General features: G+C 45.7%; 91 protein-coding genes and 1 rRNA gene (2 of these 92 cut by a window edge). 46 read left to right on the forward strand and 46 right to left on the reverse strand.

Annotated features, from left to right (window positions below; translation table 11 throughout):
* The 7 genes from rrf to EOPP23_RS00040 all read left to right on the forward strand — a co-directional run.
* Positions 1-40, forward strand: a 5S ribosomal RNA gene (gene rrf / locus EOPP23_RS00010) (it extends 90 nt beyond the left edge of the window).
* A 285-nt stretch (positions 41-325) separates the two neighbouring features.
* On the forward strand, positions 326-970 hold the full coding sequence (locus tag EOPP23_RS00015) for a hypothetical protein (RefSeq protein ID WP_153763927.1): 645 nt from the start codon (positions 326-328) through the stop codon (positions 968-970).
* A gap of 146 nt (positions 971-1116) precedes the next feature.
* Complete coding sequence (locus tag EOPP23_RS00020) at positions 1117-2340, forward strand: NAD(P)/FAD-dependent oxidoreductase (protein ID WP_153763928.1); 1224 nt, start codon at positions 1117-1119, stop codon at positions 2338-2340.
* A gap of 132 nt (positions 2341-2472) precedes the next feature.
* Complete coding sequence (locus tag EOPP23_RS00025; protein ID WP_153763929.1) at positions 2473-3306, forward strand: TnsA endonuclease N-terminal domain-containing protein; 834 nt, start codon at positions 2473-2475, stop codon at positions 3304-3306.
* Complete coding sequence (locus EOPP23_RS00030) at positions 3275-5422, forward strand: transposase (RefSeq protein ID WP_153763930.1); 2148 nt, start codon at positions 3275-3277, stop codon at positions 5420-5422. The genes EOPP23_RS00025 and EOPP23_RS00030 overlap by 32 nt, the downstream gene beginning before the upstream one ends.
* Positions 5415-6908 carry an ATP-binding protein gene (locus EOPP23_RS00035; protein ID WP_153763931.1) on the forward strand — a complete coding sequence of 498 codons (1494 nt, stop codon included), beginning with the start codon at positions 5415-5417 and terminating at the stop codon, positions 6906-6908. The genes EOPP23_RS00030 and EOPP23_RS00035 overlap by 8 nt, the downstream gene beginning before the upstream one ends.
* 50 nt (positions 6909-6958) lie before the next feature.
* Complete coding sequence (locus EOPP23_RS00040) at positions 6959-8449, forward strand: TnsD family Tn7-like transposition protein (protein ID WP_153763932.1); 1491 nt, start codon at positions 6959-6961, stop codon at positions 8447-8449.
* Here EOPP23_RS00040 and drmC read toward each other — a convergent pair.
* The 5 genes from drmC to drmD are packed head-to-tail and all read right to left on the reverse strand — an operon-like array spanning position 8446 to position 22544.
* Entirely contained in the window at positions 8446-9225 is a 780-nt protein-coding gene (drmC, locus tag EOPP23_RS00045) for a DISARM system phospholipase D-like protein DrmC (protein WP_153763933.1), read from the reverse strand. The two genes, EOPP23_RS00040 and drmC, sit on opposite strands and share 4 nt — an antisense overlap.
* A gap of 15 nt (positions 9226-9240) precedes the next feature.
* Positions 9241-11088, reverse strand: coding sequence for a DUF1998 domain-containing protein (gene drmB / locus EOPP23_RS00050; protein ID WP_153763934.1), 1848 nt, complete (start codon positions 11086-11088; stop codon positions 9241-9243).
* Positions 11078-15055 (reverse strand): DISARM system helicase DrmA, encoded by a 3978-nt coding sequence (gene drmA, locus EOPP23_RS00055; protein WP_153763935.1) that lies wholly within the window; start codon positions 15053-15055, stop codon positions 11078-11080. The genes drmB and drmA overlap by 11 nt, the downstream gene beginning before the upstream one ends.
* Positions 15056-15066: 11 nt before the next feature.
* On the reverse strand, positions 15067-19395 hold the full coding sequence (locus EOPP23_RS00060) for a DNA methyltransferase (RefSeq protein ID WP_153763936.1): 4329 nt from the start codon (positions 19393-19395) through the stop codon (positions 15067-15069).
* Positions 19396-19400: 5 nt separating this feature from the next.
* Positions 19401-22544 (reverse strand): DISARM system SNF2-like helicase DrmD, encoded by a 3144-nt coding sequence (drmD, locus tag EOPP23_RS00065; protein WP_153763937.1) that lies wholly within the window; start codon positions 22542-22544, stop codon positions 19401-19403.
* A gap of 314 nt (positions 22545-22858) precedes the next feature.
* On the opposite strand from drmD, the gene EOPP23_RS00070 reads away from it, so the two are divergent.
* The gene (locus tag EOPP23_RS00070) at positions 22859-24820 is read left to right on the forward strand and encodes an ATP-binding protein (protein ID WP_153763938.1); all 1962 of its coding nucleotides are present in this window, start codon (positions 22859-22861) and stop codon (positions 24818-24820) included.
* 52 nt (positions 24821-24872) lie between these two features.
* Here the strand turns inward: EOPP23_RS00070 and EOPP23_RS00075 are convergent, their stop codons facing one another.
* Positions 24873-25925: a DNA cytosine methyltransferase gene (locus tag EOPP23_RS00075; protein ID WP_153763939.1), complete on the reverse strand. Its 1053-nt coding sequence runs from the start codon at positions 25923-25925 to the stop codon at positions 24873-24875.
* Positions 25926-26166: 241 nt separating this feature from the next.
* On the opposite strand from EOPP23_RS00075, the gene EOPP23_RS00080 reads away from it, so the two are divergent.
* The gene (locus EOPP23_RS00080) at positions 26167-27105 is read left to right on the forward strand and encodes a hypothetical protein (protein ID WP_153763940.1); all 939 of its coding nucleotides are present in this window, start codon (positions 26167-26169) and stop codon (positions 27103-27105) included.
* Between the two features lie 126 nt (positions 27106-27231).
* On the opposite strand, the gene EOPP23_RS00085 is transcribed toward EOPP23_RS00080, so the two are convergent.
* Both EOPP23_RS00085 and EOPP23_RS00090 read right to left on the reverse strand, forming a co-directional pair.
* On the reverse strand, positions 27232-28077 hold the full coding sequence (locus EOPP23_RS00085; RefSeq protein WP_153763941.1) for a YjjW family glycine radical enzyme activase: 846 nt from the start codon (positions 28075-28077) through the stop codon (positions 27232-27234).
* Positions 28074-29639 carry a YjjI family glycine radical enzyme gene (locus tag EOPP23_RS00090; RefSeq protein WP_370514564.1) on the reverse strand — a complete coding sequence of 522 codons (1566 nt, stop codon included), beginning with the start codon at positions 29637-29639 and terminating at the stop codon, positions 28074-28076. Before EOPP23_RS00090 ends, EOPP23_RS00085 begins: the two co-directional genes overlap by 4 nt.
* Positions 29640-29709: 70 nt before the next feature.
* Here EOPP23_RS00090 and EOPP23_RS00095 point away from each other — a divergent pair, with 70 nt between their 5' ends.
* The 5 genes from EOPP23_RS00095 to EOPP23_RS00115 all read left to right on the forward strand — a co-directional run bounded on the left by EOPP23_RS00095 (position 29710) and on the right by EOPP23_RS00115 (position 33449).
* The gene (locus EOPP23_RS00095; protein ID WP_153763942.1) at positions 29710-29961 is read left to right on the forward strand and encodes a hypothetical protein; all 252 of its coding nucleotides are present in this window, start codon (positions 29710-29712) and stop codon (positions 29959-29961) included.
* Positions 29962-30023: 62 nt separating this feature from the next.
* The gene (locus EOPP23_RS00100; RefSeq protein WP_153763943.1) at positions 30024-30374 is read left to right on the forward strand and encodes a hypothetical protein; all 351 of its coding nucleotides are present in this window, start codon (positions 30024-30026) and stop codon (positions 30372-30374) included.
* Between the two features lie 85 nt (positions 30375-30459).
* Positions 30460-31356, forward strand: coding sequence for an SdiA-regulated domain-containing protein (locus EOPP23_RS00105; RefSeq protein WP_153763944.1), 897 nt, complete (start codon positions 30460-30462; stop codon positions 31354-31356).
* Positions 31357-31530: 174 nt separating this feature from the next.
* A complete protein-coding gene (truC, locus tag EOPP23_RS00110; RefSeq protein WP_153763945.1) occupies positions 31531-32280 on the forward strand; it encodes a tRNA pseudouridine(65) synthase TruC in 750 nt (249 codons plus the stop codon).
* A gap of 122 nt (positions 32281-32402) precedes the next feature.
* Complete coding sequence (locus EOPP23_RS00115) at positions 32403-33449, forward strand: Fic family protein (protein ID WP_153763946.1); 1047 nt, start codon at positions 32403-32405, stop codon at positions 33447-33449.
* An 82-nt stretch (positions 33450-33531) separates the two neighbouring features.
* Here the strand turns inward: EOPP23_RS00115 and EOPP23_RS00120 are convergent, their stop codons facing one another.
* From EOPP23_RS00120 to EOPP23_RS00145, 6 genes are all read right to left on the reverse strand, one after another.
* Positions 33532-34062: a cytochrome b gene (locus EOPP23_RS00120; RefSeq protein ID WP_153763947.1), complete on the reverse strand. Its 531-nt coding sequence runs from the start codon at positions 34060-34062 to the stop codon at positions 33532-33534.
* 121 nt (positions 34063-34183) lie between these two features.
* Positions 34184-34837, reverse strand: a complete 654-nt coding sequence (gene can / locus EOPP23_RS00125) for a carbonate dehydratase (protein ID WP_153763948.1) — start codon at positions 34835-34837, stop codon at positions 34184-34186.
* A gap of 125 nt (positions 34838-34962) precedes the next feature.
* Entirely contained in the window at positions 34963-35775 is an 813-nt protein-coding gene (pyrF, locus tag EOPP23_RS00130; protein ID WP_153763949.1) for an orotidine-5'-phosphate decarboxylase, read from the reverse strand.
* 126 nt (positions 35776-35901) lie between these two features.
* Entirely contained in the window at positions 35902-36807 is a 906-nt protein-coding gene (locus tag EOPP23_RS00135) for a hypothetical protein (protein ID WP_153763950.1), read from the reverse strand.
* 174 nt (positions 36808-36981) lie between these two features.
* Entirely contained in the window at positions 36982-37929 is a 948-nt protein-coding gene (locus tag EOPP23_RS00140) for a LysR substrate-binding domain-containing protein (RefSeq protein ID WP_153763951.1), read from the reverse strand.
* Between the two features lie 167 nt (positions 37930-38096).
* Positions 38097-39308, reverse strand: coding sequence for a multidrug effflux MFS transporter (locus EOPP23_RS00145; RefSeq protein WP_194842439.1), 1212 nt, complete (start codon positions 39306-39308; stop codon positions 38097-38099).
* A gap of 247 nt (positions 39309-39555) precedes the next feature.
* Between EOPP23_RS00145 and EOPP23_RS00150 the strand changes: the two genes are divergently transcribed.
* From EOPP23_RS00150 to preA, 8 genes are all read left to right on the forward strand, one after another.
* The gene (locus EOPP23_RS00150; protein WP_153763953.1) at positions 39556-40485 is read left to right on the forward strand and encodes a LysR family transcriptional regulator; all 930 of its coding nucleotides are present in this window, start codon (positions 39556-39558) and stop codon (positions 40483-40485) included.
* Positions 40486-40946: 461 nt separating this feature from the next.
* Positions 40947-41717: a deoxyribose-phosphate aldolase gene (gene deoC / locus EOPP23_RS00155; RefSeq protein WP_153763954.1), complete on the forward strand. Its 771-nt coding sequence runs from the start codon at positions 40947-40949 to the stop codon at positions 41715-41717.
* A 280-nt stretch (positions 41718-41997) separates the two neighbouring features.
* The gene (gene deoA, locus EOPP23_RS00160; protein WP_153763955.1) at positions 41998-43317 is read left to right on the forward strand and encodes a thymidine phosphorylase; all 1320 of its coding nucleotides are present in this window, start codon (positions 41998-42000) and stop codon (positions 43315-43317) included.
* Between the two features lie 235 nt (positions 43318-43552).
* Positions 43553-44770 carry a phosphopentomutase gene (locus EOPP23_RS00165; protein ID WP_153763956.1) on the forward strand — a complete coding sequence of 406 codons (1218 nt, stop codon included), beginning with the start codon at positions 43553-43555 and terminating at the stop codon, positions 44768-44770.
* Between the two features lie 80 nt (positions 44771-44850).
* The gene (gene deoD, locus EOPP23_RS00170) at positions 44851-45555 is read left to right on the forward strand and encodes a purine-nucleoside phosphorylase (protein WP_153763957.1); all 705 of its coding nucleotides are present in this window, start codon (positions 44851-44853) and stop codon (positions 45553-45555) included.
* A 213-nt stretch (positions 45556-45768) separates the two neighbouring features.
* Positions 45769-47421 carry a bifunctional UDP-sugar hydrolase/5'-nucleotidase UshA gene (gene ushA, locus EOPP23_RS00175; protein WP_153763958.1) on the forward strand — a complete coding sequence of 551 codons (1653 nt, stop codon included), beginning with the start codon at positions 45769-45771 and terminating at the stop codon, positions 47419-47421.
* Between the two features lie 139 nt (positions 47422-47560).
* Positions 47561-48895: an NAD(P)-dependent oxidoreductase gene (locus EOPP23_RS00180; RefSeq protein WP_153763959.1), complete on the forward strand. Its 1335-nt coding sequence runs from the start codon at positions 47561-47563 to the stop codon at positions 48893-48895.
* Between the two features lie 3 nt (positions 48896-48898).
* Positions 48899-50179, forward strand: coding sequence for an NAD-dependent dihydropyrimidine dehydrogenase subunit PreA (preA, locus tag EOPP23_RS00185; protein WP_153763960.1), 1281 nt, complete (start codon positions 48899-48901; stop codon positions 50177-50179).
* 30 nt (positions 50180-50209) lie between these two features.
* Here preA and EOPP23_RS00190 read toward each other — a convergent pair whose 3' ends face one another.
* From EOPP23_RS00190 to EOPP23_RS00200, 3 genes are all read right to left on the reverse strand, one after another.
* Positions 50210-51598, reverse strand: coding sequence for an OprD family outer membrane porin (locus EOPP23_RS00190; RefSeq protein WP_153763961.1), 1389 nt, complete (start codon positions 51596-51598; stop codon positions 50210-50212).
* A 213-nt stretch (positions 51599-51811) separates the two neighbouring features.
* Positions 51812-52249, reverse strand: coding sequence for a hypothetical protein (locus EOPP23_RS00195; protein WP_153763962.1), 438 nt, complete (start codon positions 52247-52249; stop codon positions 51812-51814).
* 36 nt (positions 52250-52285) lie between these two features.
* The gene (locus EOPP23_RS00200) at positions 52286-53026 is read right to left on the reverse strand and encodes a TrmB family transcriptional regulator (protein ID WP_153763963.1); all 741 of its coding nucleotides are present in this window, start codon (positions 53024-53026) and stop codon (positions 52286-52288) included.
* A 300-nt stretch (positions 53027-53326) separates the two neighbouring features.
* Here EOPP23_RS00200 and glmU point away from each other — a divergent pair, with 300 nt between their 5' ends.
* Positions 53327-54703 (forward strand): bifunctional UDP-N-acetylglucosamine diphosphorylase/glucosamine-1-phosphate N-acetyltransferase GlmU, encoded by a 1377-nt coding sequence (glmU, locus tag EOPP23_RS00205; protein ID WP_153763964.1) that lies wholly within the window; start codon positions 53327-53329, stop codon positions 54701-54703.
* A 113-nt stretch (positions 54704-54816) separates the two neighbouring features.
* Positions 54817-56649 (forward strand): glutamine--fructose-6-phosphate transaminase (isomerizing), encoded by a 1833-nt coding sequence (gene glmS, locus EOPP23_RS00210; RefSeq protein WP_153763965.1) that lies wholly within the window; start codon positions 54817-54819, stop codon positions 56647-56649.
* Positions 56650-56759: 110 nt separating this feature from the next.
* On the opposite strand, the gene EOPP23_RS00215 is transcribed toward glmS, so the two are convergent.
* Together EOPP23_RS00215 and EOPP23_RS00220 are read right to left on the reverse strand one after the other, a co-directional pair.
* Complete coding sequence (locus tag EOPP23_RS00215) at positions 56760-58040, reverse strand: metallophosphoesterase family protein (RefSeq protein ID WP_153763966.1); 1281 nt, start codon at positions 58038-58040, stop codon at positions 56760-56762.
* A gap of 318 nt (positions 58041-58358) precedes the next feature.
* On the reverse strand, positions 58359-61505 hold the full coding sequence (locus EOPP23_RS00220) for a hypothetical protein (protein ID WP_153763967.1): 3147 nt from the start codon (positions 61503-61505) through the stop codon (positions 58359-58361).
* Between the two features lie 237 nt (positions 61506-61742).
* Between EOPP23_RS00220 and EOPP23_RS00225 the strand changes: the two genes are divergently transcribed.
* Positions 61743-62174, forward strand: coding sequence for a hypothetical protein (locus EOPP23_RS00225; protein ID WP_153763968.1), 432 nt, complete (start codon positions 61743-61745; stop codon positions 62172-62174).
* 73 nt (positions 62175-62247) lie between these two features.
* Entirely contained in the window at positions 62248-62697 is a 450-nt protein-coding gene (locus EOPP23_RS00230) for a DUF411 domain-containing protein (protein ID WP_228550509.1), read from the forward strand.
* A 61-nt stretch (positions 62698-62758) separates the two neighbouring features.
* On the opposite strand, the gene EOPP23_RS00235 is transcribed toward EOPP23_RS00230, so the two are convergent.
* The 4 genes from EOPP23_RS00235 to EOPP23_RS00250 form a co-directional block, all read right to left on the reverse strand.
* Positions 62759-63685, reverse strand: a complete 927-nt coding sequence (locus EOPP23_RS00235; RefSeq protein WP_153763969.1) for a hypothetical protein — start codon at positions 63683-63685, stop codon at positions 62759-62761.
* A 98-nt stretch (positions 63686-63783) separates the two neighbouring features.
* The gene (locus EOPP23_RS00240) at positions 63784-65250 is read right to left on the reverse strand and encodes a glutathione synthase (protein WP_153763970.1); all 1467 of its coding nucleotides are present in this window, start codon (positions 65248-65250) and stop codon (positions 63784-63786) included.
* Between the two features lie 8 nt (positions 65251-65258).
* The gene (sigZ, locus tag EOPP23_RS00245; RefSeq protein ID WP_153763971.1) at positions 65259-65792 is read right to left on the reverse strand and encodes an RNA polymerase sigma factor SigZ; all 534 of its coding nucleotides are present in this window, start codon (positions 65790-65792) and stop codon (positions 65259-65261) included.
* Positions 65793-65969: 177 nt separating this feature from the next.
* A complete protein-coding gene (locus tag EOPP23_RS00250) occupies positions 65970-67961 on the reverse strand; it encodes a choline BCCT transporter BetT (protein WP_153763972.1) in 1992 nt (663 codons plus the stop codon).
* A gap of 271 nt (positions 67962-68232) precedes the next feature.
* Between EOPP23_RS00250 and EOPP23_RS00255 the strand changes: the two genes are divergently transcribed.
* From EOPP23_RS00255 to EOPP23_RS00275, 5 genes are all read left to right on the forward strand, one after another.
* On the forward strand, positions 68233-68661 hold the full coding sequence (locus tag EOPP23_RS00255) for a MarR family winged helix-turn-helix transcriptional regulator (protein WP_370514566.1): 429 nt from the start codon (positions 68233-68235) through the stop codon (positions 68659-68661).
* 156 nt (positions 68662-68817) lie between these two features.
* Complete coding sequence (locus tag EOPP23_RS00260) at positions 68818-69852, forward strand: ABC transporter substrate-binding protein (protein ID WP_153763974.1); 1035 nt, start codon at positions 68818-68820, stop codon at positions 69850-69852.
* A 92-nt stretch (positions 69853-69944) separates the two neighbouring features.
* The gene (locus tag EOPP23_RS00265; RefSeq protein ID WP_153763975.1) at positions 69945-70844 is read left to right on the forward strand and encodes a proline/glycine betaine ABC transporter permease; all 900 of its coding nucleotides are present in this window, start codon (positions 69945-69947) and stop codon (positions 70842-70844) included.
* Positions 70837-72036 carry a glycine betaine/L-proline ABC transporter ATP-binding protein gene (locus EOPP23_RS00270; RefSeq protein ID WP_153763976.1) on the forward strand — a complete coding sequence of 400 codons (1200 nt, stop codon included), beginning with the start codon at positions 70837-70839 and terminating at the stop codon, positions 72034-72036. Before EOPP23_RS00265 ends, EOPP23_RS00270 begins: the two co-directional genes overlap by 8 nt.
* Before the next feature lie 234 nt (positions 72037-72270).
* On the forward strand, positions 72271-73134 hold the full coding sequence (locus tag EOPP23_RS00275; RefSeq protein WP_153763977.1) for an OmpA family protein: 864 nt from the start codon (positions 72271-72273) through the stop codon (positions 73132-73134).
* A gap of 45 nt (positions 73135-73179) precedes the next feature.
* Here the strand turns inward: EOPP23_RS00275 and EOPP23_RS00280 are convergent, their stop codons facing one another.
* Together EOPP23_RS00280 and EOPP23_RS00285 are read right to left on the reverse strand one after the other, a co-directional pair.
* Entirely contained in the window at positions 73180-73740 is a 561-nt protein-coding gene (locus EOPP23_RS00280; RefSeq protein WP_153763978.1) for a dienelactone hydrolase family protein, read from the reverse strand.
* The gene (locus EOPP23_RS00285) at positions 73740-74486 is read right to left on the reverse strand and encodes an SDR family oxidoreductase (protein ID WP_153763979.1); all 747 of its coding nucleotides are present in this window, start codon (positions 74484-74486) and stop codon (positions 73740-73742) included. The genes EOPP23_RS00280 and EOPP23_RS00285 overlap by 1 nt, the downstream gene beginning before the upstream one ends.
* 180 nt (positions 74487-74666) lie before the next feature.
* Between EOPP23_RS00285 and EOPP23_RS00290 the strand changes: the two genes are divergently transcribed.
* Positions 74667-75263 carry a hypothetical protein gene (locus tag EOPP23_RS00290; protein ID WP_153763980.1) on the forward strand — a complete coding sequence of 199 codons (597 nt, stop codon included), beginning with the start codon at positions 74667-74669 and terminating at the stop codon, positions 75261-75263.
* Positions 75264-75296: 33 nt separating this feature from the next.
* On the opposite strand, the gene EOPP23_RS00295 is transcribed toward EOPP23_RS00290, so the two are convergent.
* Entirely contained in the window at positions 75297-77174 is a 1878-nt protein-coding gene (locus tag EOPP23_RS00295; RefSeq protein WP_153763981.1) for a TRAP transporter fused permease subunit, read from the reverse strand.
* A gap of 89 nt (positions 77175-77263) precedes the next feature.
* Positions 77264-78184 (reverse strand): TAXI family TRAP transporter solute-binding subunit, encoded by a 921-nt coding sequence (locus EOPP23_RS00300; protein ID WP_153763982.1) that lies wholly within the window; start codon positions 78182-78184, stop codon positions 77264-77266.
* Positions 78185-78414: 230 nt separating this feature from the next.
* On the opposite strand from EOPP23_RS00300, the gene EOPP23_RS00305 reads away from it, so the two are divergent.
* A complete protein-coding gene (locus tag EOPP23_RS00305) occupies positions 78415-78891 on the forward strand; it encodes an FKBP-type peptidyl-prolyl cis-trans isomerase (RefSeq protein WP_370514567.1) in 477 nt (158 codons plus the stop codon).
* A gap of 184 nt (positions 78892-79075) precedes the next feature.
* Positions 79076-79516: a hypothetical protein gene (locus EOPP23_RS00310; RefSeq protein ID WP_153763983.1), complete on the forward strand. Its 441-nt coding sequence runs from the start codon at positions 79076-79078 to the stop codon at positions 79514-79516.
* Here EOPP23_RS00310 and EOPP23_RS00315 read toward each other — a convergent pair.
* Both EOPP23_RS00315 and EOPP23_RS00320 read right to left on the reverse strand, forming a co-directional pair.
* Positions 79509-80495, reverse strand: coding sequence for a hypothetical protein (locus EOPP23_RS00315; protein WP_194842440.1), 987 nt, complete (start codon positions 80493-80495; stop codon positions 79509-79511). The genes EOPP23_RS00310 and EOPP23_RS00315 overlap by 8 nt on opposite strands.
* An 82-nt stretch (positions 80496-80577) precedes the next feature.
* Positions 80578-80853 (reverse strand): hypothetical protein, encoded by a 276-nt coding sequence (locus EOPP23_RS00320; protein WP_153763985.1) that lies wholly within the window; start codon positions 80851-80853, stop codon positions 80578-80580.
* Between the two features lie 172 nt (positions 80854-81025).
* Between EOPP23_RS00320 and EOPP23_RS00325 the strand changes: the two genes are divergently transcribed.
* Entirely contained in the window at positions 81026-81211 is a 186-nt protein-coding gene (locus tag EOPP23_RS00325; RefSeq protein ID WP_153763986.1) for a hypothetical protein, read from the forward strand.
* 68 nt (positions 81212-81279) lie between these two features.
* Positions 81280-81630 carry a hypothetical protein gene (locus EOPP23_RS00330; RefSeq protein ID WP_153763987.1) on the forward strand — a complete coding sequence of 117 codons (351 nt, stop codon included), beginning with the start codon at positions 81280-81282 and terminating at the stop codon, positions 81628-81630.
* A gap of 49 nt (positions 81631-81679) precedes the next feature.
* Here EOPP23_RS00330 and EOPP23_RS00335 read toward each other — a convergent pair whose 3' ends face one another.
* Positions 81680-83068 (reverse strand): aminopeptidase, encoded by a 1389-nt coding sequence (locus EOPP23_RS00335; RefSeq protein WP_153763988.1) that lies wholly within the window; start codon positions 83066-83068, stop codon positions 81680-81682.
* A 243-nt stretch (positions 83069-83311) separates the two neighbouring features.
* Here EOPP23_RS00335 and yegD point away from each other — a divergent pair, with 243 nt between their 5' ends.
* Positions 83312-84685: a molecular chaperone gene (yegD, locus tag EOPP23_RS00340; protein WP_228550510.1), complete on the forward strand. Its 1374-nt coding sequence runs from the start codon at positions 83312-83314 to the stop codon at positions 84683-84685.
* Between the two features lie 22 nt (positions 84686-84707).
* Here yegD and EOPP23_RS00345 read toward each other — a convergent pair whose 3' ends face one another.
* Entirely contained in the window at positions 84708-85259 is a 552-nt protein-coding gene (locus EOPP23_RS00345; protein WP_153763990.1) for a TetR/AcrR family transcriptional regulator, read from the reverse strand.
* Positions 85260-85391: 132 nt separating this feature from the next.
* Here EOPP23_RS00345 and EOPP23_RS00350 point away from each other — a divergent pair, with 132 nt between their 5' ends.
* The gene (locus tag EOPP23_RS00350; RefSeq protein WP_153763991.1) at positions 85392-85844 is read left to right on the forward strand and encodes an HPP family protein; all 453 of its coding nucleotides are present in this window, start codon (positions 85392-85394) and stop codon (positions 85842-85844) included.
* On the opposite strand, the gene EOPP23_RS00355 is transcribed toward EOPP23_RS00350, so the two are convergent.
* The 4 genes from EOPP23_RS00355 to EOPP23_RS00370 form a co-directional block, all read right to left on the reverse strand.
* Complete coding sequence (locus EOPP23_RS00355) at positions 85841-86803, reverse strand: metallophosphoesterase (protein WP_153763992.1); 963 nt, start codon at positions 86801-86803, stop codon at positions 85841-85843. The genes EOPP23_RS00350 and EOPP23_RS00355 overlap by 4 nt on opposite strands.
* Positions 86800-87126, reverse strand: a complete 327-nt coding sequence (locus tag EOPP23_RS00360) for a DUF6508 domain-containing protein (RefSeq protein ID WP_153763993.1) — start codon at positions 87124-87126, stop codon at positions 86800-86802. Before EOPP23_RS00360 ends, EOPP23_RS00355 begins: the two co-directional genes overlap by 4 nt.
* A 337-nt stretch (positions 87127-87463) precedes the next feature.
* The gene (locus EOPP23_RS00365; protein WP_153763994.1) at positions 87464-88459 is read right to left on the reverse strand and encodes an RING finger protein; all 996 of its coding nucleotides are present in this window, start codon (positions 88457-88459) and stop codon (positions 87464-87466) included.
* 277 nt (positions 88460-88736) lie between these two features.
* Positions 88737-89378 carry a glutathione S-transferase family protein gene (locus EOPP23_RS00370; protein WP_153763995.1) on the reverse strand — a complete coding sequence of 214 codons (642 nt, stop codon included), beginning with the start codon at positions 89376-89378 and terminating at the stop codon, positions 88737-88739.
* 151 nt (positions 89379-89529) lie between these two features.
* Here EOPP23_RS00370 and EOPP23_RS00375 point away from each other — a divergent pair, with 151 nt between their 5' ends.
* A complete protein-coding gene (locus EOPP23_RS00375) occupies positions 89530-90093 on the forward strand; it encodes a TetR/AcrR family transcriptional regulator (RefSeq protein WP_153763996.1) in 564 nt (187 codons plus the stop codon).
* Positions 90094-90195: 102 nt separating this feature from the next.
* Positions 90196-91947, forward strand: coding sequence for a gamma-glutamyltransferase (gene ggt / locus EOPP23_RS00380; protein WP_153763997.1), 1752 nt, complete (start codon positions 90196-90198; stop codon positions 91945-91947).
* 16 nt (positions 91948-91963) lie between these two features.
* Here the strand turns inward: ggt and EOPP23_RS00385 are convergent, their stop codons facing one another.
* Complete coding sequence (locus EOPP23_RS00385) at positions 91964-93460, reverse strand: autotransporter domain-containing protein (RefSeq protein WP_153763998.1); 1497 nt, start codon at positions 93458-93460, stop codon at positions 91964-91966.
* A gap of 262 nt (positions 93461-93722) precedes the next feature.
* Between EOPP23_RS00385 and EOPP23_RS00390 the strand changes: the two genes are divergently transcribed.
* The gene (locus tag EOPP23_RS00390; RefSeq protein WP_153763999.1) at positions 93723-95357 is read left to right on the forward strand and encodes a protein kinase; all 1635 of its coding nucleotides are present in this window, start codon (positions 93723-93725) and stop codon (positions 95355-95357) included.
* On the opposite strand, the gene EOPP23_RS00395 is transcribed toward EOPP23_RS00390, so the two are convergent.
* The 4 genes from EOPP23_RS00395 to EOPP23_RS00410 all read right to left on the reverse strand — a co-directional run bounded on the left by EOPP23_RS00395 (position 95354) and on the right by EOPP23_RS00410 (position 100301).
* The gene (locus EOPP23_RS00395) at positions 95354-95560 is read right to left on the reverse strand and encodes a DUF2892 domain-containing protein (protein WP_153764000.1); all 207 of its coding nucleotides are present in this window, start codon (positions 95558-95560) and stop codon (positions 95354-95356) included. The genes EOPP23_RS00390 and EOPP23_RS00395 overlap by 4 nt on opposite strands.
* Positions 95561-95624: 64 nt before the next feature.
* On the reverse strand, positions 95625-96905 hold the full coding sequence (locus tag EOPP23_RS00400) for a hypothetical protein (RefSeq protein WP_153764001.1): 1281 nt from the start codon (positions 96903-96905) through the stop codon (positions 95625-95627).
* On the reverse strand, positions 96902-97726 hold the full coding sequence (locus EOPP23_RS00405; protein WP_228550511.1) for an outer membrane lipoprotein-sorting protein: 825 nt from the start codon (positions 97724-97726) through the stop codon (positions 96902-96904). Before EOPP23_RS00405 ends, EOPP23_RS00400 begins: the two co-directional genes overlap by 4 nt.
* A 10-nt stretch (positions 97727-97736) precedes the next feature.
* A complete protein-coding gene (locus tag EOPP23_RS00410; RefSeq protein WP_228550512.1) occupies positions 97737-100301 on the reverse strand; it encodes an RND family transporter in 2565 nt (854 codons plus the stop codon).
* Between the two features lie 244 nt (positions 100302-100545).
* Between EOPP23_RS00410 and EOPP23_RS00415 the strand changes: the two genes are divergently transcribed.
* The 5 genes from EOPP23_RS00415 (at position 100546) to gspM (ending at position 105724) form a co-directional block, all read left to right on the forward strand.
* A complete protein-coding gene (locus EOPP23_RS00415) occupies positions 100546-100854 on the forward strand; it encodes a metalloregulator ArsR/SmtB family transcription factor (RefSeq protein WP_153764003.1) in 309 nt (102 codons plus the stop codon).
* 96 nt (positions 100855-100950) lie between these two features.
* Complete coding sequence (locus EOPP23_RS00420; protein ID WP_153764004.1) at positions 100951-103425, forward strand: heavy metal translocating P-type ATPase; 2475 nt, start codon at positions 100951-100953, stop codon at positions 103423-103425.
* A complete protein-coding gene (gene cueR, locus EOPP23_RS00425; RefSeq protein ID WP_153764005.1) occupies positions 103422-103808 on the forward strand; it encodes a Cu(I)-responsive transcriptional regulator in 387 nt (128 codons plus the stop codon). Before EOPP23_RS00420 ends, cueR begins: the two co-directional genes overlap by 4 nt.
* Positions 103809-103920: 112 nt before the next feature.
* Positions 103921-105210, forward strand: a complete 1290-nt coding sequence (locus tag EOPP23_RS00430) for a hypothetical protein (protein ID WP_153764006.1) — start codon at positions 103921-103923, stop codon at positions 105208-105210.
* Positions 105211-105301: 91 nt separating this feature from the next.
* Entirely contained in the window at positions 105302-105724 is a 423-nt protein-coding gene (gene gspM / locus EOPP23_RS00435) for a type II secretion system protein GspM (RefSeq protein ID WP_153764007.1), read from the forward strand.
* 33 nt (positions 105725-105757) lie between these two features.
* Here the strand turns inward: gspM and EOPP23_RS00440 are convergent, their stop codons facing one another.
* From EOPP23_RS00440 to EOPP23_RS00465, 6 genes are all read right to left on the reverse strand, one after another.
* On the reverse strand, positions 105758-109417 hold the full coding sequence (locus tag EOPP23_RS00440; RefSeq protein ID WP_153764008.1) for an AAA family ATPase: 3660 nt from the start codon (positions 109415-109417) through the stop codon (positions 105758-105760).
* A complete protein-coding gene (gene sbcD, locus EOPP23_RS00445; protein WP_153764009.1) occupies positions 109414-110658 on the reverse strand; it encodes an exonuclease subunit SbcD in 1245 nt (414 codons plus the stop codon). Before sbcD ends, EOPP23_RS00440 begins: the two co-directional genes overlap by 4 nt.
* Before the next feature lie 182 nt (positions 110659-110840).
* Entirely contained in the window at positions 110841-111929 is a 1089-nt protein-coding gene (locus EOPP23_RS00450; protein ID WP_153764010.1) for a hypothetical protein, read from the reverse strand.
* Between the two features lie 118 nt (positions 111930-112047).
* Positions 112048-112380 carry a hypothetical protein gene (locus tag EOPP23_RS00455; protein WP_153764011.1) on the reverse strand — a complete coding sequence of 111 codons (333 nt, stop codon included), beginning with the start codon at positions 112378-112380 and terminating at the stop codon, positions 112048-112050.
* A gap of 295 nt (positions 112381-112675) precedes the next feature.
* Entirely contained in the window at positions 112676-114148 is a 1473-nt protein-coding gene (locus tag EOPP23_RS00460) for an acetyl-CoA acetyltransferase (protein WP_153764012.1), read from the reverse strand.
* A gap of 11 nt (positions 114149-114159) precedes the next feature.
* Positions 114160-115343, reverse strand: partial view of an AMP-binding protein gene (locus EOPP23_RS00465; protein WP_153764013.1) — the 3' portion only. Its footprint extends 406 nt past the window's final position; the window shows 1184 of its 1590 coding nt (coding positions 407-1590); the start codon falls outside the window, past its right edge; the stop codon is at positions 114160-114162.

Genomic DNA, 115343 nt, shown 5'->3' on the forward strand with positions numbered 1-115343 from the left:
GTGTGGGGTTTCCCCATGTGAGAGTAGGTCATCGCCAGGCATTGAATTAGAAAACCCCAGAAGAGCAATCTTCTGGGGTTTTTCTTTTTGTGCGGAAAAATTGTTTCGGGAACAGTTCGAACAAAGTAGGTCTATCTTGATAGAGAAACTGATCGTCCTGTTTTAACTTCTGCTAATTACCTTTCAGTATTTATAGTCATAAGTCGTCTATCTCAATACCGAGTCCTTCGGCAATAAGAAAAAGTCGAAGTTCAGCTCAGATAGGCTTGATAATTTGCCATATCCTGAAAGAATAGGCGGATTTTTTCATTTAGAGGTAAAGCTGTTGATTACTCAAGAATCATTCCTGAAAGCCTTAAATAATAATAAAGCCGTCCGCCCTCAGGACATGGAATTGCTGACTGCCTGGCATCAGGAAACAGGTCATTCCATGACAGCAGACCGGGTGATGGAAGTCACTGGTGCCAAGCGTGCTTCCCTGATCGTAAATAATCTGGGTAAGCGTATCGCCGGTTTCCTGGAAGTTGATGCGGGTACTGGCGCTTCAGTTATTGCTGAAGAAACTGATAGCGCATGGATGATGAAACCTGAACTGGCTGAAGCCATGTCTGTATTTAATGGTGTTGAGTCCAGTACTGCAAAAGTAGCTACCAAGGCAGAAGCAAAATTTGAGAAAAAAGTTTCTGCTCCTAAAGCTGCAGAAGAGGTTATAGAAGAGCTGGTTGTTGCAGAAGGCTCATTGGAAAGTGCTCTGGTAGCTTTCGATAAGGAAACTATTCAAAAGGCTTACCCAAATACTCCTGCAGGCCAGCGACTGCTGAAACCTGCCATGATCAAAGCTCTGGTTGAAACTCGTCCAGCTAATGTTCGTACTTATCAGCGTGTTATTGCTGCTGATCTGCGCAAGAGTGTCAGTGTTCAGGAATCCAAAATGTTTCTGAACAAAGTATTGGGACTTCTGAAAAAATAATAAGCTTCGGCTTATGTCAGAACCTCCTAATATCGAACATTAAGGAGCAAACCGAAAAGGATCTATCGGTTTATGCTCCTTGGTTTCTTCAGTTTGGTTGTTTATAGTCCGCGACCACAGTCGGACACTCTGAGAAACAATCGAATATGCCATTATCCAGACCTTTGGAATCCAGCTACGACGTCATTATCATAGGTGCAGGTGCATCCGGACTGATGTGTGCGCAAACTGCCGGGTATCGTGGACGGAAAGTTCTGGTTCTGGATCATGCCAATAAAATAGGTAAAAAAATTCTGATCTCCGGTGGTGGTCGCTGTAACTTCACCAATATGTATACCGAGCCGTCGAATTACCTCTCTCAAAACCCTCATTTCTGTAAATCTTCTCTTGCACGCTATACCCAGTGGGATTTCCAGGGGCTGGTTGCCAAGTATGATATTCCCTGGCATGAAAAAACACTGGGCCAGCTTTTTTGTGATAACCGTTCTCAGGATATTGTTGACCTGTTAATGGGTGAGTGTCGTGAAGCGGGCGTCACTGTCAGAGCTAAAGCAGAAGTACAAAAAGTAGTTGCTGATAAAGACAGAGGCTTTCAGCTGATAACCAGTCAGGGTGAATTTTCAGCACAGTCTCTGGTTGTCGCTACAGGTGGGTTGTCCTTCCCAACCATGGGTGCCACTGGTTTTGGCTATGAAATTGCTGAACAATTTGGACATGCGCTGATTGAACAAGTGCCCGGGCTGGTTCCTTTCACTCTATCAAAAAAGTGGCTGAATCATTTCAGTGACTTATCCGGTGTCAGTGCTGAAGTCACCTTAAGTTGTAATGAGCAGAGCTTCAGAGAAAACCTGCTAATTACTCATCGTGGTGTCAGTGGGCCTGCCGTTCTCCAGATATCATCTTACTGGAACCCCGGAGACCGTGTAATGGTTAATTGGCTACCGGGTATCAATACAGATGACTGGCTACAGGAAGCTATTCAGCAACGCCCTAAAGCTCAAATTTCTAACGTTATTTCGGAACATCTGACTAAACGTTTGGCTCAAACACTGTGTGATTATGGCAAGCTCAGGTTACTCACAGACAATGGTCGTAAGCCTGTTGCGCAGTTTACTTTGGCAGAGCTGGATGCTTTGGCTGATGAACTGACAAACTGGGGTCTGGAGCCAACAGGAACCGAAGGCTACAAAAAAGCAGAAGTTACCCTCGGTGGGGTGGCTACTGAGAAAGTGTCGTCCAAGACTCTGGAGAGTCAGCTTCAGCCGGGGTTGTTCTTTGTTGGTGAAGTACTGGATGTAACGGGACACTTGGGCGGATTCAACTTTCAGTGGGCCTGGGCTTCTGGTCATTGTGCCGGGCAATATGTTTAATTGTGTAGAAACAATAAAGATTGTACTTTAACTACAAAAGTTGAACGTTAAATAAAGAATAATAATAAAGTTTGCACGTCATCTAACGTATGACTATATTTCTGCTTATATGGAGTAACAGGATGTTGTTATATGGGACGTAGACGTAAGTTAGAGTCCGTAGAGGACTATAAACGCGCGTTAAAGAACGGTTTTGGACTTGGTGATGGGGATGACTACAAACCTTGGATAAGGGCTCAGGATGTGCCTTCTAAGGGCAAGAGCTCTAAGATTCAAGGCATGAAGTCAAATCGTATACATCACTGCTTATCACAGGGCGAAACAAGTTTTTTTTACTTAGCAGAATTCTCTGATGCGGTAACTGAGATCAGGGAACAATTCCCATTACTGCCATTGAGCTTAAGTCATAAGATAGCAAAAGCTTTTGAGATAGCTCATCCAAGAGTTCCTAAGGGGGAGAAGGAGCTGTCGGTGCTTACAACAGACTTCTTATTGACAATTAATTGTGGCGAGAATGCAAGCTACTTAGCTGTCAGTGTTAAGCCTGAGGGTGAGCTTGAGGATGAGCGAGTTCTAGAGAAGCAGGAGCTAGAACGTATTTGGTGGAATCTGTTAGGAATCCCTTTCAAAATCTACACGCAAACTGAAGATACTAAAATACAGGCAAAGAACATTGCATGGATATCAGATCCTCTCAGGTATGGCTTTACAACTACTGAAGATGAGCTTTTTAAGGCTGCAGAACTATTTTCTAAAGGAGATACACCTTTTAAAGAGGCTGTAGATTATGTTGCCAGTAATACTGGAATAAGCCTTATAAGAGCAATAGATATTGTAAAAACACTTATTTATAAAAATATTATATCTGTTGATTTTAGTGTTGATATTGAGGATAGCGGATTACTCAGAGTTATTGGTGTCTATGAGGCAGAGTATGAAAGAAAAAACGTTGTTAACTATAAATAGTGTTTGGAAAGCGCTAGATATTGAAGGAATACCAAACGGAAAGTATCGTGTTATTGAAATATGGCCAGACCTTGAGTGTCTTTCATTGTTCAAGGTTGATGAAGAGAAAAAAATACTCAGACCAGTGCTAATGAACTTAGAACATGTCAGGAAGTATATTGACAATAAAGATCTAACTTATTCTGAATATCAAATACCAAATTATCAGCTAGATATTGAGTACATTAATAGCAAGAAAATAAAAAATCTGAAAAACAAACGTTATAATTCAATAAAAGATATAATTGAAGATAGCGAAGCTATCTACAAAATCTCATTGAGAGAACGAAGTGGAATTCTATCTGCACATTCTAAGAAACTTGGTGTTAATAGACAAACGATAGGCAGGTTATTAAATCTCTATTGGAAATTCGGACAAACAAAAGATTCTCTAATACCTGCATATTCGAAAAGTGGCGGACCTAAAAAAGAAAGAACTGCTGGCTTAGCAAAACGAGGTGCTCCGATAAAGAAGAAAACAGAGGCATTTGATATGCCAGTAGGGATAAATGTAAGTGATGTGGACAAAGATAAAATAAAAAAAGGGATTAAAAAATACTATTTGTCTCAAAATGCAAAGAAAATGACTAAGGCCTATAGAGATACAGTATTAGAGTACTATGCTGAGGAGATTAAAATAGCAAAGAAAAATTCTTGTGAGCCGAAAGTGCCGTCATTGAATCAGTTTAGATACTGGTCAAAAAAATTATTTGATGCAGATGTAGTGATAAGGAAACGAACGAATGATGGAGACTATCAAAGAAATAAAAGAGGGTTAACATCATTCGCTTCCGTAAACGATACAGTACCAGGTAGCTGTTTTGAAATTGATGCAACTATAGCTGATGTTCACATAGTTTCTGCGTTCAATAGAAATCACAGCATAGGAAGGCCAACGATATATTCGATCACAGATAAAGCAAGTAGAATGATAGTTGGTTTTCATGTGTCTTTGTACAATGCAGGATGGAAACCTGCAAGACAAGCATTACTCAATGCTTTTAGGGATAAAGTTGAATACTGTAAAAAGTATGGAGTCGAAATTTCTTATGATGATTGGCCATGTCATCATGTTCCACGTAGCTTACTATGCGATAGAGGTGAGATGATTTGGGAGTCACCAGAAAAAACAGCTGTCCCTCTGATGAAAGTTGATATTGCACCACCTTATAGAGCTGATTTCAAAGCAATCGTTGAGAGAAGGTTTGGAATATTAAACGAAGAATTACTTCATGAACTTGAGGGTACAACAAAGGGAAGTATAAGAAAGAGAGGGGAAGTAAACCCTGCAGAAAAAGCTTTATATACCCTTGATGAAATTATTAATTTTCTATTAAAAGAAGTGATTTCTCATAATAAAAAGCAATTTGATGAGTTGGCCTATAGCGCACTACTTATGGAAAAAGGGTTAGCACCAACGCCTATAAATTTTTGGAGAGTGCATTTGGAGGAATATAGACATGCATTAAGAGTGTATGACGAGGTTGAAATTTTAGCTAGATTGTCACCACCTATCAAAGCATCTGTCACAAAGCGAGGTATTGAATATGATGATGTTCTTTTTACATGTGAAAGTGCAATAGCTAATAATTGGTTTGCAAATGCAAGAAATCATGGTCAGTGGAAAATAGAAGCAAGGCAAGATGTAGAGAAGTGTGATGTTTTTTATGTTAAGCCAGATAAAAGTAGCAATTTTGAAAAATGTACTCTTCTTCCTAGATCTAAAATATTTAAAAATAAACATATAGCAGATGTGTATTACTTCCAAGATTATAAGAAGTACCATGATAAAAATGAAAATTTTGATACTTTTGATATTGAGAAACATGAAAACAAAAAAGTAGTAACTAAAAATGCTAAAGAAGCTAAAAAAAATGCACCAAAAAATAAAACAAAAAAAGAAAAAATAATAAATATTCGTGAAAGAAGAAAGAGAGAAATTGAGGCGCGAGAAAACGAAAATAATCCATGGGATGCCAAAAGTAATAAGAGAAGGGAAAATGGTAAAGTCAGCAGCAGTGTTTTAAGCATGCTAGAGGCAGTAACTGAAGATAATACGAGTGATAGTAATGATTAAGGCTGTTTACAGTGATAGTTTTCTTCCTGAGTACAAGGGGAATCCTTTAATTGAAGCTTTACCGAAGAAAGAGTCAATGGATAAAGTTATAAAAACGATTTCTAATTTTCCAAGTTACTCAAAATCTGAAAGGAATTGTCCTTCCTATGAAAGAGAGGATTATGTTGCTCGATTAACAATGTTGCGTCAGCCTTTGCCTGAATATCTGCAGTGTTTCCGAATTATTGATAGGTTCTTAAAGGAAAGCTATAGCTCGAAAAATCCACTGCTGAGCACAACAGCACATTATTTACACTATATCGAATATAGTAAAGCACCTGAAGAACCAAGGGCAGGGTTATTTCATCCAAGAGGCTCAGCCGCAACCATTGTTGGCCCTAGTGGTGTAGGAAAAACAAAAATGCTTTTACAGGTACTTGATTATTATCCTCAGGTAATTGTGCACGAGGAGTATGATGGAAAACAACTATCGATTAAACAGGTTGTTTGGTTGAAAGTTGAGTGCCCATTCGATGCAAGTATACGTGGATTTTGCCATGCAATTTTATCAGCTATGGACAGTGCGCTAGAGAGTGAAGAAACAAAACCACAAAAAACCTTGGATGCACTTCTTACGCAAATAGAGAGGAAAATAAGATCAAGTTTTGTTGGGGTTATTGTAATTGATGAAATGCAGAATGTTAGTATTACAAATGCAGGCGGTTATAAAAAGCTGCTTGCATTTCTACTTAATCTAATTAATAGATCTGGAGTTCCAATAGTTTTTTGTGGAAATCCTGAAATGATTCCAATATTCAAAAGAAAATTTAAAATTGCTAGAAGGCTTGAAGCAGGTGGCTATATTCAAATGGAGGCAATGGAGCCTAGTGTTTGGAAGCTCTTTATGAGAAGTATGTGGAAGTATCAATGGACAAATATAGTTACGCCTCTATCCGAGGGATTGATGGATAAACTGTACGATTTATCGGAAGGGATTATTGATATTGCAATCAGAATATATATGGAAGCTCAAGAGATCGTTATTGGTTCAAATGATGAAAAAATAAATATTGATGTTTTAGAGAAGGCTTATCAAAATGTATGTCCCTTTACAGATAAAGGTCTTTCTCTACTAAAAACAGCAGATGAAAATCTGATCCGTTCAATTTATGATGATATTCTAAATGATGATGATTGTAGTTGGCTACAACAAAACTCTATGATTTATAATGAAAAACCACATAGAGAAGAGTGTAATAATGCAAAACTTAATGAAAACAGTCACTGCAAAAGCAAGTCAAAGATGATGATTAAGGGAGATTTATCAAGGCCTCATCACCAAGAGTTTGAAAGTGCGATCTATAAAGTAATCAATTGTGATTCTTTGGATGATGTAATATCAAACCCTACTCTACTAAGAAATGCTCTTGATGAGGATGATGTAATAAGTTATTTATATAGTAAGGATATTTTGATTAATGATCCTCTTAACCAAATCGGTGTTTAATAAGTTATATAGGAGCCAGTTTTTTCCGAACTGTGCTCCTGCGTACTAGAATGAATATTTTACCTGGGGAGACTGTATACTCATGGTTTATAAGGTATCATGCAGTAACAGGAGAAGCTCCGGCTTCTATATTGCGTCGTTTTTCTGGTAAAAGTAAAACAAGGATTCACCCATATCTCCCCTGCTATATTAATAAGCTGAGTGATTTTACATCACTGGATAGAAATAAACTTTTAATGGAGAATACGTTATACCCATTAATTGCTTTTTATCGTTCAGGAGAACAAAAAAAATTAATTAAAGCTGCTATGTTTGATGACGATGCATCGAAGGTAAATAGGTGTTCACTATTATCGTCAAATCAATTTCCTTTTCCTTTCGTGAATAATGTATGCCCATTATGTTATAGAGCTGATATTAAAGAAAAAGGTTTTCCTATATTGCATGTTGAACATCAAGTTTCTGGTATAAATGTATGCCCTCATCATAATATCTACTTAAGCAGAATTAGTCTAAGAACATCAGGTAACTCTGATTTGTCAATGTTGTCAGGTATAAGAATATCAAGTTTTACTCCCAAAAAAGCTGAAATAAAGTTATCTGAATTTTCTTTCGGCTTAATCAGTAACCTAAAGATGGTGAAAGAGAGAGATTTTGATATTATAAAAAAATACAAAGAATTATTGAGTGAGGAGTTTATTTCAAAAAATGGTTGTGTGATAAAAAATAAGAGAATAATGCAAAGACTTTTCAATTACTATCAAGAGATGTTTAGTTTATCAGATGTTTCAGAAATTATTAGATTCTCAGGTAATCACTTTCTATCACCAATTTTTGATAAAAATAAATCATATTGTCAGCACCCATTCAAACACTTGCTTTTTTCCAATTGGTTGATGGAAAGTTCTTCACAATATTTTTCTGATATAAGTAAGGAAGAAATATCGTGTAGAAATCGTTCGGCCAGAGCCAGTAATAAAGACAAGAAGCCTCTTAGAAATATATTGTTATGTGAGAAAGTATGGGAAATGGCTGAGAATGGAACTCATAGAGCTGAAATAGCTAAAGCATTCAATATATCACTTGGCTACACAGAACAAATAATTTCATCAAAAACAGGTTTAGTTGAACGTAGAAAGAAGATAAAGAAAAATGTAATTAGAAAAAATTATAGACAAGTAATTAAGAATTATTTGAGAAGTCATCCTGATTGCATGAGAAAAAATGTAAAAAAAGATTGTAGTAAACAATTTTACTGGTGTTATCTTTATGATCAACTGTGGCTATACACAGTGCTCCCTAGACCAAAAAAGAAAAAGAAAAACCCTAGAGTAAATTGGGAAAAACGTGATTCTGATATCCTGTTAAAACTCCCCAAAATAATAGCTCAAAGTAGAAATAAAATCACATGGAGCTCTTTGGATCGGGCACTAGGCGGTCATGGTTGGTTACTAAAAAAACGCAACATGTTACCTGATACTGTAAGGTACATAGTTGATAATGGAATTATTCAGATCAATAAAGAAAAAGGGATAGATTAAATTTTTTCAATAATATTAGTGATAATAAGCATTTCCCAATGCTTGTGTATGATTTTAGGTAATTTACCTCCATAGATCAAAACGCCCATTTCAATATTATGTTCTAGAGCATGGCCTGTAAGGTTCGCGCTTGTGATGAATGAAATCTCATCGTCGGCAACGATACATTTTGCATGCATAGAAGCATGATTGCCATTCGTGGTATTAGTTCGACTCTTTTGGGGCCAGTAATATACTGATGCAGAAGGCAATCTGGCAGCTATTCGTTCTCCAGGATCATAATTTTTTATGCTGCCTCCTCGGGACTCTGAGGATTCAGCCAAAAATGAAACCTTGACCCCTCTTTTAATAGCAACATCTATAGCTAAAGCCACATCATTGATATCGTTAATAACATAAGAAGATATGAATAATGTTCTTTTGGCTTTATCTATTACTTCGCAAAGAACCGCAGATGTCTTTCTGACGGGTACAACAGTTGAGTCTGGTCCGGTCCATACCAGTTCTATCTGCTCATTATTGGGCGAATGATGAGCTTTGTAATTGACACCTTGAAGCATTCCTGCCAACTCAAGTAGTTCAACATGATCCTCATTCCATAAAGCAAGCAGTCTCTTGAGGTGGTTTGCTGACTGGGGAGTTGTTTTGACCTTGGTTGCCAGTGTCTTTTTGTTGATTGGAGTACTCATACCTTTCAATACAGAAGCAAATTGACGCACCTTGTCAGGGTGCGTCATTTCCACAAATTTTCCAACCGCTTCCAGCAGTTCTTCCAAAGTTATTTCCTTCTGTTAGAAAAAAGCTGCATCAGCACAGTCCAATGTCGGTACTACAAGGGAGCGGTCAAGATACCTATTTCCCTTCTCACATGATGTCTCAGATACAAAGCCACATGCATGACAGCAAGCTGCATGTAGTGATCGATCTTTCTCAGGGTTATGCTCTGAGCAAAGAGGATCAGAGGAACAGATCCTGGCCCGATTCAATGCACTGTTTATAAGCCTTCCTAAGTTCTCGGGTTTCCCCAAGTCAACCAAACCACCAAGAGTACCATCAGAATCTGCTGCTGCCGTGTAAATCAAAATACCGGCCTGTTGCTGACTTCCTTCAGTATCCGCATAAATCCGTTCTCGGATGCTGGCAGCGTTATAACCACATTCCAGCGCCACTTCTCTTATCAGGAGATGTGCCAATGTATGCAAGAGTGCATAGCGAATGCCTGGATAGGCTTCGCCAGGATCAAGATTTCTAGCATTTCTCCACCCTCTATGACCTGCGAGTAGCTTTCTGTTAACCTCTTTAACCGCTGTCCTTTGTTCCCACTTCCGCAGTTCTTCTTCATTAAATCTAATGAAAATCCCTTCTCCGTGAACCTCTGTTGCAGGAACCCACTCAGGAGCCCCCCTGCATAAACTAGCAGTCTCAGGTCTTTGTGATGGGTCAGAAGATTGTTCAGGGGCCTCTACTCGGGTAAAACCAATAAGGGCATTAACCTCCCTCAGCCGTTCTAACATAAAAATATCTGAGATTTGTAGTTTGTATGTCTCTGGAGGTGTGACAGGTGTGCTAAGAAAATGAGGCCAGTCGGCAGGGGGGGTTGGTGCTGTTAAGACATCCCACTCAGGTCCTTTTATATCAGATTCAGAGACAGGGCCATGCTCTCCCCCTTTATTGATTGACTCCAAGGCTTCCCATATTTCAGAACTGGTATATTTTTCAATTCCAATAAGATGGCCCGTTTTTTTTAGTGTTTTTACGATTAAACCGATTTCAGTTTCAGACTCCACATCTTCAAAAAAATCTAGGCCATCCTGAAGAAGCTGAATAATAGGATCCCGGGTTACAGGTATTGCCAAGGCAGAAAGAGTAATAGGAAACCAGCTGTTCGTCGCCCCCAAAAGTACAGCCCTAGCTCCCTCTGTACAGTCATCGTTATAAATATTCAGATGTGCGTGTCTTGCCCTGCATTTAGGCAAATTCTGTTTACCTTCTTGTCCAAATGCATGAGCAAGAGAGCGCGACTTTTCACAACTGTCACACTTCACCCAAAGGTTTTCTGTTTGAAGCGATGCACCACTCTCGAAAAATCTGAGGGTTCCCTTACACTCACTTACTCCGCTATGAACGAAATAATGCCAAGGAAAATCATCAAGGTGACCATTTCGGCAAGCCAGCAGAAAACGTGCAGGCACCGCGTCTGCATCAGTTGCTTTAGCATCACCTTTTGATCCGGTACATCCTTTATGAACAAACCGGGTTAACTCAGGCCGATACCGGTTTTCTTTACACTCGAACAGTCCACGATCAAAAGGAGAAAGGAGGCCGCATTTAACGCACCTAAGCCAGCGTGGAAATGGTAATACGGGAACCCCAATATTAGCTTCAGCAGAATAGGCATCTACATGTTCACTTTTCTGATATGGGGGCATTCTCAGGCTCTCTACCTGAGACCCTAGCTCTTTTCTGACTGCCGCAAGCAACCTTGCCTCAGTAATAAGTGGGCAGCGATCTCTATCCCATAGGTGTGTGCCTAGAGTTAGGACCGATAAGCTGGGAAGGTCAATCAAAGCACCAGGGCCATATGTCCAAAGTAATTGACTGGGCCTTACATCTCCGACAGGTGTCTTATCACTCATCATCGCCCCCTACAGTTGAAATAGCAGTATTATTTTGGTCAACTGAAGGAGACCAGTCAGGCTCATCATCCATTGTTTTAGTATTCATAATGAGCCGAACTCCCGGTTCAACTTCACGCATAGACATTGGTACAGTTTTCCAGTCCCACTCTTTAATACCAGGATGCTTTAAAAGAGCGACAGTTTTATCTTTCTCTTTGCCCCTTTTTTCATAAGCCAGAATACGCCCACCTTCATTGGCCTCTTTACTCCACATGTCGGCACGTTTCTTCATCATACTTTCTGCCAGGTCTCTAGAGCCCGCATCGTCAGTGAGTCTCCAAGCCCTCTCTTTAAGTTTTTCGATTGACTCGGCAATTTCTAACTGGTGTGGCTTTTCCAGAGCCTGCGCTCCTGTATTTGGATTGAAGGAGGTATGTTCTAAACGGGTCATACTCAACATTGTTCCGGTCAATCCTTTATCCATAGCTCGCGGTGAGAATGGCGTTACCGACTGTGCCTCTACATGCTTGTAGAAAGTTGCATGGTAATGTTCAAAGGTCTCGTAATGAGAGAGGTCTCGAGGTCGTGCCCAAGTTAAAACGGTACATACCAACCCTGGAGAAGAGCGGCCAACACGACTGGTTGCCTGAATGTACTCAGCAGTACCTTTCGGCTGACCATTGACCGCCATCAAACCTAGCCGATTAACATCCACACCAACAGATAACATGTTTGTGGCCAGAACAATATCGACAGCCCTGTCCTGCCCTTTCTCCCAATTACTAGTATATAACCCAGTTGCGGGATCAATGTCTGCTCTGAATTTAATCTCAAGCTGATCCAGTTTTTTAGGGATATCTTTACCGGAGACCCGAGCAGTTAACTCATCCGTGTTGTTGACAGCCCTTTGCTCTAGACCTGGTCTGGCCACTTGGCTCATTTGTACACGGTAAGAACGTGTTCTGACATCGTCCTCAGCCAATCGCTTCATGCCTCCCAACTCGCGCAACGAGTTAAAGTAACCGACGGTGGTCATGTAAGGATCTGCAAGTTGTCCGAACCTATTAAATAGTGCCTGAGAAGCAGAGAGCAAAGCAGTATAGATACGGATAAGCATGGCTGGTCGTGAGCTGCCGGGAGAGCATATTCCCAGATAACGTCGACCAGGCCTTTTGCTCAGGGAGCGTTGAATAGAGAAGAAATTATCCTCAACATCTAAACCGTGGGGTGGGAATACTGACACCTGCCGCATAAACACATTACGAACCTGGTCATCAGCCTTACGAACTGTTGCTGTAGAGGCAATTATCTTTGGACGAACCTTTTTACCATTGACCTCCCAAGAGCACAGTTCATCAACAGCCGTTTCATATAGGCCAACCATTGTACCCAAGGGGCCACTAATCAGGTGAAATTCGTCCTGAATAATCAGATCAGGTGGACGGACTGGACTGATACCCTCAACCTTAACAGCAGGCAACCCATTTTTGTTGTCTGATCGGTGGTTCCCTTTACATATGCTATCCGGCCAGATGAACCCATGTCGTGGACATTCATGGCTAACCTTGCCAAACAGAGTCCTAATCTGCCCACGCCAGGCCATCATGGCAAATTTATCCACAGTGGCAATCATCATGGTGGGAGGTCGATGATAAATCTCCTCATCCACAACAAGAACAGGAATGCCAGGATGAATTTCTTTTGATGACTTGCCTTTGGAAAAAGAGCACCGGCCTCGCTTGTCGCCACAATATATGGATGTCTGGTTTGTAGCTTTTTTAACTTCAATATCACGGCCAGCAGCAACTTCTGAGCCACACCATGGACAACTGGTTAACTGAGCAGGTGATGACGAAACAACTTTGTTGTCTCTGAAGTTTTGTATCGCTTCATGGCTACTTACTGTTGTTCCGGGAGTGACTTTATTACCGACCCACAGACCTATAGTGAAAGGAGTTGTACCGAGGGAGTCATCTCCACCCTGCAAAGCGTCTCTGCGCAGTACTTCCATGGCGCAGATGAGGGTTGTCGCACGTTGAAACTGCTGTAAGGTAAGAAGGCGCAATGTATAGCGCATGATGACCGATAAACCTCTGCCTGCATCATACCCGCCAAGTGCACCTTGAAAGCGACGAATCGCCATGGTGAATGCGGCTACCCCCAGATAAGCCTCGGTTTTACCACCGCCAGTTGGAAACCACAGCAGATCGGCATAAGCTTCGGCGGGAACAGTTCGATCTTTATGAGTAGGGTCAGCCAATGAAGGTAAAGACAGCAACATAAAAGCTAACTGAAATGGCCTCCATGAGCGGTTCTTTCTGATATTGATTTCAGAGATTTTTGGCTTGTTTCCCCGCCTTCGCTCAAGTGCGTAGATACTGTGAATACGTTGTTTAGCCATAGCCATATTGGCAAACCGGAACGCTTTCAAAGCAAGATCATTATCAGCTAATATCTGAATACCAGCTTCAAGCCTTTCCTTGATTTGATCACACCTTTCAAGAGCCTGTTCAGCCTGCTCATTATGACCAATAACATCTTCGCCTATGCGGCTATTTTGTTCTTGAATCCAGCTTTCATAGTCAGTGGTGAGCGTTGTTAAAGCTGTGACTAGCTCATCTTTTTCCATTTTGGCCAGCAGTTCCATATCGAGGAATCCACTATCCACCATATGGCGCATGGCTGGGCGATCTTCTTCATTCAACCCTGGTGTTTCAGTAACCGGCACTTCACTTTGAGGCAGTACCACGGTTTTGATAGAAACCGATTTTTCTAGGTTATCTTTCTTTACAGATGAATGAACAGAAATACCATGACCAACAGCAAACTCAACCTGCTTGCGGTAGATCATCTCCAAAGCTTCCCGTTCAGGATCATCCCCTTCGCTATCCAGAACTGGTCTGCGCCTGAAAATGGCTGCTCCAGAGTTACCTGTAGCAGTAACGGTTAACTCAGGCTGAAAGATCCAGTTGGCATCCCTGCTCTGTTCCAGCTCCTCTTGGGCGTTAACCAGAAACAGTGTGACTAATCGATCTCCTTTGTGGTTTGGTGGCCTGATAGAGCCTTGTACGACGATGTTTGGGTTTTCTTTGTCTACAGCTGTAGCCGGAATCAGACCATTTTTCAGAGGCAAGGCTAGTGTGGCACCACAGGGGATTCGTTTCCAAACTCTGGAGGCCTTTCCGGTTCTTCGATCAAGGGTAAAATCGCTCTCAGCTCTCTCATAACGCCCCCAATTTGCGGAAATCTCTACAGCATCAACATCGCCATCTACGCAAAATGTCAGTCCGAAGCTGGATGGAACCAAAGAGTGGTTATTGGAAGTATCTACTTCTTCAGAGGGCTCAGAATCACCTTCTACAGAACTGTTGGCCTTTTCAAATTCTGCGCCTGGGTCGCTGTAACCGGTATGGACTTCCAATGATTCAGGCTCTTCATCACCAGCGGCTTTTGCGAGGCCATCAGTAGGTTCTCCCTGTGGTGCAAACTTACCGACCAGGTAACGATCGCGGACGCTCATCTCAGCGATCTCTTCATGGGGGCCACAAGCAGGACCCAGAAGGTCATCCATCACAGCCAGCTGCAGAAGCTCGCGGACATAAGCTTCATCCTCTACCAGAGGTATGTCTGCAACTGTTGCTTCGGTGAGTTTGGAAATACCCTCAGCAAATAGTGTCCAGTTCAACCTGCCGATACTGCCAGTTGGTAAATTCCAGCCTGCAATGGATATATTTTTGTTTCTATCTACGGAAAGCTGCTTGTCGAAGTAGAGGGTAGTATTTTTAAGGTTTGAACGAATTCGATAAATCCTACCGATACGGAGAGCCAACCCAGCGGGATTTGCGATGGCAATATAATCATCTTCTTGAACAGCCTGATATTTCTGCCGTTCGCCAGATAGAACGTGAGTGAACTCGTCAAACGATTCGCCTAAATACAGGCCATTATCTACAGCTATCCAGGCATTAAGTGCCTTTGATTCAGACATCACTCCCTCCACTACAATTTGGCACGGTAACGCAGGCTGTCACCGGAGCCTTGTTGTTCAATATCACCATCAGCCAGTAGTTCAGAAATGGCATCACCCCACATAGCCGGATTAGCTCCACAGCCATTCAGGATAACCTGTTTTGAATACCACTTGCCTGGATTTTCCTCTAGCCAAGCATAGATTTGATCAGTAGGTGTTGCTCCCCACATATTGCCTTTGGTGGACTTTTGCTTGATTACTGGCTGGGTGGCAGCTTCAAATAGTCCTATCTGAGGAGCAGTTTTGGTGCTAGTTGCTTTTGACTTGGAAGCTTTTTTAGCTGAAGTTTTTTTTGCTTTGGCTTTTCTCAGGCCTTCCTTTTGTTCCTGTTCGTATCTCTCTTTATTGAGCATGGCAAGACGGTAGAGAATTTCCTCTCTGGCTTTCTCGCTGATGGTATAGCGAAGATTTTTTCCTTCTGGTAAGTAAGCAACTTCATGAAACCCATGTTCTAAATCTAAATCTACCCATCCGTAACATGCGAGTAATTGATTATCTAAATCGCATACCATCTGCCGTATACTTTTGAGTATGGTTGAGTTTTTTGAGGAGCTAATATCATTGAATGCAGAGGTTAACCCTATATGTTCATTGAACATATAGCTTTGTAATTGAGTGAAGAGTTTTTCTCCAATGTCAGCTAAAACAGCATATTCTTTTGGAAATGAAAACTTGTCCATGATTTCATTAGGGCTATATCTAAGATCATGCTGCAATCGAGAGCCGTATTGCCAAGCCCAAACCGTATGAATACTTGACTGTAACACTGAATAATCTTCCCAGTTTTCTGTAGGGAAGATCACAATGCCGTCAGAAAAGAGGTAGTCGTTCGGAAGTTTTGCGATTGCAACATGCTTAGTGTGCCTACATATGGCATAACAATGGCTTAGTTTTTTCTTTTTCTCAGCTGCTTTTTCAAAGGAATAACCTCGTCCAAGTGAATTATACAGTTTTTGTCTAGGCCTCCAATGCTTCCACCAAACATCCATAATTTTTGAGTATGACTTGGATTTTGCCTTTTCTAAACGCTCTGGGTAAACATGTTCCTGTATCCATGCAAATGCTTCACAGTAGCCCTGAGCTTTATCTATGCTCCAGTCCCAAAAGTTCACAATACATCGTTGTGGTTCCTGAGATGAGCTTGAGTTAAGGTCATCTCCGCTAATGTAAGAGAATATTACATTGGCATTTTTAGGGTCTTTTTCAAGAAGCTTTTTTGCTGTTTCGTTTGGAATAAAAAAACCATCACCAAGTACATGTGTCCCCTGATATGCTCGTCCACTATTTTCAACAAGCTTAACCGGAGACCAGTATTTCCCTTCTGATAAATGGGAGTTAATAGTCTTGACGGCTCTACCATTTATGGTTTTTGCACCCTGCCAGCAGCCTCGATAAATGATTAGCCTACTTATGATTATTGAAGCTTTACCCTGCCACTCTTCGTTAGGTATGGCAGAAATAATTGTCAGGCCACTCTCTAGTATTTGCTTTAAGCCCAAGCTTCTTGTTTCTCCCTCTGATATTGCGCTACTAGAGATAAGCCCAAATACACCTTGATGCCTGACTAAGCTTGATGACTTCAAGAAAAAGTAAGCAACTAAATCTGCTGATCCTTTAGCCCCATTTGCTAAATATTTCTTAATGAAATGTTTATAAGCATCGCCAGAAAAAGAAGATATTCTCTTTCCATGGAGGAAAGGTGGGTTACCAATAATTGCGTCAAAGCCATCTCTTCCATTAAAGAAAACTTCTGGAAACTCAAGCATCCAGTGAAAAGGTGTTCTATTGAGTTTGTCCCTTGGTAGATCAGTATTTAACCCTTTTTGAGCTAAGATCTGAATCTGCCTGATTTGTTCACTATCACCGTTAAGTGCTTCACCTGCATAAATTGAGAGAGCGGTCACATCTGGATTCTGTGCACCGCTCTTTAGGGTTAAACCAATCAGTGCATCAGCGATAAGCTCTGGCATTACAAGCTTTCTACGAGCCTGAGCATCCAAATGCGCCATCACTTCAACATCTTTGATATCCCTGATAGGTTGCAAACGAAGTTCTTTCCGTAACTCAATAGCCTCATGTACTGCCTGTTCTATTTTCTGGGCAAAAAGCTGTTTCTGTCCGTTAGCGGTATCCATATTCAGATAGAGCAGCTGGTCCAGATTCTGGATGCCCAGCAGACTGTCACCGTGCCTGAGGTTGTGATCCAGAAAGCCAAATGGACGGCCTTTTGCAAGAGTTATAAGCCAGATTGATAGCTTAGCCAGCTCAACAGCCAGTGGATTCATATCCACACCATAAAGGCACTGCTCGGCAATAAGCCGTCTGGCAGTGAGCAGACGTTCTTCCGCTCCTGAGGGTAAAGGCTCAAGCTTTCCGATAGCCTTCAGAACTAGTCCTTCTGATGAGATGGTCTGCCCTGACTTTTCTGCCAACTCCCAAGCTTCCACCAACCTTTCAGATAGCCAGCGACAAGCTTGTACCAGAAATGCACCAGAACCCATAGCGGGATCGCAAATTTTCAGATCAAGCAGCTCTGATGGTGATTTGAGTTGCCATTCAGCTCTTTCCTTGCCTTCTGCAGGGCCTATGTATGCCACTGGTTCCAAGGTTTCTTTTACTATGGCTTCAGTCAGTGATTTTGGCGTGTAGTGAGAACCTGTTTCCCTACGTTCGGCACCCATAGCCACCATATAGGCATCTTTAGGATAGACAAGCGGATAACCCCAGCTGTCTGTCTTTAACAAGTGAAAAACAGGGAGCAGACGATCTCTCAGTTGAACATTACTGTTACATGCCGTTAGTAGCTTATCTGCGGCTGCATCATCAATATCCTTTTTTAGATCATTTCTAACTCGACTGATGGAGCTGCCTAAACGCTCTTTTAGGAGTTCTTCCAGAGATTTTTTACCATCTAATCTGGCTGACTCCAGCTCACCTAATGTAAGCCAGGGTCTTTTAGCACTTTTAGTGGCATCCAGCTCAAGAGTTACATCCAGTGCTTTCTTTACCGTTCTTTCCAGCAAGCCTTCATAGACATAGCCTATTTGTTCAACATCCAGGGCTCTATAGGACAGCGTTCGCCCCTGAAAGAGCTGAATAGAGTCAAGCAGAAGTAAAACGGTGCGATTATCAATCGGTAGTGGTTTTGCAGGATTGAGTTTCCAAGATGAATCTTTTGCACGGCCCTCAAGAAAAGGGAATCTATCTGGGTCAAACAGCGAGCCGCCCAGTGCAGGCATTTGCATCCCTTCGTGCTCAACACCTCCATATACGGCTCGGAAAATAGCAAGCAGGCGTGACCAGCCGTCCCAGCGACGCTCCAGAATTTCTTCCGACTCTGCCCTTAACTGCATCCTCAGGGTTGAAACAGCATAATGAGCTTCAAACCGCTCATCTCCTAGCAAGAGCAGCTCCCGTTCTTCGGCACAGAGAAGAAAAACCAGCCGCATCATGACAGTCAAACCAGCCTCGTAAAGCTCAGTTGGCTGAACATCCTTTAGCAGTTGTCGATTACGCTCCAGGTCAGCCTTGTCTAGCGCTTGAACCAATACTTCAACTGCTCGACGAACCTGCTCACCAAGGGCATCTGTGACTTCATCCTGGTGCTTCAGGGATTCATCGAGTAATGCAGGGAGCTGCTCTGAAATGTCAACAAAGAAACGTCTAACTCCCAGAAGTGCTTCAAATGCTTGTAAAGTTATTGGCTCCTGTTGCCAGATACGAGCGAACCAGCTGGCGAATGTGGTAACAGCTCCTACCGGAGCATCAATCAGCATCCACTGTTCACCATTGGTTATTAAGCCCAATCGAACACCTGTGGCCCTGCATAACTGAACCATTCTTTCAGTAGCTGAAGCGGTCCACCCATCGCCCTTGGAAGGCGCATTCAAGTCATATCCAGACTCAAAGGTTTTGATGAGTATGGGGTATTTTTCACTCTGCTCATCAAAGAAGGCGTAATCAGGTTTTAAAGTAACACCATATTCAGGAACACTATGCTGCAAGCTTTTTGGCAGTTGCTCTGATGCAATCAGTGAATCCTCTTCATCATCTGACAGCTCCAGAATGTCCTCAAGTACCAGATTGATCCACTCTCTGTGAATGTCTGGCAATTCAGCATCATCGTTATCAATAGCATCAAGCCATTCCTCGTAAGCTTGATTCAGTTTTTTCTTTTTTTGAGGTGCCAGCTTCTCCAACCCTTGGGGAAAGATTTTTTCTAATACAGGCACCGCCAGAAATGGCCCGGAGATATCCAGCAGCGACAGCCACTCAGCATGTTGGTTATTTGTACTCATAGGAGTTAGCTCGCAATCAGGGATTCGGGCACCATGAGAATAACAGTGACCGGAAATGTTCGATGTTTAAGATCAGCAAAACGATGTTCTATGGCCGCAACTTCTTGCTCTCTCTCTTCAGGGATTTTGGCAAGACGGGCTTCCAAAGCTGCATTGTCTCTGCGAATTTGGGTTCGCTCATCCTCGGTAAACAGTGAGAACTGCTCCGGGTCTTCGTCTTTCTTCAGCTCTTCCTCTATAGAGCTTTGCAGCTCATCCAGAATCGTAGAGATATTTTTAATTTCTCTTGCCTTGAGTTTTTCTAAACTGCTACTCAAGCCATTCAAGCGGTCTTTGGATCGTGCCTCTACTGTTTGAATAATCGTATCCCTGTGATTTTCAAAACGCTTGTTAAGAGCAGATAGCAGAGACTCTGGTACAGTTGCTGGATTGGATGTTTGATTCCAACTATCAATAACGCTCACACCACGTTCACGTGTAAAACGAGTGTCACGCAGGTATCCACCGGATAGGGTTAGTTCTTCATGCAGCCTATGGTGATTTCCACCTGTGACAACCAACCTTGAGACAACCATAACCGCTGGAGATTCGATATCTGTATCTGGTAGGGAGCGTATGGCAACTCGGTGCAATTTTTTAACATCATCTTGAGCCCAAACCTCTGCCCGGAGAAGGCGTAGAGACATTTGCACCAGCCGGTGATTCAAGTGAATCAGGACAACATCATCTCTACCTTTTGCCACATCATGGTCAAAAGTAATCGGGCGTATTTCACCGGTGTGGGGATGACGTAAACCTTCCCAACATTTCGCCCATGAGCCGGTTAAGTTGGGCATCCGATAGATGCTTCCATCAGGTGCCCCAGCAAGAGTTGTTGTCTGTAGGGCAGGCTTATCAGCCAAGGTTAGGGCAGTCTTAACCGTTGCTGCAACACGATCTGGAGTGAGGTGGAACTCTTTTCTGGTTTCCACGATTCTGGAGTGAAGGTTGGCAATCTTTTCTTTGAGTTGACGTTCTGACCGTATTAGCTTTTTGCTTAGCTCAGCTTTCTTCTCAGCAACTCTTGTATCGAGATCGTTGCGCTTGCCCAACATAGCTTCTTCAATCTGCTGTTCAATAACAGGGCCGACACTTCCAAGCATTTGTCTCATAGCATCAATCTTTCTGACGGCCCGCATCAGATATTCAGACTGACCTTCAAGTTTGTTGACGTTAACAGCTGGATTGACGTCTTCTTCGTTGAAATGGCTGTCGACTGGGTGCCATATATGAACCTCAGAATGTCGTTGGCCATGACGATCTATACGGCCATTGCGTTGTTCCATGACATTAGGATTCCAGGGGATTTCAACGTGAATCAGATAACAACAGTGGTTTTGTAAGTCGATACCTTCTGAAGCAGCATCAGTTGCCAATAGGATTCTAACAGGAGAAACAGCAGGATTTGCCTGAAATGCTGCTTTTACTTTTTCTCTTTCATCATGATCCATGCTCCCATGGATGACGTTTAATCTATCGCCACCAAGGTCGTTGCTGCTGAGAATTTGATGTAGCCATTGATGGGTTGTCCTGTATTCAGTAAACAGGATGACTCGCTGATTATTCCATTCACCGTCTGTTTTAAGATGGGATTCAACCCAACTCAGAATAGATTGAGCTTTGGCATCCACTCGATTACGCATGGCCTGAGCCCAGGAGCGCATCTCTGAAATCAGTTCTTTCTGCTCAGGTGTCAGTGGGAGAGCGTGCCTCCCAGCTTCCTCAACAGCTTCGCCTTGAGCGGTTTCATATTCCGTATCGTTAGCAAAATCTTCTTCTGCCTTGAGTATCCTTTTTTTCAGAATACGTTCATCCAGTGAGTTGCGTTGCTTCTGCTCACGCTTGCCTTCAACACTTTGTATATGTTTTTCCAGTGTTGAAGCGAAGGCTGCTGGTGATGAGAACAGGCGTTTCTTGAGAAGCTTGTGAATAAACTCGGTTCCTTTAACAGAACCTTGCTCCCTGGCAGCTATAGAGCGGCTTTCACAATAGTCCTGAAGAACCTTGTGAATGTCTCTCTCTGCCCCGGAGTATGGGATTTTCAGAGCATGCAACTCTCTGGTTGGGTATATTCTGTTCCCATCAGCATCTACTATGTCTGTCTTTAATCGCCTCACCATAATCTGGCTGAGCTGCTCTTGGTCTGGCTCTATTGTTCTGGCAAACCGTTGGTCATCCAGAAGTTCCAGTAATGAAGTGAAAGACTCTGTGTAACCATTGTGAGGGGTTGCACTCAGGAACAGCCGATGTTGAAAATGAGGTGCAATCGTTCTGATAAAGCGGGTTCTCAAGCTATCAACGGCATAATGTGTAGAACTTGCCGGAGCTATGTTGTGTGCTTCATCCACAATGAGAATATCGAACTTTCTGGGGAATCCTGCGTGCGGTGGCAGGATATCTTTCATGGTCCGTAAGCCTTCCCCTGATTTGGCCCAATGCATTGAAGTAATGAGTCTTGGGAATGATGTCCATGGGTTGGCATGAATACCCCTTTTGCGCCGGACACCCTTGATGTAATTACTGTCTACAATTTTAAATTCCAGTCCAAACTTCTCTTGCATTTCAACACGCCACTTCTCTTGCAGAGACGCGGGGCAAACGACTAGAACGGTTCTTGCTCTATGGCGCAAAAGAAGCTCCTGAACTACCAAGCCTGCTTCAATGGTTTTACCCAGACCAACGTCATCAGCAATCAGCAAGTTTGCTCTTGCCATATCTATGGCACGGACAAGTGGGTCAAGCTGGAAATCTTCTATGCTCACACCGCTTCTGAAGGGGGCCTGAAGAAAGCCGCGATCTGCATTTGTGGCTGCTCCCCAGCGAACAGCATCCAGAAATGCTTCCAGCTTTTCAGCATCATCAATGCCGGTGATTGTAGGCAATCCCGCTCGTTCAATGATGTGGGCTCCAGGTTCTATTTCCCAGAGCACTTCAAGTTCTTCACCCAAGCCGTCTTCTTCTATGGAGTTAAGGCTGATCATGTGTTGTTTTTGATTGGGTGAAACATGCATTTCAGAAGCATTCACATCAGCAACAATCCATTGACGACGGCGCACTTCTACAAGCTGCCCAGGCTCAGGGGGGGCATAAATATTCATATGATCAGTCATGGTTTTCCCATGTTCAGCAGGTTGAGTCATAGACGACCCAAGATAGTGAGAATGATTCGATACGCTACCGCTCTGGAATTCTTGGCAGGTAATCACATGATATTTGTGAGTCAGCTGCGTTGGGTGGCGTATCTCCATAAGCCAGTGTGGTGAGACATAGAGTGTACAGTTTTTTCTGTGACGGCTGCTATTGAATCCGATTGACACAGGGCATCAGTTCAGGCTGCTGTTAAAGGTGTGATACTGACTTAAACAGACAAAGAGTAGTACTATGGTTTTCCAGTGAGATTCACCGCAGATATGGACATCACCTCATGTACGTCGAAGCCCAACAGCCGCAACCTCTCAGTGATTATGAGCTGACGATTGACCTCAATGTGCTGGATCACCTTGGTATAAATTTATACAGCAATGTTGCCGCTGTGCTGACAGAGGCAGTGGCCAATGCGTGGGATGCAGATGCTGAAAGGGTTGAGATCCGGTTTGATAAAACAAACGACAGCATCAGTATCGCTGATGATGGCGTTGGGATGACTGTACAGGATGTGAACGATAAATATCTAAAGGTAGGATATCGAAGAAGAGAGAACGGAGAAGCCAAAACCCTCAAAGGGCGCGATGTTATGGGGCGGAAAGGGCTTGGAAAGCTCTCTCTGTTTTCTATTGCAGAAACCGTTGAGGTCACTTCCTGCAAGGATGGCAAGCCTCACGGCTTCAGGATGTCTATCCCTGAAATCAAGAAAGCTATAGATGCCGGAGAAAGTGGCTATTCTCCTGAACCTCTGGAGAAGATGGATCTCTTCTCTCTACCGAAAGGAGCGGAGATAACTTTAAAAGGCTTGCACAAGAAGAGGCTCGGTGTCACCGCTGAAGCTCTGAGAAAAAAATTGGCTCGTCGCTTTTCAGTGATTGGTGGTGAAGATTTCAAGGTGTTTGTGGATGGCAGAGAGGTTACCTCTGCTGACAGGGATGATTTTCAAGCTGTCGAATTTCTATGGAGTATTGGTGCTACTGTTAAAGGTTCTCACATACTGGAAGAAACAAGTCTTGATGAGAGGCTAGAGGGCTGGCCAACGGGCTGGAAAGTGAAAGGTTGGATAGGAACCTCAAACAAGCCAAAGGATCTATCAACCAAAGAAGGGAATTTGAATTCAATAGTCGTGCTCTCCAGGGGGAGGCTCTTCCAAGAGAATATCCTTGATAGCATCAACGATGGTAGGCACTACCTGAATTACATCACTGGCCAGATTGAGGCTGAGTTCCTGGATGACAATGACGACGAAGATATCGCTACCAGTGACCGACAGAGGGTTCAGGAAGACAACGAGCGCTACCAGGCTTTGCTTCAGTATTTGAAAAAAATACTTGGGAAAATTGAGCCGAAGTGGAATGAGTGGCGCAAAAAGCATGGCGTAGAAAAAATTGTTGCAGAGCATCCTGTCGTTGGGCAGTGGTTTGACTCTATGCCTGATGGTTTAAAAGACAGTGCTCGCCAGTTGGTTGCCAAAGTAAGCACTATACCCGTTTCTGATGATGAACAGAGGCGTGAGCTGCTGAAAAACTCTGTCGTTGCATTTGAAAGATTGAAGCTCCATGGAGCCGCTCATAAGTTGAGTGAGGCCGTGGAGCTCGGTGCCGATGCCCTACTGCCACTTTTTGCTGACCAAAGAGACTTGGAAGCAGCACTCTATCGAGACATAGTATCTTCCCGCCTTGACACTATACGTTCTTTCAAAAATCTAGTAGATGAAAACGAAAAAGAGAGAGTCCTGCAGGAGCACCTGTTCGAAAATCTATGGCTTTTAGATCCTGCCTGGGAGCGAGCCAGTGGCAGCGAGCTGATGGAATCAAGGATGGCTGAAGCAGGTGTTATAGTCGAAGACCTTTCAGAAAAGGAAAAACTTGCTCGGGTTGATATCAAATATAAAACGACAGCGGGTAAGCATATCATAGTTGAGTTAAAGCGTGCTAAGCGCCCAATGCAACTCTTGGAACTCCAGGCACAAGGGCAGACCTATTATGACAAGCTGAGAAAGATTCTAACTAACAAAGGGCCTGATAATCAGGATATTGAAGTCATTTTTGTCATTGGTCCTGCTCTTGAGGAAGAGAAAAGTAATAAAGAAAGAGTGAAACACTGCATGGAGTCAATATCAAAGGGGTCACGTATCATTCACTATGACTATCTTATTGACAGTGCAATGGCTGCATACGAGGAATATCTACAGGTAACAGATACTGTTGGGCGAATCTCCAAACTGGTCGATAGTTTATGATGTTCACAATTCAATATTAAAGGGGAGAGTGTTTTGCTCTCCCAAAGTAAGGTCAGTGAAAGCTGGTATGGAGTTTGGTGTGTTCAACAAGAGTTTTGCCTATAACTTCACCTAACCTTACAGGAACTGCATTACCAATCAAACGGCCAACAACTTTCATATACACTTGACCATCAGGGGCAGTAAATTGATAGTCGGGAGGAAAGCTTTGGAATATGGCTGCTTCACGCAAAGAGATTGCCCTGTCTTGCTTAGGGTGGCCAAATCTACCGTTTCCAAATCCAAAACATTGAGTCGTCATTGTTGGAGCTGGTGCATCCCACGTCATCCTGCCATACACGCTGCCGTAAGTTTTGCCCTTTTCACCTTGATGACAGGCAGCAACAAGCTCGGGATCCCAGTCTCGCCAAGTACCACCAGGCTTGGATTGACGAATTCTCGTCAGGTTGAGTTCTGATAAGCGAGCACAAATGTGCAGAGGATCATTCTTGTCTTGTTGGCCAGCCTTGAGTTTTGGCAAGCTGCCTATGGCATCTTTCACAGAGATGAAGTTCTCTTCGTTATGTGTTGCCTTAGGTATCTTGATCTCACCTAGCTTCGAAGCTATCAGTACAAGGCGATGCCTGGATTGGGGAAGTCCATAGTATCGACAATCAACTACCTTATAATCCAAGTGGTATTTGAGCTTTTTTAGCTCATCAATAAAATCACTGAAAACACTATGCTTTATGACCTCAGGAACATTTTCCATGGTCACTAATTCTGGTTTTAATTGTTTAATAAGTTTTGCAAAATGGTGTAACAGCCCCCATTTATCGTCTTTAGAAGTATCACGACCTTGGCTGTACTTTGAGAAAGGCTGACATGGAGCACACCCGGCTAAGAGACGAATTTTTGAGTCATCAAAGTATGTAGTAAGCTCTTTGGCTTTTAGATCCTCAATTTTTTTCTCAAGAAAAAAAGAGTTGTTGTTATGGGCGTATGGATACCTACATGCTGGGTCACAATCGACTCCTGCTCGAACATTAATGCCTGCCTCAAGCAGGCCTCGTGTCAGTCCTCCTGCTCCGCAAAATAGGTCTATAGCGTCTATTTCTTGCTTCATTCTCGCTACCGATACCAGATAATTCTATTATTGTACACGGGTTCTCTATGAACATCGATGCCTGAAAATAGGTGTTTTTGATAGTATTTCTGCTTGAATAAACAGAAAAAATGTTGTTCCAGTTAGTTATTTTTGACGCCTTCTGCTTGTTATAATGAAATTGCGAAGCGCTATATTGTTAATGCTCTGTTTGTCATAGCCAGCTTAAGTGTTAATGCTTGTAAAGCAGTAAGGTATTATTTTGTTAGAAATTCAGAAAGAAGAACATCTTGGTGCATTTCTTTTTCGTAAATCAATGGTACTTGGTGATCGGTGGAATGGTTACAATCAAATAAATATTTTTGATTATAGACTGAAAGTTTTTAGAGTATTTCCCTTAACTCATAAAAAGAGATTTCCAAGCTTTGAAAGTAACAAGTCTTTACAAGAAGTTTTTTATGAGCATACCATTTGGCCTCTGATCAAAGAAACAGAGAGTGTAGAGTTAAATGAAAATCTAGTGGCGAGATTTAATAGTGACAAGATGAATGATTATATTTCGACAACTTTATCAAAAGGAAAAAATGTAGGGTACGAATCGTTTTATTGCTCTGATTGTATGCGTGAAAGCGTTTCTGATCGTGGCTATGCTTATTACAAAAGGATATGGACTATCCCGTTAATTGATACTTGTGCCAAACACAAGAAAAAAATGCAAAACACCAAGGCGCTAAATTGCAATTGCTGTAAGATAGGAAAGCCAGACTGGATGGAAAGTATACTTCTTGGAGCTTGTGTAAAGTGTGGTAAAAACACATGGGGTAAGCAAACTCAGATTGCTTATGATGTTGATGTTTCTCTTGCTACTTGGATAGAAGCTGTTCTGAAAAGTAGGGTCAGGAGTTTTAATCGGGAGCAAAAAGTTTGGCTTATTAAGGAAGCTGCATATTCCTCAGGACTTGATCCTGAATCAAGTGAAAGTATTCAAAAGCACTTTTTTGATAAAATTAAAGAAGAAAGACCTGCTCTACTGGAAGATTTAACTGGTAGCCGAGGTTATGTGTTAGCACGAATACTTGAGGGAAAAATTCCTCTATATTTTGAATCTATACTTTTTTGGATTATTTTACACTCAGGCTTCAAGCAGTTTTCCATTTTTGAGGAGTGCCTGCCAGATTTGCCGGAGGCCTCCTATTGCTAATTTATGCAAAATTTTCCATATATTACTTAACAGTACAGAGGTATATATTAATTAGTGTGCAAACTATATTGTTATTTTTAGTGCATAACGTTCAAACTTTATTGTTTATGCACATTAATACCACCTTTAACTGGTCGTAAAAAGCTCTGCTTCAAGCAGTGGGATTCTCTCACTGCTCATATTCTGCCACTGTCTGGCTTGTCCTTTTACGGCACTATTACTGAATGCATTGATACGTAAAGGTGCTTCGGGTGCTGTTGTCTTGAGAAAGGCGCTAATTGCAGTTAATTCTTCACTGGTATCAGTAATTTCAGGAATGGCCAGCCATCGAACTTCAGTTAGCTTTTGTCGTTTATATAAAAAATCGATAGAGTCCAGCACACGATGATTTGCCCTCCCCGTAAGCCAGAGGTGCAAGTCATTATTGCAGGCTTTAAGGTCGATCATTGCACCATCCATTACAGACAACAGCTTTTCCCAGCCGCTGACCGGTAGATAACCATTGCTGTCTACAAGGCAAGTGAGGTGTTGAAGATGACTGCGCTGTTTGATGGTTTTAAACAACGCTCTGATAAACTTCAGCTGCATGGTCGATTCCCCGCCGGATACCGTGATACCTGTCAGGAATGGAACGGCTGTTTCCAGCTGAGTGATAACCTCGGCTACCGTCAGAAGTTGTGTCATTGGGCTGCTGCTGCGAGGGCAGATATCAATGCACTGGTCGCAGTTTTCGCAGATAGACTGGTTCCAGGTGACTTTTCCTGAGTCTATGAATAATGCGCCGGACGGGCAGCCCGGCACGCAGTCACCACAGTGATCACAGATGCCCATTGTGTGAGGGTTGTGACAGTTCTTACAACTGAAGTTGCAGCCCTGCAGAAAAATAACAAAGCGATTTCCGGGGCCGTCAACACAGGAGAATGGAATAATTCTGCTGACTGACCCGGTTATCTCTTCAGGCTTTTTGCTCATTGGCGTTTAGACCATGGAATATCATCCGTGATGATCTGGGCATTACGGCTATTGATACCGCAGTTATCCATGGCTTCGGAGCCGAATGCAGTGGTATTCAGGCGTGAACCTTCCTCTTTCAGCTTCTTTATATCCGAGCATCGCACCATATAACCCGTGACCCGAACCAGTTCATTGTTCGCGACGTTAGCGGTAAACATCCTCAGACCTTTTTGAAAAGCACCCTTACAGATGGCCATTAGTGCCAGAGGGTTTTTTTCTATGGTCTCGTCGATAGGAAAAATATCACTGATACCTGCGGTAAAGTATTTATGCAGTGGTAATACTGTCTGCAGGTGCTGAAGAGTGCCTGGCTCATAACCATAGGGAATACGGCAGGCTGGACTTACATCATTGTCCAGGCTGATACCGCTTTGGGCATGGAACAGAGCCCGGTTATTCCAGCAGTGTTCCAGTTCAGTACTTTTGACGATATCAGACAATGTTTTAACAATTTCCAGAGCAAGATCCTGAGCCTGTTCGCAGTATCCATACCCTTCATCGGGTTTTCTCTTCAGAAGCAAGTTAACGGCATCAGCCAGACCGAAAATACCGAACATGGCCGTAAATCGGTTCTGCTCGATAAGACCTTCTTTGACCAGAAAACTGCTTTGGTAGAAGTTGGATTGATTGACCAGATAGTCTATTCGAGCTCGAATGATCTGGTATGTGAGCCCAGAGACTTCTGGCAGTACTCTTTCAATGAAGTTTTCCACGGAACCGTCTGAAGATTCGGCTGCTTTTTTCAGGTTAATTCGTACCAGTGTATGGGCGCCGCCGCCTAACGGCAGTGAGTTATAACAACTGGCAATGCCAAATCCTCGTGGATCTTCCGGTGTAACAAATTCTGCAGCATTCATCACTTCATTAACGATATGAGGTTTATTGCAGAGGCTGATGTTTTCGACGGCCATTTGCAGCAGACTGTCAGGTGTAACTGAAGGATCGAAACGCAAAGTAAGGTTAGGCACAACCTGCTTCAGTTCTCGGTCAACAGCGAGAATGGTGCGAGCAATTCGGCTGTCCTCAGGGCCAATATTTACATGGAGAAATGCATCAGGCAGAGTTCGGTCTATCATCTGCCACATCAGTCGTATTTTTTTGTGCAGCAGTTTGTCAGTGATACTGTCGTCTATAAAAGGTGACAACAGTTGATCCAGGCGACCAATAAACACTGGGATATTGGTGACTGAAGGAACATGGTGAAAAAGGATAAGAAGAAAGTTAATGGCTTCATCCAGATCTTCAGGCGGAGCTAGTTCAAGCCACTCAGAACCTTGAATGATAGCTTTCTGGTAGTCCGGCATCACATATCTTGGTTTGAAAGGTGCGTGGCCTTCAAACATATCGCAAATTAAACCGGATTCCATCGCTCCTTTGGCCTGAACATCCAGCTCAGGGTAAGGCAGCATATCGTCAGCCTGTAGCGCCAGATAACGACTTTTCTGAGTGAAATTCAGATTCGGGTCGTTAGCTATCCCACGAAAGGCTTTATGGAAAAGTTCTTCTTCCTGACGTTCCACCGATGTACTCCTTAAACTGGTGTACCAAAATATAAGCCCATGTTAGCAATGAAAAACCATTGAACCGTTGATGAGCATCACCCTTCTTCGTTGCATATTCAAAATTGTAAATATAAGGAAATTATTATTTGAACAAATCAGTGCTTCAGGAATCACACTTTGTCTAATCAAAAAAAATATTTGGTGGTGGAGTGATGAAACGGAGCTTTTCGGGGCTGTTATTGATGCTGCTGTATCTATGGTTGTGACAGCAGATCAAAAGTTTGAGGAGGGTCTACGGGAGCCCTTTGGTGTAGATGCTGTTGATGGTGCAGCTATATAAAAAAGAGCTTTGGAAAAGGCTGTATAGATTAGAATACAGCGAACTAAACTCGGAATCTTATTATGAAGTTTGTAAATCGCTGTGTTGTGTCGCTGAAACCAAAGCAACCTTTTATTGATTGGGCTACAGGCTTGGGAACTGAACTTCCGGAGGACTGGAGTCTTGAAGGTGGAGCCTACTTCCTGGACGAGCAGGAAACAGAGGAAGGCATTCACCAAATTGTTGCTCATCATGCTGTTGATATGTTTGAAAACGAACTCTCAGCCTGGGAAGAAGATCACGGTCGCTGGCCTGAGAAAAGAGATATTGATGCATTGAAAGAATGGTTTGACCTGCACATTTCTGTAGCCGGTTTTGATATAGGTGAAGAGAGCTTGATGACAGCGGACCTTGCTGATCTGGAAGTGATGTAAAAGCTATTTCTAATTTGCCTTCCCGGTGACTCTGAAACTATGATGCGGAGAATAAAAAATTCGCATCATAACTACAGGCTACTCAATGAAAGCTTTGCTGAAGAAAGTGTTTCAGCTCTTTGTACTGGCGCTTATGCTTTTTTGTACGATCTGGTTCACCCCTGTGGATGAATACCTTCACAGGGAGTACCTGAATTTTACGGTTACAGATCAGGAGCTGGAATCATCCATTAACCTTAATCAGTATAAGCTGGCTGCTGGTCCTATAATCCTTGATCAGGCGGGTGACCAGGTCTCCGGTATGACCTGGAGTCCAATCACCGAAACTTTGTTTGTTGCCAGTCGTGATGACACAGTAGAAATACTGGAGTACGACAAACAAGGAGATTTGATCAGAAAAATACCGGCCAATATGGGAATGGATATTGAAGGTATTGTTTGGGCCGGAGATTACAGCTTTGCTTTCATTAATGAGAGAGCAAATTCAATATTGGTTGCAGATATCAATCCGGATACCCATACGATTGATCTGCAAAACGCCTCTACTTTCACACTTGATATTGCTAAAGGCGGAAATAAAGGGCTGGAAGGTATTTCATGGAGTCCTATAACCAATGAGTTTTATGTAGTCAAAGAGCGTGATCCTAAAGCGATCTACATGATTCCGGATTTCAGAAAAAACAATAAAGTAGTAGCAAAAGAACTGACCACTTTCGATGGACTTATGTGGAACAAGAGAGACTTTTCCGGCCTTTTGTATGATCCTCGAACCAACCACTTTCTGGTGTTGAGTGATGAATCCAATGTGCTTGCGGAAGTCAGCAGTGAAGGTAAACAGATTTCTACACTGGAGCTTCTTTCCGGCTGGCATGGTCTTGAAAGCACTATTGATCAGGCTGAAGGCATTACTATGGATGCTGAAGGTACTATCTTCATAACCAGTGAGCCGAACCATCTCTATATATTCAAAAAAGAAAAGTAACTCAGACTAAGTACTCGGACATTTGAATTCGTATGTCATTTCCCCGCCTACGGCGGGGAAATGACAATCTAATATTCGATTACGTGTGTCTGCACACTTAATTGAGGACGCCCCCTAGAGCTTTTACTTTGAATTGTTTAAGGTCGCGACATTTTTTGAAAACGAGCGACCTTAATGATTGAAGAAGAGGCTGAAACACTGGAAATCCTTTATCAGGATGAATATCTGGTAGCAGTTAATAAACCTTCCGGCCTGCTGGTTCACCGCTCTATGATTGACCGGAACGAAACCCGCTTTGCTTTGCAGATTGTTCGCAATCAGGTCGGGCAACATGTCTTTCCTCTTCACCGTCTTGATAAACCGACTTCCGGCGTTTTGCTGTTTGGCCTTTCTTCCGACGTAGCCCGAATAGCGGGTAAGCAGTTTGAAGAAAACACCGTTAAAAAATCCTATCTGGCCGTTGTACGTGGGTATGCACCTGAATCAGGTTTTATTGACCACGCCCTGAAAGAAGAGCTGGATAAAATTGCGGATAAAAAAGCCCGGCAGGATAAACCCGCACAGGAAGCTCAATCCGAATTCAAACGGCTGGCAATTGTGGAGCTACCCATTGCCATAGAACGTTACCCTCAAAGCCGTTATTCATTGGTGGAAGTAAGGCCAAAGACAGGCCGAAAGCATCAGGTTAGACGCCATATGAAACACATTGCTCACCCTATTATTGGTGATGCCAAACACGGCAAAGGTGTTCATAACCGCTATTTTGCTGAACACTTCGATGCGGGAAGGTTGCTGCTTCATTGTCAGTCCATGTCGCTGGAGCATCCAGTCACGGGTGAGCCTATGACATTCACCGCACCACTAGATGAGGTGATGGTGAATTTATTTGGGCGTTTTGGCTGGCAGGATCAAATCGATTCTTAAGCAAAAAAGCGTTTAAACAAAAAAGTGCTTAAGCAAAACGACTTATTGGCTACTCAATGATCTCGGTGCATACTGCATATATTGATGTACCTGTTTAATACCTGATTAGTAGCCAAGCACATATGCACACCCTTGAACGATTATCCGAATATCGCTTCACTGCTTCTCAATTAAGCCGTTTTAGGCAATTGGGAGAGTTTCGAGGCCGTCAGCATCAGACCGTTCGTTTGCAGCCAGAGGTGCTCGAAACACTACGTCAGGTAACGCTGCTGGAATCCGTTGAGTACGGCAACAGTCTTGAACGAATTACGGCCAGCCGGGAAGTGATTCGTAAGCTGGTTCAACAGGATGCCAAACCGGTAACTCCGAGCGAACGTCAACTGGCAGGCTATCGAGACCTGCTGGACATGGTGATTGAGCCGCCAGAGCACACCAACCTTTCGACAGGTTTGGTCAGGCAGCTTCATGCTCAGCTATACAGTCATTTTCCCCATGAAGGTGGACGCTGGAAAGCCACCAATAAAGTGATTGTGGAAAGAGATAAAGAGGGTAATCGTAAAGGTATTCTTTATCGAACGGTTCCTGCGGCAGAGACACCGCTGGCCATGGAGTCGACAGTTGCGCTCTATCACGACAGCTTGAGTAAAGGCATTGAACCTTTGCTGGTAGTCAGTTGTGCAGTGCTCGACTTCCTCTGTATCCACCCATTCAGTGACGGCAATGCTCGAATTGCCCGTCTGTTGGCTACTCTAATGCTGTCCCTGAATGGTTACGATGTCTGCCGCTATATCAGTCTGGAAAGAATCTTTGCAGAAGATGAAGAAGCTTATTTGAGTGCCTTACAGCAAAGTGTGAAAGGCTGGCATGAGGGTACACACAATCCTATGCCGTGGATTAACTTTTTCCTGATCAGTGTTATCAAGGCTTATGAAGAACTTGAAGCCCGGGTTGAAGGCCTGCGAGAAAGAGGCAGTAGGGCACCGAAATCCAAGCTGATTACTATCGCCATTGAAGAGCACAAAGGGCCGTTTTCTGTGGCGGATATTTGTCTGGAATTACCCAATGTCAGCCGTGAGCTGGTGAAGAAAGTCATTCAGCAGATGCGAAAAAATGGTGACCTGAAAGCTTTTGGTAAGGGGCGGGGAGCGCACTGGCAGAAGGTGAGTTAAAACGGCTGGAACAGAATACTCGGGAGCAGAGCCGACTCTGCTCCCGTTAGCCTTAAAGCACTCTTCTAAAAACCTTTCTAAATCACATCATTTTCTTCAACACATCATTCTCTGGCGAATCCATAAAGCGGTGCTTCAAGGCTCCGGCAATATGAACAACTACAACGCCCAGCAATACATAACCTATGTAACTGTGAATGGTGTGGAAGGTGCCGGCAGTAGGTTTGTGTGTATCGAGCAGATCAGGCAGCGGAATACCAAAGAAGTAAATATCATGCCCACCAATATCCGACATGATAAAACCGCTTAGAGGAACCAGTAGCATCAATAGATAAAGCAGGAAGTGAGCAACTTTAGCCAGTGTCTGTTCACGACCGGGAATGGTTTCCTGGATCTCAGGCAGCGTACTTTTAAGGCGAATAATAATCCGCAGTACAATCAATCCCAGTAATAGTACGCCGAAGGATTTATGCCAGGGATAAAGGTCGTATTTGTTGGCAGCTTCACCGTCCAGGCCAGTCATATACCAGCCACTGCCAATCATGCCTAACAGACAGATTGCCATTAGCCAGTGCATTAAACGCATCGAGACGGAATACTTTTCTGTCGCCATTATTCTGTTCCTCTTGTCAGCCTGCTTTTTTAGAATTCAATTCATTTGAGCGGCTGGCAGGAGTACAGCTTAATCCCCACCCTCCTCTCAAGGCTTGGGCAAGTATAGACAGGACAACGATTTACGAAGCAGAAGTTATCGAGCTGATTGCTTGACGATAGTTCTCTTCTACAGATTCACCAGAGGTAGCACAGAAGCCCAAGTCTTTAAGCAAACCATCTTTGAGTCCGTAAATCCAGCTATGAACCGCCAGGTCCTGGCCACGCAGCCAGGCGTCCTGAACAATGGTGGTCTGAGAGACGTTTACGGCTTGTTCAACTACGTTCAGCTCATACATATGCTTCAATAGAGTGTCGTTGTCTTCAATCTTATCCAGCACAGGCTGATGCTTGTATTTCACATCCTGAACATGGCGAAGCCAGTTATCAATCAACCCCAGTTTACGGTTACGGACAGCTTCCTGAACACCGCCGCAGCCATAGTGACCGCAGACAATAATGTGTTCAATCTTCAGATATTCCACGGCGTATTGAATGACAGACAGGCAGTTCAGGTCGGTATGAATAACTTGATTGGCAACATTACGATGTACAAAAATTTCACCCGGCATCAGGCCTGTGATCTGATCGGCAGGAACACGGCTGTCAGAACAACCAATCCAGAGATACTTAGGTGCTTGCTGGAGTGAAAGCTGTTCAAAGAAGTCTGGCTGCTGTTCCCGAATGGCAGCAGACCACTTCTGGTTTTTATCTAATAAGTCCTGCAATCGGTGCATCAGAAGCTCCTGAGGGAAAGAGTCAATCTGTTCATGCTAACAAAGGAAGAGCACTGTAATCAGTGTCTTCCTTGTAGCTGTTTGTTAAAACCGTAAAGGTTCTGACTGGAAATCAGCCGCTAAGTTCAGCGGTACTGATTAACCTGATCTCTAAGCTCAATGGCGGCAGCACGTGCAGCTTCAGCGAAATCTTCGCCACTGCTGGCATAGATAATGCCTCTGGAAGAGTTAACCACAATACCTTTGCCATCACTGTTCAGGCCATTTTTTACAGTAGCTTCTACATCACCACCTTGTGCACCTAAACCTGGCACCAGGAACGTCATATCGCCGGTAATTTCACGAATGCGTTTCAGTTCTGCAGGATTGGTTGCACCTACAACCAGCAGAATATTGTTATTCGTGTTCCATTCCTGAACGGCTTTTTCAGCAATCACCTCATAGAGGAACTGATCGCCTACTTTCAGGTTCTGAATAGCAGCTGCACCAGGGTTTGATGTACGACAAAGAACTACTGTTCCTTTCTCGACATGGCGGCTGAAAGGCTCAATGGTATCAATACCCATGTATGGGTTTATGGTGATGGCGTCTGCGCCATAGCGTACAAAGGCTTCAGTTGCGTACTGGTCAGCCGTGCTGCCAATATCGCCTCGTTTGGAGTCGAGGATAACCGGAATGTCAGGGTAGTTATCGTTGATGTATTGAATGGTCTGTTCCAGCTGATCTTCAGCACCACGGGCATGGTAATGAGCAGCCTGTGGTTTGTAGGCACAAACCAGATCAGCAGTAGCATCAATGATGAAACGGTTAAATTCCAGAATGGGGTTTTCCAGCGCTTGAATATGAGCAGGAAAACGCTCGGGAAGTGGGTCGAGACCTACGCAAAGCAGAGAATTATTTTTGTCCATCGCGGCTTGAACACGATCCAGAAAACGCATGGCAGACCCTTTTATTACTGTTAACGATGTCTGGGCGTGCAGTTTAACAGATTGTGTCGCTGGGGAAATAAATAACAAAGCCGGACATAAAATCCGGCTGTTCTAAAACGATTGAACTTAGGTTCCTTAGCTATCGGAATTTATTGATGAATAGTACTCAGTCTCAAAGCCAGTAGACTCATCAAATGGAGTGGTAACATAGTCAGAGGTGGTTTCCTGTGGTATTGAAGAATAATCAGTGTTGAGTTCTTCCTTGGCAGTCTGCAACTCTGTGTCCGAAGACAGTATTTCCGAAGATTCTTTCTCCGAAGAAAGTGGCTCTGAAGAAAGGGTCCCCAAAAACAGTAGTTTAGAATCCGATAGCTCAGAAACTAGTGGTTCGCTTTTTATTTCTTCAGACTTTGTTTCTTCAGATTTAGTATGATCAAACAAGAACTTTCGTTCTAGGTCTAGGTACTGCTGTTCATACTTTTCAGCAGATTTCTTCAGACGTGCGCTATGACCTCTACCCAGGGCATCGCCATGGGCAATATCGCTGAACAGGTTCTTCCGGAAAGGTCCGATGAGATTTTCTTTCGCGGTGGGTGACGTGCCGTAGTCTCTCAACTCTTTATACACTCTCTTGAAAGAGGCTTGTCCTTTACAGGCTCTGATAGTGTTTCCTACAGCACCAATAGCAGGTACAAATGCACAGACAGCAAATTTTGCTGGCAGTGTTAAACCGCTCGTTATTGCATCAACAAGGCCCGCGATAGAAAGTAATGCTCCAGCGGTTTGGAAGACTTTTACAGTTCTGCTTGCAAGCTTTTTGGTGTCAATCTGGCGTTTCTCGCTGAGTCCTTTATTGATCAGCTTGCAGCTTAGAGACAAAACCTTACTGACCGGCTTTCCTACGCACCAGCCAATACCGGCACCGAGTTTTCCCATTACTGAAGCGGCAGCAACCGCTCCGGAAGCCGCGCCTCGAACTGTCATGGCTGGGACATAGGCTGCAGCCATTACTCCGGCAGAAATCTTTCCGAATCCACTCATAATCCTACTCCTTGGTATGCTTTTTTTGGTTTATATGGAGAGAATGGAGTAGATAGGAAACAATGTGACTAACAGCAGTGTTAGCTGTACCAACAAAATGGGGAACTTTATTATAAATCAATCAGTTAGCTGCCAGATGGAAAGCTGGCAGCAAAACAGGCAGGGCTTTCCGGGTCAGGGAATGTGATAACCCATAGGCTTATTTGAATCATGTTGTAGCCAGACCTTGTTGAGCCAGTTTTCTTCACCCAACCAGTCGATCACCCAGCGAACGCCATTGCCCATGGTTTCTCTGTTCCAGGCAAGATAGCAACTATCGTTCATGGGAATATCGACATCTTTACGAACCAGTAGCTCCTGCTCAATATAAGGCTGGGCAAAATGGCTTGGCAATAGGGTTACGCCCAGCCCTTTCAACAGGCATTCAATCGCCATACGAAAGCTTGGCATCAGCAGCAGATTCTGGTCTTCCAGCAGCAGGTTATAACCCTGACGGAATACACGAGACGTGTCCTGAATACAGATGGAGCTGTACTCTCTTAGCATCTCTTCATTAATAGGAGAGTCTACTTTTGCCAGAGGGTGATCCGGTGCCATGACCAGGTCCCAGTTCAGTTCCCCCATGGACTTCCATTCAAAGCGGTCACTGCTGAGAATGTTGTCAGGAATCTGTTTGGGCGCACCAATCACCATCTGACAACGATTGTGGAACAGAGCATCCCAGGAACCGTTATAAACTTCCGTGTTAATCGTCAGGTGAGTCTCTGGACGAATAGCCTGAAGATCCCTGATCAGGTCATACACCATTCCCTGGTTCACAACATTATCAAGAGCAATTTTGATCTCATGCTCCCAGCCGGAAGCCAGTTGTTTGGTAGTGTTTTCCAGCTCTTCCAGGTCAGCCAGCAGCTGGCCGGTGTGTTTGATGAAGTGTTCTCCGGCAGGGGTCAGCTCCACCCGTTTGCTGTCACGCAGAAACAACTGCACGTCCAGCCGTTCCTCCAGCTTGCGTACGGTATAGCTAATAGCAGAAGGGACTTTGTGAAGATGTTTAGCGGCCGCTGTGAAATTTCTAAAATGGGCGACAGCCCTGACAATTTCCAGGGATTCCGTTGGGATCATAGGGAGAATACTGCTATAGGAAATGGTTGAATGCGCTACAGAATATCGGTTAGTGGCGCTTAAAGGGAGTGCTGAGATATAAATTTTTTGAATATCGTCATTGCAGCAGGCGTTTGTTGTTTTTATGCCTGCTGAGTGAGAACAGTGTTTATAAACTATTTATAGCGTTAGATTTTACCGGTTTGATCAACCCGCACTTCGTTCAACAAGTTTTTTTTCCGCATGATTTCCAGGTAGTTCAGAACAAACGGGATCAGCATCAAGGCATAGGCCAGAGCAACGCATTCAAAAACATTGCCGCCAGACAGCTTGAGGGCAGAAGCAATAAGGCCACCCCCCGTCATACGTGCAAAGCCGTCTATAGCAGCAGCCAGACCAGCACAATGCTTAAAGTGTTCAAGGGTCAGTCCAGAAGCCGTACCAAAAATCAGGTTGAAGCCAACAGCACCAATCGCTGAAGCCGGGAAGAACCAAAGCGGTGAATCGCTGGAAACAGACAGAATGGCCATTGCACCCAGCACTGCCATAAACGCACCCACACCAATGGTTCTACGTCTGCCAATACGGTCAACCAGTCTTGGTGCATAGAAGCTGGTGGCAAACTGCAGGATACCCAGACTGCCAAACGCCATAGCAAAGCCAAACTCATCCATGCCCGCCATATTCATGGCAACAAAAGGTGCATTAGTGGCGTAAGCCAGAATGCCGCCCATGGTCAGCATGCCGGTCAGGGAATAGATCAGGAATTGTCGGTGAGTCAGAATCTCTTTAGCCTGCTGATAGAGAGAACTGGGTTCTTCATGATGCTCGACCGGAGCCGGTCGCCCTTTGTTCATCAACTTAAAGGCAGCCAGAAAAATAATCGAACTAAGAACTGCCATAAAAATAAAGTTGGCTTCCCAACCCCATTGAATAGCAAGAACACCGCCCAGCATGGGCGCCAGTGTTGGAATAGTACCGATCATGCCGCCCATGTAACTGATCCATTTGCCCGAATCATGAGCGTTGAAGTTGTCGCGAACCCAAGCAAATGCGGTGACAGCACAGCCTGCGGCACCAAAGCCCTGTAACACTCTGGCGCAATACATAACGGTCAGGTCACTGGCGATAGAACCAAGAATGCTGCCCATTACATACAGGCCAATACCCAGCAGCGCAGAAAAACGACGGCCATATTTGTCTGACAACGGACCTGCAAACAGTTGGCCCACTCCCATACAGATCATGAATAAAGAGATCGTCATCTGCATGGCTGAATCGCTGGCTGAAAACAGCCGAGCCATTTCAGGCAGTGAAGGCAGATAAACATCAATGGCTAATGGGCTCAGAATAACCAGTGAAAAAATGACCGGTAATGCAGAGCGGCGGGATTCGGGCATCAATAAACTCTTTGTGAAATTATCAGCCAACAGGCTGTAAGTGTGTGAACACACGTAATCGAATACTAAATTGCTGTTCGCCCACCGCAGGTGGGCAAACAACATATGAATTCGTAGGTTCGAGTACTGGGAATGAGCTTATTGTCGGTTGTTAGCTCTATGAACTAAAGTGATACCTTTTCATTTACAGATTTCCATTTGGGAATATCTTGAAAGTTTAATATCAGGCCTCACTACTGGAAAGCCTATGTCGTTGTTGGAGCTGTCCCGAATTAACCTGAACCTGTTGGTATGCCTGCAGGCACTGCTGGAAGAAAGAAGTGTGACTAAAGCGGCTGACAGGCTGAGTCTGAGCCAGTCGGCGGTGAGTAAAAGCCTGTCCAAGCTGCGGCAGATCACGGGAGATGAGTTATTCACTCGAACAGCTCATGGGCTGACGCCAACTGTGAGAGCGCTCTCTTTGCAGAAACAACTGCGCCCGGTCATGGATGAGTTATGGAACATCATTCAACCCGAGAGCTTTGACCCTGCCAGCTGTGATCGCTATTTTCGAATTGCTCTGCCGGAAACAGCCAACCAGCTGATTTTCCAGCAATCACTGGCAGAGATACTGGCTCAGGCTCCGGGTATCAAAATCAAGATAAGTAATCTGACCATGAATGACCTGAACAGTCTGGCTGCAGGTGATTTTGATCTGGTGGTGCTTCCCCATGATCTTGAGTGTGGGCAGCAGCGGTTGTCAGGACTTCATTGTCGAAGCCTGCATACTGACGAACTGGTGTGTCTGGTCAGAGACGGGCATCCCTGTCTTGAGCAGGAGTGGAACCTTGATCAGTGGATCTCGCAGGGGCATATCAGCATAGGTTCAGTGACCGTTACCCAGTCAATTATTGATCAGACTCTTGAGAAGAGAGGTCTGCGCAGAAACATGACCATTGCCGTAGATGACTTTCACAGTGCGACAGGTGTCTGTGAAAGCAGTGACCTGGTATTTGTTTCTTCTGGTCAATGGGGGCGTTATGCAAAGCCTCGCTACCGTGTTCAGGTTTTGCCTATGCCCTTTGAAATAGAGCCGATTACCTACGAACTTTACTGGCATCAAAGGCATCACACGGATCTTGCAAATCAGTGGTTGCGGTCTTTTTTTATTGGTCAGGCGTGTGAATTAATGATTTGATGTGCAAAATGATTGAATGCACGTCCAAAATTACTTGCTTTATTAATAACCAGTCTCTGCCTAGTATCTGAATTCGCTTTGACAGCACGGCCTTGCCGGGTCTGTCTTCCTGTTTGTCTGTACTACACTGTTGCCTGTTCCCGTAGTACAGCGAGAGGGCAGGAGGCGAATTGAGTTTGCAGTCCACGCTGCAGGCTCAGGTGGATGATCAGCAAAATAACCTCTGTGTCTCGCAGGGGTTTTTTTGTTTCTACACTAAACTGGGTTACTGACGACACCCCTCCCTGCCATCTAGCGCACTAGGCATTGCGCACCTTAAACGGGTGCCTCTCTGTCGTTGATACCCTGTGTTGTCACAACATTTATTCGTTGTGTACGACATATTGTTTCAGTCATTTGGCTGACTTCGATCAAGCGGTTCAAATGACACTTTTATGTCCCCTGACTGAAAGGACAGATACATGACCGACCTCACTGCTAGCAGCCGTCAAGCCCTGCAACTGATGGACCTGACTTCCCTCAATGACACCGACACTCCGGAAGTGATCATTGATCTGTGCAAGAAGGCCAGCACACCTGCCGGCAACACCGCTGCAGTTTGCGTTTATCCACGTTTTGTCCCTGTTGCCAAGAAGACCCTGAGAGAACTGGGTCTGAACGACGTAACTGTTGCCACAGTTACTAACTTCCCGGCAGGTGGCGATGACATTGAAATCGCCGTTACTGAAACTCGTGCAGCTGTCGTATATGGCGCTGACGAAGTTGACGTTGTTTTCCCATACCGCGCCCTGATGGCTGGTAACGAAGAAGTTGGCTTTGAGCTGGTTCGTCGTTGTAAAGAAGCCTGTGGCGATATCATGCTGAAAGTCATCATCGAATCCGGTGAACTGAAAGACCCGGCCCTGATCCGCAAGGCCAGCGATATTTCCATCAAGGCCGGTGCAAACTTCATCAAGACCTCTACCGGTAAAGTAGCTGTTAACGCTACTCCTGAAGCGGCCCGCATCATGCTGGAAGCTATCCGTGACAGTGGCAAAGACGTTGGCTTCAAGCCAGCCGGTGGTGTTCGTACCGCTGAAGACGCTGCTGAGCATCTGGCTATTGCTGCTGATGTTATGGGCGCTGACTGGGCTGACCGTAACCACTACCGCTTCGGCGCAAGCAGCCTGATGACCAGCCTGCTGGTGGCTCTGGGTCTGCAGGAAGCTCAGGAAGACAAGGGCGGCTACTAAACAGTAGCCAGCTCCAGCTGTTGAGGGTTTCATAGAGGAAACCCTCACTGCCTGCATATGACATGTTCTGCGGAGCGTACTTCGGCCATATGCAAGCCTGCCTCTTAGCTTATTTGAGTGAGAATATATTCGTCACCAACGGCGACGAATGATCATGTTTCACTCATAGCTGATTATGAGGGACTATAAAGCCGTCTACGTTCCCGCAAAACCCGGCGTCGCCCGCCCTTCCTTGTTTGTGGCCCGGGTAAACATGTCAACCAGGCAAATGGAGTAGAGCATGTTTCTTCCACAAGAAGTCATTCGTCGTAAGCGTGAAGGCTTGGTTCTCAGCACTGAAGAGATCCGCGATTTCATTCTGGGTGTTACCGACAACACCGTTTCTGAAGGTCAGGTGGCAGCCTTTGCCATGGCAACCTTTTTCAAAGGCATGAACATTGAAGAACGTGTGGCCATGACGTGCGCCATGCGCGACTCTGGCCATGTAATGGACTGGTCTGCGGACAATCTCGGCGGCCCGATTCTGGATAAACACTCCACCGGCGGTGTCGGTGATGTTGTCAGCCTAATGCTCGGCCCAATGGTCGCAGCCTGTGGCGCATTTGTTCCCATGATTTCCGGTCGAGGCCTCGGTCACACCGGTGGTACGCTCGACAAGCTGGATGCTATTCCCGGCTACACCACTATGGCTTCTGAAGAGCTGTTCCGAAAAGCGGTTAAAACCGCAGGCGTTGCTATCGTCAGCCAGACTGGCGAACTGGCACCTGCCGACAAACGTATTTACGGCATCCGTGATGTAACTGCGACCGTTGACTCCATCGACATGATTACTGCCTCCATCCTGGCCAAAAAACTGGCTGAAGGTCTGGACGCACTGGTCATGGACGTTAAGGTAGGCAGTGGCGCATTCATGCCAACTTTTGAAAAGTCTGTTGAGCTGGCTGAAAGCATTGTAAAAGTAGCGAATGGTGCTGGCGTTAAAACCACTGCGTTGCTAACTGATATGAACCAGGCTCTGGCTTCCAGTGCCGGTAATGCTGTGGAAGTTCGCGAAGCGGTTCGTTATCTGACCGGCGAATATCGCAATGCCCGTCTGCACGAAATCACCATGGCTCAATCAGCAGAGCTGCTGGTGACAGGTGGTCTGGCTAACGACATTGATCAGGCTAAGGAAAAACTGACTGTTGCACTGGACTCTGGCAAGGCGGCTGAGATCTTTGGTCGCATGGTTGCTGGTCTGGGTGGCCCTGCCGACTTCGTTGAAAAATACGACGAATATCTGCCAAAAGCGTCTATCATCAAACCTGTTTATATGGCTGGTGAAGGCTATGTGTCTACCATGGATACCCGTGAAGTGGGTATGACTGTGGTTCAGATGGGTGGCGGTCGTCGTGTTCCTACCGACACGCTCGATTACTCTGTGGGTATGACAGAACTGTGCCTGTTGGGTGACAAAGTGTCTGCTGACAAGCCAATTGCCATGCTGCACGCAAGCGATGAGTCCTCCTGGGAGTCTGCTGCTGACATGCTGCGTAAGGCAATTACTCTGGGTGATTCTGCTCCTGAAGCAAACCCGAGTGTATACAAACGCATTGTTTGATCAGTCACTCTTTGAGGCGGTGTCTTTGAAAAGTCTGGCAACCTGACCGTACTCTTCCCGTACGACTGCAGGAAAGTAGTAAGACCATGGCTTTTCATTGATGAGAGTAAGGGTGCCGAGTAATTAATAGGTACTTTTCACTGATACAAAATGCGATATTCTGAGCAATAATTAGACAAGAATTTTTACGCAGGCATTTTCGGTTCTGCGAACTATTCAGGAATAGGTGTCTCTGATGAAACGAGCAATTGTCCTGGTTATGGATTCATTTGGTATTGGTGCTTCTGCCGATGCTGATCAATTTGGTGATGTGGGCTCTAACACCATTGGCCACATCGCTAAAGCCTGTGCGGAAGGCAAGGCTGATATTGGCCGTAAAGGTCCTCTGAGTCTGCCAGTGCTGTCCAGTCTGGGTCTGGCTCACGCAGCTAAAGAATCTGCCGGTGTCTTCCCGATGGGTATGAACACCGATGTTAATATCGTTGGTGCATACGGCTACGCAAAAGAAATCTCCAGTGGTAAAGACACGCCAAGTGGGCACTGGGAAATGATGGGCGTTCCGGTTCTGTTCGACTGGGGCTACTTCACCGACACCGAAAACAGTTTCCCGCAAGAATTGCTGGACGAACTGGTTGAGAAAGCAAACCTGCCAGGTGTGATCGGTAACTGCCACTCTTCCGGAACCAAGATTCTGGAAGACCTGGGTGAAGAGCACATGAAGACGGGTATGCCAATTGTGTATACCTCCGCTGACAGTGTGTTCCAGATTGCCTGTCACGAAGAAACTTTTGGTCTTGAGCGTCTGTTGGACGTTTGCAAGATCGCTCGTGAAATTCTCGAGCCATACAACATTGGTCGTGTTATTGCCCGTCCATTCGTTGGTGACGACGCAGGTGATTTCCAGAGAACCGGTAACCGTCGTGACTTCTCTGTTCTGCCTCCTGCACCAACCCTGCTGGATAAGCTGGTTGAGAACGGTGGTGAGATGGTCAGTGTCGGCAAGATCGCTGATATTTTTGCTCATCAGGGCGTGACCAAGAAGCTGAAGGCTACTGGTATCCCAGCTTTGTTTGAAACCACCATGCAGGCTCTGGAGTCTGCCGGTGATAATTCCATGATTTTCACCAACTTCGTAGATTTTGACTCTTCGTTTGGTCATCGTCGTGATGTTGCCGGTTATGCCAAAGCTCTGGAAGAGCTGGACGCCATGATGCCGCGCCTGCTGAATGCCATGGGTGAAGACGATGTGCTGATCATCAGTGCAGACCACGGTTGTGATCCTACCTGGCCGGGTACTGACCACACTCGTGAGCATATCCCTGTAATTGTTTACGGCAAGAAGGTTAAGGCTGGCTCTCTGGGCGAGCGTGAAACTTTTGCTGACATTGGTCAGAGTCTGGCAACTTACTTCGGACTCAAGCCAATGGACTACGGAACCAGCTTCCTGGGCTAATCTGTAGATTTAAATTCAGGTAGCCTGATCAAACGAAACGTTCAGGCTACCTCTCTTTCCCCCTTGAAGAGGTAACAACCATGACTCCGCATATTAACGCCAAGCCAGGTGCTTTCGCTGACGTTTGTCTGCTGCCAGGTGACCCACTGCGCGCCAAGATGATCGCAGAGGAATTCCTGGAAGGTGCCGAGCTGGTAACTGACGTGCGTAACATGTTCGGTTACACCGGCACTTACAAAGGCAAAAAGGTTTCTGTAATGGGTTCCGGTATGGGTATTCCATCCGCATCCATTTACTACAAGGAACTGATCACCGAATACGGCGTAAACAAGCTGATTCGTGTGGGTTCTGCTGGCGCTATCTCTTCCGACGTTAAAGTACGTGACGTTGTTATCGGTAGCGGTGCTTCCACCGATTCCAAAGTAAACCGTATCCGTTTTAACGATCACGACTTTGCTGCGATTGCTGACTACGACCTGCTGTCCAATGCTGTAAACGCTGCTCGTAAGGCGGGTTCTTCCGTTAAAATCGGTAACCTGTTCTCTGCAGACCTGTTCTACAGCCCTGTAAACATGTTCGATACCATGGAAAAGATGGGTATCCTGGGTGTTGAAATGGAAGCTGCTGGCCTGTTCGGCGTGTGTGCTGAATACGGTGCCAAAGGTCTGGCTATCTGCACTATCTCTGACCACATCCGTACTGGCGAAGCTCTGCCACCGGAAGAGCGTCAGAACTCCTTCAAGGAAATGATCACTATCGCTCTGGAATCCATTCTGGAAGACTGATCATAGTGTTGAGGTTGGTATTGTAATGATGCCAACCTCATTTTCTGACACCTGTTGTGTATAGCTGTGTTACCCATTTCTGCTTTACCTGCTTTAGCATTGTTAATCCTCTCTTAAAACACTCTTCCTGATTAAAACTCGATCTAAGCAGTTCCAATCTCTTTAGAGTAAAAGTCGCTATTATTCCGCCTTTCGTTCGGTGGAGTGGTATCCATGTCTGCGCTGCATTTTTCTGTTAAACGAACCTACCCTCTCTTATTAATATTATGTGTTTTTTTATTGGCGGGTTGTGCCACTGACCATAATGGTGGCAGTAAACAAATGAAGGTTCTGGATTTTACCGTCCTTCATACTAATGATAATCACGGTAAATTCTGGCGTAACAAAAAGGGTGAGCTGGGTATGGCCGCCCGTAAGACGCTGGTGGATCGCATAAGAAGGGAAGTTGAAGCCAAAGGTGGCAGGGTTCTTCTACTGTCTGCTGGTGATATTAATACCGGTGTTCCGGAGTCTGACATTCAGGAAGCCAAACCTGATTTTATCGGCATGAACATGATCGGTTACGACGCGATGACTCTGGGTAATCATGAATTTGATAACCCTCTGCCGGTACTGTTGAAACAGGAAAAATGGGCGAATTTTCCCTTTGTTGCCGCCAATATTTACTATGAAGACTCAAAAAAGCTGGTGTTCAGACCCTGGCTTGAGAAAGACCTGAAAGGTGTAAAGGTTGGGATTCTTGGGTTAACCACCGAGGATACTGAAACTATCGCTGCCAAGGACAACATTAAGAATCTGGATTTCCTGAATGCAGTAGATACTGCCAAGGCGTGGGTGCCAGTCCTTAAAGAAGACGACAATATCGATATAGTAATCGCCCTGACTCATATGGGGCACTATCCCAATGCCAGGCATGGTGACAATGCACCTGGTGATGTAACTCTGGCCAAGGACGTTGATGGTATCGATATCATTGTTGGTGGTCATTCACAGGACAAGCTACAACGTGCAGATGTGAAAAACAGCACCTATATCTTTCAGGCCAAAGACTGGGGCAAGTTCGTTGGTCGTGCTGATTTCAAGTATTACTACCTTGACGACTATGACGGTAAAGGAAAGCGAAAAGGTGTTCTTAAACTGATTAATTACCGACTGCTTCCGATCAACCTTAAGAAGCCGATTCTGGTTAATGGCAAGGAGAAATGGGTGACTATCGAGGCTGCCATTCCTGAAGACAAAGCTGTTCTCAAAGCTCTTAAGCCATATCAGGATAAGGCAGGAAAGTTGCTGCAGAAACCTGCAGGTGAGCTGGATAAAATCCTCAGCGGTGCTCGTAGCCTGGTCAGAGGCGGCCCAGCTGCTTTAGGCAATCTGATTGCCCGTGCGCAAATGGCCAAAGCCAAGGCAGACCTGGCGATTATCAACGGTGGCGGTATTCGTGCTGACCTGCCTGCAGGTACGCTCACCGAAAAAGATGTTCTCACCGTTCAGCCCTTCGGTAACATGCTTTGTTACGTTGAGCTGACTGGCAGGCAGCTGAGAAATTACATTGAAGACGTTGCGGATATTCGTGGTATCAGTGGCGGCCTTGCACACTTTGCTAATGTTAAACTGACCATGGAAGGGGATAAGTTGACTCGACTTTTGATTGGTGGAAAGCCTGTGAAAAAAGATAAAAAATATCGGCTGGCCATCAATGAATACTCTGCATCCGGCGGTAATAATTGGCCAGACCTTTCTGAGAATCCAACCTTTGTGAATACAGGTTACACCGATGCAGTCGTACTCAAGGAGTACATCAAGAAACACTCACCTTTGAAAGCGGCCAGCTATGTGCCAGTAAAAGGCGATATTGTCAGGAAATAGTTCAGGTATTAGCTATGCTGATGCAGTTGTTAACTTAAGTGTGTCTATACACTTAATCGAATATTAGATTGTTATTTTCCCGCGTTGGCGGGGAAATAACATGTGGGTTCATATGTTCGGGTATTTTTCGGCATCAGGCATGAACGAACCAGATATCAAGTGTGAAAGACTGGCTCCTTCAGAATATCAAAAGCGTTTTTCTGATATTAAACCTGCTTTCAACCAGAATCAGGCTCTGGTTGAAAGCAGTCGATGCCTTTACTGCGAAGCCGCTCCCTGCGTTCAGGCCTGTCCTACTCATATCAATGTGCCGTCGTTTATTCATCGAATCAATACAAACAATATCGATGGTGCAGCCAAAACTATTCTTGAAGCGAACATATTTGGTGGCAGCTGTGCCCGTGTCTGCCCCACAGAAATACTCTGTGAAAAAGCCTGCGTTCGTAATTTTGAACCTGAATGTCAGCCCATCCAGATAGGCCGCTTGCAGCGATACGCTATTGATAATTTCAGTCAGGAACAATACCCCTTTCAGAGAGCTACACCTTCAGGAAAAAAGGTCGCTGTTGTTGGTGCTGGCCCGGCCGGAATCAGCTGTGCTCACGGGCTCGCATGCATGGGGCACGATGTCATCATTATTGATGCAGGTACTAAGCCCGGTGGGCTGAATGAATATGGCATTGCAGCTTATAAGCTGGTGGATGACTATGCACAGGAAGAAATAGAAAAGATCACTGAGATCGGTGGTATAGAGTGGAAGCTCAATACGCACCTCGGCCTTGATATTCAGCTTGATACTCTGCGAGAACAATACGACGCCGTATTTCTGGCCATTGGGCTGTCTGACAAAAGAACTCTATCCCTTTCTGGTGAAGAGTCTGCAGGAGTGAAACACGCCGTTGACGACATTGCTGAATTGAGACGGACAGAAAACCTTTCCCAAATTTCTGTAGGAAAGCGAGTTGTCGTTATTGGTGGTGGCAATACAGCTATTGATATCGCCTGTCAGATAAAAAGACTGGGCGCAGAAACGGTCGTTATGGTTTATCGGCGCAGTGTGGAGTGCATGTCTGCCACCTGGAAAGAACAGAAATTTGCCCTGCTTAATGGAGTGGAAATCAGAACGAATTGTCAGCCTGTAGCCATACAGCATGACTCGGGTAAAGTGACCGGGCTGTTGTTAGACCAGACTGTGGGCAATTCAGATTCAGCAGAGCGGATCAGTATTGATGCGGACATCATTTATCGAGCTATAGGTCAGACGATGTGCTGTGAACATCTGGCTCTTGATAAAGAGATACCCGAGATACAAAACGGTCGAATCACGGTTGATGAGCAGCGAAGAACAACAGTGAAAGGAGTCTGGGCTGGTGGTGACTGTGTCGACTTTGGAGAGAATCTGACTGTTCAGGCTGTGCAGCATGGTAAAGAAGCAGCCGCATCTATTGATCGTTACCTGAAGACAGGAGGCTGAATCATGGCTGACCTCAGTTGCAGCTTTCTGGGAATAGAAAGCCCTAATCCTTTCTGGCTGGCTTCAGCTCCGCCTACAGATAAAGCGTTGAATGTTTACAGAGCTTTTGAAGCTGGGTGGGGAGGCGCTGTCTGGAAAACGCTGGGTGAGGATCCCCCACCGGTTAATGTTTGCTCAAGGTATTCAGCCCATAAAAGCAGCAGCGGAGAAGTTATTGGCATCAACAATGTAGAGCTGATCACTGATCGACCATTGTCCGTTAATTTGAGTGAAATTCGACAGACAAAGAAAGACTGGCCTGATAGAGCTCTGATTGTTTCGTTGATGGTTCCCTGTGAAAAGAAGTCATGGCAGGACATTCTGAAACAAGTAGAGGATACGGGTTGTGATGGTGTGGAACTGAATTTTGGCTGTCCCCATGGCATGCCGGAAAGAGGTATGGGGGCAGCTGTTGGTCAAGTTCCTGAATATATTGAGATGGTGACTCAATGGTGTAAGGAAAGCACAGACCTGCCAGTTATTGTAAAACTGACGCCTAATATCACCAATATCACTCTTTCAGCATCTGCTGCAAAAAGAGCAGGTGCTGATGCCGTATCACTGATCAATACCATCAACTCTATTACGGGTATAGATCTGGATAGCATGACTGCCCTTGGTGCTGTAGGTGATAAATACACCAGTGGTGGTTACTGTGGGTCAGCGGTGAAACCAATCGCTCTTAACATGGTTGGGCAGATTGGCAGACACCCTGAAACAGCAGGGATTCCTGTTTCCGGTATTGGCGGCATAAGTAACTGGCATGATGCTGCGGAGTTTATTGCTCTTGGGGCGGGTAATGTTCAGGTATGCACTGCTGCAATGCTCAATGGGTTCAAGGTCATCTCTGATCTAACGGATGGCCTTTCACAGTGGATGGACAGCAAAGGGTATAAAGCGCTGAATGATTTTCGCGGAAGAGCTCTTGCTGGATTAACCGACTGGAAGTATCTGGATCTTAATTACAAGACAGTGGCTCATATTAATCAGGAGCTCTGCATTCAATGTGGTCGCTGTTTTGCCGCTTGCGAAGACACAGAGCATCAGGCTATCTCTGTTAAACCCTTGTCAGGTGAAGGCTGGGAAAGGCGATTTGAAGTGCAGAAGGAGCAGTGTGTAGGCTGTAATCTCTGTCAAATAACCTGCCCTGTAAATAACTGCATATCGATGGTTAGAGGAAACGAAGGCAGTGAATATTTGCCTTGGGTTCGCCATCCAGCGAACCCTCTGACAGAGAAACCTTAAGCCTTTTCCAGGCTAAGAGGGGTTGACTGATTAAAACAGCACAAATTTGTAATCCAGCCAAACTCTCAGGTCATTTTCTTCTTTGCCAATGGCTTTTCTTAGCTTCTCATCATTGCGATACATGCCATATTTCAATTTGAACTTAAGGCCTTTCAATGGCTCAGGGAATTTGTACTGCACCAGGAAGTCATGTTCATGCTCAGTTACACTGCTTTTGTTGCCTTGCTTATCTTTTACATCGAAGTCACTACCGTGGGTATAAGCATAACCGAGAGTTAAGCCGGGTAAGCCTGTCTTTGTCATGTCCAGTGTGACGCCAAGCATCCAGGCCAGTTCGTTGTCATAGTAGAAATCCTCGGCAAAGGCACTGGTTGGGATATCCCAGATACCGTGGGTGTTTTTCCCAAAATCATAGTAATACTTGCCGGGAGCAGTGTAGCCATTCTTGTAATTTAGCAGACTGGATTCTGCCTTGGTTTTAGTGACAGCAGCTTCCAGTGTCCAGTCTTCGCTTGAGAGCTCAGCAAACAGGCTACCGACAGTAGCATTATCATCAAAGGCTGGGGCATACCATGCCGTCTTGTTCCACAAGTCACCGTTCTTTTTGGTGTAATAGACTTTACCACCGAGGCTGAGTTTCATCTCTTCAACCAGTGGCATAGTCCATTTCACACCAACATTATGGGCTTGCAGATAATCTTTGGAGAAGGCGTTGCGGTATTTCACTTTAATTGACTGGTCGTTGGGTAGCTGGAACTTCCTGGCAACTTCTGCCCCCCATATATAGTCAATTTTTTTGTCATTGAAGTTGGTTAGATCCTTGAATTCGTCGGTATTACGAAGGGATATTTGATTAACCCAGGCCAGCCCGATTTCGGTACCGAAGTATTCGGCCTCAAAGTTGACACCCTGCCAGGTAGTGGGCGCTGAACGTGAGCCAGAACTTGAAATCAGACCGTTATAAATGATCTGACGACCCAGTTTTACGTGGCCGTTAAATCCTTGTTCCTTATCACCGTACTTCAGGTCAGCCCATAGCTGCTTTACCTGTGTATAGCCTTTATTGTCGTCTAGTAGCAGCTGGTTAGAGCGGTTACTGCCAACATCCCTCAAGGTGTCAATCTTTGCGACGCCATAGGCAGATGCTCCAATGGCAAAGAAGTCATTCAGATAGCCGGATTTCAGGTCCAGCCAAACAGCTCCTGTCCATGCGCCTGTCAGGTCCCGGTTATCTTTTGAGGATTTTTCTGTGTTTTTGATGTTGTAGTAAACAGTTCTTAATTTTCCGCTTAAAGAGGCATCATCAATAAAAGAGTTGCCGGTATTAAACAGGTCATTGGAAAGCACTGACGGTGAGGCTAATGAAAGTGCTGAAACTGAACAAGCCAGAAGAGATTTTCTAAATAAAAGAACAGACAAAACGTACTACCTGTTGTTACTCGAAATAATCTTTGTGGCTTTAGTATAGTGATCTATCTGAAACAGGTAGGTGAAATTGTCGCGCAGGCTATGGGTAACAGGCGATGTGTCGTTTATTGTCTCGCCTGTTATATGGGATGTAGCTTATTTCGTGTAACTTATTTTTTGAAGTCTATTTTGTGAAATCTATTCTAAATAGTTGAATAGAAGTATTTAATTGGCAGATTCAATCAGAGACTTGGCTTTCTCTTTGGCTTTTTCATACCAGTTTAGTGCAGCCTCTCCGGTTTCAGTGTCTTCTGCCTGAGACTTCAGGTCAGTAGCCTTTTCTTTTAGCTGCTCATAATATTCAGCGACCTTTTCTTTTACTGCAGGAGTCGCCTGTTGCAGCTCGTCACGTACATCATCAATAGTGCGGTGTGAAGCATTAGCAATTTTGCTGATATAGTCTTCGAAAATAGCCTTGGTTTCACTGGGTGTGAGTGCTTCTGACGCTTTATCTCTGGCAGTTGCGTAAACGTCCTGCAGAGCAGGAGGTAAATCCTGAAGACGGTATTCTTTTCCGTTATACAGGATGGCCAGGCCTTCATCTGAAGCTGGCAGGGAAACTGACAAGGTTAGTAAGGCTGCAGCAATGACTTTTTTTATCATGGTGATCGAATGGTTACTCGTGAATATTGAGTTTACTTAAAGAGTATTCCAGAGAGTATCGAAAATAATCTGCTGGGTTCTGGCAATTTCGTTGGAATCAATAACGACAGCCACCGGGTAATCTTTGGAAGCCAGAGAAATCATAGCCACTTTGGGTGGGTAGATGGCAATGTAACTAGCATCTATTTTATCGCTGGTCTCAATCCACTTTCTTTCCGAAAGTTCCGCATCCTCACCGCCATCACCAATAGCTATTACCTTAACATCGATCTTCTTACGAATACGCTGCTGGGTGTAGTTTGGGAAGGGGCGGTACAGGTGTTCTCGAATAGGCTTCGAAGAAAAAACGCTGTAGCTGCGCTGCTCCTGCTTTTCCACAGTATGAAGAATGTCTTTCAGAACAAACTCGATACCACTGTCACCTTCATAAAAACGAACATTGCCTGAGTTAAAGTCCGGCTTCAGATGGTTCAATTGAGGAATCAGAGTGTGTTTCATTTCCTCGATTCCCTGCTCAAGGAACTGCTTCTTCTCTTCAGCCAGATCAAGCAGCTTCTCTGGCGGTTCGGCACAGAAAACCCGGCGCTTTCCTTTTGGGAAGTAACTGACTATCCCTTTGCCTGCCATGGCCTTCAGGGTCTCATAAGTGGTGCCACGGTTAATGTCTGCTTCAGCAGCAATATCCCGAATGGAGGCTGTGCCCAGCTTAAGAAGAGCCAGGTAAAGGCTTATTTCTTTCTGGTCCAGTCCCAGTTGTTCCAGTATGTCGAGGTTCATATTGTCAATTTTCCAATGACAAACACAGTTGTGTTATTAGAGATATAGGATAAGCTAAATCCAGTAATATCGAAAACTGTCAGTATTAATCATGACAATTAATATCAGAACAAAACAAACAGATATTTGTCTGGTGACATACCTTGTATGAATACTGGTGACACGATAGAGCGTTAGTCCTGCTGAAAGCCCCATTACCAGAAGTTAAATGGAATGAACCAATGACCGTTTCGTCTGAAACGGTCATTTGCTTTTGATGACAGGACAGGGAATTACGACGTAACAGAATTGAGAGTAAAAATGAGAGCCGACATTGTCATCCTAGCTGCCGGACAAGGCAGCCGAATGAAATCCAGCCTGCCAAAGGTTCTGCATGCAGTGGCCGGTAAGCCCATGCTGGAACATGTCATTAATACAGCGCAGAAAGCCCAGCAGGCATTGGGTGAAGGCAAGATACACGTAGTGATCGGTCATGGTGCTGATCAGGTAAAAGCTAAGCTTGGACATTACGATCTGAACTGGGTTGAGCAGACCGAACAGCTGGGCACAGGCCACGCTGTGCAACAGACTGTTCCTGGTTGTGCAGGTGCAGACGTCGTTCTGGTTTTGTACGGAGATGTACCGCTGATTCAAACCTCTACTCTGAAAGCGCTGCTGTCCGAAACAAAAGAAGATCAACTGGGTCTGCTGACCATCAACTTACCGAATCCAATGGGCTATGGTCGTATTGTTCGTGACGGGCAGGGTTCTGTAAAAGCCATTGTTGAGCAGAAAGACGCTTCTGAAGAGCAGTTGCTGATCGATGAAGTCAACACCGGCATCATGGCCATTCCAGGCAGCAAACTGCAGAACTGGGTTATGGGTTTGGGCAACAACAATGCCCAGCAGGAGTATTACCTGACTGATGTTGTTGAAAAGGCAGTCAGTGAAGGCTGCACGGTTACTCATGTTCAGCCGGAAAAATCCACAGAAGTGGAAGGCGTCAATAGCCGTATTCAGCTAGCCGAACTGGAAAGAGCTCATCAGAAAGAACTGGCTACTGAGCTGATGATTTCTGGCGTCACCCTGATTGATCCGGCTCGTCTGGATATCCGTGGTGATGTGAAAGTGGGCCGTGATGTGCTGATCGACATTAATGTTGTTCTGGAAGGCAACGTAGAGATAGGTGATAACGTCACTATTGAACCTGGCTGTATTATTCGTAATTCAACAATTGCTGCTGGCTCTATCATCAAAGCTAACTCTCTGCTGGAAGAAGCAGAAGTTTCCGCAGCCTGTGAAATCGGCCCATACGCTCGTCTGCGTCCAGGAGCGAAGCTGGAAGAGAAAGCCCGTGTGGGTAACTTTGTTGAAATCAAAAAATCCATCATTGGCGTGGGCAGCAAGGTTAATCACCTGACCTATATTGGTGATGCTGAAGTTGGCGAGGGCGTCAACATTGGCGCAGGTACCGTTACCTGCAACTACGACGGCGTGAACAAGCACAAAACAACTATTGGCGATGGCGCATTTATTGGTACCAACAGCTCACTGGTAGCACCTGTAAATATCGGTGCCGGAGCCACTACCGGTGCAGGTTCAACCATCGCTAAAGATCTGGAAGACAACCAGTTGGGCGTCGCTCGTGCGAGACAGCGCAATATTGATGGTTGGCAGCGTCCGGTCAAGAAAAGCTAAAACCAAATTCCGTAGGTTGGGCTGAAAAGCCCAACACAAAGTGTCTGGACAAACATTTGATTTGTCTGAACATCTTAACGAGTAAAGAATTTAAAATTAAAGGTAAGTGAACTATGTGTGGCATTGTTGGTGCAGTAGCACAAAGGGATGTGGCTCCTATTCTGCTGGAAGGCCTTCGTCGTCTGGAGTACCGCGGATATGATTCCGCTGGTGTAGCGATTATTAACGACAGTGGTGAACTTCAGCGTGTACGTCGTACCGGTAAGGTTTCCGAGCTGGCTGATGCTATTGCAGAAACTCCGGCGCCGGGCGGAACAGGTATTGCTCACACTCGCTGGGCAACTCACGGTGAACCTAACGAACGCAATGCACACCCTCACGTTTCCGGTGAAAACATCGCCGTTGTGCATAACGGTATTATCGAAAACCATGAAGAACTGCGCGAAAGTCTGAAGGCTGAAGGTTATATCTTCGCTTCCGATACCGACACCGAAGTTATTGCTCATCTGGTCAACCTTGAGCAGAAATCTGCAGCCACTCTGCTGGAAGCCGTCCAAAATACCGTGAAAAAGCTGGAAGGTGCTTACGGTATGGTAGTAGTGGACCGTACTGATACTGAGCGTCTGATCGTTGCTCGTTCCGGCAGCCCTCTGGTGATTGGTCTGGGTCTGGGTGAAAACTTCATCGCTTCTGACCAGCTGGCTCTGTTCCCGGTTACCCGTCGCTTTATGTATCTGGAAGAAGGTGATGTTGCGGAAATCACCCGTGACTCTGTTTATGTATACGACGTATCTGGCGAAGCCATTGAGCGTGAAGCCAAGGAAAGTGATGTAGAACACGACGCTGGTGATAAAGGTCAGTACCGTCACTACATGTTGAAGGAAATCCACGAACAGCCAGACGCTATTGCTAACACCCTGGAAGGTCGATTGGGTGAACATAAGCTGAATCTGGATGTGCTGGGTAAGGATGCTATCGAGATCCTTAAAAAGACCAAAGCCGTACAGATTGTTGCCTGTGGCACCAGTTACCACGCAGGTATGGTAGCTCGCTACTGGTTTGAAGAGCTGGCAAATATTCCCTGCCGTATCGAGATCGCTTCCGAGTTCCGCTACCGCAAGTTCTTCGTGCCGGAAGACTGCCTGTTTGTAACCATCTCCCAGTCTGGTGAAACGGCTGATACTCTGGCAGCTCTGAAGCTGGCGAAAGAGTTGGGCTACATGGCATCCCTGAGCATCTGTAACGTGCCAGGTTCTTCCATGGTTCGTGAATCAGACATTTCCCTGATGACTCGTGCTGGTGCCGAGATTGGTGTGGCTTCCACTAAAGCATTCACCACTCAGTTGACCACTCTGTTGATGCTGGCTACTGCGGTAGGCCGTTATTCAGGCATGAGTGAGCAGCAGGAATCAGATATTGTTAAGGCTCTGCGTGAACTGCCTCAAGTCATCAATAAGTCTCTGGAAATGAGCACTGATATCGAAGCCATGGCGGAAGACTTTGCTGATAAGAACCACGCATTGTTCCTGGGTCGTGGCAGTCAGTACCCCATTGCTATGGAAGGTGCGCTGAAGCTGAAGGAAATCTCCTATATTCACGCTGAAGCTTACGCCGCTGGCGAACTTAAGCACGGCCCTCTGGCTCTGATTGATAATGAAATGCCGGTTATCGTGGTTGCACCTAACAATGACTTGCTGGAAAAGCTGAAGTCCAATATGGAAGAAGTGCGTGCTCGTGGTGGTCAGCTCTATGTCTTTGCTGACAAGGAAGCACGACTGGTTGCAGGCGACGGTATCAGTGTATGGCCAGTAGAAGAGGTTGCAGAGATTGTTGCACCTATTCTTTACACCATTCCTCTGCAATTGCTGTCTTACTATGTAGCTATCATCAAAGGTACAGATGTGGATCAGCCTAGAAACCTGGCGAAATCAGTCACTGTGGAATAATTGAGATATCAGGGCTTAGTGATAAGCTGAGCCCTGTGACAGGTGATGATGTATGGCTGGTCTCAGGCTATATGTCATCACCTTCAAAATAGCTCTTTTCGAAATCTTCGTTATTTAACTGCCCGCTTTCCTTGTTCATCCTTTGTTATTACAAATGAATCAAACATAAGGCCATCGGCGTGGAATGCACGGTATCTGATCTCTTTTTCGCTGACATCAATCAACTGATATAACTGGTTATTCTGCTCTGTCACATCAGCCCACTCAGCTCCGGCGTCGTACATCTTTGGGCCACTGACGGAGACAGCGTAGACAGGTCCCTGACGATCAAAAAAACGCCCTCCTGTGCTCAGGTTATTGCCTCGAGCATAAGCATGGTCATGTCCCTGAAGCACCAGATCAACACTGTATTCTTCATAAATACTTTTAAACATCAGGTTGAGAGGAATGCTGGCTGTGCGACCTTCTTTGGCAGACGACATAGGATGATGTTGAAAAATGATGGTCCAGCGGTTTGGATTGTTCTTTAAGACTTTTTCTAGCCACAGTTTTTGCTGCATGGTTTTAACTATAGGGTCTTCAGACATAGACTGCGTATTCAGGGAAATAAAGCGTGTTCCCTGATAATCGATGTAATAAACACTGTTCTTCAGCTTACTGTTATCTGGTCCGTTACCGGGAAAGGTGAAGTGTGTATTCCACTGGGGAGATAAATCTCCATCTTCGTACTCGTGATTACCAGGTGTGGCAATGGAAGGAATTGAACCATTGATCCAGCCGGCAGAGTAAAACCACTGCCCCCACTCCTGATCATCCAGAGCATCATTGACCAGATCGCCAACGTGCAAAATAAAATCAGCCTTCGGCATGTCTGAATAAGCCTGACGAATAACCCGTGACCAGCGGGATTTCAAATCATTCTGGGCGTCGCCAAAATAGATAAAACTGAAGGGAGAGTTATCTGCTTTAGACGTTTTAAACTGTATCCATTCAGACCAGACCTGACCATCTCCTACTCGATAGACGTAGTTTGTTGCTGGCTCCAGCCCCTGAAACCGGACACTGTGATGGTAGGAAGTGTAATGCTGGGTTTTCAGGCTGGAAGTAATGCCTTTGATGGTCTTGCTGTCTTGCTCGATATAGGGAGAGCCGCTGGATTTTGCGATCTGTGCCAGAGCTGTTTCTGTATTGTTATCTGTACGCCAGTTAACCGACCTTTCTGTTGCAGGGTCACCGCTTAGAGTGAGTATGATGCGGTCGGGAACCGGCGTGGGCTGGTAGGTTTTGATCTCTATCTGTGTCAACTCTTCCTGTTCAAAATGGGCTGACGCATTGCTTGTGAGTAAAGCCGCAGAACATACCAGTAATACAGAAAAAGTTTTGTGAAGCATAATTCTCCCTGGCGGCTTGGCGCCTGTATCTTCCCGGTTTTTGATTGCACACTTGATTTCGCCAGTTTATGAGGTAATTAAGGCGTTAGTGTGTCAGGAAGCTTTCAAGTCAGTGACAGTGTGATTCTGATGTATTGTTTTTGATCGACTGTAATGCAGGGAATGTGACAGGAATGTTTTATATCCAGGGATGGATGGTATGCAGGAAATGCAGGAGCAATTTCCTGTGATATTCAGGGATGGATGGTATGCAGGAAATGCAGGAGCAATTTCCTGCGAAAGCCTGCAATGTGCAAAACCTGAGCATTTAGAAAGAAATCACCAGATCATTGCTTTTGGGGATCGCCCTATTAGTTCATTTTTCATGTAATCGGGGATGATGAATGTATTGTTGGTAAGAGTACTCCAGTTGTTGCTCCAGGCTGACTCGCTAAAAAGCAGTGACAGGTCGGCTTCTATTTCTTCTTTAGATATACTCTCGCCTTCTATCAGAGAGGCCAGTTCACCAGCAGCAACAGCACGACTTGTTCTGGCCGCTTCTGATAAAAGCTTCAGTTTTTCCATTAGCCCTTTCATTGTTTCAGGATGTTTGATTTCTGGTTTTTTCTCTGCCCATTCATAGGCAGCATCCAAACTTGAGCCGTTTGTCAGGTCTACTTCAGGGCCACAAGTTGATAACCAGATTTCTTCAGTTGGAAACAGGTAGTCAATATCAGCCTCTGTGCAACCTTCTTCACCCAGTAGATGTTCCATGGCAAGAGGGAACTGATCATCTTTTGTATCCAGTGGCTTCATTGCGCAGAATTGTTCAAAGGCTGTTTTTTTCTGAAGCTTTTGTTGAGGCAGCTCTTTACTTTCATAAAGGCTTACTGCCGCTTCTTTATTTCGCATGGCGTTGATAGCCTTGTACGCACTACTTCGGTTTGCTCTCTCACTTGCAGGTATCAATGGCAGTAAATCTACGATAAATCGACGCACCTCTGCTGAAGTTCTGGGTTTGTTTGTTTCTACTCTCAGCTGAAGTGCTGAAATTTCAGCTGGCACATGTAACAGGTAGCCACCATTCCATATAACCGGCCATAGTTTCGGCCCTGGTGAGGCATTCAAGGCTTCAGCAATTTTTTGCTCTGACACTTGTGGCGTTATATTACTGGAGAGCCATTTTGCAGATTTTTCTATGGAGTCCCAGCACTCTTCAGGCAGGTTTTTGAGTTTTTCATAAATGCCTGTGACGGTTCCAAATTTATGGTCTGCAGAGAGGCATTTGTGACTTTTTTCAAGCTCTTCTGCAAACTTCTGATCATTCATGCATTCTGGAGAGTGAATATGAATGGTGCGATCATCAAAATCTGCTCTGGCTTCTGTTGTTGGGGTTCCGTCAGGGTGAAGTAATGGATACATCTGCTGGTTTTGAGGGTCAAGAATAACGAAGCGGCCTGATGACTTCATTCGAAGCATATAGAGATAATGACCGCCACCGCCAGGAGTCTGTTTATGAATAATATAGCGGTCGCAATCAAGAGCTTTTAACGCAGACCGTTTTTGATCCGCCCCCTTATTAGTCTGTCCGGTAAAAGCAGCCTTGAAAAAGCCTTCAACGTCATTTTGGAATTGAGCTTTGTAAACAGGGTCACCAAGATCATCCGTTAGGTACCAGCCAACAACAGGTGAGGTCTCTGAATTGTTATAGGGAATATCAATCTGAGCATTAACCGAAATAACGGGTTGATATTTTCCTGTGCGGAAAAAGCATTCCAGTGAATTTGCAAAACTCTGGCAGTTAGAATTGCCATCCAGCTGATGCTCATAAAGTGTTTCAATCATGTCGTTAAAGACTTCAAGTTCTTTATGCTCTTCTTGCGTGACTAAAACTGGACGTATTAGAAAAGCATGATTAAGAGTGGTTATATGTGTTTGCCAATAAGCTGATGAACATTGCTTTTTGATTTCTGCAGTCGCAGCCTCTCTGGTTAATTGGCCATATCTGAATTTGAGTATTATTTCTGTTGCTTTCTGCTGTTGGGAAAACTCTGTGTCATTTTGGAATTCTTTTAAATGATCAAGCTCTTTGAGTTTCTCTGCAAGTGCTTCTTCAAACGTAGCTTCATCCTGTCCATGGGCGTTAAAGGCTGGAGACATGGCTCTATCAGGTTCCCCTGCTGAAACTGCTGTAGTTTCCAACCGTTGTTTTAAATCAGTCAGATCAGGCGTTGGCTGATCTCGTACTTGTAGACTCATTAAAACACTGCTTTCTGATTGAGTTTTAGCCATGTAGTCTAAAAATATTTCATATTCCTCTTCATCTTTAGGCGCTAGCAATTTCATTGCTTTAACTATTTCAAAGCCCATCTTGAAATAGGTGTAACTATTGGGGTCTCTTTTAAGTGCTCGGATTGCTGAAGAATCCATCATCGGGTTGGAAATGATGTGCTGAAACCCTTCTCTGCCAATACCAAAGTCTTTTTGTAAGTTGCTCAGTACTGCCTCATAAGCTTTCATTTGACCAGCCAGATTTTTATGACCGATGTCACTGACATTATAATTTCGTGTATAAGCCATAACAGTGGCCAGAGGCAATTTTGATAAATCGGCTAATCTATAGTGGACGCGTGTTGGCCGTTGCGATGAAGGCTCTTCTACAGGGATCTTCTTTTTTAGACGATTGGCAACAATTTTTTTGGTATGGGCATGTGGTTTTTTAAGTGCTTCTGGAAAATACTCTTTTCTCTGTAATACCGATGCCGGCAAATTATGCTGGAGTTCATTAATAGTCTTATTCAATACTGACATTGCTGAATCACTGATATTATCAAACTCTTCTTTCAGATTTTCCACAGAAGTATCAAACTTCACTGAGCAATGATTCAGCCACATATTTCTAATATCTGCAGCTTCACTGTCAAGAAACTCATGCAGGTGTTGCTCCCAGTCTGGGTCTCGCTTATGAGTAATTCGACAGAACTCATTGATAAGCGCTTCAGTCTTTTTCTTGATGAGTGCTTCACTTTCTTTTTTCTTAGATGGGTTTGGGTCATAATCCATAACCGCTTTCATCAGTTCGACTTCAGTATCCTGTAGCTCACTGATTGAACTGGATGAAATGGATTTAGACAGTTGCTGCCAAGACTCCATAGTCATGTTGGGCTGGACAACATCTGCACTTCTGCTTTTTACCTCTTTAAGAAATGGGTATTCCTCAGTAAGGCTGCTGTTATCCCAGTGGTTCACTCTTTCTAATGCTGGCTTGCTGAGCAGTTCATTTTCTCTTGTTATATAATGCTCTACGGTTCTACAAAAAGCAGAGTGCTTGCTTTCAGTTGGGCCAAAAAGGTACCCCCGCTTTTCAACCGATAACTTTCCCTCTTCATAAATGGGGTAATCATCGGCAACGTTTTCACCTTTACCCTTTAGATCATCATAAAAATCCCTGAACGACCTTGAACTGTATGGCTCTACCCCTTGCATATTGAATTACCTTTTCAGCTATTCATGTAGATAACTCAAAGGCTAGTAGATACCTTTAAGGCCAAAATATTGACACAGCCTCAAGTAACTCAGCCGTAATTGTCCAACACTGTCTTTTTATCGTGTGTGAATATGGTGGGAATATGTAAATTGAGAGGATTATTGCCCTGACTCAGTGAATCTTGCTGATGAGTTGGGGTAAATTACGGGTTAACTATCAGGGGGACTTCCAAACCAATGCAGCAACGAATTCACACCAAAAACCGATTAACCAGCATTTTTATGATCTTGCTGGTGGTTTTTTCTGTGCTTCAGGTGTGTGCGATGCCTATTCGTTCTGCGCTCCAGACAAGTCTGAATAACCAGAATTCCATACATCATACAGTTGCTAACGACATTGGAATGGCTGAAATGCTGTCTCATGATTGCTGCCTGGCCGATGAACAGGCAGAAATGAGTGCAGCCTGCCAGGACTGTCATATCAGTGAAAAGGTTCTGAAGGTTTCATCGCCTGACAGCGTTAAGCCATCCTTTGCTCTTCTCTATCTGGTGTTTCAGGAGCTGCTGACAGTCAGTCATGATGTCCGTTTCTGGCAGATATTTATTGAGCCGGATATTCTTGTTTCCCTTCCCGCAATTTATCTGAAGAAAGTTTCTTTTCTGGAATAGTTCTCGATCATTACTTGATGGATTCAATGCAGTCTCCGGACTGTTGATGTAATGATTTAAGAGAGTGAACACTATGAAATTTATGAAAGCACTGGTTCTGGGCGCAGCCTTTACACTGAGCAGCTTTAACGCAGTAGCAGAAGAAGTCCTACCGGAAGTGACAGTCTACAAATCTCCCTCCTGTGGTTGCTGTACTGCCTGGGTTAAGCATATGGAGGAGAATGGCTTTAAGGTCACCAGCCATAATGTTCAGGATGTTACCCGATACAAAAATGCGGCAGGTGTCCCTGGTAATGCCCGTTCCTGTCATACGGCATTTGTCGGAGATTATGCAGTAGAAGGTCATGTTCCGGCAGAGGATGTTTTGAAGTTGCTTGAAGACAGGCCTGCAGATGTAAAAGGTCTGGCAGTTCCGGGTATGCCAATGGGTTCTCCGGGAATGGACTTCGGCCCTCAGAAGGATGAATACAAAGTCATCAGTTTTACCAAAGACGGTAAAACCAGTGTCTATGCTCAGCACTGACCACCTATGAATTCAACCATGGCTTGTCTGGCAAGCCATGGTTGAATTGAGTTTCAGGCTCCTAGCGTGGAATGTTGTTATGCAGCTCTTTCAAGTAGTAATCCCAGCCAGCCGAGTCTTCACCGTCATCTATTGCGATCAGCTGTCCTTTTCGATCAAAAATGGCCTGAAAAGGCACATACCTCATATTCACATCGTATCTGGCCCTGACATCACGAAAGTGCGTGTCGAAACGATCTATTTCAATGCGGGTAATAGCGACGTCTGTTCTTGCATTTAGAAGACGTTTGTCTCTTTTAGCCATGTTCTGACAAGGTTCGCAAGTCGGATCAGAAATAAAGATCACATTGATATAACCGGGTTTAAGCATTTCCTCGAAGGTATAAGGAGCATTAGGGAACTTATGGACGGTGACAGGGACCGCAGGCAGACCTGTCACACCTTCGTCATCTGCAACAGGCCACCTTTGGTAAACCATAAAACAGATAATTAACGCCAGAAAAGCTGTGATAACTGTTTTTACTGAAGAGTGACCGGTAACAACAGGTTCTTCCTTTTCTTGCCTGTAATCGACAGACTGTTCTTTTTGAGCCTGATACTTGGACATATAGATACCACAGCTTTCACAGACATCGTTGAACTCTGAATGAGGCTGTTTGTGTCGGCATTTTGGGCAAACCTGGGTGCTCTCTTTTTGCATCTCAAGAGGTTTGGTCGAGACAGGTTCAGCTGCAATAAGGTCAGGAGGGCCGGAAGATACTTTGTTTGCCTTCATGCCGCAGTTACTCAGCATCTGGATATAGGTATCAGCCTGCTCACTGGAAAGGTTCTTCTTAAGGGTAACTTGCCTGCCTGCTGAATCGCAGAGAGTAAAAATCTTGTCGAGAGTTTTTGAGGGTAAACTGAAGGCTTCGCCAAGAGCATTACGGGATTGGCTGATGGTCCAATCAGTTTCAAGATGGCCTTGAAATACTACCTTGTACTTCACAATAAACGTCCATTTTTTGTTCTATCGACGAAATATACACTCATTGTCGTTAAATTTCAGGTCAGAAATTATCTGACCTGAAAGGCTTGCTCTGGCATTTAATCACCCAGAGTCAGTGAGTCCAGAATGCCCATACCGCTGTGAATACCACCTTCATTTTCACTAGCTGGTTTACTGCGGATCAAATAACCTGCATAGCCATCAAAATCAGTGGCAGGCTTGCCTTGATAGTAAGCGGTAAATAGTCCTATCTCGCTGACCAGATTATTCACCTGACTCATCTGGCCATCTCGAACAGCAAGAGTTGGCTTTTCACGTTCATGGGGATACAGTCTTTGCATCAGGGCCCAGGCATCATACTGCTCTGGCGATAGCTGGCTTAGTTTGCTGCTGATATCGCTTCCAAAAATACAGTGCCCTCCGCCTTCGCCCTGATTTTTCAGAACCCATTCCTGTTTGTCTGCAAAGTCCTCAAACCACTCTATGGTCTCTGGGTTGATCGGCTTCATATCAGCCAGAACACTCTTAACCAGCTCAGCTTCATTCAAGCTGAGACCCCAGCGGGAATAGTCTTCTGCAGGCATTATGGTCAACAGCATCTGCATAGACTTGCTGGTGGCCAACTGTTGGCTGATGGTTGCGTTGACTGCGACATGGTGTCGTTCGATAAACAGTCGGGTTTCACTCAATGTGTGGCAGCAGACAGGTTCGTTTAATTCAGGGGCTTCATAATCACAAAATTGATAGCCGGCTCTAAGATAAACAACATCTATCGCACCAACACCTTCAAGTAAAAGGCGTTGGTTATCGCCGGAAGAAAGTTGGCTGCTTAATTGTTCAAAGGTACGTCTAATCGTGCGAATACCCTGTTTTTGCAGGGCAACTTCCAGTAAATGCTGATCGTAAACATTGTCTTCGTCTTTCTGAACAACCATCAGAAAGGTTGGGCTGGAAGCGTTTTTATCATCCAGCTGAAAGTGAGATCGAACATCTTTTGCGGCAATGACAATCGCATTGGTCAGTTGTTCCATTGCCTGATTTTCAGCAGCTCTGGAGTCACTGTTTTCCTGCCAGTGAGTAAATACGTCAGGCCATTGTTGTCTTATATAATCATGAAACTCTGTCGTGCGTTGACCAAAAGGCCCCATGCCGGCGGCAATCCCGTTGAACTCAATGACTCTGGCTCCGTGCTGGCGGTCATCCATAAAGTCTGTTCGCATGAGTAACAGGGGAAGCCTTGCCGGATTTTGCCTGTCTTCTACATTATTGCCATGAGCCTGTCGGTGCAGTGACATCAGTCGCTCAAAAAAAGGTTCAGCTCTGGCCATATCACTGAGTGATGACTGCAGGAAGTCATGATCTTCAGAGATGTTGCTGATAAGACGAGTAATAAGAGGCGTTACTTCGAGCAAGTGTTCGTAGGTTTTACGCTTTATGGCAATAGGGGCGAGACTGAATGGGCAATGTCTTGCTGTGTTATCGGCTTGTTTAAATGCTACGCCGTGCATGATGGCCCATTCGCAGGCATCCTGAATAACCTGCTGTGATACTGCTTCAATATTCATTGGTGAATTTAACAATTATGATCGGGGTTCTTAGGTGTGAAATCGGTAACACCGCCACGGCCAACCTCAACATCGCAACAGTTGGTAAAGTGTTCACGTAACAGTGCCCGGCCTCTTTGTATACGACTCTTGGAGCCAGAAAGGGAAAGCCCGAGTTCATCAGCTACTTTTTGCTGACTCATGCCTTCCAGTTCCGACATCTGTAAAGGTGTGCTGTATTTTTCTGGCAGTTCTTTCAGCAATGGAGCAAGGCAGCGGGACAGTTCCTGATGAGCTTTTTCTTCCTTATCTTCCTCAGGGGGTTCAATCGTTTCTGATAGCTCTTCCCAGTGTTTCTGTTGTCGAAAATGATCCATGATGGTGTTATGGGCAATACGATAAAGCCAGCCGCCAATGCTCTCTTCAGACTTGAGTTTGTGCAATTGCGAGTGAGCTTTCAGATAAACATCGTGCAGGATATCTTCAGCTGCTGTTGGGTCATCCACTTTCCTGTTGATATAGTGCAGTAATCGGCCTTTGTGTTCTTGCCAGTAGGATTCCATAACAACCTCGGAAAATATGTGATTTACCTGTAAACAAGTCTGCACTAATAGAGACGGGAAATGGTTGGAAAGGACGCAAAAAAAGTGGAAATAAATTTGATGGCTATGAATTAAATCAGTGGTTCCCTTATGAAAAGGGAAACCACTGACAATCAGAGAGGCTGTATCAGAAGGATGTTAGCGAACCATATGCAGGAAGTGCATATGTTTTTCGTACTGGTCAATAATATCGCCAATTACCTGTACACGGGTGTAACCCATGATGTCGTAATTTTGGCCACCTTCCTGAAGGAAGACTTCTGCGCGATAGTATTTGCTTTCATCTTCGTCGATATCTTCATCCACCATAAAGCTTGGCTGAAGATAACCACGAGGGAATACCTGATAAACAAAATCATGTTCATCACCGTGCAGCACGGTAAATTGAGGCTTCCCTTTGTTTTCGTCAACCTCAATGCTGCTCTCAACACCCTGCTTTTCCAGCTCACTGGCAACCGATTCCATGGCTGGAATCACGGTTTCAGTGATAAAGGTTCTTACATCCTTACGATGAGGGAAGTGAACCATATTGTTCAGACGTGCCTGCCACGGAATAGGCTTGTGGCCTACTTTAGGTGTCAGGGTTGTCTGAGCCAGACTCTCTTTCTTGGTTGCGTCGACTGCCAGAGCTTTTATCAAACCATAGGTGGAAAGTAGAAGAACAAAGGCAAAAGGCAAAGCAGCGGCAATAGTCGCTGTCTGAAGAGCCTTGAGTCCTCCAGCCAGCATTAACACCATAGCCACAATACCAATCAGGCAGGACCAGAAAACTCGCTGCCAGAGGGGGTTATGATCTTTGCCGCCGGAAGCCAGCATGTCGATAACCATGGCGCTGGAATCTGAAGAAGTTACAAAGAAAATAACGACCATAAGGGTAGCAATGAAGGAGAGCACTCCTGATAACGGGAAGTTCTCAAGAAATTTGAACAAAGCCAGGGAGACATCCTGTTGAACGACAGAGGCCAGTTCAGTCGCACCATGATTCATGATCAGATCAATGGATGTATTACCAAATACAGTCATCCACAGGAAAGTCAGTGTGGTGGGTACAAAGAGTACACCGCAGACAAATTCACGAATAGTTCGACCGCGGGAAATACGGGCGATAAACATACCCACGAATGGTGACCAGGATAACCACCACGCCCAGTACAGCAATGTCCAGCCGCCAAGCCAGTCGTTAGGTTCATAGGCAAACAGGTTAAAAGTCTTGTCGACAATATCTGAAAGGTATCCGCCAGTGTTTTGAACAAACATCTGCAATAGCAGAACCGTGGGGCCAAGCAGGACCACAAGACTCAGCAGAAATAATGCGAGCAGCAGGTTAATTTCGGACAGACGACGAATGCCTTTATCCAGTCCGGATGCAACAGAAAGTGTTGCCAGACCGGTAATGATAATAATCAGAATGACCTGGGTGTTGTTGCTGACTTCAACACCAAACAGGTAATTCAGACCGGAGTTGACTTGCAATGAGCCATAACCAAGGGAAGTGGCAACGCCGAATACAGTCCCAAGAATGGCAAAGATATCAATGGCGTGTCCGGCAACACCATAAATCCGGTCACCAATCAGTGGGTAGAGTGCTGATCTCAGGGTTAACGGCAAACCATGGCGATAGCCAAAGAAGGCGAGAATGAGTGCAACCATTGCATAGATTGCCCAGGCGTGAAGACCCCAATGGAAAAAGGTGGTTTTCATAGCTTCCCGGGCAGCTTCGACCGTCCCGGCATCACCTACTGGTGGTGACAGGAAGTGCATAACGGGTTCACCAACACCAAAAAACATCAGGCCGATGCCCATGCCGGCAGAGAACAGCATGGCAAACCATGAGCCAAAGCTGAAATCTGGCTCAGAGTGATCAGGACCCAGCTTGATGTCTCCGTAGCGCGATAGTCCAAGAAAGGCAACGCAGATCAGAATAATGCCTACTGATGCGATATAGAACCAGCCAGTGTTGGTCATCACGCTGTTCTGAATCGAGATGAAATAACGTTCAGCCAGCTTTGGGAAGAGTGCTGTACCGGCTACCAGTATGAATATCAGCAGAGCTGATCCCCAGAATACAGGAGGATTCAGGTTATGTCGGGGTGACGCTTGAGGGGGGTGTTGAGGTGTCTGTTCAGACATTAGCACGAAGGCTCCGTAGAGGTGGAAACAGCTTGATACCACTCCAGAAGTAATTATGACTCAATTCAGTACTAATCACTTCTGCGGCAAATGAAGGAGGAGAAGATTATACCTGTAAACATTAGACTTCAAAGGAAGTTTGTATTTAATATTGATATATGGCAAAAGAGACTCTCTTTTTTGGCTGGTTACTCAGTCTTTTAACGTGCAGTGAAATGAAATGACAGAACCCTGCTATTGGAATGACGTGCTCGTCTCTCTCAGGCAAATCATGCGTGCAACCGATTTGCACTCCAAGCGAATGATTAAGGAGTGTGGTTTGACCATTCCTCAGATCATGGTGCTAAGAGCGATAAAAATGTTGGGAGATGTGACAGTTCGCAGGGTGGCTCGAGAGGTATCTCTGAGTCAGGCGACAGTGACGACGATTCTCAATCGTCTGGAAGACCGTAAACTGATTGCTCGTGTACGCTGTGCCGGCGATAAACGCATCGTTAATGCTCGTTTAACAGAGGCCGGGCGTGAGATGCTGGCCGGTGCGCCGCCATTGCTTCACGAGAAGTTTATCAATCGTTTTGAATCCCTCGAAGACTGGGAGAAAACTCAGCTGTTATCAGCTCTTCAGCGGGTTGCATCAATGATGGATGCTGAAACCATTGATGCTGCTCCAGTGCTGGATATTGCCGCACTTACTCCCTGATTTTTCTGTTCTCTCAATCGCTTAAAGCTTCCTGAAACTACAAAATCAGCAGTGCTGGTTTTGTAGTCGATCGTCTTAAATAACTAAAGGTAATTTGAAGTCTAATTATTAGTTCTGTAACCTTGTGCCAGAATAAGGCACATAGAAATTATAAAAATGACAAGCAAAGATAGAACAAACGTATTCAAAACTGCTGGTACAGCAGCGCTTATCTCCCTTTCTGCACTGACCTTTTCCGGTCAAACCCTGGCCGCCGAATCCTGCGGAAAAGTCACCATTGCCGACATGAACTGGAACTCGGCTACTCTCATTGCCAACGTTGACCGCTTCATTCTTGAAAATGGTTTTGGCTGCAAAGCTGAACTGATTCCTGGCGATACTATGCCGACCAGTGCTTCAATGGTTGAGAAGGGTGAGCCGGATATAGCCCCTGAGATGTGGAGCAATGCTGTTAAAAAAGCTCTGGATAAAGGTGTTGCTGAAAAACGCTTGAGATACGCTGGTAAGTCACTGATTGATGGCGGTGAAGAAGGCTTCTGGGTACCTAAGTATCTGGTGGAAAAGTATCCGGAGATGGCCACCATTGAAGGTGTTAAAAAGCATGCTGCGATGTTCGAGCATCCCGAAAACCCAGACATGGGTGCTTTTTATGGTTGTCCGGCTGGCTGGAATTGTCAGACCACAGCAAGCAATCTGTTCAGAGCTCTAAAGTTGAAGAAGTCTGGTTTTGAACTGCTGGATCCAGGCTCAGGTGCTGGTCTTTCTGGTTCAATTGCAAAAGCTTATGAACGTAAAGAACCATGGTTCGGTTACTACTGGGCACCAACTGCGGTTCTTGGTAAGTACGAAATGGTGAAGGTAGATTTCGGAGCAGATGTTGATAAAACAGAGTTTCTGAAGTGTACGACTAATGATGATTGCCTTGAGCCAAAAGTCACTAGCTACCCACCTTCCCCTGTTCACACTATCACCACCGAATCTTTCGCTAGCAAAGCCCCTGCAGCTTATGAGTATCTGCAGAAACGTTCTTTCACCAATGCTGAGTTGAACCGTCTGCTGGCATGGATGGAAGAAAATCAGGCTGATGGTGAAATCACTATGGAATACTTCCTGAAAAACAGTAATGAATGGAAGGGCTGGGTATCTGACAAAACAGCGGAAAGAGTCAGCAAGGCACTGGCTAAGCTCTAATTCGGGGCGGTTATGAGCAAAAGAAATGCAGCTTTTACTGTTATCACGGTGAAGGCTGTTTTTTTCACAATATAAGAAGAGCAGGTGGCAGTATGTCTGAGAAGTCCTGGTTTACAGAATTCCCGGCGATGGAGCGCGCTGATCTGGTTTCTATCCGTAAAACAATGGATGGAGCCTATCGTGAATTCTCCCGGGAATACGGAGACATCATCGAGTCTCTGTTTGATCCCCTATTAAGTTTTTTGATCTGGTTTGAACAGCTGTTACTGCAATCTCCATGGTTGCTGGTATTAGGCTGTTTGACTGGCCTCGTCTATCTTGCCAGCCGTTCCTGGAAGTTATCCCTCAGTGTTGTCGTCGCTATGTCGCTGATCGGCTATTTCGGCATGTGGGACAACACTATGCGCACCCTGAGCATGATCACTGTCTGCACTATGCTGGCTATTGTGCTGGGCATTCCTATTGGTATCGCCATGGCCCGCTCTGACCGGGTGCAGAAAGTAGTAACACCGATGCTGGATATTATGCAGACCATGCCAGCTTTCGTGTACCTGATTCCTGTCGTTATGTTGCTGGGCATTGGTAAAATTCCAGGATTGATTGCCGTCATCATCTACGCAATCCCTCCCGTTATTCGTCTGACCAACCTGGGTATCAGGCTGGTGGATAAAGAAGTGCTGGAAGCAGCCACAGCTTACGGCGCAACGTCTACACAAAGGCTGCTCGGTGTTCAGCTGCCGCTGGCGATGCCAACCATAATGGCCGGTATTAACCAGACCATTATGATGGCTCTTGCCATGGTGGTTATTGCCTCTATGATCGGTGTGAAAGGTCTGGGTCAGCCAGTACTCAAGTCTATTACTAACCAGTACTTCACATTGGGCCTGTTGAATGGCCTGGCTATTGTTGTGCTAGCGATTATCTTTGACCGAGTGTCCCAGGCATGGGCCAATCGAACCCAGAAACATCTAGGGGAGACTGCTCATGGCTGAACAGGCGCTGATTGAGGTTCGTAACCTCTATAAGGTTTTTGGTAAGAAGGCCAGGCAGGTGATGTCCTCGGTTCATAAAGGAACCGGTAAGGATGAGTTGCTGGCTGAAACAGGTCATACCCTTGGACTGCGAGACATCAACCTGAGCGTTAAGCGCGGTGAAATCTTTGTCGTCATGGGTTTGTCCGGCTCTGGCAAGTCGACACTGATCAGACACTTTAACCGTCTGATTGAGCCTACTGAAGGTCAGATCCTGGTTGATGGCACTGACGTTACCAAGCTGAACAAGAAAGAGCTGGAGCAATTCAGACGTCACAAGATGTCTATGGTGTTCCAGCGCTTTGGACTGCTGCCGCACAAAACCGTTCTGGATAACGTTGCCTACGGTTTGTCTGTGCAGGGTATGGATAAGTCTGAACGTAATCGCAAAGCAACCGAATGGCTGGAAACCGTTGGCCTGAAAGGCTACGAGAGTCAGTACCCTTCTCAATTGTCTGGTGGTCAGCAACAGCGTGTTGGTCTCGCTCGAGCACTTTGTACCGATGCTGAAATCCTGCTGATGGATGAAGCCTTCTCGGCTTTGGATCCACTGATTCGCAGTGAGATGCAGGATCAGTTGATTGAGCTGCAGGCAAAGCTGCACAAGACCATTATCTTTATTACTCACGATCTCGATGAAGCTCTGCGATTGGGTGATCGAATCGTCATTCTTAAAGATGGTGAACTGGTTCAGATGGGCAGACCGGAAGAGATTCTGCTGCAGCCTGCTACTGATTATGTTGAAGCCTTTGTTAAGGACGTAAACAGAGCCAGAGCACTGACCGTTGAAACTGTTATGCAGCCGCCACTGAACAGAATTTCTGCCAGCACTATCGGTGGTGCTCTTGAGCAGATGAGGAAGCTGCCTGAAAATTATGGCTACTACTTCAGCGATAAGGGTTATCAGGGCATTGTTCTGCAGGAAGCACTGGAAGAAGCGGCAAAAACCAACGCTGATGGTTCTCTAAAGGACGATATGGTGGAAGAGCTGGATGCAATTTCCCCTGACGCCATTCTGGAAAGTATTATTCCGGATACCATGGAAACAGAATACCCGCTGCCAGTGGTTGATTCCGATGGAGAGCTTCAGGGTGAACTTTGTCGTTCAGACCTGATTGAAGTATTGAGTGACGCAAATACTCAAGCGGCTTAATTCAATGATCCGCTGAATACATCTTATCCCGTCTCAAGCGGGATGAGATGTCTGAAGAAAAAACATTTTTTCAATGAGAAATTCAGACAGTTCTCTATATGAATAAAAAATGTGATTAACATCTCATAAATGACGTTATAATATCCCCGCCTTAATGGTCATGCTACTCACTGGATGAGTAAATCAAGCTGGCTACCATAAATTAATAACGTATCTACATACGCAGGGAACAGTATGTCTTCTAACTTATTCAAAGGGCTTTCTGCCCTGATCCTTTTCTCATTTCTGACCGGTTGTGCCAGCCACTCCCAGCACTTCAAGCGTGATGCTATCTGTACCGTTGTTGGTGCTGGTGTTGGCGGTGTTGCCAATGGCAATGATTCTGACGACCGTGTTAAAGGCGCTATCGGTGGCGCTCTGGTTGGTGCCCTGCTTTGCCACGTAATGGATGGCGATGCTGATGGTGACGGCGTGAAAGACAGTCAGGACCAATGCCCGGCTACTCCAATGGGTAAGGCTGTTGATGAAGTTGGTTGTGCCCTGGATAAAGACGAAGATGGCGTAGTGAACGCTCAGGACATGTGTCCTGCTACTCCTAAAGGCGACGTTGTAGATCAGAAGGGCTGTACTGTTAAGAAGCAGGTTGCTCAGGTTAAAGTTCTGGACGATGACCGTGACGGTGTTCTGAACAACATCGATCAGTGCGCAGATACCCCGCTGGGCGCAGCTGTAGATGCCAAGGGTTGCCCTGTTGTTGTTAAAGTTAACCTGCAAGGTGTTGGCTTCAAGTTTAACTCTGCAGACCTGACTGAAGGTGCAAAAACTGTTCTGGCCAAGCAGGCCAAGGCACTGAAAGAAAACCCACTGCTGAGAGTCAGCGTGACAGGCCACACTGATTCCGATGGCGATGCAGCTTACAACAAGTCCCTGTCTTTTGACCGTGCGACTTCTGTAGCCAAATTCCTGGAAGAGCAGGGCATTGACCAGTCTATCTTCAAGGTAGTTGGTGCCGGTGAAGAGCAGCCAATTGCTGACAACACCACTCTGGCTGGTAAAGCCAAAAACCGTCGTGTAGAGCTGGGAATTATTTCCGAGTAATACCTGACTGCCGGCTTCAACTGCTTTGTTGAAGCCGGTTTCATTTCAAATATTCTTTAATCTATTTATCAGCCACATCAAAAACTGCTGATAACCTTCCTCAGAAAAATTTCCGGAATACTGATTCATAAAACCATGAAGGTAATGGCTTTCAGTCAGTCTGATATTACGTCTTCCTTTCAAGTCATCATGCAACTGTTGAATAGAAAAGTGCGGCTCAAACTCTGGCAGGATTAACGTAATAGGACATTCAGGCTGGATGTTCAATTCATGCCGAACTTGAGAACCATAAAAGCAAAATGCAGCTTTTATCCGTTCTGATTTAGTGGACTCGGACAGTTTCCATATAGCGCTGGCTCCAACACTGAACCCTGTTAAAACAACGGGATGCTCAATAGCATCAAGCTGTCTTTTAAGGTGAGAGCAGTAATTCTCTAACCCTACTTCAGTGCAGAAGTAGTTATAGGCCTGCTGTTCACTGTCAAAACCCATAAACCGGCCGTTGTATGGATCAACAGTATCGGTAGAGACAGGCATGGCATTCGCCAACTCATCCAGTGCAGGTGTTCTGCCAAAAATATCAGCAACTATCAGGTGCTGAATCATCAGCGGCCGCCAGCAATATCGGTAAACGACCCTGTGATGTAGGACGCTTCATCAGACAGCAGCCATGCAATGCTATTAGCAACTTCTTCCGCTGTGCCACCGCGTTGCAAAGGAAGTGAGCTTTTCAATCGATCAACGCGACCGGGTTCACCACCATCGGCGTGCATATCGGTATAAATAAGGCCGGGTCGAACGCAGTTTACTCGAATTCCCTCACCCGCAACTTCATTGCTCAGGCCACGGGTGAGAGTATCAATAGCGCCTTTAGAAGCAGCGTAATCCACATATTCATTGGCAGCACCGATTCGTGAAGCGGCAGAAGAAACGTTAACAATGGCTCCGCCATTACCACCATTCTTGATAGCCATGCGCTTAACCGCTTCACGACAGCAAAGGAAATAACTGGTGATATTGGTGGTCATCATTCGATTGATGCGTTCAGCTGACATTTCTTCTACGGTCGTTTGAGGAAGAAGGATTGCGGCATTATTGACCAGAGCAGTAACAGCACCAAGCAGGTCATCAATGGTAGTGAACAATCGAACGACATCCTCTTCCTGTGATACATCTGCCTGCACAGCTATAACATTCACTTCATGGCTTTGAAGTTCTTCAGCAAGGCGTTCTGCCTGTTCAGCATTCTTGAGATAGTTGATGCAGATATCGTAGCCTTTTTCAGCCAGTAGTCTGGCTGAGGCTGCGCCGATGCCACGGCTGGAACCGGTAATAAGAGCGACTTTCTTCATGATTCTCTAGTTGTTGTTATAGCTTGATAATTTGTCAGTTGTACTTGCTGCCTTGTCAGGCAAACAGCCTTACTTCCTGTATTAATCTGAGTGTGTCTCAGGGAGAGAAGTCAGGGGGAGTGACTCATGTATGCAATGAGCAGTGTTTTCTGTAACAAGCATAACATGCCGAAGCTGAGTATGAATCAAGCCATATCTGGAGCTTGTGAAAGCATTACCAGCTATATGGCCTTTGGCAGAAAAGCGACTGTTGCTACAGGTAAATCACTGTTTGGTGCTACCGGATATGCATTGAGTGCTTTAAATACTTTGAACCCGGTTAACCTTACCGTCAGATATGCTCCTTCCATCATTGCAACGCCTGTTCGGTATGTTGGTGAGGAAGTGCAAGGATTTGCTGCACACCTATTGAATCCCCGACAGTCCCTCTGTGAAGCAATGGAGTATTTTGCCAAGAAACCGGATCGATTGGCGCGTTTGCTCCAGGCTCTGGGTGTACCCATTGACCCAACGACTATGACCATTTTCAAAGTAGAAAGCACTATGGATAAAGTCGAAAAGCTTTTTCCGGATATGCTTGCAGGTAAAATGAATATGAGTAAGGTGACGACAAGTAATGTCGAGCGGCTGCGTGGAAAAATAATCCTCAGCGTAATTAAGGCTCTGATCGATGGTGGGGAAGACTTTACGGAAGATATGCTGAAATACATTCCACGGTTGTTTATGCATTCGGGAGAAAGAGCAGTAGTCAAAACACTGATGAAAGCAGCGGGCTGACTACCGCATAGACTAATTGAGAACGCCCCCTGGTTATCGAGCCAGTTGATGTAACTTGTCATCTTTGTGAAGCCATTGCATTGCAACAACAGCAGCGACAAAAATCAGTCCAACAAAACCATAGCCCGCTGGGTCAAACATCAGTAATGGCATACAGGCCAGACAAACCAGTCTTTCGACTAGAGTCAATTTCCGCAACAGATACCCTTCAATGCCCAGCGCCATAGCGACAATAATGGCCAGAGTCATCAATACGCTGAGAATAAACTCAAAGGTCTCTCCGCCAGTATTGATCAAACCTGAATAAGCCATCATCAGTGGAATCACAAACAACCCTGCTGCAAGTTTGAACGCTTCAACAGAGGACTTCATCGGGTTGGCATTAGCAACACCAGCGCCCGCAAAGGCTGCAAGAGCGATAGGTGGAGTGACGTTAGACGTCTGTGACAGCCAGAACACCAGCAGGTGAGAGGTCAGCAGTGGTAAGCCAAAGTCGCCTAACAGGGGCACAGCCATAACAGCCAGAACAATATAAGCTGCGGTTACCGGCAAACCCATTCCAAGCACCAGTGCAACAAGGCTGATCAGCAGCAGTGCGGTAAACATATAACCGCCGGAAAGCTCAGTCACGAACTGGGTAAACTGCAGACCAATGCCTGTTTGTCCCACCACGCCAACGATGATTCCCGCTGAAGCACAGGCCACAGAAATGGGCAGTGCCAGAAGTGCACCTGCCTTCATACCTTCCATGACCTTTCTGATACCAATACGACTGTGAGAGCGCAGAGCAGCGGTGACAATGATAGCCGCACAACCCGCTACACCAACCAGCAACGGTGAAAATGCCATCAATAACAATGTGGTAATCAGAATCAGCGGTAACAGAAAGTGTGCGCCCTGTTTCATAACAGACCATGCGGCTTCGGTCTTTTCTGCCGCACTGAGATTCAGTTTGCAGGCCATGATGTGAACGTACAACAGAGTACAGAAAAAATAGAGAATGGCCGGAGCAATGGAAGCCAGCATTATTTCGCTGTATGGCACACCGGTAAACTGAGCCATAACAAAAGCTCCGGCACCCATAATAGGTGGCATAATTTGTCCACCTGTAGAAGCAGCAGCTTCAATACCGGCGGCCTGCTCAGGTTTATAACCGAGCTTCTTCATCATGGGTATAGTGATAGAGCCGGTGGTTACTGTATTGGCGATAGCGGAACCGGAGATAGAACCCAAGCCAGCTGAGGCTATAACCGCAGCCTTGGCTGGTCCTCCACGATATTTTCCAGCAATGGAAAAAGCCAGATCGATAAAGAACTTACCTGCGCCGGTGACTTCCAGAAAAGCGCCGAACAATACGAAGATGAAAACAGTGGTAGCGGCAATACCAAGAGCCGAACCAAAAATACCGTTACTGGAATAAATCTGGAACTGAATCAGCTCCTGCAAAGAGTAAGCTTTAGTAGCAAGTACTCCAGGCAAGAGATTGCCAAAAGCACTGTAGGCAAAGAAGGTCATGGCAATGGCCACCATTACCCAGCCAACCGTGCGACGACAGGCTTCCATCAACAGAAAGATACTGGCACAGCCAGCGATCAGGTTGATGTTGCTAAGGCCATAGAGAAGATAGTTAATATCGTTGTAGTCAAAGCTGACAATTAGATACCCGGAAGCAACTGAAGCAATGGCCAGCCCGAGATCCAGAAAGCGGGAAGGAAGAAACAGCTTATGCTGCTCGTCTTTAATTAACGGGTAATAAAGAAAAATCAGTACCATCACCCAGCTGAGGTGTGCTGGTCGGAAATAGGTGGCAGAAATGGTGGAGGTGGTTCCCTGCCAGATCTGAAAGGCAGAAAGTGAGACAGCCAAAAGAAAGATAAGCCATCCTGACAACTTCAGCACTGCTCTGGTCATTAGAGACTTCCTTGCTTTTTATAATTAGTCAGAAATCATTGAGTAAAAAGGCAGGCTAAAAAAGCCTGCCTTTAGATTGACACAACAGTTTACTTTGCGGTGCTCAGGTACTTCTGAGCACCGGGGTGCAGAGGCACACCGCTCAGGCTGGTAGCGTTATCCAGAGTGGTGAAATTGGCTGCTTTGACCACCTTGCGAACATCGCCAATGTTTTCAAAGGCTGCTTTGGTCAGTTCGTAAGCAACGTCATCAGACATGCTCTCGTTCACAACCAGAACGTTCCATACACTCAGAGTGTTCACAGTACCCACCTTGTTATAAACGTTCGCTGGAATGGTGTAGCTGCTGTAAGCAGGGTAGGCCTTTTTAAAGTCAGCCTGCTCCTTGTCGGAAATAGACAGCACCTTGATGTCGTGGGTCAGTGCCAACTGGGTTACTGCACCTACGCCCTGACCGCCAACCAGAAAGCCTGCATCGATCTGACCATTAGCCAGTGCATTAGTGGTTTCAGAGAAGTTCAGGTAAACCGCATTGAAGTCTTTACCGGCATTCAGGCCAACAGACTTCAGTAGTGCTTCAGAAGAAACGGCTGTGCCTGAACCTGGCGCACCCAGAGAGATACGCTTGCCTTTCAGATCAGAAAGACCCGTGATGCCGGACTTGTTCAGAGCCACGCCGTGAATCAGGTTTGGATAAAGAGCGAAGAGAACCTTTACGGGCATCTTGGCGGGGAACTTGCCTTCACCATTGTAGGCATCCAGAACCACGTTACCCATAGCCAGACCAGCCAGCATATCGCCCTTAACTACCTTGATGGTGTTTTCTACGGAAGCGGCAGACACTTCGGCTTTAACATTGATGCCGTCTACCTTGTCAGACCAGACCTTGGCCAGTGCGCCACCAAACGGATAATAAATTCCGCTCTGGCCACCAGTGCCTATGGAGTAATTGTTGGCCGAGGCCATGATAGGAAGCAGCAGAGCTGCTGCAAACGTCAGAAGCTTACGCATGTGTGTTATCCCTGTGTGTTTTTATTTTTATCCTGAACATTTTTTCCTCACCCGGGGTGACGAAAAAGTGCTTATCTCGCTCACGGCTGATTTATTGTATCTCTGCCGTGTCGAAGTCACGCAATCGCTCCAGCTTAAACCAAATAAATCAGTGAGAGAAGCTGGCCTTAAGTTCAATAGATAAGGTATTTTCTGTTGATCTAACCAGCTTCTTATAAATAGGTGTAACCGTGTCCAACCTAATTATTGTTTTTTTTATTGCCGCGATGATGTTCTGGGGCTTCAGACGTTTCTCCAAAGGAAAGGAACTGGCCAAGGAGGCTCTGGGTAAAGGACAGGCATTTCTGGAGCAGAATAAGTCTGAAGAGGGAGTGACGACCACAGAGTCTGGTCTGCAGTATAAGGTTCTGGAAAAAGCTGAAGGTGACGTTACTCCTTCAGCGATGGACAAGGTTAGAGTTCACTATCACGGTACGCTGGTGGACGGCTCTGTTTTTGACAGCTCTGTACAGCGTGGTCAACCAATATCCTTTGGTTTGAATCAGGTGATTCCGGGCTGGACTGAAGGTTTGCAGCTGATGAATGTGGGCGATAAGTTCCGTCTATTTATTCCAGCCAATCTTGCTTACGGCAGTCGCAGTGCGGGTAAAATTCCCGGTAATTCAGCACTGATTTTTGATGTTGAACTGCTTGGCATCAATGAGTGAAAACACAGCCTGTTATCAAGTCTGAAACCGAATCATATTAATTAAATGGCGATTGATACTCTCTGAACTAGTCTTCTCCTGACGTAGCTGGCAGAGAGTATCGAGCACTAACCGGACAACGCTGCTTACTCTTTCCCTTTACGACCTTCCTTACCTTTTTTGTCCGCTGTTTACGGGATTTCCCATGTTTACAATCGATGACCCCATGCTGGCACTTATTATCAGGTTTGTAGCGCATCAAAGTGACTTTGATGTGTCGCAGGAGGTATTCCTGCAGCAGCAGTTGGAGATACTGCAAAATCATGTGTCGAAGTTTCCTGTAGAGCAGCAGGAGGCTAAAGCAATGGAGTGGGTCGAGCTGTATGCGCGTAACTATCGTCGAAACTGGGAAAGGCATCTGGCAACTGGCCAGATATCTCACATCCAGTGTCAGGACTGCCCGTTAAAAGGCACGGGCGATGAAAGCCTGTGCGCTATTCATGGAAAGTGGCTGAAGCTGCTTGAAGACTATTGTAATGAGAAAGTTTCAACCAGCCTCTATGTCCAGCACTCCCTGAAACTTCTGCAGGAGAACAAGGAAAAGCTGAAGCTGGCCAGAAAACTGCCTCGCAAAGCTGTCATTTAACAAACTCAGCCTTCGTCATAGCTGAACGAATGTGACGCCTTAGTTCTCTTAGCTCGGGGTATTTATACAACGAACGTATTTTTCTGTTGATCACTGAGTCGCCAGAGGGTTTGCCTTTGAAAATAAAATGAGTAAATACCTCCGCACCATCTTCTATTGGATTGGTAGCGGCATAGTCACTGACAAAACGGGCTCTGTATTTTTCATAGAAATCATAGAGCTTGTCTTCATCTTCATTCGTTCTCTTGTTTTCTTTGGCAATGTCTCTCCAAAAGTTCTGGTAGAAAGAATTTATGTATGAGCCTGTGCGGGCACAGCCCTCATCTATCAGGTAGTTAAAACAGTCATCATACTTATAGCTGTTCACCTGACTCTGATTCAGAAACACTACATGGCCTATTTCATGGACCAGTGTGTGTACAAAATCTTTTTTCACTGGCATCGAGTATTCATTCAGATTGATCCCGAGAATCCATTTCCCAGGATTGTCTGTTTGCTTAACATAACCGAGGTCATTACCGCTGTAATAAACAATAAATTCACTGAAGTGCTTTTTCAGGAAACTTTCTGGAAAGAGTTCTTTAGTGAGAAACCATACTTTTTTAGCTCTGGACTGATCTCCATCTGGTTTTACATTTTCTCTGGGCTGCTTTAACAGTTTTAGGCTCAGATCAGGGACGATGGAATAGCGGGTTTTAGGGAAGTCCTTGTTACTCCCAAAGCTTGTTCCACCTGAAAACGCACTATCAAAAAAGTCATCGAAAGCGCCATAAACCTTGTCTTCCAGAGCTATGCAGGCAGCTTCTGAAAGTCCTTCGCAAGGCAGGTAACACTCTTTGGCCTCAGGATCATAGAGCTCCTCTTTATAGCAGTCTGACGGAAGCATATCTTCGCTACTGTTCTTGCTGGCAAATGATAGAACTGAAGACAGTAGCAAAAGAGAAGTCAGGGAAGGTGTGATCAGTTTTTTTACAATCATAAGATGGCTTGTGGAAAATCTGTGGGTATTTTTAGGTAGGCCAGGCATTCATTGGCTTCTGCTACCCCAAGTATCAGGAAGGTTATCTTATCTCGGTGATTATGGTTTCTTCGATGATATCTGAAGAATATGGGTCATCAATTAAAATCGTTTCTTCGATGATAAGTGAAGGTGAATATATATCTTCGGTAATGACAACCTCTTCCACTAGCAGTGGTGAAAAGTCTTCATAAACAATAGTCTCTTCAATGGTTATTGATGGTGTGATTTCTTCGATGATTGTCTCTTCAATAATAATCGAAGAAGCAGAAGAGATACTTGCTAGAGAAAGGAATAGTGGAACCAGTAATTTATACATCTCTTGATAATGCCTTTTTCAGATTTATTATATTTATTGGAGAATATAGGGATCACTAATGAATTAATTTTCCAAAAATAAAAAACACCTTTTCAATTTTGTTGTCTGGTGATTGTGCTGGCTTCTATAGGCTTCTGAAAAGATTAAGTAAACAATGCTGGAGCTAAAATAAATGTATCCCCATATTAAGACCATCGCACTTTCCTTTTTCGTTCTATCTTTAGGTGGTTGTGTGGTTGTGGATGAGCGCCCAATATACGACGATGTGATTATTGAGGATGTATATATTGAAGATGTATATATTGAAGAAGTAATCGTTGAAGAGGTGATAGTCGAAGAAGAAATTATAATTTTATAAATGTTTTCTCATAAATCTACTCCCTCGAAATTAAAAAATAAATATTTAAGATACAAAGGTGATAAAAGATGAAGGTTTATTTATCTTCTGTTTTTGTGGCGCTTGTTTTATTCAGCAGTTCCAGCTTCGCAGTATTATCTTGTGACAGGCTCGACTCATCTATTCGTATAATCGATCGTTATGCTGACGAAGTCTTTATTGATAACAGAATTGAAGATACATCCATTCTGGATGTTGAGCTCAATGGCCTTGTTTCCGAGATCGAATATATCGCCAGACAAGAGAGAGACTCAAAGCTTAGAGCCTGGGCTAACCAGCTTTCAAATTACTGGGTTGGTCTGAACTGGAGACAGTTTCGTACAACATCAGACAAGATTGCTGACCGTCTGGATTATTTCTATGTGCGTGACTGCAGATGAAAATGAAGGTCTGTTGATGCCATAAATACTTCAACAGACCTTCCTGTCTTTAGCTAAAGAAGACCCTGTAAGCTTTATAAATCTCATGGATGTCGTACTTGGAAGCGACCTCCATTGGCGAATGCATGGAGAGCAACGCTGCGCCAGCATCAATAGTACGGATACCGTATTGAGCCAGCAGCATGGCAACTGTACCGCCACCGCCTTCGTCTACTTCGCCTAGCATACCGGTTTGCCATTTGATGTTTTCGCCATCAAATAGGGCTCGCAGTTCACCGATGAATTCTGCATCCGCATCGTTACTGCCAGACTTGCCACGGGAGCCGGTGTATTTGGTCAGAACAATACCGTAGCCCAGCCTTGATGCATTCTGTTGGTCGTGTACCTGCTTAAACAGCGGGTTCAGGCCGGCGTTTACATCAGAAGACAATGCACGTGAATTCCAGAAGCTGCGACGTACCGCATGACGGTCGTGTTTACTGGAAGGAGTACGAACTGCCAGCTCTTCCATAAAGTGTTCAATGTAGCGGGACTGCAGGCCGGTAGAACCGTTAGAACCGATCTCTTCTTTATCCACCAAAAAGCAGATAGCGGTGCGTTCTGGCGTGTGGTCCATATCTGTAATGGCTTTTACAGAGGTCCAGGCGCAGATGCGGTCATCGTGACCATAGGAGCCGATCAGACCACGGTCCAGACCAATATCACGAGCTTTTGCTGCAGGTACCAGCTCGAATTCGGCAGAGATAAAATCTTCTTCGGTCATGTCGTACATGTAGTTCAGCTTCTGCAAAACGTTGTACTTCACTTCATCCTTGATCTCTTCATTGTTGAACTCACAGGGAATAGAACCAACCAAAACGTGCATCTCGCTGCCTTTCAGCACTTCGCTGGCTTTGCGTTCACGCTGAACCTTGTGGTCCAGATGAGGCAGAAGATCTGGAATAACAAATACCGGATCGTTCTCGTCTTCACCGATGGTGATGTTTACTTTTGCGCCACTCTTGAGCGCAACAACACCGTGCAGTGCCAGAGGACGGGAAGCCCACTGGTATTTCTTCACACCGCCGTAGTAGTGTGTTTTCAGCAGAGCGAATTCAGAATCTTCGTACAATGGCTTCTGTTTCAGGTCGAGACGTGGTGAGTCAACGTGGGAAACAACAAAGTCAGCACCGTTCGCCAGAGGCTCCTGACCGATAACCGCCAGCACCAGGTTCTTGTCACGAAGGTTGAACCAGACTTTATCGCCGGGATTCAGTTCGCTTTTTGACAGAGCATCTTCGAAGCCGTTTTCTTCGGCCAGCTTCAGGGATTCAAGGATAAACTCACGCTCGGTTTTGCCTTTGTCCAGAAATGCCTTGTAAGGCTCACAGAAGTCGATGATCTCCTGACGTTGTTGGCGATCGAGACCTTTCCAGCCGTTTTCCTGCGTATACAGCATAAAATTCCTTGGTACGGAAACGCCTCTAGCGCCTTTGGCAGGTGATTAAGGCCTTTCCGATGAGGGGATGAAAATCTTGAAGATGTTCAGCATAGTGAGCTGGTGCTCGGCTGTATTGACGCAGGGCAAGTCTTTAAAGGAACTGCAGATAATACATATACAGGTGCAGGCTTCTCACATCCGGCAAAAAAATGTTAATGTCGCCGCCCTTTTTCTTTCTTCATTTAATTCCAATGGTCAGGGATGAATATGCAGATTTGTGGTTTTGACTATGGTACCTCTAACTGTGCACTTGGTGCTTTTCAAAATAGCGGTGCAAGCCAGCTCCTGAAGCTGGAAGGCGATAAAGTCTTCCTGCCTTCAACACTCTACGCCATTGCTCGTGAGTTGATCTGTGAGTCTGTCGGTCTGGGTATGAACGGCAATGCCCGTGAAGATTATATTGCAATGCGTGCAGGACCATTGGCGAATGCCCGCAGAGTAAGAAGTGAAGAAGGTTTTCTGCCGGACGAACAAACACTGTTCTTTGGTCGTGAAGCCTTTGACCAGTATTTCAGCCTGCCGGAAGAAGGTTACTTCGTAAAATCTCCCAAGTCTTTTCTGGGAGCCAGTGGTCTGAGACCCCAACAGGTAGGTTTCTTTGAAGATATCGTGACGGCGATGATGCTGAACGTCAAAAGCAAGGCAGATGCCCAGCTTTCAGAACCTCTGACTCATACCGTTATTGGTCGTCCTGTGAACTTTCAGGGGCTGAACGCTGAAAAGAGTAATCAGCAGGCACTGGAGATTCTGACGGTTGCAGCAAAGCGTGCCGGTTTTAAAGAAGTCGAATTTCTCTACGAGCCTATTGCTGCGGGCCTGCACTTTGAGCAACAGCTGACTGATAACAAAACAGTTATTGTCGTTGATATCGGTGGTGGTACCACTGACTGTGCGGTAGTCAGAATGGGGCCGGACTATCGAAAAAAAGACGATCGTCGTGCTGACTTTATTGGCCATACTGGTGAGCGGGTTGGCGGTAACGATCTGGATATTCAAATGGCGGGTAACTGCCTGTTGCCACTGTTTGGCAGTGAATCTCAGCTGAAAAGCGGAAAACCTGTGCCTCTGCAGGTCTTTCTGAATGCCGTGACTACCAATGATGTCAGTGCCCAAGCTGATTTTAACAGCATGGAAACCGGTTTACTGTTGAAACAACTGCTGCGGGACAGTCGCCAGCCGGAGCTGTTGAAGCGTTTTATCAAACTCTATAACAACCATCAGAATAACCAGCTTGTTCGCAGTGCCGAGCAGAGCAAAATTGCATTATCCGACAAGACTGATCATCAGGTTGATCTGGCTTATGTAGAGCAGGCGTTAAACCACAGCATCAACTTCAACGATATGGCAGAAGCAGTTGAACGACCGGTCAGCAAAATGATCAGTCTGATTGATGATGCATTGGCTCAGGCCGGTTCCATGCCTGACCTGGTTTATGTGACGGGTGGTAGTGCGCAGTCACCGGTGATTCAGGAAGCCATCAGACAACGACTTCCGGGTTTGGAAGTGGTCGATGGAGATCACTTTGGCAGTGTTGCTTCCGGTTTGACCGTTTGGTCTCAGCGAGTGTTTAACTGAGACGTGATGATATAGCTGGCACTCAGTTGCCAGCTACCAACGTTAATGCTGAAGGTAAGCATTTCATTGCGGCATTTTTATCTTCAGCAACGTAGGCCATGACAATCGCTCCTTCCTTCAAAGTACAGATCACATCGAGCACTTCATCAGATAGGTGGGACATTCGCTTGCTAAGAAGCTGTCTGACCTGTTGCTTATGATCTTTGCAGTATGCAGCTATTTCGTTGTTTACCACACCACACTCAATGGCTGAGTTGATAAAAAAACAGCCTCGAAACGGTGGTAGTTCTTCTACCTGATTGTGAAACCAGTCAGTCAGGCTTTCAAACAGTACGACAACAGCCTTCTCTTTGCTGTCAGCTTCTTCCAGCCTTCTATCCAGCCAGATCAAAAACTGCTGATCTCTTTTCTTCAGAGCAGCAAGCACCAGTTCATCTTTGCTTTTGAAATGGTTATAGAGCGTTTTTTTAGCGATACCTGTCGTTTTGAGAACCTCATTGATTCCCACCGAGTTAATACCCTTTTCATAGAAGAGCTGCAGCGCAGCATCGATCAGCTGAGTTTGTTTGTTCAAGGCCATCACCCGACAACTTCATAAGTGAAAGTGCATGTTGACAAAAAAGAGACCAAGTTGTCTACTTGTGGTCAAAGGAGACAGACTTGTCTCTTTTGATGTAAGAGCAGTGTTCAGTACGAGATCAGTAGTATGAAAAATGTTTTTCTCAATGTGTTTTCCGGAATAACCGCCGCTTTGGCCATTGGCCTGCTGGGGTTTGCTGGTGAGACTGATCCCGAATTTGTCTTTCTGATGGCACCCTTTGGTGCTACGGCGGTTATTGTTTTTGGATTGCCTGATAGCCCTTTGGCACAGCCACAAAACGTATTCTTTGGACACTTGCTGACTGCACTGATTGGTGTGATTTTTGTTCAGTATATTGGAGTTGGCCTCGTTGAAATGGCCATCGCGACCGGCCTGGGTGTAACCGGTATGCTGATGACCAAAACAACCCATCCACCGGCTGGTGCAAACCCGATGCTGATTATGATGACAGGACAAAGCTGGAGTTTTCTGCTGACCCCTGTGGTAACAGGGGCGCTGGCAATTATTCTGGTGGGAATGGTTGCAGGAAAAGTAAGGAAGGTGTTACTGACTGATTAGCGGTTACCTATGTATCTAAAACCACCGTCGCTCAGTGTGGTTTCACCTTTATTCCAGAGATAGGCAACTAATGGGTTTTCTCCCCGAGCTGCGTTGTAGTCGACACAAACAACTTTATTACTGAGGCAGGAAGGCTGCCCTGATTTGGTGTAATGACCGACAATAACCGGTTTTTCAGGCGCTTCCATACTCTGGCTTTCAGGTATCGTCAGGTCAGGGATATCATTGATGGCAGCAGCAGGAACCTGAGCAGTACTCAGGTAAGTATCAGCTTCTTTGAGCCACCAACCGGCTCGAATATTCTTGCGAGCATGACCAGACACATCCTTGAAAATGTAACCTTCCGGCAAAGGAATTTCAGGGCCTTTCAAGGAAGTTTCAACCAGGTTATAGAGTGGATGTTCTTCATTAAAAGCATCTGACCAGTGTTGCGCTTTCAAACGGCCATCAGTTTCGAGATAAGGCTTTAGCTGGCTGATCAGTCTGTCCTGCCAGCAGGCATGAATAGCTCTGATTTCACCAAAATCGATAAACAACGGAAGTTGTTTAAGCCAGTCCAGCCAGTATTCATATTCAGGGCGAGCCTGCTCAAGGAAGACCTGATGCTGATTAAGGTTTCTCTCTGAGTGTTTACGCAGTGTCTGACCATTTTCGTCAGTCATATTCCAGGCAACAGCATTCAGTTCATGGTTTCCCATTACGCAATAGGCATGACCGGTCTCGACGAGGGAGCGAACCAGTTTCAATGTTGAAAGGTGGTCTACAGAAGGTTGTGCAGCGTTGTCGACCAGATCACCGACAAACACCAACTGGTATTCGTCGGCCAGGCTGCCGGAAGTGTCAGGATCAAAATTCAGGTGGGCAAGAAGATCAACCAGCTTTTGATGCTGGCCGTGAATATCACCAATAAAAATCAGACCTTCTTTTTTGATCGCTGTAATGCCCGGCTCAATTGTCACTCAGTTTCTCTCCTGTAGAGTTCTCCTGAAGAGTTCTCCTGCAGAGCTCTTCTGGTCAGTTCTTCTATCCGTGCCAGCACTGTATGCAGTGTCTTCTGGTTGATGCTGGCGGCAATGCTACCATCGCTGAAGCGTTCACTGCGAGCCAATGCTGTTAGCCAGGCCTGACAGTCATCAAGTGTGGCCGTTGGCAGCCATTGTGTTAGCCCTTCAAGTTCAGACAGGTTGTGCTTCTGTTGCTGAAGCCAGTCCGACCAATCCAGTCCTGTCAGGCAGATACTGTATTGATCCAGCAGCTCCAGCCATGCTGAGCTGGGTATCACCGATAGAGTTCAGTAGAGCTGTGGATTCCTTGTGGAATAGTCGGATTTTTTTAAGGATATTAAATCGACGTCTACTGAATTTTTCTCAATAGCCTGACTGGTGTTGATCGATTTTTGGCATGCCTTACTGCTCATAACAAAACCTGTGAGTTATTAGTACTTCTGTGCAGTGTTTCTGCAAATGGAAGAAGCTGAAGTGTGTGAATTAAAAGGTATTCTAATTTTTTGCCAGAGGGTTGGTAAGCAGGAGAGACTAAAGCAGGTCTGATGAGAGTCATCAGACCTTTTTGTAAGTGTTAACTGCCTATCATGGCCTTATCAGCGGTCAGGCTTAATGTTAACTGTCAACATGGATAGCCACGCCCATAGAGATTAGCTTCCTGATAATAGCGTTATCGCTATGCACTGACTGAGCAGAATGTTTCTCGTTCTTGACACTTGTCTTGGGCAATTCAGTAGCTTTGCGAGGCCATGTTTTCAGATATGGCCTCATGGGTTTGGAGTCTTTTTCAATACCAGTTTTATTATTACCGTTTAGATTTAGATCTGGTTGTCCTCCAGGCTGAGAGTCAGCCGGGGAATAACAAGAAACCTCAACAGGTGTATGAGTTATAGCTGAACAGCCGAATGACATATCTGCTTGGTAAGTTAATGCTTTTGTATATAGCTCCTTTAGTTTTGAGTCTGTTTTAAAATAATCTCTATTCTTATCATATGAATCTGGCTGTCTTTCGACCCTAGAGCAAGTCGGTGCTGAGCCACAGGAAGTTTCAACGGTTGTACGATTTCTGGTCGGGCTCATTGCTCTTTCTTGTTGGGTTGTCCGGTTTCTATGGTCGTTGGCTATTGAGGTTGAATCATTTGTAGCAGCTCCTTGCGGAACTCTCACGTTATTTGCATCGACCCTTCTTCTTCCTAGAAGATCTCGTATGAAAGCACGTGGCCCATCTGGCATATGTCTAGCCAGGATAGTACTAGCCATCATTGCGACGCTAAAACCAATGAAACGATCTAAGGCTTGTTCCGTTTCAGGTTGGTCTGTAAGTGCACTATAAGCTTGTCCACCTTCTGAATCAGGTACTGTAACGGGGCTATTTGTAGTAATGATTTCTCTTTGTTTAAGAGGAATAGCTTCTCGACAGTTAGGGCAGTTATTGTTTCCTCTACCTATCCAGTTCGAGATGCATTCTGCGTGGTAGGCATGGCCGCACTGAACAGCAACAGTATTACCATTCCACTCGGCTACTTCTTGTGGAGAAGTTGGGGGACCTGAGGGTTCCATACAAATTGTGCAAGTTTTTCCCGAGCTCTCTGTAACTGCAGTTCCTAACATGGTGAGCGTCTCCTAAAAAGTCAGCTTCAATCCAGTTTGGATACCTATTTAGTAAAAACGTTCATGTATTTTCTGACAAAAGGGGCAGTATCACTGACATTTTAAGAGTTTACTGTACTGTCAGTACGCGCTCAGATCACTCTTCAATAGCTCTTCAAGCTCAGTTACATCATATTTATTTCTGAGAAGGAGTGCGCTGTGAGCATGATAAAATTTGTACCGCAACGGTTTCCATTCTCATGGGTGACGAAAAAATGTTTCTTCACCCATCGCTGATTTATACGGTCATCATGGCCTTATCAGCAGCCAGACGGTGACTGAACAATTCGGTAGCGAACAGGCGATCCTTGTAAGCAGCCAGTTTTGGCCATTGAGCCGCATCTACATCGACACCGGCATACATGGCATTAATCAGGCTGGAACCAACTGAGAAGTCTGCAGCGGTCAGGCTGTCTCCTGCCAGGAAACCAGTGTCGCCCAGTTGATCGTTCAGGTAGCCGTAAACCTTTGGCATTTCTTCAGAAATAACTTCCTGAACACGGGCTTCATCCGCTTCCTGCCCCATCAGTTTTGTTTTAACTACACGTTCGAAGAAGATAGGGCCGGCAACACCGATAACGGCAGTGTCAGCATACTCTTCCAGCCAGCGCGCCCGGGTGCGTTCCAGCAGACCTTCCGGGTAGATAGGCGTTTCAGGATAACGCTGATCCAGATACTCACAAATTACGGAAGAATCAGCGAGAGTAACCATGTCGTCTTTAATGGCGGGGATTTTCCCCAGCGGGCTGATCTCTTCAAAGCCTTCCGGCTTATCCATCGGAGTCACAGGGTTCACTGTGTATTCAATACCTTTGGCTTCCAGAGCCAGAATAACTTTACGGGCAAATGGGGACAGCGGAATACCGTAGACAGTGGTCATGTTTTTCCTCAATAGATATGATAAGTAACCGATTGGTGAAATACATTATACAAGACAAATGTCTTTGGCAAGATTTTTTACCGAACGGTTCGTTATCGTTATAATCGTTGTATAGGCGTTTTCATTTATCAGAATCCAGAGAGGCTAACAGTTGGCCAGACCCAAGAGTTATCAGCGTGGTGAAGTCATCGGTCAGGCACTGAAAGTGTTTTGGGAAAAAGGCTACGCAGCCAGTTCACTCAGTGACCTGATGACTGAAACAGGGCTGAACAAGCGCAGTTTGTATAACGAATTCGGCAACAAGGAAGAGTTGTTTCTGGAAGCTCTGGCTCGCTATCAGGAGTTACGCAGACCTGTCGTTGAATTACTGCTCAGGCAGCCACAGGGAATGAATAATATTCATGACCTGCTGCGAACCATGGCGGAACATACAGACCCAAGAGGGTGTCTGATTGCTCTAAGTCTCAGTGAGCGGAAGTTGCTCAGTGAAAATGTTCTGGAACAAGTGATGGCAGGTGTTGAAGGCCTGAGAATGCTTGTAAAAGCAAATATTGATGCAGCAAACCTTCCTGAGTCAGTTAACAGAGAAGCGCTTACCTGTCTGATCAGTATGCAGAGTTTTACCATTGCCGGAATGGGAAAGCTGGAGATGGAACGAAGCTGTATTAAAGCTGCCGTTGAACAGCTTATTGCCCTTCTGCCTATAGCCGACTGATGTCTTGTTTGATCGGTATCAAATCTATGCTATCAATACTTTTGATGTTTTTTTGAACACTTTTCACTCGCTTCACCTATAAAAATAAAAGGCACTGACTTTATGTTGAACAGGACGTTTCGACTGACAGCTTTGAGCTGTCTGCTCTCCTGCACTCTATCCGTGACAGCCAATGATGATGAGCTGGCACCTGAAGAAGCCACAGGGCTTGAATCCAAGCAGCTGGTTCGTGCAGGTAAACAGATGGTTGCGGCCGCTAACCCTCTGGCAGCAAAAGCGGGCAGAGACGTTCTGGCTAAAGGTGGTTCAGCTGCAGATGCAGCAATAGCCGTTCAGTTGGTTCTTAATCTGGTTGAGCCGCAATCATCTGGTATTGGTGGAGGTGCATTTGCACTTTATTTCGATGGTAAAAGCCAGACTTTAGCAACACTGGATGGCCGTGAAAGTGCTCCTTCTGAAGCGACCGAAGCACTGTTTTTGGATGAAAAAGGCAAGCCACTGAAGTTTTATGACGCCGTTGTTGGTGGTCGTTCCGTTGGTACTCCTGGCACAGTTAAGCTGCTGGAAGAGATGCATTCACGTTATGGCAAGCTGGCATGGAAAGAGTTGTTCCAACCGGCCATTGAACTGGCTGACAGTGGTTTTGCCATTTCACCAAGATTGGCAAAACTGATTGAAAAGGACAAAGCCCGTCTTTCTCGCTACAGCAAAACCCGTGATTACTTCTTTGATGCAACCGGAAGACCTTTACAGGCAGGTGTCGTTTTACAGAATCCTGAGTTTGCTGAAAGTCTTCGACAAATAGCCAGAAGTGGCTCTTCCGCGTTTTATCAGGGAAAGCTTGCTGAAGAAATTGTGTCGACAGTGCGGAATGCCAAGGGGAATCCCGGAAAATTGTCGCTTAACGATTTGAAAAATTATCAGGTGATTGAACGCCAGCCGGTTTGCACTGAATACAGGCAGTTCAATGTCTGTGGTATGGGGCCTCCGAGTTCGGGTGCAACAACGGTTAACCAGATACTGGGCATGTTAGAGAGCTTTGACCTGCCGGCATTGGGAGCAACTAACCCCGAGTCATGGAGGCTGTTTGCCGGAGCTTCCAGACTGGCTTTTGCTGACAGGGGGCGCTATCTGGCAGACAGTGACTTTGTTCCTGTACCTGTTGAAGGCCTGTTGAACAAAGAATATATGGCTCAGCGTGCTGAGCTGCTCAAGACTGAAAAAGCGCTGGAAAAAGTAGTTGCCGGTAATCCTGATAAAACCATAGCAACGCTGTTTGCGGATGATGAGTCTATTGAACTGCCATCAACCAGCCATATATCCATTGTCGATGCCGAAGGCAGTGCTCTGTCGATGACAACCACCATTGAAAATGCCTTTGGTTCACGACTTATGGCGGGTGGTTTTTTGCTGAACAATGAGATGACGGACTTTTCATTTGTTGCTGAGAAAGACGGTAAGCCAGTGGCTAACCGTGTTCAGCCAGGAAAAAGACCCAGGTCATCTATGGCACCGACCATTGTGCTGGACGAAAACAACAAGCTGTATATGGTTGTCGGTTCACCGGGCGGCAGTCGTATTATCAGTTATGTCGCAAAAACCCTGATTGCTCATATCGACTGGGGAATGAATATTCAGGAAGCTATTTCTACACCTCATCTGCTAAACCCATGGGGGCGCTATGAGCTGGAAGAAGGAACGGATGCAGTCAATCTGAGGCCAGAACTGGAAAAGCTTGGTTATAAAGTGAAGATTCGTGATCTGAACAGCGGGTTGCACGGCATTGTCGTCACTGAACAGGGGCTAGAAGGCGGGGCTGATCCAAGAAGAGAAGGTGTTGCGCTGGGGCTTTAATAAAGCCCCGGTTTGATCAGAATTTCATTTCGTAGGTCAGAGCTATGGCATGGCTCTGACTTTTATTACCTGAAGAACCAAAGTAATCGATATGAATGTTCTGATCGCTCTTCATATGCTGGCTGTAACCAAGATTGTAATAAATCGATTTGCGGCCATAATCACCCGCCTTCAGGCTTTGAATTCCGCTCTGGTTTGCAAAGCCAAACGATATTTTAGAGTCTTTCAGGAAACTATTCTGGTAACCAAGACCTGCACGCAGTTGTTTTGAACACTCCGTATCAGGCAGTGCCCAGATAAGGTTCATCCCGGTGCGAACAACCCAGCCCTGACTGCTCTGCTTTTCGATTTTCAAAGCACGTTTACCTTCACCTTTCTCCCTGAAGCTATCGACAGAGTTGTGGATATAAATCAGTTCCACATTAGGCGTCAGAATAAACCCTGTCAGAAGGTCATCAAGGCTGAAGTCATAGCCGGTAGAAGCATAGGCAGTCCACTCTTTGGATTTGAGGCTGGAGTGATACTGAGTGCCATCCAGTGGGTCGGTACGTTTGTTGTTGAAACGGGTGATTCCGTAGGTCAGAGCACCATTGAGGTGCCAGTCTCCGCTGTTCCAGGCTACGAAAGGACCAATACGGAAACTCTGGGCATTCAACTGAGCCAGTGACTCCTTAAATTGGCTGTCCATTTTTTGAATGCCAATCATGACACCAGCGGTCCACTCAGGAGTGAGCTGCTTCAGAAGGCCAACTTCAATACCGTAACCGTCGGCATTAAAGCCCGCAGTGTCGTCGACCCTTCCTTGATCCATCTTGAAGCCATACATTTGACCATAGCTGTAAACACCACCTTCACGGATGGGAGAAGCAAAGGTATTGGTCATTCTGCCTGTGGAAGCCTGAAGCTCTGTAGTTTCTGTATCCTGAAGCCTGGCCTCTGCCAACACTTGTCCGGTTATAAAACTGCTGATTGCCGAGGCATGCTGGCTCATGGATTGAGTTGTGAAGACTGAAACAGTCTGGTTCAGGCCCGCAGAAAAGAGTGTGCTGGCTTGGTTCTCTGTAGGAGTCAGAGGTTTCCTTGAAGCTGTTGGCTGTTGATTAGTTTCAGTAACAGGTATCTGCTGGTTATTGCTGCTTTGCTCAGGGGAGCTATCTGCATGCACGTCTTCTTGCCAGGGTTTTTCGGTTTGTAATGGTTTTACGGGCAGGTCTTCCTGATGATTGATAACGTAGGTGAGGGCATCGTAATAGGTTGTGTGATGTTTGTTCAGCTCAACCATTTCTTCAAAGGGTCTGCCTTGAGGGGCACTTTCTCTTAATAGTTTGAGAGCAACATTTTTAACTTCGTTAAAGTCTGGGTAGCTGTCTTTAGAAAAATGCAGCGATGAGAGAGCGTGATGAATGTCGTTGAATGTATGAACTTGACAGAGGGCGTTGCTACTGACAACACCAGTAGTTGAAAGGATCATAGCTAGAAGACTTTTTTTAAAAACGCCTTTTTTCAAAGACATGCCTTTCCCCCAGTTTCTATTTTGATTATTCAGGAGTAAGACAGGTGAGACGGTGTATTGTTCCCAGTGAATGCAACGGATTCAGAGAGCAGAAGGTAGCTTGTTGAATATTAATGTTTTTTATTATTTATATTTTTATGCGCCATTGGAACCGTTCCTTAAATAAGAGCAGATGACAGTTTTTTGAGTAAGATCAGCTGACCCTTTTCAATGGAACGTTTGGGCCGATATCTATCTGCAGTGAAATGATAGGTATTAAGCGATGAGTCTCCCTCCCATTGGTCCAAATCAGAAGCAGCCTCAGATTACACCATTGGGTAAGAAGCCCGTTCGAGAAGAGGCGGTGACGAAAAACAAACGCAGGGTTTTCTCGTTCGGTGGGTTCAAATACCTCAGCCAACTACGAAAGAGGCTGGTTGCACGTATTCGAGTCTCGTTGAGACGACGTAAGATCGAAAGCCAGTCGAATCCGGCAGGCTATATACCCGACAGCAAAGGTGGCATGAGGAGTGCCGGCAAGGGGGCAATACTAGGTAGAGGGTTTGAGGGGCAGGTATTCAGAGCGATCCCTGAAAGGCAAACGCATGATCAGTCTCCATTTTTTACTCGGACATCTGTTCTGAAAGAAGCTCATCTGGAAGACACAACCACTTCTGGAGGAATCTACAGACTCAACAGAGCAAAATATGAAGCAGCTATGCAGAAAGTCTATCCGGATGCACCAAAAGTGTTTTCTGATGAACAGACATCTGAGTACAAAGCTGTAGCTGATGTTGATGAGGAATACTTTCGGGTCATCATGGAAGATGCAGGAACAGGTCTTAATGTGATGATTCACGGTAAAACACAAATTGATCAGGAAACTGGCAAAGTGAGCTTTCAGTTGAAAGGTCAGAATCTGGATGAAACAACATTTCAGGATATTGGTGGTCAGCTCAGTAGGACGCTCCAAAAAGCGCATAAGATGGGGATAGCACACAGAGATATCAAGCCGGAAAATATGATGCTGAGCAATCAGGGAAAAGCCAGAATTATTGATTTTGGGATGAGCATTGCTTCACCGGAAGCTCCCGGTGGCGCCAGAGTATTTGAAGGAGTTGCAGGGACTTCAGAGTATATGCCTCCGGAAATGATGAAAAGTGAACCATACTCGTTGAAGGCGGATGTATGGTCTCTGGGGCTTAGTTTTGCAGAGATGCTCACAGGTAAGAGGCCCGGGTTTCAAAAGCTGGTACTCAATTCCACTGGACAGGTAGGGGAAAAGGTAGTTGATGAGCAGAAGAGAGAAGAATATATCCAGACCGTAACTCAGGATCCATCACTCAGTGAGAATATAAAAAAGTTACTCTCCGGAATGTTGGAGGTTAATCCGGATAAGCGATTATCTGCTGAAGAAGTGGCGTCGCATCCAGCCTTCAAAAGTGTTTCGGACTCTGAACCAAGCTATCTGGCATTGCAGACTGAACACAGAGAAAAACTTGTCAGGCTAAAGCAGTTGGAAGGTAAGTCGGAAACAGATCTTTCACCAGCAATAGCAGAGCTGGAGGCTGATCTAAAACAGCTGCAGGCGCAAATGGATAAACTGAATGATCGGAGTCAGGAGTACTCTCTGAGAAACCGACTGGATAAGCTCCAGCAGGATGAGAGAGTTGAAAAAGCATCACTTCGTCGACTGAATCAAGAGATTGCTAACCTTCATGATGAAGACGACGAAGATGAGGTATTGGCAGAGGGGGCTGTTGAAGAGAAATCCAGTGAAGAGCTGATTACACGCAAGGAGAAAGTAGAGCGCAGCATTGAGCTAAAAACACTTGAAATCCAGAAGCTGGAGAGTTTGCTTAAGCCTGTTGGAGATGAAGCAAAGCCCCTCGGAAAGGGACCGGATGAAAAACATTAAGCAGCACACTGTCGTTCAGTCTTTATCCCCAGCTTTTTAAACAGCATGGCAGCAGGGCAGAAACCGGTAAAGCTGAACTGCAGTAGATTGGCACCGACAAAAACGGTCAACCAGACAAAGTTCGGGTGTACAAAATAAGTCAGTGCAACAGACAGCATTACCATGCAGCCAGCAAAGGCAAAAACAGCGCGTTCAACGGTCATTTTAATATCCTCTTTTTGTTTTCAGCTTTTTTCAGTGATTCGTCAAAACAATCAGTCGTTCTAATTAATAGTTCCATCTAACTCTAAGCCAGGCATTAGAGTTATCTTTATGCTGACCAAAGAAACTGTGTTTTTGCCTGCCGTAAAACAGGTTGGCACCGGTTGCTACTGTCCATTGATCATTGATTCGCCAGCTGACAGAGGGCTTTAAATAGGTATCTTTGTCCGTCCACGACCAGAAGCTGAACAGACTCCATGTCAGTTTCTGTTGATGAGTCAGCTTGGTCAGTCTCATAGTCAGCAGTTGTCGGTACTCATCCTGTTCAAAATCAGGAGTAGCAGAGTTTGATTTCAGTTGATCATAGTCCTGAGTCCATTCAAGGTAATACTGAACAGCGGCGGTCAGGTTAATACCAATCTCCTGTTCATAACCAGCCAGCCAGCGAACTTGCGAATTGGCAGTTTGAGGGTTGTCTCCGGAACGGTCTTCCCTGCTGTCGTACCAGGCAATTTCAGAGTTAAACAGTCCATTACCAACAGGCATTCTCAGGCTGGCGCCCCAGACATTAAGCTCAGGGTAAGTCATGCGACCATTGGCTTTTATCCCGAGCGGAGTGGTCCAGTAACCCATATAGCCATAAAGCGAATATTCGACACTGTTATGGTTTGTGGAGAGTCGGCCTGACCAGCTGGAACCAGCTGGTTCATCAGGATTCAGGTGAACAGCAGAGCTTTGACCTGTTGCCGGAGAGAAATAACTGAAGCGGTCACCGTTAAGTGTATGGTCCGGCGTAAAACGAGGTGTCCACACCAGATCGACGCTGAAAGAGTCAGCAAACCAGCTTGTTTTGATACTGTTTGATGATGCTTTGAGGTACTCATCATCCCGACCCGAGAAATAGGATTGCCAGTCTTTGGCGAACAGGTCATTGAGAAACAGATAGTCGCCTGTTCCCCAGGTCAGCACCTGACGCCCAGCCTTGATATCCATATTGTTGAGAGGTGAGAAGCTGATACTGGCTACACGGGTTTGAATTTCACTTTTATGAAGCAAGTCGTCGTACAGCCCGTCAACTTCAAGGTCGAAACGCCAGTTATCTACCTGATATTCCAGCTCAACTCTTGCGCGAATCTCGCTGAGAGTTTTATCTCTACCAATTGCTGAATCACTTTGAAGACGGCTTCCATAGCCTGCTTCCAAAAAACCGCTCCACTGCCATTGAGAAGGTGTTTCTTCTGTCCCCCAGTCTTCTTCCCAGTTGTCATCAGACCAATCATCAGTGGCAAAAACAGACAGGTTCATTGATGCCAGTATTATCAGAAGCGATGGTTTAAAGAAGTTCATGGTTTCTTCCTTAGCCATTGCACAGGAGGAGTTCTCAGGCTGCGTTCGCTGAAAATATTGGCAGGCATACCAAGATCAAACTTGATGCCCCGCATCTGCATTAAAGTGGATGTGCCTCTGTCGAGGTTACTGATTCTCGCCTGCAAAACTACGGGATAGCCTTGAACAGTATCTGTTTTCAGTACTTCCATTCGGCGGTAAAGCTTGCCTTTTTGATTAGTGAACTCGACCTTTTCCGGCAGGAGTGTGGCTCTGTTTATCCAGCTTTGGTAACTGGCAAACTCAACACTTTTTGAGTCTTTAGGAATGCTGGTCAGTACATAAAACTGATCAGTTGTATCCATCAGTGTGTGTTTGTCCGCCTGAGGATCACGACCAGAGACGTCCTCATAAAAAAAATCGGAACCAACAAAAGAGGTTCGTTTATCACCGGCAGAAATCCGTTTCACCAGATCCAGCCCGGGAAGGTAGAGCCAGCGGTCATCATCACCGCCCGGGTGACGAACAACCCTGAATACGGTGCCTCGAATATCGCTGGGACGACTGAAAAACACCATCATATCCTGCAGGCCACCCTGCTCACGGTCACGGCGGAGCATGGTGAACTGGCGCAGCTGTGTTCGGCCCTGAGCATCCACTATTTTCATTCGGGCTTCTGCCCTGCCATCGCTTCCGGCGTAGTAGTAAGCCATGTTGGCTTTACGAACGATCTCGCTGGCATCGGTCAGAGCTTCAGCTACTGCCGGTATTGCTGTTATTGCAGCAGTTAGGCTGCTGACAGCCATGGCAATCATCAAAGAAAATGTTCTGATTATTTTCATGGTCAGCCTCCTATTCGGCTTCTTTTTGGCCAAAGGCCAGAACAGCAGGTAGCAGCATCAAGGTCACTAATGCTGAAGCCGCCATAATGCTGGCAAGGAACACGCCCACGGTTATGTAAGGCACCAGTGGAGCCAGCAGCAGTGGCGTAAAGCCAGCCGCAATAACGATGGCATTACGGGTAATGGCCCGGCCTGGCTCCTGATACATTTCCTGAAGTGCCAGATGAACCGAACCTGTTTGTTTGTGGTACTCCCTGAATCTCTCCAGAAAGTGAATGGCGAAGTCGACAGAAAGACCCAGAGTCAGTGCTGAAAGCACGGCAATTGGCATATCGTAGTCTTTGCCAATCCAGCCAATCAGACCGTAGATAAAGGTGATGGTGAACGTCAGTGGTAGCATGGCGAGAATGCCGTATTTGATAGAGCGGAACAGCAACACCATCATCAGGAATACCACGGCAAACGACGACAGTAGGCTGTCCAGCATGCCGCTGACCATGGCGTCCTGCCAAACCACGTTCAGGTAAGCTTTGCCTGCCCAGTTATGTTCCAGCTCTTCGGGCAGAGGGTGCTGTTCTATATAACGATCAACCAGAGCAGTAACCTGACTCATATGCTGGTTATCGCCACTGGTCAGCTGGAGCCACATCAGGCTGGAGCGGTAATCAGGCGTAACGAAATGCCATAAATCCTGAGGGCGGTGGGAAGATTGATACTGGAGCAGGGCTTGAGCAACTCCATTGGCGCTGGCGGGCAGTTCGAAGTCAGCTTCTTTACCGCTTAGGAGTTCACGGTTAACCGTTTTCACTACATCGGGGAGGGCATTAACTTTGCCAACCCGTCCTGAATCAAGCAGGTGGTTTTGTAGTCCTGTCATCCATTCCAGCACATCCGGTTTGAGGAATAGCCGATCTTGTTTCTGAGTTTGTTCGGTAAGAATCAGGAGCTGTTCCAGCCATAAAGCCTCTTCATCATTTGCTTCAAAGAGTCGGTCATCAATGGTTGAGGAGAGATTCTGCAGCCAGTTTTCAAAGTTACTCTGTTGTTCTTCAGGGAGTAGGTCAGAAAGATTAATGCCTGCATTGTTCGCATGCCCGACAATTTCCGTGAATTTTGAAATAAAAGCTGTTCTATCAGTATCACTGGAAGGCTTCAGAACCAGCCAGGCATCGTAAGTGCCGGCAAAGTGTTCGTTTAACACACGGTCAGCAATACGAATTTCATGGTCGCTTTTGAACCAGTTAACCGGGTTGTCGTTTATCTCGATTTTGCTGACACCAACAACACTGATAGCCAGTAGACCTGTGAAGCCAACCAACACCAGCTTACGACCACGGATAGAAGTACGCCCCAGTACCGGCAGCCAGCGACTCAAACGACCAACGCCTTCCATTCTGTGAATCGCCGCCTGCATGGAAGCGAGAGATTCAGGCTTCATGCGAGAGATATATGCCGGAATAAAGAAGATGGTTAGCAGGAAAGCCAGAAAGATACCGAAGCCGATAAAAGCACCAAAGATTTTTACCGGAGGAATCGGTGTCAGCATCAGTGACAGGAAACCCACCGCTGAAGTGATGGATGTGTAGAGCATGGGGGTAAAGAGGTGTTCGACAACTTTGGTGATAACGGCTTTGGCATCATCACCGGGCTTATAGCGGTCAGCAAACTCGGACAGAATATGGGTCGAGTCCACCACAGCAATGGGCATCAGGAAGATGGCGATCATGGACGACATGATATGGACGGTGAAACCCATACCAATCAACAGTCCCATCACAATCAGAACCGTTGCCATTGCCACAATCATCGGGCCAGTCACCAGAGGAATACTTCTGAAGAACAACCACATCAACAGAAAGATCGCTAAACCAGCCATGGGAGCTGCGATGCCCATCTGGACAAACATCTCGACGCCAAACTGGTCCTCGGCAACGGGCAGGCCGGTGATATGGTAGTCATCAAGGCTATTCAGCTCCGGAATCATGGCCCTGATCTGTTCGGCCAGCTGGTAGCTGAAGTCTTTTGATTCTACTGGTACATAAATCGCTGCAGCTTTTCCATCGCCTGATACCAGTGTGTTTTGAAGCAGAGGTAAACGACCGACAGCCTCTTTAATAGCGTCGGACTGCTGTTGTGTAGTAGGCGCATCCTGCATCAGCCACTCAAAACGAATGGTTCCCTGATCTTCCTGACTGATGTTGTCTACCGTATTGAGCGCCATCTGGTCCGAGGCGATAACACCCTCAAGATTCATAATTTGTGAAGAGAGCCTGGCGATGGCCTGAAGAGATTTAGGGTTATAAATGCCTTGTTCACTGTCACTGACCGCGCCCACCACGATCATGTCGTGCATGGCAAACTCCTGCTTGACCTGATTATGGAAAATCCGGGCTGGATCATCAGCAGAGAGCATATTCTCAGGATCGGTATCGATGGTGAGCAACGGCATCAGAGCAGTACAGGCCAGTACCAGTAGAAAAATGACGGCGTAGACAGTCTTTGGACGATTCAAAGCCAGCCCAACAACCCTGTGTTTTATTGTTTTCATATCAGTGCTTTTCGGGTTGCTTTCCATGGCTTGCTCTTTGATAAAGAGTTTGATTAGTTAATGCTAATATAAGTTATATTAGTTAAATCTAATTTACAAGCAAGCATGAGATGAAAATTATTATCTTGTTAATAAATTGACTAGATATTGCAGTGTTAAATTGCGAAATGACGGAAACATCATGATTTTGAGAGGATTATGGAGGTAATCCGTTGACAGTTTTTACCGAGTCCAGTTTTAATGAGCAAATGCTAATTTAACTGGGAAAGGTATGACTCAACCCGTAAACATCGATATTCAAAATATGCGACTAAAAGCCCGAAATGCAGTGTCACTACTAAAAGCCGTCAGTAATGAAAACCGGCTGCTGGTGCTCTGTCATCTGGGTCAGGGTGAGTTATCTGTGACTGAACTGAATACACGCATTGACCTTAGTCAGTCAGCACTTTCCCAACATCTTGCCAAACTGAGACAGGATGGACTGGTGCAGACCCGTCGTGAGTCTCAAACTATCTATTACTCTCTCGCCAGCCCTGAAGCTGCACGCCTGATAGAGTTTCTACACAGCGAATTCTGCTGATCTTTAATTGATACTTCCTGAGAAAAACCTTTACCTTCCAGTTAGGGTAAGGGTTATGCTTTTGTCATTCTCTGACTTAATCTTCAGGAGCCAACGATGGCCAGTTCATCAAGCCTTTCATCCATACAATTGTCACTGACAGGCCTTAACTGCGCCGGTTGTGTAGGCAAGGTAGAGAAAGCCTTGAGGGCTGTCAGCGGTGTCGCTAAGGCCAGTGTTAACCTGGCTGATAAGTCGGCAACTGTTGAAGCTTCATGTGACACTGATCCGTTAATCAATGACCAGCTAATCAAAGCAGTAGAAGACGCTGGTTTTGGTGCATCCTTACTGGTGACTGAGCAACGCCTGTTTTCTATTGCCTCAATGAACTGTGCATCCTGTGTTGGCAAAATCGAATCCGCACTGAATGACACCGCCGGAATTCGTTCTGCAACCGTAAACCTTCCTACGAAAACCTGCAGTGTCGATGCTACTGTTGAAGTGGCTGACATTCTGACTATGCTGGAAAACGCAGGCTATCCGGGAGAGCTGGTAGACCAGCAGAAAGACCTTCAGGAAAAGCAGGAGCGCGAAGACAGTAAACGTTACCGCTATTTGATTCGACACACGGTTGTCGCTTTGGGTATTGGCCTTCCACTGATGCTCTGGGGCCTTGTTACCGGCGAGATGAGCGTTAATACTCCAGCTCAGCAGGTTGGCTGGGGAGCGGTTGGGCTGGTAACACTGTTGATTCTGATCTTCTCTGGCAGTCACTATTTCACAGGTATGTGGAAAGCCCTGAAACATGGCAATACCAATATGGATACCCTGATTGCTATGGGAACCGGAGTTGCCTGGCTTTATTCCATGCTGGTGGTGCTGTTTCCCGAGTGTCTTCCTGTAGGTTCCCGACACGTTTACTTTGAAGCCAGCGCTATGATCATTGGCTTGATCAATTTTGGTCATGCGTTGGAACTCAGAGCAAAAGGCAAAACAAGTAAGGCTTTGAAACGATTACTGGGTCTGCAGGCCAAGACGGCTCGAGTCGTTTGTGATGGCAATGAAATTGATATTCCCGTTGAGCAGGTTCGTAAAGGTGATCAGGTTCGAATTCGTCCTGGTGAAAAAATTGCTGTCGATGGTCTGGTCGTAGAAGGCAACAGCCTGATCGATGAATCCATGCTGACGGGTGAACCCCTGGCTGTAGCCAAAAAAGCAGGTGATCAGGTGTCCGCAGGCACTATCAATAAAAACAGCACTTTGTTGTTTCAGGCTGAGAAGGTCGGCAGTGAAACCACACTGGCTCATATTATTGCTTTGGTAAAGAAAGCTCAGGGTTCAAAACTTCCCATCGCCCGACTGGCTGACCGAGTGTCGTCAATTTTTGTACCCACTGTTATTACAGTCGCACTGATTGCTGCAATGGTCTGGTATCTGTTTGGCCCCAGTCTTGCTCATAGCCTTGTTGTTGCAACCACCGTTCTTATTATTGCCTGCCCCTGTGCACTGGGGTTGGCAACACCCATGTCAGTAATGGCGGGAGTGGGAAGGGCCGCAGAGCTGGGGATTCTTATTCGTCAGGGTGAAGCTCTGCAAAAAGCCAGCAAGCTCACCACTGTAGTTCTGGATAAAACCGGAACCATCACTGAAGGCGCTCCGAAAGTAACTGAATTACTGGTCAATCAAAACGCCAAAGAGTTTGATCAAGACAGGTTGCTAACACTGGCTGCAAGTATTGAAGCCGTTTCAGAACACCCGCTGGCAGAAGCCATCGTAGATTCGGCCAAAGAGCAGCAGCTTGAATTACTTTCCGTATCCGACTTTGAAGCCATTACCGGTCAGGGTGTTGCAGGCAAAGTAGATGGTCAGGAAATTCTGCTTGGTAATGCCGGATTGATGAACCATAAGTCGGTGGATATCAACAGTCTGTCTGACAAAGCCCTGAAGCTGGCAGAGCAGGGGCAAACGCCCATGTTTATGGCCGTGAACGGAAAGCTGGCAGGTGTGATTTCGGTCTCTGATCCGATCAGGGAGGATTCCATTTCAGCCATTCAGAGGCTGCATCAGCTGGGTGTCAGAGTTGTAATGTTGACCGGAGACAATTGCCATACGGCTGCTGCAGTGGCAAAGGCTGTAGGTGTCGATGAATTTCAGGCGGAAGTTATGCCGGAAGACAAAGAGCGGATTGTCCGAGAACTTCAGCAGAAAGGTGAGCTGACCGGCATGACGGGTGATGGCATTAACGATGCTCCTGCATTGGCCAGAGCAGATGTCGGTTTTGCCATCGGCTGTGGAACCGATGTGGCCATTGAATCGGCAGACATCACCCTTATGCGCTCATCATTGCATGGTCTGGCGGATTCTATTGAACTGTCGAGAGCCACATTGAAGAACATCAAACAGAACCTGTTTGGCGCTTTTATCTACAACTCTCTGGGTATTCCTGTGGCTGCAGGAGTGCTCTATCCGTTAACCGGAATGCTGTTGAATCCGGTTATTGGTGGTGCAGCCATGGCGCTCTCATCGGTGACGGTAGTGACTAACGCCAACCGACTTAGACTGTTTAAGCCTTCTGAAAGTCAGAAGCTATGAATATTTCCAAAGTAGCCAAAGCAACAGGCCTGACCACCAAAACCATTCGATATTACGAGGAGCAGGGATTGATACCTTCTGCTTCCCGTCAGGCTAACGGTTACCGTGACTACTCAGAGCTGCATGTTCGGGAGCTGAACTTTATCGGTCAGGCTCGCGAGTTGGGTTTCTCTCTTAAGGAGTGCGCTGACTTACTGGCTCTGTATAGAGATTCAGACCGAAAGAGCGCCGATGTAAAAGTCGTTGCCCTGAAGAAGCTGGTGGATGTAGAGGAGAAAATCAGCCAGCTTCAAACCATCCGGCAAAGCCTGAAGCAGCTTACTCAGTGTTGCCATGGTGATGATATGCCGGATTGTCCAATCCTCGACAAGCTCTCGTCCTAATTTTCAACCCATATTTGGCTTTGTAATAGATATAGTCCTGTTTATAACTAACTTTTGATATTTCGGCTGTCTAAACTTTCACTATCTAATAGTCAGAAATGGAATTTCGGTTATGAGTGTCGGCGGCCCTACTTCTCACCTCCCTGCAAATGCTCTTCAAACATTTGAAAAACACTTAGCAAAAGATGGCAGCAAGCTTGCACGGCTTGGGGAAAAGTCAGGTGAAATCAGATTTGGTGAGGCTAAGGGTAACTGGAAGCAGAAAACTGTCAGAGCAGTTACAGGTGGTCTTGAAAACAAAACAGTGAAGACTGCGAATAATCTGATTCAGGCTTTTAAAAATGACCTGATAGGCAAGCCAATCAGTGAAAGACATATAGCAACAATTAACCCTGATATTGTTCAGATCACCAATGGTCTGGTGAGTGGTATCAAAGCTTCAGTCCTGACTGTCTCTGAAGCGTATAACATGCTGAATGCCGTACATCAGACCGAAATAGATGAGGGCTCAACTTATGCCAGAACTTCACACACTCACCAAAGCTTCTCAGGCCAGAAAACTGCAGAAGCTATTGATGGCTACAGTACCCTTTCGCAAGGGGCTTCAAGTATTCCAAGTGATGGCTATGATACTGTTCGGTTCTCTGATCAAGTTGAAGAATCAGCTGGTTACTCAACATTAAATGAAGCCAGACAAATGGTTCAGGAACAGCGTTTGACCCGAACGGCTTCGAAAGAGTCCTTGGATAGTGCCTATGGAACTGACTCAGAGGATGATGATCCAGGCTACGACACAGTCAGGCGTGATGTAATGCAGGCAAGAGTTGATAATTTAAAAGAATCTCTTAAATCGACAAGTGATGTTGAGTCTGAAGATGAGGGTATTGAAGAGAATATGGAGCCTGCATATGGCAATGTGAGATATGAAAGAGAGAGTGTTGCTGGCTTGTATGGTGATATTGGACAGGTTAGGAAAAATAAGACTGACAACCTCTATTCCATGATGGTTTCACAAGATTCGTCTGTTCTGAAAGAGAAGCTGGCAAATACAGGGAGTTATGAAATTCTCAAAGATATGAGAAAAATCGCAACTGACCTGAGTCGTGATAGCTCTATGCCCCCGGAGGCAATAGCCGCTGCAAAGAAATCTATTACATTAACGACAGCGCGAATGTCTGAGGTAAGAGCTGAAGAGTATTTCTCTGAGTTGGGGGGAATGGCTCCTGCTGCAGATCGAGAAAATATCGCAGACCAGGTTTTGGCAAAATTGCAGGGCAAAAAATACAACAAGGCATTTATCAATCAGACGATGACTCATGTTCAGAGTCTGGTGGCTGAATTTAATCAGTTGGATATTGATCGAGGCTTAAAAAGCCCTCAACTGCCTCCTCGAAACTATTAAATTGGGTGAACCTGCCAGATACAGCTTCGCAATCGCCGTGTATTGTGGTTATGTAAGTCAGGATCTTTGATTCAAACACTGAAAGTTGATTATGAGTAAAAACGTATTTTTAACTCTAGCCATCGCAGCTACCTTAATTTTGGTGGCTGTTTTTTTCATTCATGACTCTGACACTGAGCAGACTGAGTCATATGACATTTCCAGCTTTCAGGAGAGGGTTAAAGCCAGAGCCGCAGAGTTAAATACTGCATTACCGACGAATCGCGATAATCAATCACTCTGGCTCTCGCTGCTTAAATCCATCAGTCAAAAATACAACCTTCAAATTACGATGAAGGAAAGTAGTTACCTGCAGGCAGAAATCTTAGTGGCAGAAGCACCTTTTAACGACATGGTAAATGCCTTCGCAGAACTCTATACTCAAGGCATCCGTTTCCAAAGCATACGCCTTCTGAAAACAGATACCCCTGGCATGGTTAAAGCTGACAGTATTCGATTGATCAATTCCAACTAATTCAAACTGAACGACAGTTCCAAGCTAAAAAAGCTAAACAGCGAAGGCCTTATCCAGCGAGCTGTAACCTAAGCCCACTTCTTTCCTGACTTCGATACGTGTTGGAATACGCTCTTTCAGTGATTCCACATGGGAAATAACGCCTACCATCTTGCCGCTGGCATTCAGGCTGTCCAGTGCATTCAGAGCTATCTCAAGGGTTTCCTGATCCAGTGTACCGAAGCCTTCATCCAGGAACAGTGAGTCGATACTGGTCTTATGACTGACCAGATCTGACAGTGCCAATGCCAGCGCCAGGCTGACCAGAAAGCTTTCTCCGCCAGACAAGGTTCTAATGTCGCGAGCCGTATCACCTTGCCAGGTATCAAGCACTTCGAGGCTTAGTTCCTCGCTGCTTTTTCTATGCAGCAGGTAGCGGCCATGCAATTTGTCTAACTGTTTGTTAGCAAGATAAACCAGATGATCCAGTGTCAGCCCCTGTGCGTATTTACGGAATTTGTCGCCTCTGGCTGAGCCAATCAGATTGCTAAGTTGATCCCATATTTCAAAGATGCGCTTCTGGTTACTGATGTCGTCTGCCAGACTGCCCTGAAGCTGTCGTTTTTTCTGATCTTCTGCAATCGCTTGACGAATTTCGCCCTTCCTCTGGTTAGACAAGCTCAGGTCATTTTCCAGACTGCTTTGCTTTGTACTCAGTTCTTCTTTGCTTTGATCAGTTGCAGGCTGATTCAGCAGCTTCTGCAGGTTTATCTCTGTCTGCTTACAGTGTTCTTCCGCGCCAGACAGGTTTTGTTGAAGCGTTTTCTTTAACTGCTCCAACGCCTGCTTTTTATCAGGTTCCAGCAGGGAAGACTTGAACGACTCTTCATCGTTAAAACTGCTTTCATTCAGCTGCTGCTGCCAGAGGTTCAGTTTCTCTTCATGCCTGCTTGTGAGGGAAGATAACTCTTCCCGTTGATGAGTTATGGTGCCTGTCAGCTTATTGACTGCCGCCGCTACTTCCTGCTGTTGCTCTTTCACGGTCGCTGCGTGTTGCTCCGCCTCCTGAAGACCGTTGACCAGCCTTTCCCGCTCCTCAGGTGCTGAAAGATCACCAAACAGAGTGAAGCGCTGATCGCTTTTATCTTCGATCAACGCTTGAAGCTGCTTCTGCTCAACAGTGATGCTGTTCAGACTGTCTTGCACAAGACGGTTCTTCTGGCTGATCAGTTGCAGTTCATTATCAAGGCTGGTGATCTGGTTTTGTCGTTCAGCCCGAAGACTAAATGTTGTATGCCATTGGTCAGATAATTGCTGCTGGTTTGAAAGCCATTGGTCTTGTTCGTGTATTTCAGGAAGAGTGATGGCTGTTGATTGCTGAAGCAGGTTTTCCAGTTCTGACAGTTCCGTTTTTACAGCTTCAATCTGCTGTCGCTCATTCTGACTTTGCTCTTGCAGCTGCCGTACTTTTTCCTGTTCGAACTGTCCTTTATGGCGAGCCTGCTCAACGGTTTGTTGCTGCTTTGTGAAGGTGTTTTTAGCGTGCTCGACCGCTTTAGAGATAGAGTCCAACTGTTCAAATATTCTATTGCTGGACAACCACTCCTGCCTTGCCTCGTCAAACCATTGCTCAATAGCTGTCGTGTTGTTCAGATCCAGTTGAATATTCAATTGCTGGCAGCTTTCCTGCCATTGCTGGAAAAGCTGCTGAGCCAGCCTGTTTAGTTCATTAACCTGCTGCTCTGAACTCTGGTATTGAACTTCAACCCGTGCACACTGTTCCTTTGTATTTTGCCCCTGCTTCATCAACGACTGAACCAGAGCATCTTTTTCTTTTAGTCTCTGTTCGGTTGAGTCGGCATCAATGGCAGCATAATGCTCAATATCCGGGTGTTCTTTTGAACCACAGAGCGGGCATGGAGCGCCTTCCGTAAGCTGAGAACGATATTTGGACAGGTCTGCTATTTGTCGTTCCTGATTCAGCAGGGTCTGCAGGTCTTTATAGTGCTGATGTTCTCTGGCGTAAGCTTCCCTGTGCTTTTCCAGTGTTGCCAGCAGTCTGGAAAGCTCCTGCTTTGATGTTTCAAAGCGCTGGGTTTCATTGGCCAGCTTATTGCTGTTGTCCTGGAAGTGTTTCAGCGTACTTTTTAATTCCTGTATCGCAGGAATTCTGACGGCTAATGTCTGCTGCTGGCGGCGAACTTCAGATTCATCACGACCTGCAAGCAGTTCATGTTTCTTAGCGGTTTTGCTTTGCAGTTCAGCTTCGCATTGCTGCAGCTGTTGCTCTGCATCCTTCAGTGACTGTTCAAACTGTTCGCATGCTCTTTGAGACCCCTTAAAGGTTGAGGTGCTTTTGCTAAAGCCTTCTTCAAGTGCCTGTAATTTAAGGGTCAGATTCTTTCGGCTGGAAAACTGTGAGTGCCATAAAGGAATTCGACTGGCCAGACTTTCACTCTGAATATTCTGTTGCAGGTAACGGTCTGCCTGACTGAATTCCTGAAAAATGGTTTGTCTGTTACTGGAAAGGGTGACCAGCTGTTGTTTAGCTTTTTCGTCCTGCTGGTTGAGCGAAACAGACTGTTCGTTAAGTTTTTTTAGTTGTTCTCTTGTCTGCGCTATGGCTGAATCCAGAGGTATGATTTGTTCGGAAATCAAAACTTCTGTTTTAGCTTTTTGCTCTTTGGTTTTCTCAAGGTTTTCGACGGCAGAGTTTGAATCACGCTCTGCAATCGCAAGCGTATCTTTGCTGCTCTGTTCCTGTTTTTGAAGGTGAGTCAGAGCTTCCTGAGCGTTTTTCAGAGTATTACTGACTTCACTGTACTGATCGTAAAAAGGCTTTATTTCCAGTGCCGATAAAGAGTTATCCAGCAGATTCAGTGACTCTTTATTCTCTTCCTGCTCAGTCTCGACAGCCTTCTTTTTCTCGACAGCGGCTGCCAGTTCCACCTTTCTTTCATCGACGCTCTGCAGCCACTGAAGTTTTTCTGCAGTAGCTTTTATCTGCTGGGCGGTTTTGTCTTCCGAGTTCAATAGTTGCTTCTGTTCCAGCTCAAGCTTTTCTATTACATCGTCGTCCAGTAACTGAATACCTTCGGTACGAGCCTGAAGCAGCTTCAGGTTTTCCTGTTCCTGTCGCATTCTTTCAAAAACACGACGAGAAACCTCGCCGTAAATTTCGGTACCAGTCAGCTCTTCCAGAAGTTCAGCGCGATCATTGGCGTTGGCTTCCAGAAAGGCAGCAAAGCCACCCTGAGCCAGCATCATGGATTTGGTGAAACGACCGAAATCCAAACCAGTTATTTCACTGATCTTCTTCAGCTTATCGCCAATTCGGCTGGTGATAATGGTACCGTCGATGGTGGCCAGCTCGACTTGAGGGCTTTGCAGTTTGCCATCAACCTTGCCTCTGGCTCTGCGCTGTGACCAGAATGACCGATAACCTTTGCCTTTAACTTCAAATTCCACTTCAGCCAGAGATTCAGCCGTGTGACGGGTCATCAGTTCATTATCACTGGCGGAAATAGTGTTGAGTCTGGGGGTCTGGTGATAAAGTGCCAGACAGACTGCATCCAGCAGCGTTGTTTTGCCTGCGCCAGTCGGGCCGGTGATGGCAAAGAGACCATTATTGGCGAATTCATTACCAGTGAAATCAATCTTCCACTCACCCTTGAGTGAGTTAATGTTCTTCAGACGAAGACTCAGAATTCTCATAGGGTTACTTCCCTGCTGGTCTCAAATGCCGTCGGTTCTGATTCTTCACTCTCTTCATTGAGAGACTCAAGAATTTCGTTAAAGGCTGAGCTCAGTTTGCTGCTTGCCTCAGGTTCCATGTCTTCTTCTGAAAGCCGTTTAAGAAACACATCGGTGATATCCAGTTCGTCCAGGGTTTCTGTTTCTTCCCTTGTCAGTGAAGCGGCTGTTTTCTCTCTGATCCTTCGCACTCTGAGCACTTCAACCGGGAGTTCAGAAACCAGCTCATCAATCTGAGCCTGCAGATCACTGACGTAACTTTCAGTCTCAATCACAATTTCCAGCCAGGTGTTGAGTTCTGAATCGGTATCCAGCTGTTTCAACTGCTGCTCAATGGAACCCAGTTCACCCTTGATGGTTTTCAGGGGTCTGAACAAAGGAACAGCCAGTTCTTTGATCGCTAATGGTTTATCTTTAACGACATCAACCAGAACCACCTGTTTCTGGCAGCTGACTTCATCAAAGCTGAGTGGAATGGGCGAGCCTGAATAGCGAATATGATCCTGTCCCGCCACTGTCTGAGCGCGGTGAAGATGTCCGAGGGCAATATAATCTGCTACAGGAAAAGCGCTGACAGGAAAAGCCGACAAAGTACCGATATAAATTTCCCTGACGGACTCGGTGAGCTGGCCGCCAACCGTTGTCAGGTGCCCGGTAGCAATAACAGGCAGTGCGTGTTTGGCTGCCAGATCAAAAACAGTTTTGTAGTGTTCGGCTATGGCGTTTTGCAAAGCCAGCTGCTTATCTGCTTCGTTATCACCAGCATGACTTTGCAGCACATCTCTTGGTCTGATGTAAGGAATAGCGCAGACAACGGCTTCAGGCTGGTCTCCATTGCTTTTAAGCACTAAGACCTGGTCTTCAGTATTCTCCAGAACGCCACCAATCACCTGCGCATTCAGGCAGGCCAGCAAATCTCTGGACTCATTAAGAGTGGCAACAGAGTCATGGTTACCACCAACAATGATTAACTGGCGGCAGCAGGTAGACTGCAGATTAACAATAAACCGGTTATACAGCTTGCGGGCATAACTGGGTGGTGTGCCGGTATCAAAAATATCTCCGGCAATCAGTACTGCATCTATCTGATGATCATTAACTGTTTTCAATAGCCATTGAATAAAAAGGCGATGTTCAGCTTCACGGCTCTTGCCCATAAAGTGTTGGCCAAGATGCCAGTCGGAGGTGTGGAGGATTCGCATGAAGGCTTTGAACCGAAGGCTTGGAGTCAGAGTAACAGCATACCTTCGGTACAGGCTTCTGTCAGTTGCACTGGCTTCTGGTATTCAAAGCCAGTGCAAAAATTCTCAGGAATAATCCAGAAGGAACACTAGGTCGGTGGTAAGTCCGACAGGCTCTTGGGAACCTATTTCAGGACTGCTCCTTAATGAGCCTCCTGATACCTTGGCTGGAAGGAAAAACTTCTTTGATGTGGATAAACTACCGGTTCAGAGTACGCAGCCATCACCAGAGCGGAGACTAACAGAAAAGCTTTTGCTGGAGTACTGACCTCAACGCCAGTTTTTTCAGACGCTTCAGTATAAATGATAATGCCAAGAGCGATTTTGTCTGACAAACTGAGGGAGTAAGCTTGGACTGCAGATTGTTTGGACTTATACGCTGAACCAAGTGTACCGCCTGTGAAGCGGTGAAGTATGTCACTCCAATATGCGAATTCACAACAGCCAGGCTTCTTATTGCTATCAGGTTCGTCATCATCTGGCTCAGTAGAAGCAGGATCCTGATCTGATGGAGGACTGTTTTCAGAAATTGCTCCAACGGAATTTGCAGTTACTACTGCAGAGTGCATTGCTCCTGTAGGGAGGCCACTATTTTCTGAGTCTACTTCATCAGAGCTTAACTGAACCCCCTCCTCTGTATGAGCAAGTACTAAAATATGATCGTCACTTATATGGGGTGGGTTCTCATTGTAGAAAGTCAAACTGGGGACCACCGGGTGACTTGCCTGAGATGAAGCACCAGTATCAACAATGCTATTAAGGGCACTCAATACGCCGGGAACAAATACACCAACAGGTGATATCTCTGGCCAGCTGTTCTGAGCATCATCGCCGAACGCTGAGTAACTCTGAACATGTTCTTGAAAAACTTCGTGGTTCAGGTTGACTACACCTATCCCTCCAGGAGGGCTGACAATAATGCTAGCAGAGCTGATAGCCGTATCAGCTTGTTGCACATTTATGAACATCGGTACTTCACTACTTGCTGGAGCAAGATTAATAGTGTTTGTGCCAGTAAAGGTAATCACCAGAGGCGTTTGTCCAAGGAAGTTAAACAAAGCAGGGTAGGCTGAATTCTGTCCATTTCCTTGCCTTTCCAGTCGCCACTGGCCACGTGAGTCAATCGTTATTCGAAATTCAGAGTGAATGTCTATTGGGTAGGCAGAACACAGGCTGCTGAACAGAAGCATGCACAGTAGAACAAAGAGGGATTTAGCGGGAAGAAGTTTCATAAGGTGGATTCCACGAGTCAGGAAACCCGCTTAGTCTAGGCATGATTTATATGAATGTTTACTAAGGAACCTGCGAATGAATTGGCCGACGATAGGCGCCGGCCAGAACAGAGAAATCTTACTTATCTCCACCACGCTGCAAATTGATCCATTGTGAATCAGAACCCTGTGCAGTCATGGTTTTCACTTCCACTGAACCACTGCCGCGTACAGAATTAAAATGAGTACGGCCAAAGGAGTCGGTCATTTTTTCTGACTTAAACATAGTGCCATTGCTGTGCAGCTGAACACGGGCACCTTCTAAAGGTTTGCCATTCATAAAAACTCTTGCGGTTACGTTAGAGAAAGCATCACTGTTCGCGTAAAGATCAAGCTCTCCCGCATGTACTGTTGCCGAAGCGGCAAAGGCAGTAATAAGCACAGCAGGAATAAAGTGTTTAACTGTTTTCATTTTGACTCTCCTTGTCATGCAGACGCATGAGAAATATAAGCTATCTAATCTCAAATTCGGACAATCATCAGTGCAGACATTGAACGCTTTCAGGCATTGTCTATGCCAGCCCAAATTGAGTTCAGCTTCTTAAGAAGCCCGAACTGGTTATGAAGGTAATCGCTATTGGGAAGATTGCGCGAGGACTTTAACAGCTACGGATGAGTGATGTTAAACAAAACCTGTATTGTAATGAAAGTGGCCTGTTGGGTTTACAACAGGCCGCATTTGGCAGGAATCAAGAGAGCATCGTTAATTAGATCAGACTGAACTGAGTAGCTGAAACAGCTACCTTCTGACCACAAAATTCTTGCTGCTCCATTTGAGTCATCACATCAGCGGACTCGTTAAAGCAAACGGACCGTTTACCATCAGGCTGGTCGATGACAGCAATAGCTCTGCTCTTCTCTACGCCTTTGTAAAGAACGGTATAACCTGCAATAACGCCTTCACCTTTATAAGTACAATCCAGTTCAACAGGGGAAACCTCTGCTTTAACGTCGCTGGACACGTCAATATTGGCAAACCCTTTTTCAGAAGGTTTTCTGGCCCAGAGACCATAAGCCTGCTTGGTCATCATGCCGGAAACGGAAGATACCAGCGCATACTCGTCTGAACCGTTTCTCAGCAGTTGAACCATACGACAAGTTGACTGAATCACGTAGTTATTCAGCGGCCCACCGGCAAACGGCATACCACCGGTAATGGTAAGGTCTCGATTAAGGTCGAGACCCAACTCGTTAGCATAGGCTTCTACGGCAATGGGGAAGCAGCTATAGAGGTCCAGCAGTCCGACATCTTCGGCCTTGATGCCGGCATGCTCCAAAGCTTTTTCACCACAAAGCCTCGCTCCGGGTAAACGATGCAACTCCTTGCGTTGTGATACGCAGTTCATGGCATTGGACTCGGTACTGGCGACAGGGAATACCCATTTCTCTTCAGGAATACCCAGAGCTTTAGCTTTTGCTACTGACGTGAACAGCAGCGCTCCTGCCTGATCCACATTCCATGAAGTGTTGTGCAACTTGGTGTAAGGAAAAGCCAGCATCGGGTTCTTTTCTGATGCTTCCTTGATGTAATCCGTATCCACATGCATGGGTTTCCAGGCATAAGGATTATCAGCAGCAATGTCGCTGAAACGGCTGTACATTTTTGCCAGACGGTCTCTATGTTCTTCTATGGAAAGGCCTTTGCTGTGTCGAAAAGCACTTTCCATGACGGCGTAAAAACCAACAGGCATTGCCAAACCGGCATTGGACTCTTCTTTTAACCAGAGCTCTGCATCCGGCTTAAAGGTGACATCCGGCGTCGTCTGTTGCTGGGTGTTGTTGATCTCAGTCTTAGTGATTTTTGCCATCAGCTCACGGTATTTGGCTTCACCGCCAGTCACAACAGCAACATCAATTTCACCTTTACTGATACGTTCACAGGCATCGCCCATGATCGTTTGCTGTAGAATGCCAATCTCGGCAAAGACAGTGGTCGCCTTTGCTGCACCCACACTGTCGGCTACCAGACGGGCCGGGTCTGTGTATTGCCACATACCCTGAGGCACAGAGATCAGGTCAATATCAGCCAGTAGAGATTCTGCTCCGGCATCTTTGGCAGATGCAGTCACAGCATCTGCCATCAATTGCCATGCTTCTTTTGCTTCCGCAGGGCTGTCCGTTCTCTGGTCGATGACACCGACACCGACCAGTACCGGTGTATTTGGGTCTAGTTCTTTCATTGCTGAGATCCTCAAATCTTCCTGTCTCTGCCTTCCCAATAGGTATCTCGTAACTGACGGCGTTGAACCTTACCGGCAGCAGAACGTGGCAGCATCCCGATAAAGTCGACGCCTTTAGGCAATTTCTGGCGGGCAATCTTTTCACTGGCAAAACTGATCAGTTCTTTGCCCAGTTCATCGGTTGCATCCACTTCCGGTTTCAGCTGAACGACAGCTTTTACTGCTTCGCCCCACTCTTCTGAAGGAACCCCGACACAGGCAACATCAGCTACAGCTGGATGCAGTGCGATAACGTCGTCTATTTCCTGTGGATAGATATTTACGCCACCGGAGATGATGACTTCAGCGCTGCGACCTGTGAGAAAAAGGTAGCCATCTTCGTCGATGTGACCAAGATCACCGGCTGTGAAATAACCATTGAACTGAATGCTCTTGGTCTTTTCTTCGTCCTTGTAATACTCGAAGCGGCTGTCTTCCTGATTTTTCAGGAATACTCTGCCTGACTCTCCGGCAGGCACTTCGTTGCCTTCGTCGTCAAAGATTTTGATCTGGGAAGGGTCTGAAGGTTTGCCAACAGTGCCAGGCTTAGCGAGCCATTCCTGCGGGCTTACAAAGGTTCCGTTGCCTTCGGTGCTGGAGAACAGTTCCCAGATGATGGGGCCGAACCAGTCCATCATGGCTTTCTTGGTATCGATGGAGCAGGGCGCCGCACCGTGAATCACAAAGCGCAGAGTAGACAGGTTGTATTTGTTGCGAACGCTGTCATCCAGCTGCAGTAGTCGTACGAACATGGATGGCACGAAGAAGGAGTGAGTGATCTTGTGTTCTTCTACAATCTTCAGAGTTTCCTCCGGCTCCCACTTGTTCATAATGACGATGCTGATACCAGCAAACAGTGGCGTGTTCATACAGAGGTAGAAAGGCCCTGCATGATAAAGCGGACCCGTTACCAGAGCCTTATCCTTACCGGTTTCAGGCTGGTATTGGAACATCATGGTCATACCAACGCCCATCTGCGCGGCTTTGGCAGCATCCGGTTCGTGTCTCAGAACACCTTTTGGACGACCTGATGTACCTGAGGTGTAAAGCATTTTGGTACCACGTACCGGATTCTCAGGGTTAGCTTCAGACTGGCCTTCCAGAGCATTGTTCCATGCTTCAAAGCCTTCGATGTCACCACCGATGGATACGCTTA

The organism is Endozoicomonas sp. OPT23 (assembly GCF_009653635.1).
In the GTDB taxonomy this organism is placed as follows: domain Bacteria; phylum Pseudomonadota; class Gammaproteobacteria; order Pseudomonadales; family Endozoicomonadaceae; genus Endozoicomonas_A.

Excerpts from the sequence above, each read along its gene's own strand:
- EOPP23_RS00020 (WP_153763928.1), top strand. The coding sequence starts at position 1,117 with ATGCCATTATCCAGACCTTTGGAATCCAGCTACGACGTCATTATCATA.
- EOPP23_RS00025 (WP_153763929.1), top strand. The coding sequence starts at position 2,473 with ATGGGACGTAGACGTAAGTTAGAGTCCGTAGAGGACTATAAACGCGCG.
- EOPP23_RS00030 (WP_153763930.1), top strand. The coding sequence starts at position 3,275 with ATGAAAGAAAAAACGTTGTTAACTATAAATAGTGTTTGGAAAGCGCTA.
- EOPP23_RS00035 (WP_153763931.1), top strand. The coding sequence starts at position 5,415 with ATGATTAAGGCTGTTTACAGTGATAGTTTTCTTCCTGAGTACAAGGGG.
- EOPP23_RS00040 (WP_153763932.1), top strand. The coding sequence starts at position 6,959 with ATGAATATTTTACCTGGGGAGACTGTATACTCATGGTTTATAAGGTAT.
- drmB (WP_153763934.1), bottom strand. The coding sequence starts at position 11,088 with ATGATGAGTGATAAGACACCTGTCGGAGATGTAAGGCCCAGTCAATTA.
- drmA (WP_153763935.1), bottom strand. The coding sequence starts at position 15,055 with ATGTCTGAATCAAAGGCACTTAATGCCTGGATAGCTGTAGATAATGGC.
- EOPP23_RS00060 (WP_153763936.1), bottom strand. The coding sequence starts at position 19,395 with ATGAGTACAAATAACCAACATGCTGAGTGGCTGTCGCTGCTGGATATC.
- drmD (WP_153763937.1), bottom strand. The coding sequence starts at position 22,544 with ATGACTGATCATATGAATATTTATGCCCCCCCTGAGCCTGGGCAGCTT.
- EOPP23_RS00070 (WP_153763938.1), top strand. The coding sequence starts at position 22,859 with ATGTACGTCGAAGCCCAACAGCCGCAACCTCTCAGTGATTATGAGCTG.
- EOPP23_RS00075 (WP_153763939.1), bottom strand. The coding sequence starts at position 25,925 with ATGAAGCAAGAAATAGACGCTATAGACCTATTTTGCGGAGCAGGAGGA.
- EOPP23_RS00085 (WP_153763941.1), bottom strand. The coding sequence starts at position 28,077 with ATGAGCAAAAAGCCTGAAGAGATAACCGGGTCAGTCAGCAGAATTATT.
- EOPP23_RS00095 (WP_153763942.1), top strand. The coding sequence starts at position 29,710 with ATGAGCATCACCCTTCTTCGTTGCATATTCAAAATTGTAAATATAAGG.
- EOPP23_RS00100 (WP_153763943.1), top strand. The coding sequence starts at position 30,024 with ATGAAGTTTGTAAATCGCTGTGTTGTGTCGCTGAAACCAAAGCAACCT.
- EOPP23_RS00105 (WP_153763944.1), top strand. The coding sequence starts at position 30,460 with ATGAAAGCTTTGCTGAAGAAAGTGTTTCAGCTCTTTGTACTGGCGCTT.
- truC (WP_153763945.1), top strand. The coding sequence starts at position 31,531 with ATGATTGAAGAAGAGGCTGAAACACTGGAAATCCTTTATCAGGATGAA.
- EOPP23_RS00115 (WP_153763946.1), top strand. The coding sequence starts at position 32,403 with ATGCACACCCTTGAACGATTATCCGAATATCGCTTCACTGCTTCTCAA.
- EOPP23_RS00120 (WP_153763947.1), bottom strand. The coding sequence starts at position 34,062 with ATGGCGACAGAAAAGTATTCCGTCTCGATGCGTTTAATGCACTGGCTA.
- can (WP_153763948.1), bottom strand. The coding sequence starts at position 34,837 with ATGCACCGATTGCAGGACTTATTAGATAAAAACCAGAAGTGGTCTGCT.
- pyrF (WP_153763949.1), bottom strand. The coding sequence starts at position 35,775 with ATGCGTTTTCTGGATCGTGTTCAAGCCGCGATGGACAAAAATAATTCT.
- EOPP23_RS00135 (WP_153763950.1), bottom strand. The coding sequence starts at position 36,807 with ATGAGTGGATTCGGAAAGATTTCTGCCGGAGTAATGGCTGCAGCCTAT.
- EOPP23_RS00140 (WP_153763951.1), bottom strand. The coding sequence starts at position 37,929 with ATGATCCCAACGGAATCCCTGGAAATTGTCAGGGCTGTCGCCCATTTT.
- EOPP23_RS00145 (WP_194842439.1), bottom strand. The coding sequence starts at position 39,308 with ATGCCCGAATCCCGCCGCTCTGCATTACCGGTCATTTTTTCACTGGTT.
- EOPP23_RS00150 (WP_153763953.1), top strand. The coding sequence starts at position 39,556 with ATGTCGTTGTTGGAGCTGTCCCGAATTAACCTGAACCTGTTGGTATGC.
- deoC (WP_153763954.1), top strand. The coding sequence starts at position 40,947 with ATGACCGACCTCACTGCTAGCAGCCGTCAAGCCCTGCAACTGATGGAC.
- deoA (WP_153763955.1), top strand. The coding sequence starts at position 41,998 with ATGTTTCTTCCACAAGAAGTCATTCGTCGTAAGCGTGAAGGCTTGGTT.
- EOPP23_RS00165 (WP_153763956.1), top strand. The coding sequence starts at position 43,553 with ATGAAACGAGCAATTGTCCTGGTTATGGATTCATTTGGTATTGGTGCT.
- deoD (WP_153763957.1), top strand. The coding sequence starts at position 44,851 with ATGACTCCGCATATTAACGCCAAGCCAGGTGCTTTCGCTGACGTTTGT.
- ushA (WP_153763958.1), top strand. The coding sequence starts at position 45,769 with ATGTCTGCGCTGCATTTTTCTGTTAAACGAACCTACCCTCTCTTATTA.
- EOPP23_RS00180 (WP_153763959.1), top strand. The coding sequence starts at position 47,561 with ATGAACGAACCAGATATCAAGTGTGAAAGACTGGCTCCTTCAGAATAT.
- preA (WP_153763960.1), top strand. The coding sequence starts at position 48,899 with ATGGCTGACCTCAGTTGCAGCTTTCTGGGAATAGAAAGCCCTAATCCT.
- EOPP23_RS00195 (WP_153763962.1), bottom strand. The coding sequence starts at position 52,249 with ATGATAAAAAAAGTCATTGCTGCAGCCTTACTAACCTTGTCAGTTTCC.
- EOPP23_RS00200 (WP_153763963.1), bottom strand. The coding sequence starts at position 53,026 with ATGAACCTCGACATACTGGAACAACTGGGACTGGACCAGAAAGAAATA.
- glmU (WP_153763964.1), top strand. The coding sequence starts at position 53,327 with ATGAGAGCCGACATTGTCATCCTAGCTGCCGGACAAGGCAGCCGAATG.
- glmS (WP_153763965.1), top strand. The coding sequence starts at position 54,817 with ATGTGTGGCATTGTTGGTGCAGTAGCACAAAGGGATGTGGCTCCTATT.
- EOPP23_RS00215 (WP_153763966.1), bottom strand. The coding sequence starts at position 58,040 with ATGCTTCACAAAACTTTTTCTGTATTACTGGTATGTTCTGCGGCTTTA.
- EOPP23_RS00220 (WP_153763967.1), bottom strand. The coding sequence starts at position 61,505 with ATGCAAGGGGTAGAGCCATACAGTTCAAGGTCGTTCAGGGATTTTTAT.
- EOPP23_RS00225 (WP_153763968.1), top strand. The coding sequence starts at position 61,743 with ATGCAGCAACGAATTCACACCAAAAACCGATTAACCAGCATTTTTATG.
- EOPP23_RS00230 (WP_228550509.1), top strand. The coding sequence starts at position 62,248 with ATGAAATTTATGAAAGCACTGGTTCTGGGCGCAGCCTTTACACTGAGC.
- EOPP23_RS00240 (WP_153763970.1), bottom strand. The coding sequence starts at position 65,250 with ATGAATATTGAAGCAGTATCACAGCAGGTTATTCAGGATGCCTGCGAA.
- sigZ (WP_153763971.1), bottom strand. The coding sequence starts at position 65,792 with ATGGAATCCTACTGGCAAGAACACAAAGGCCGATTACTGCACTATATC.
- EOPP23_RS00250 (WP_153763972.1), bottom strand. The coding sequence starts at position 67,961 with ATGTCTGAACAGACACCTCAACACCCCCCTCAAGCGTCACCCCGACAT.
- EOPP23_RS00255 (WP_370514566.1), top strand. The coding sequence starts at position 68,233 with ATGCGTGCAACCGATTTGCACTCCAAGCGAATGATTAAGGAGTGTGGT.
- EOPP23_RS00260 (WP_153763974.1), top strand. The coding sequence starts at position 68,818 with ATGACAAGCAAAGATAGAACAAACGTATTCAAAACTGCTGGTACAGCA.
- EOPP23_RS00265 (WP_153763975.1), top strand. The coding sequence starts at position 69,945 with ATGTCTGAGAAGTCCTGGTTTACAGAATTCCCGGCGATGGAGCGCGCT.
- EOPP23_RS00270 (WP_153763976.1), top strand. The coding sequence starts at position 70,837 with ATGGCTGAACAGGCGCTGATTGAGGTTCGTAACCTCTATAAGGTTTTT.
- EOPP23_RS00275 (WP_153763977.1), top strand. The coding sequence starts at position 72,271 with ATGTCTTCTAACTTATTCAAAGGGCTTTCTGCCCTGATCCTTTTCTCA.
- EOPP23_RS00280 (WP_153763978.1), bottom strand. The coding sequence starts at position 73,740 with ATGATTCAGCACCTGATAGTTGCTGATATTTTTGGCAGAACACCTGCA.
- EOPP23_RS00285 (WP_153763979.1), bottom strand. The coding sequence starts at position 74,486 with ATGAAGAAAGTCGCTCTTATTACCGGTTCCAGCCGTGGCATCGGCGCA.
- EOPP23_RS00290 (WP_153763980.1), top strand. The coding sequence starts at position 74,667 with ATGAATCAAGCCATATCTGGAGCTTGTGAAAGCATTACCAGCTATATG.
- EOPP23_RS00295 (WP_153763981.1), bottom strand. The coding sequence starts at position 77,174 with ATGACCAGAGCAGTGCTGAAGTTGTCAGGATGGCTTATCTTTCTTTTG.
- EOPP23_RS00300 (WP_153763982.1), bottom strand. The coding sequence starts at position 78,184 with ATGCGTAAGCTTCTGACGTTTGCAGCAGCTCTGCTGCTTCCTATCATG.
- EOPP23_RS00310 (WP_153763983.1), top strand. The coding sequence starts at position 79,076 with ATGTTTACAATCGATGACCCCATGCTGGCACTTATTATCAGGTTTGTA.
- EOPP23_RS00315 (WP_194842440.1), bottom strand. The coding sequence starts at position 80,495 with ATGATTGTAAAAAAACTGATCACACCTTCCCTGACTTCTCTTTTGCTA.
- EOPP23_RS00320 (WP_153763985.1), bottom strand. The coding sequence starts at position 80,853 with ATGTATAAATTACTGGTTCCACTATTCCTTTCTCTAGCAAGTATCTCT.
- EOPP23_RS00325 (WP_153763986.1), top strand. The coding sequence starts at position 81,026 with ATGTATCCCCATATTAAGACCATCGCACTTTCCTTTTTCGTTCTATCT.
- EOPP23_RS00330 (WP_153763987.1), top strand. The coding sequence starts at position 81,280 with ATGAAGGTTTATTTATCTTCTGTTTTTGTGGCGCTTGTTTTATTCAGC.
- EOPP23_RS00335 (WP_153763988.1), bottom strand. The coding sequence starts at position 83,068 with ATGCTGTATACGCAGGAAAACGGCTGGAAAGGTCTCGATCGCCAACAA.
- yegD (WP_228550510.1), top strand. The coding sequence starts at position 83,312 with ATGAATATGCAGATTTGTGGTTTTGACTATGGTACCTCTAACTGTGCA.
- EOPP23_RS00350 (WP_153763991.1), top strand. The coding sequence starts at position 85,392 with ATGAAAAATGTTTTTCTCAATGTGTTTTCCGGAATAACCGCCGCTTTG.
- EOPP23_RS00365 (WP_153763994.1), bottom strand. The coding sequence starts at position 88,459 with ATGTTAGGAACTGCAGTTACAGAGAGCTCGGGAAAAACTTGCACAATT.
- EOPP23_RS00370 (WP_153763995.1), bottom strand. The coding sequence starts at position 89,378 with ATGACCACTGTCTACGGTATTCCGCTGTCCCCATTTGCCCGTAAAGTT.
- ggt (WP_153763997.1), top strand. The coding sequence starts at position 90,196 with ATGTTGAACAGGACGTTTCGACTGACAGCTTTGAGCTGTCTGCTCTCC.
- EOPP23_RS00385 (WP_153763998.1), bottom strand. The coding sequence starts at position 93,460 with ATGTCTTTGAAAAAAGGCGTTTTTAAAAAAAGTCTTCTAGCTATGATC.
- EOPP23_RS00390 (WP_153763999.1), top strand. The coding sequence starts at position 93,723 with ATGAGTCTCCCTCCCATTGGTCCAAATCAGAAGCAGCCTCAGATTACA.
- EOPP23_RS00395 (WP_153764000.1), bottom strand. The coding sequence starts at position 95,560 with ATGACCGTTGAACGCGCTGTTTTTGCCTTTGCTGGCTGCATGGTAATG.
- EOPP23_RS00400 (WP_153764001.1), bottom strand. The coding sequence starts at position 96,905 with ATGAACTTCTTTAAACCATCGCTTCTGATAATACTGGCATCAATGAAC.
- EOPP23_RS00405 (WP_228550511.1), bottom strand. The coding sequence starts at position 97,726 with ATGAAAATAATCAGAACATTTTCTTTGATGATTGCCATGGCTGTCAGC.
- EOPP23_RS00410 (WP_228550512.1), bottom strand. The coding sequence starts at position 100,301 with ATGGAAAGCAACCCGAAAAGCACTGATATGAAAACAATAAAACACAGG.
- EOPP23_RS00415 (WP_153764003.1), top strand. The coding sequence starts at position 100,546 with ATGACTCAACCCGTAAACATCGATATTCAAAATATGCGACTAAAAGCC.
- EOPP23_RS00420 (WP_153764004.1), top strand. The coding sequence starts at position 100,951 with ATGGCCAGTTCATCAAGCCTTTCATCCATACAATTGTCACTGACAGGC.
- cueR (WP_153764005.1), top strand. The coding sequence starts at position 103,422 with ATGAATATTTCCAAAGTAGCCAAAGCAACAGGCCTGACCACCAAAACC.
- EOPP23_RS00430 (WP_153764006.1), top strand. The coding sequence starts at position 103,921 with ATGAGTGTCGGCGGCCCTACTTCTCACCTCCCTGCAAATGCTCTTCAA.
- gspM (WP_153764007.1), top strand. The coding sequence starts at position 105,302 with ATGAGTAAAAACGTATTTTTAACTCTAGCCATCGCAGCTACCTTAATT.
- EOPP23_RS00440 (WP_153764008.1), bottom strand. The coding sequence starts at position 109,417 with ATGAGAATTCTGAGTCTTCGTCTGAAGAACATTAACTCACTCAAGGGT.
- sbcD (WP_153764009.1), bottom strand. The coding sequence starts at position 110,658 with ATGCGAATCCTCCACACCTCCGACTGGCATCTTGGCCAACACTTTATG.
- EOPP23_RS00450 (WP_153764010.1), bottom strand. The coding sequence starts at position 111,929 with ATGAAACTTCTTCCCGCTAAATCCCTCTTTGTTCTACTGTGCATGCTT.
- EOPP23_RS00455 (WP_153764011.1), bottom strand. The coding sequence starts at position 112,380 with ATGAAAACAGTTAAACACTTTATTCCTGCTGTGCTTATTACTGCCTTT.
- EOPP23_RS00460 (WP_153764012.1), bottom strand. The coding sequence starts at position 114,148 with ATGAAAGAACTAGACCCAAATACACCGGTACTGGTCGGTGTCGGTGTC.